The 115,343-nt window shown below is 71.3% G+C and carries 67 protein-coding genes and 4 pseudogenes (2 of these 71 running past the window's edge); 58 read left to right on the top strand and 13 right to left on the bottom strand.

Translation table 11 applies throughout. From position 1 onward, the window contains the following. The 3 genes in view from ACSYGN_RS02980 to ACSYGN_RS02970 are tightly spaced (at most 48 nt apart) and all read left to right on the top strand, a layout consistent with a single transcriptional unit that may run on beyond the window. Window positions 1-388 carry the 3' end of an SWIM zinc finger family protein gene (locus ACSYGN_RS02980; protein ID WP_460391492.1) on the top strand. 1,019 nt of this gene lie to the left of the window's left edge, so 388 of the gene's 1,407 nt are visible here — the last part of the coding sequence; its start codon lies off the left edge, out of view; it ends in the stop codon at window positions 386-388. Then, window positions 385-690 (top strand): hypothetical protein, encoded by a 306-nt coding sequence (locus ACSYGN_RS02975; RefSeq protein ID WP_460391490.1) that lies wholly within the window; start codon window positions 385-387, stop codon window positions 688-690. Before ACSYGN_RS02980 ends, ACSYGN_RS02975 begins: the two co-directional genes overlap by 4 nt. A gap of 48 nt (window positions 691-738) precedes the next feature. Continuing rightward, window positions 739-3,039 carry a DUF7824 domain-containing protein gene (locus ACSYGN_RS02970; RefSeq protein WP_460391488.1) on the top strand — a complete coding sequence of 767 codons (2,301 nt, stop codon included), beginning with the start codon at window positions 739-741 and terminating at the stop codon, window positions 3,037-3,039. A gap of 198 nt (window positions 3,040-3,237) precedes the next feature. Here the strand turns inward: ACSYGN_RS02970 and ACSYGN_RS02965 are convergent, their stop codons facing one another. Beyond that, window positions 3,238-4,032: a DUF2249 domain-containing protein gene (locus ACSYGN_RS02965; protein WP_460391486.1), complete on the bottom strand. Its 795-nt coding sequence runs from the start codon at window positions 4,030-4,032 to the stop codon at window positions 3,238-3,240. A 71-nt stretch (window positions 4,033-4,103) separates the two neighbouring features. On the opposite strand from ACSYGN_RS02965, the gene ACSYGN_RS02960 reads away from it, so the two are divergent. From ACSYGN_RS02960 to ACSYGN_RS02950, 3 genes are read left to right on the top strand one after another with little or no spacing between them, the layout of a single operon-like run. Further along, window positions 4,104-4,922, top strand: a complete 819-nt coding sequence (locus ACSYGN_RS02960) for a helix-turn-helix transcriptional regulator (protein WP_460391484.1) — start codon at window positions 4,104-4,106, stop codon at window positions 4,920-4,922. After that, window positions 4,919-6,109: a hypothetical protein gene (locus ACSYGN_RS02955; RefSeq protein ID WP_460391482.1), complete on the top strand. Its 1,191-nt coding sequence runs from the start codon at window positions 4,919-4,921 to the stop codon at window positions 6,107-6,109. The genes ACSYGN_RS02960 and ACSYGN_RS02955 overlap by 4 nt, the downstream gene beginning before the upstream one ends. Window positions 6,110-6,138: 29 nt before the next feature. After that, on the top strand, window positions 6,139-8,868 hold the full coding sequence (locus ACSYGN_RS02950) for a multicopper oxidase domain-containing protein (protein ID WP_460391480.1): 2,730 nt from the start codon (window positions 6,139-6,141) through the stop codon (window positions 8,866-8,868). A 19-nt stretch (window positions 8,869-8,887) separates the two neighbouring features. Here the strand turns inward: ACSYGN_RS02950 and ACSYGN_RS02945 are convergent, their stop codons facing one another. After that, complete coding sequence (locus ACSYGN_RS02945) at window positions 8,888-10,909, bottom strand: HsdM family class I SAM-dependent methyltransferase (RefSeq protein WP_460391478.1); 2,022 nt, start codon at window positions 10,907-10,909, stop codon at window positions 8,888-8,890. A 145-nt stretch (window positions 10,910-11,054) separates the two neighbouring features. Between ACSYGN_RS02945 and ACSYGN_RS02940 the strand changes: the two genes are divergently transcribed. The 4 genes from ACSYGN_RS02940 to ACSYGN_RS02925 all read left to right on the top strand — a co-directional run bounded on the left by ACSYGN_RS02940 (window position 11,055) and on the right by ACSYGN_RS02925 (window position 21,197). Beyond that, a complete protein-coding gene (locus ACSYGN_RS02940; RefSeq protein WP_460391476.1) occupies window positions 11,055-11,996 on the top strand; it encodes a serine/threonine-protein kinase in 942 nt (313 codons plus the stop codon). Between the two features lie 140 nt (window positions 11,997-12,136). Next, window positions 12,137-13,399, top strand: a complete 1,263-nt coding sequence (locus ACSYGN_RS02935) for a serine/threonine-protein kinase (protein ID WP_460391474.1) — start codon at window positions 12,137-12,139, stop codon at window positions 13,397-13,399. Between the two features lie 221 nt (window positions 13,400-13,620). Then, window positions 13,621-16,878: a DISARM system SNF2-like helicase DrmD gene (drmD, locus tag ACSYGN_RS02930; protein ID WP_460391472.1), complete on the top strand. Its 3,258-nt coding sequence runs from the start codon at window positions 13,621-13,623 to the stop codon at window positions 16,876-16,878. Beyond that, window positions 16,875-21,197 (top strand): Eco57I restriction-modification methylase domain-containing protein, encoded by a 4,323-nt coding sequence (locus tag ACSYGN_RS02925; RefSeq protein WP_460391470.1) that lies wholly within the window; start codon window positions 16,875-16,877, stop codon window positions 21,195-21,197. The genes drmD and ACSYGN_RS02925 overlap by 4 nt, the downstream gene beginning before the upstream one ends. 71 nt (window positions 21,198-21,268) lie before the next feature. Here the strand turns inward: ACSYGN_RS02925 and ACSYGN_RS02920 are convergent, their stop codons facing one another. Then, window positions 21,269-21,475, bottom strand: a complete 207-nt coding sequence (locus ACSYGN_RS02920; RefSeq protein WP_460391468.1) for a DUF397 domain-containing protein — start codon at window positions 21,473-21,475, stop codon at window positions 21,269-21,271. Then, entirely contained in the window at window positions 21,472-22,338 is an 867-nt protein-coding gene (locus ACSYGN_RS02915; protein ID WP_460391466.1) for a helix-turn-helix domain-containing protein, read from the bottom strand. The genes ACSYGN_RS02920 and ACSYGN_RS02915 overlap by 4 nt, the downstream gene beginning before the upstream one ends. Before the next feature lie 166 nt (window positions 22,339-22,504). Between ACSYGN_RS02915 and ACSYGN_RS02910 the strand changes: the two genes are divergently transcribed. From ACSYGN_RS02910 to ACSYGN_RS02875, 8 genes and pseudogenes are all read left to right on the top strand, one after another. Then, window positions 22,505-23,158 (top strand): hypothetical protein, encoded by a 654-nt coding sequence (locus ACSYGN_RS02910; protein WP_460391464.1) that lies wholly within the window; start codon window positions 22,505-22,507, stop codon window positions 23,156-23,158. After that, complete coding sequence (locus ACSYGN_RS02905; protein ID WP_460391462.1) at window positions 23,113-23,439, top strand: hypothetical protein; 327 nt, start codon at window positions 23,113-23,115, stop codon at window positions 23,437-23,439. The genes ACSYGN_RS02910 and ACSYGN_RS02905 overlap by 46 nt, the downstream gene beginning before the upstream one ends. A 136-nt stretch (window positions 23,440-23,575) precedes the next feature. After that, a pseudogene (locus tag ACSYGN_RS02900) lies at window positions 23,576-23,929 on the top strand (ATP-binding protein); the annotation flags it as partial. 169 nt (window positions 23,930-24,098) lie between these two features. Beyond that, window positions 24,099-24,401 carry a hypothetical protein gene (locus ACSYGN_RS02895; RefSeq protein ID WP_460391460.1) on the top strand — a complete coding sequence of 101 codons (303 nt, stop codon included), beginning with the start codon at window positions 24,099-24,101 and terminating at the stop codon, window positions 24,399-24,401. Window positions 24,402-24,464: 63 nt separating this feature from the next. Next, entirely contained in the window at window positions 24,465-24,812 is a 348-nt protein-coding gene (locus tag ACSYGN_RS02890; RefSeq protein WP_460391458.1) for a deoxyxylulose-5-phosphate synthase, read from the top strand. 18 nt (window positions 24,813-24,830) lie between these two features. Then, the gene (locus ACSYGN_RS02885) at window positions 24,831-25,181 is read left to right on the top strand and encodes an ankyrin repeat domain-containing protein (RefSeq protein ID WP_460391456.1); all 351 of its coding nucleotides are present in this window, start codon (window positions 24,831-24,833) and stop codon (window positions 25,179-25,181) included. Between the two features lie 232 nt (window positions 25,182-25,413). Continuing rightward, window positions 25,414-27,243, top strand: coding sequence for a phosphoenolpyruvate carboxykinase (GTP) (locus ACSYGN_RS02880; RefSeq protein WP_460391454.1), 1,830 nt, complete (start codon window positions 25,414-25,416; stop codon window positions 27,241-27,243). A gap of 177 nt (window positions 27,244-27,420) precedes the next feature. Then, window positions 27,421-29,025, top strand: coding sequence for an aspartate:alanine exchanger family transporter (locus tag ACSYGN_RS02875; protein ID WP_460403185.1), 1,605 nt, complete (start codon window positions 27,421-27,423; stop codon window positions 29,023-29,025). Between the two features lie 178 nt (window positions 29,026-29,203). Here ACSYGN_RS02875 and ACSYGN_RS02870 read toward each other — a convergent pair whose 3' ends face one another. Continuing rightward, window positions 29,204-30,289, bottom strand: coding sequence for a DNA polymerase III subunit beta family protein (locus ACSYGN_RS02870; RefSeq protein ID WP_460391452.1), 1,086 nt, complete (start codon window positions 30,287-30,289; stop codon window positions 29,204-29,206). A 207-nt stretch (window positions 30,290-30,496) separates the two neighbouring features. Here ACSYGN_RS02870 and ACSYGN_RS02865 point away from each other — a divergent pair. Beyond that, window positions 30,497-30,631, top strand: a pseudogene (locus ACSYGN_RS02865) (hypothetical protein); the annotation flags it as partial. Between the two features lie 164 nt (window positions 30,632-30,795). Then, window positions 30,796-31,569: a ParA family protein gene (locus ACSYGN_RS02860; RefSeq protein WP_460391450.1), complete on the top strand. Its 774-nt coding sequence runs from the start codon at window positions 30,796-30,798 to the stop codon at window positions 31,567-31,569. Between the two features lie 18 nt (window positions 31,570-31,587). Here ACSYGN_RS02860 and ACSYGN_RS02855 read toward each other — a convergent pair whose 3' ends face one another. Further along, a complete protein-coding gene (locus ACSYGN_RS02855) occupies window positions 31,588-34,260 on the bottom strand; it encodes an ADP-ribosylglycohydrolase family protein (protein WP_460391448.1) in 2,673 nt (890 codons plus the stop codon). Window positions 34,261-34,744: 484 nt separating this feature from the next. Between ACSYGN_RS02855 and ACSYGN_RS02850 the strand changes: the two genes are divergently transcribed. Then, the gene (locus tag ACSYGN_RS02850) at window positions 34,745-35,242 is read left to right on the top strand and encodes a hypothetical protein (RefSeq protein ID WP_460391446.1); all 498 of its coding nucleotides are present in this window, start codon (window positions 34,745-34,747) and stop codon (window positions 35,240-35,242) included. 132 nt (window positions 35,243-35,374) lie between these two features. Here ACSYGN_RS02850 and ACSYGN_RS02845 read toward each other — a convergent pair whose 3' ends face one another. Then, window positions 35,375-36,079, bottom strand: coding sequence for a hypothetical protein (locus ACSYGN_RS02845; protein ID WP_460391444.1), 705 nt, complete (start codon window positions 36,077-36,079; stop codon window positions 35,375-35,377). Window positions 36,080-36,148: 69 nt separating this feature from the next. Beyond that, complete coding sequence (locus ACSYGN_RS02840; protein WP_460403183.1) at window positions 36,149-36,982, bottom strand: hypothetical protein; 834 nt, start codon at window positions 36,980-36,982, stop codon at window positions 36,149-36,151. Window positions 36,983-37,318: 336 nt separating this feature from the next. Between ACSYGN_RS02840 and ACSYGN_RS02835 the strand changes: the two genes are divergently transcribed. Next, window positions 37,319-38,347, top strand: a complete 1,029-nt coding sequence (locus ACSYGN_RS02835; RefSeq protein WP_460391442.1) for an EcsC family protein — start codon at window positions 37,319-37,321, stop codon at window positions 38,345-38,347. A gap of 196 nt (window positions 38,348-38,543) precedes the next feature. Here ACSYGN_RS02835 and ACSYGN_RS02830 read toward each other — a convergent pair whose 3' ends face one another. Beyond that, window positions 38,544-40,718 carry a UvrD-helicase domain-containing protein gene (locus tag ACSYGN_RS02830; protein ID WP_460391440.1) on the bottom strand — a complete coding sequence of 725 codons (2,175 nt, stop codon included), beginning with the start codon at window positions 40,716-40,718 and terminating at the stop codon, window positions 38,544-38,546. A gap of 222 nt (window positions 40,719-40,940) precedes the next feature. Here ACSYGN_RS02830 and drmA point away from each other — a divergent pair, with 222 nt between their 5' ends. The 3 genes from drmA to drmC are packed head-to-tail and all read left to right on the top strand — an operon-like array spanning window position 40,941 to window position 47,445. Next, window positions 40,941-44,774, top strand: a complete 3,834-nt coding sequence (gene drmA, locus ACSYGN_RS02825; protein ID WP_460391438.1) for a DISARM system helicase DrmA — start codon at window positions 40,941-40,943, stop codon at window positions 44,772-44,774. Further along, complete coding sequence (gene drmB / locus ACSYGN_RS02820) at window positions 44,771-46,666, top strand: DrmB family protein (protein WP_460391436.1); 1,896 nt, start codon at window positions 44,771-44,773, stop codon at window positions 46,664-46,666. Before drmA ends, drmB begins: the two co-directional genes overlap by 4 nt. Then, window positions 46,663-47,445, top strand: coding sequence for a DISARM system phospholipase D-like protein DrmC (gene drmC, locus ACSYGN_RS02815; RefSeq protein WP_460391434.1), 783 nt, complete (start codon window positions 46,663-46,665; stop codon window positions 47,443-47,445). Before drmB ends, drmC begins: the two co-directional genes overlap by 4 nt. A 37-nt stretch (window positions 47,446-47,482) precedes the next feature. Here drmC and ACSYGN_RS02810 read toward each other — a convergent pair whose 3' ends face one another. Continuing rightward, window positions 47,483-48,355, bottom strand: coding sequence for a UbiA family prenyltransferase (locus ACSYGN_RS02810; protein WP_460391432.1), 873 nt, complete (start codon window positions 48,353-48,355; stop codon window positions 47,483-47,485). A 37-nt stretch (window positions 48,356-48,392) separates the two neighbouring features. On the opposite strand from ACSYGN_RS02810, the gene ACSYGN_RS02805 reads away from it, so the two are divergent. Genes ACSYGN_RS02805 through ACSYGN_RS02795 form a run of 3 tightly spaced genes read left to right on the top strand, consistent with a single transcriptional unit; the run spans window position 48,393 to window position 51,205 of the window. Next, window positions 48,393-49,649 (top strand): type III polyketide synthase, encoded by a 1,257-nt coding sequence (locus tag ACSYGN_RS02805; RefSeq protein WP_460391430.1) that lies wholly within the window; start codon window positions 48,393-48,395, stop codon window positions 49,647-49,649. 9 nt (window positions 49,650-49,658) lie between these two features. Beyond that, window positions 49,659-50,174 carry an isoprenylcysteine carboxyl methyltransferase family protein gene (locus ACSYGN_RS02800; protein WP_460391428.1) on the top strand — a complete coding sequence of 172 codons (516 nt, stop codon included), beginning with the start codon at window positions 49,659-49,661 and terminating at the stop codon, window positions 50,172-50,174. Beyond that, window positions 50,171-51,205, top strand: coding sequence for an NAD(P)/FAD-dependent oxidoreductase (locus ACSYGN_RS02795; RefSeq protein WP_460391426.1), 1,035 nt, complete (start codon window positions 50,171-50,173; stop codon window positions 51,203-51,205). The genes ACSYGN_RS02800 and ACSYGN_RS02795 overlap by 4 nt, the downstream gene beginning before the upstream one ends. Window positions 51,206-51,850: 645 nt before the next feature. Here ACSYGN_RS02795 and ACSYGN_RS02790 read toward each other — a convergent pair. Further along, window positions 51,851-53,743, bottom strand: coding sequence for an SMI1/KNR4 family protein (locus ACSYGN_RS02790; protein WP_460391424.1), 1,893 nt, complete (start codon window positions 53,741-53,743; stop codon window positions 51,851-51,853). A 1,086-nt stretch (window positions 53,744-54,829) separates the two neighbouring features. Here ACSYGN_RS02790 and ACSYGN_RS02785 point away from each other — a divergent pair. From ACSYGN_RS02785 to ACSYGN_RS02710, 16 genes and pseudogenes are all read left to right on the top strand, one after another. Then, window positions 54,830-59,728 (top strand): annotated as a pseudogene (locus ACSYGN_RS02785) (type I polyketide synthase); the annotation flags it as partial. Continuing rightward, window positions 59,714-60,289, top strand: a pseudogene (locus ACSYGN_RS02780) (acyl carrier protein); the annotation flags it as partial. The pseudogenes ACSYGN_RS02785 and ACSYGN_RS02780, both read left to right, overlap by 15 nt. A gap of 122 nt (window positions 60,290-60,411) precedes the next feature. Then, window positions 60,412-65,094 (top strand): type I polyketide synthase, encoded by a 4,683-nt coding sequence (locus ACSYGN_RS02775; protein ID WP_460391422.1) that lies wholly within the window; start codon window positions 60,412-60,414, stop codon window positions 65,092-65,094. After that, on the top strand, window positions 65,091-71,894 hold the full coding sequence (locus ACSYGN_RS02770) for an SDR family oxidoreductase (RefSeq protein ID WP_460391420.1): 6,804 nt from the start codon (window positions 65,091-65,093) through the stop codon (window positions 71,892-71,894). The genes ACSYGN_RS02775 and ACSYGN_RS02770 overlap by 4 nt, the downstream gene beginning before the upstream one ends. Next, window positions 71,891-77,536 carry a type I polyketide synthase gene (locus tag ACSYGN_RS02765; protein ID WP_460391418.1) on the top strand — a complete coding sequence of 1,882 codons (5,646 nt, stop codon included), beginning with the start codon at window positions 71,891-71,893 and terminating at the stop codon, window positions 77,534-77,536. Before ACSYGN_RS02770 ends, ACSYGN_RS02765 begins: the two co-directional genes overlap by 4 nt. A gap of 14 nt (window positions 77,537-77,550) precedes the next feature. Continuing rightward, window positions 77,551-82,173: a beta-ketoacyl synthase N-terminal-like domain-containing protein gene (locus ACSYGN_RS02760; protein ID WP_460391416.1), complete on the top strand. Its 4,623-nt coding sequence runs from the start codon at window positions 77,551-77,553 to the stop codon at window positions 82,171-82,173. A 13-nt stretch (window positions 82,174-82,186) separates the two neighbouring features. After that, window positions 82,187-87,433 carry a condensation domain-containing protein gene (locus ACSYGN_RS02755; protein WP_460391414.1) on the top strand — a complete coding sequence of 1,749 codons (5,247 nt, stop codon included), beginning with the start codon at window positions 82,187-82,189 and terminating at the stop codon, window positions 87,431-87,433. Then, window positions 87,430-88,242: a thioesterase II family protein gene (locus ACSYGN_RS02750; RefSeq protein ID WP_460391412.1), complete on the top strand. Its 813-nt coding sequence runs from the start codon at window positions 87,430-87,432 to the stop codon at window positions 88,240-88,242. The genes ACSYGN_RS02755 and ACSYGN_RS02750 overlap by 4 nt, the downstream gene beginning before the upstream one ends. A 95-nt stretch (window positions 88,243-88,337) precedes the next feature. Then, the gene (locus ACSYGN_RS02745; protein WP_460403181.1) at window positions 88,338-89,852 is read left to right on the top strand and encodes an acyl-CoA carboxylase subunit beta; all 1,515 of its coding nucleotides are present in this window, start codon (window positions 88,338-88,340) and stop codon (window positions 89,850-89,852) included. A gap of 73 nt (window positions 89,853-89,925) precedes the next feature. Next, window positions 89,926-90,198, top strand: a complete 273-nt coding sequence (locus tag ACSYGN_RS02740; RefSeq protein ID WP_460391410.1) for an acyl-CoA carboxylase epsilon subunit — start codon at window positions 89,926-89,928, stop codon at window positions 90,196-90,198. 34 nt (window positions 90,199-90,232) lie between these two features. After that, window positions 90,233-91,990 (top strand): fatty acyl-AMP ligase, encoded by a 1,758-nt coding sequence (locus ACSYGN_RS02735; protein WP_460391408.1) that lies wholly within the window; start codon window positions 90,233-90,235, stop codon window positions 91,988-91,990. Between the two features lie 91 nt (window positions 91,991-92,081). Continuing rightward, window positions 92,082-93,647: an amino acid adenylation domain-containing protein gene (locus ACSYGN_RS02730; RefSeq protein ID WP_460391406.1), complete on the top strand. Its 1,566-nt coding sequence runs from the start codon at window positions 92,082-92,084 to the stop codon at window positions 93,645-93,647. A 65-nt stretch (window positions 93,648-93,712) separates the two neighbouring features. Continuing rightward, on the top strand, window positions 93,713-95,488 hold the full coding sequence (locus tag ACSYGN_RS02725; RefSeq protein ID WP_460391404.1) for an acetyl/propionyl/methylcrotonyl-CoA carboxylase subunit alpha: 1,776 nt from the start codon (window positions 93,713-93,715) through the stop codon (window positions 95,486-95,488). Window positions 95,489-95,613: 125 nt separating this feature from the next. After that, window positions 95,614-97,185 carry a DHA2 family efflux MFS transporter permease subunit gene (locus ACSYGN_RS02720; RefSeq protein ID WP_460391402.1) on the top strand — a complete coding sequence of 524 codons (1,572 nt, stop codon included), beginning with the start codon at window positions 95,614-95,616 and terminating at the stop codon, window positions 97,183-97,185. Next, window positions 97,127-97,876: an acyl-CoA-like ligand-binding transcription factor gene (locus ACSYGN_RS02715; protein ID WP_460391400.1), complete on the top strand. Its 750-nt coding sequence runs from the start codon at window positions 97,127-97,129 to the stop codon at window positions 97,874-97,876. The genes ACSYGN_RS02720 and ACSYGN_RS02715 overlap by 59 nt, the downstream gene beginning before the upstream one ends. 468 nt (window positions 97,877-98,344) lie before the next feature. Next, window positions 98,345-99,181, top strand: coding sequence for a calcium-binding protein (locus tag ACSYGN_RS02710; protein WP_460391398.1), 837 nt, complete (start codon window positions 98,345-98,347; stop codon window positions 99,179-99,181). A gap of 12 nt (window positions 99,182-99,193) precedes the next feature. Here ACSYGN_RS02710 and ACSYGN_RS02705 read toward each other — a convergent pair whose 3' ends face one another. Next, window positions 99,194-99,946, bottom strand: a complete 753-nt coding sequence (locus ACSYGN_RS02705) for a MerR family DNA-binding transcriptional regulator (RefSeq protein WP_460391396.1) — start codon at window positions 99,944-99,946, stop codon at window positions 99,194-99,196. Between the two features lie 89 nt (window positions 99,947-100,035). On the opposite strand from ACSYGN_RS02705, the gene ACSYGN_RS02700 reads away from it, so the two are divergent. The 5 genes from ACSYGN_RS02700 (at window position 100,036) to ACSYGN_RS02680 (ending at window position 105,183) form a co-directional block, all read left to right on the top strand. After that, entirely contained in the window at window positions 100,036-100,650 is a 615-nt protein-coding gene (locus ACSYGN_RS02700; RefSeq protein WP_460391394.1) for a putative immunity protein, read from the top strand. Beyond that, window positions 100,647-101,162 (top strand): putative immunity protein, encoded by a 516-nt coding sequence (locus tag ACSYGN_RS02695; RefSeq protein ID WP_460391392.1) that lies wholly within the window; start codon window positions 100,647-100,649, stop codon window positions 101,160-101,162. Before ACSYGN_RS02700 ends, ACSYGN_RS02695 begins: the two co-directional genes overlap by 4 nt. A gap of 187 nt (window positions 101,163-101,349) precedes the next feature. Beyond that, complete coding sequence (locus ACSYGN_RS02690; protein WP_460391390.1) at window positions 101,350-103,389, top strand: oxidoreductase; 2,040 nt, start codon at window positions 101,350-101,352, stop codon at window positions 103,387-103,389. Window positions 103,390-103,465: 76 nt separating this feature from the next. Beyond that, complete coding sequence (locus ACSYGN_RS02685) at window positions 103,466-104,485, top strand: substrate-binding domain-containing protein (protein ID WP_460391388.1); 1,020 nt, start codon at window positions 103,466-103,468, stop codon at window positions 104,483-104,485. 137 nt (window positions 104,486-104,622) lie between these two features. After that, entirely contained in the window at window positions 104,623-105,183 is a 561-nt protein-coding gene (locus ACSYGN_RS02680; RefSeq protein ID WP_460391386.1) for an HXXEE domain-containing protein, read from the top strand. Window positions 105,184-105,531: 348 nt separating this feature from the next. Here ACSYGN_RS02680 and ACSYGN_RS02675 read toward each other — a convergent pair whose 3' ends face one another. Beyond that, window positions 105,532-106,521: a sugar-binding transcriptional regulator gene (locus tag ACSYGN_RS02675; RefSeq protein WP_460391384.1), complete on the bottom strand. Its 990-nt coding sequence runs from the start codon at window positions 106,519-106,521 to the stop codon at window positions 105,532-105,534. A gap of 243 nt (window positions 106,522-106,764) precedes the next feature. On the opposite strand from ACSYGN_RS02675, the gene ACSYGN_RS02670 reads away from it, so the two are divergent. The 9 genes from ACSYGN_RS02670 to ACSYGN_RS02630 form a co-directional block, all read left to right on the top strand. Next, a complete protein-coding gene (locus ACSYGN_RS02670) occupies window positions 106,765-107,754 on the top strand; it encodes a phosphotriesterase family protein (RefSeq protein WP_460391382.1) in 990 nt (329 codons plus the stop codon). Further along, on the top strand, window positions 107,754-108,437 hold the full coding sequence (locus ACSYGN_RS02665) for an orotidine 5'-phosphate decarboxylase / HUMPS family protein (protein WP_460391380.1): 684 nt from the start codon (window positions 107,754-107,756) through the stop codon (window positions 108,435-108,437). The genes ACSYGN_RS02670 and ACSYGN_RS02665 overlap by 1 nt, the downstream gene beginning before the upstream one ends. Beyond that, window positions 108,434-109,423 carry an L-ribulose-5-phosphate 3-epimerase gene (locus ACSYGN_RS02660; RefSeq protein WP_460391378.1) on the top strand — a complete coding sequence of 330 codons (990 nt, stop codon included), beginning with the start codon at window positions 108,434-108,436 and terminating at the stop codon, window positions 109,421-109,423. The genes ACSYGN_RS02665 and ACSYGN_RS02660 overlap by 4 nt, the downstream gene beginning before the upstream one ends. Before the next feature lie 7 nt (window positions 109,424-109,430). Then, window positions 109,431-110,102 carry an L-ribulose-5-phosphate 4-epimerase gene (locus tag ACSYGN_RS02655; RefSeq protein WP_460391376.1) on the top strand — a complete coding sequence of 224 codons (672 nt, stop codon included), beginning with the start codon at window positions 109,431-109,433 and terminating at the stop codon, window positions 110,100-110,102. Between the two features lie 196 nt (window positions 110,103-110,298). Continuing rightward, the gene (locus tag ACSYGN_RS02650) at window positions 110,299-111,249 is read left to right on the top strand and encodes a sugar kinase (RefSeq protein ID WP_460391374.1); all 951 of its coding nucleotides are present in this window, start codon (window positions 110,299-110,301) and stop codon (window positions 111,247-111,249) included. A 224-nt stretch (window positions 111,250-111,473) separates the two neighbouring features. Beyond that, complete coding sequence (locus tag ACSYGN_RS02645) at window positions 111,474-112,841, top strand: MFS transporter (RefSeq protein ID WP_460391372.1); 1,368 nt, start codon at window positions 111,474-111,476, stop codon at window positions 112,839-112,841. 431 nt (window positions 112,842-113,272) lie between these two features. Further along, entirely contained in the window at window positions 113,273-113,806 is a 534-nt protein-coding gene (gene folE / locus ACSYGN_RS02640; RefSeq protein ID WP_460391370.1) for a GTP cyclohydrolase I, read from the top strand. 118 nt (window positions 113,807-113,924) lie between these two features. Beyond that, complete coding sequence (locus tag ACSYGN_RS02635; protein WP_460391368.1) at window positions 113,925-115,181, top strand: MFS transporter; 1,257 nt, start codon at window positions 113,925-113,927, stop codon at window positions 115,179-115,181. Between the two features lie 71 nt (window positions 115,182-115,252). Next, a protein-coding gene (locus tag ACSYGN_RS02630) for an NUDIX hydrolase (protein WP_460391366.1) crosses the window boundary here: on the top strand, window positions 115,253-115,343 show its 5' end (the start). Its footprint extends 578 nt past the window's final position; only the first 91 of its 669 coding nucleotides appear in the window; the start codon lies at window positions 115,253-115,255; its stop codon lies off the right edge, out of view.

Here is a 115,343-nt window from a genome sequence, read left to right as displayed (position 1 = left end):
AGCCGAGCGGGTCCGGGCCGCCCTGGTGCGCCTCGGCACCTCCGGCCGCGTCGGCTACGACACGGCGGAGGCGGCCTACTTCCACCGCGAACTGCCGTACGACGCCGGGCGGGTGGAGCGGTACAACCCTCGGCTCCGATCGGCGCGGGAACTGGTGGCCGCGGGCGCGGTCCGGGTGGACGGGACGACCGGGACGGTCACGGCCGAGGACGGCCACGCGCACCATGTGCGGGACGACGCGGGGGTCCTCAGCTGCAGTTGCCTGTGGTGGGCGCGGTACCGGGGCGGACGCGGGCCGTGCAAGCACGCGCTCGCGGTGCGGATCGTACGGCGTGAGACCCACGGCACCGATGGCCGTACGGCACGGACGGACGGGGGCGCGCGATGAGCGTGTTGCTGGAGGCGGTACGGGCGGGGCGGACGGGCGAGACGGTGGACCTCCTGACCGGAATGACGGATGCCGAACGGCGCGCCCACGTCCCGGAATTGAGGGAACTCCGCACGGAACTGAGAAAGGCCCCCTGGAACGCGCAGTCCCGTACGGCCTACCCGGCGCTGCACGCTGCGGGCGCGGCGTGCCAGACGGGCGCGGCGGCCGCCGCGGCCTGGATCGCCGCGAACGACATGCGCTGGACGTCGGCGCCGCCCGCCGTGCTGCTCCACCTGCTGGCCGGCCGCCCCGCCGACTAGCTCGCCGACCTCACGGACCGCCTCGCACGACGCCCACCGGCCACCGAAGTGCCCTACGAGCTGATGGCCGGTCTGGTGCGGCTGTCGGGTTGCCCGGTCCCCACGACCGAAGCCTACGTCTGGGCATGGCTGGATCACACGGACCATACCTGGCAGCACGGCAGCCTGGAGCACCGGCTGCGGACCGACGCGCATCTGGTGCCTCTGGTGGCCGCGCTGTTCGAGACGGACGAGATCGGCACCCGGCTGGAGTGGTCCGCGGGCGGGGTGCAGAACGGCTGGCCCGGCGCGCTCGCACGGCTCACCGCCGAGGGGGTCCTGGAGCGCAAGGTGATGGTCGACGCCTGTGTGGCCCGGCTGCTGCGCGGCGGTACGACCGCCGACACCCGGGTCTTCCTGGACCTGCTGCGGCTGCTCGACCTCACACCCGAGGAGCGCCGGGAGCGCACACCGGACTGGCTGGCGCTGGCCGCCGACGCCGTCTCGCCGGTGGCCGGGCACGCCCAGTCGGTGCTGGGCGCGCTGGTGCTCGACGGCGAGCTGACGGCCGGGCAGCTCGCCGAGATGTCCGCCGCGGTGCTGTTCCGCCCCGAGAAGAAGCTGGTCCGCGCGCAGCTCGTGCTGCTCGGCAAGGCCCTGGTCCGGGACAAGGACGCGGCGGACGACCTGCTGCCCGGCGTCGCCCAGGCCTTCGGCCACGCGGACCCGGACGTCCAGGAACGGGCGCTCAAGCTGGTGGAACGCCATCTGAAGAAGGCGAAGAACGCCGGGACCCGGGACGAACTGGCCTTCGCCGCCGAGCAGTTGATACCTGAGCTGCGGGCCCGCGCGGCCGGTCTGCTGGGCGTCGACGTGGGGTCGGCCGAGCCGGAGCCGTACGAGGAGATGCTCCCGCCCGTGACCGGTCCGGTCCGGCTGGCCGCGGGGCCGGACACCGCGGCCGAGGCCGCCGAGGAAGTGAGCGCGGCCCTGGCCTCCGCCCCCTCCGTGGCGGAGTTCGAGCGGGCACTGGACGGACTGGTGCGCCACGCCCATCGCGACCGGGACGCCCTGGTGCGGGCGCTGGAACCGGTTTTTGCGCGCTGCTGGTGGGACAACGACGACGGTGCGCACAAGCGGGACTCCGCCGAGCGTGCGTTCAACACGACCCAGGGAGGGCTGTTCAGCACGTCGGACGGCCTGGAACTCGTCCTCGCCGCCCTGCGCGACAGGATCCGCACCAGGACCCTGCACGCGGCCGTCCACCATGGCACGGCCCACCGCAACTGCGGGCACACTGCGCTGATCAGGGCCTTCGACGCCCGGCTGTGGGAAGTGGCGTACCTGGTCAGGACCCGGCCGCTGCCGTTCCTGCTCTCGACACCGACCTGGAGCACGGGCCTGCTGGAGCCGGACGAACTGGTGGACCGCCTCGACACCTACCGGCGGCTGGGCGCGCGGATCGGGGCGGCCGACTTCGCACTGGCACTGCTGCGGGTACGGCGCGGCGACCACGCCTCATCGACTGCCGCTGCCGGACGGGCCGCCGCCCTCGGCACCCGGGAAGGCACCAGACTGGCCCACTGGCTCACCGCCGAGGCGTCGGCCCCCGGGACGACCCGGCGCACCCACAAGTCGCGGATCCTGGTCGAGCTCGGCGAACTGGCCGATCTCCAGGAGGATTTCCCAGCCGAGTTCCGCCCGCTGGGCGGGCCGACGGCCGTCATGGGCAACCCCCGCTACTGCTACCACGGCGGTCCGGGCATGCATCGGCACTGGCTGGCGCTGTTGCCGGAGCGGCCCGAGCTGGTGGCCGTGCGGCTGCTGCCCGACCTGGCCGATCTGGCGGTGGAGGACGGCCGGGGCGACGGCGCGATCCTGCCGTTGCTGGCCGAGTCGGACGGCGAGGCGGGGGAGACGGTGCACCTGGGGCTGGCGTACGGACTGTGCGCCCGGCACCCGGAGGACAGGCTCGCCGCGGTCGACGCGCTGCTGACACTGACGGCCCGAGGGCAGCTGGACCCGGTCCGGCTGGGCACCGATCTGCGTCAGCTGGTGCGGACCGGGGCGGTGAAGCCGCTCCGGCTGGCGGAGTCGGCACGGACGGCGGCGGCCACCGGGGCGTACGCCACCGTCTGGGAGGTGCTGCGGCACACACTGCCCGCGCTGATGGCCGGCCTGACGGCCGGGGCGGCGCCCGCGCGGGGGCTGGGCGACCTGCTGGGGGTGGCTGCCGAGTGCGTCGAGCGTTCCGGAGCGGGCGGCGAGCTGCCGTACCTCACGGAGACGGCGGGCCGACGCGGCTCCTCACAGCTGCTGTCGCAGGCCCGCCGGTTGCGCGGTGCGCTGGCCATGACGGCGGCTGCGTGACCCGGCGGGACGCACGACGGCGGGTGGCGCTCACCGGTGTGGCTCACGTCACCTCGCGTTGCCGGTGAACGGCAGGAGCAGGGGCGGGCCCGCCACGGCACTGCGGCGGACCCGCCCCTGAGAGGGGGTGGGAACCCGGGGGGCACCGGGTTCCCCTTCGGGGACCGGATGAGGAGACGTCCCCGAGAACGGGGCCGCTCAGTGGCGGGTGAACAGCAGACGCCAGGCCTCCGGGCCGCGCTCGAGGTACTCGAACGTGAAGGCGCCGGGGTCGCGGGCCTCGATCTGGGCCAGCAGCGGCAGCGGGTCGTGCGGAGCGACCAGCACCATCTGGCGGCCCGCCGACACGGCGTCGAGCGCGCCGAAGATCGTCGCGTGGCGCAGCGCGTGCGGCACGGCGCGCGCGTCCAGCTCGGGCACATCGGCGTCGTCCGAGCCGCCGCAGCCGCACGTGCCGCCGCAGCCGCCGGACTTCTGCGCGCCCTCGGCCTCGGCGTGGTCGTGCGCGTGGCCGCCCAGCACCTCGTGCATACCGTTCAGCATCTTGGCCAGCGACAGCGTGGGGGACGCCGCGATCACCGGCAGCACCAGCTCGTTCTCCTTGTCCAGGTGCTCCTCGAACAGCACCTGGAGCGCCCGGCCCTCGCTCGCCGCGTGGGCCGGGGAGGCAGCGTTGCGCAGCGACTCCACCAGGGCCTTGATCCGGCGGTGCTCGGCCAGCATGCCGTCGATCAGCAGCCGGGCCTCCAGCGTGCTGTGCGCCGCCGGGTAGAGGGCGCTCTCCTCGGCCAGGGCGTGCGGAACGAGCTCGCGCTCGCAGAAGTCGACCAGACCGGCCCGGATCTCCTCGGCCGAGTCCGTGCCGCGGGCCACGGCGTCGATCAGCATCGTGACCCGGCCACCCAGTTCACCCGCCAGCTGGGCGTGATGCGCTTCGACGGCTTCGACGGCCTTGGCGTCCTGAGGGTCCGAGGCGATGGTGACAGTGCTCATGCTGAGTCTCCAGCTGTTGGTGGCGGCCGGCTGGCCGGGTGGGGGACTGCGGTTTCGAATATACTACGGACATGTCCGTGGAAAATAAGGCTCCCTTCCCGGGTGGCGACCGGCCGCCTGTCTCACGGCAACGCCATGCCGTCCTCCAGCACCTGCGCAGCCAGCCCCGGCCGGCCACGGCCACCGCTCTCGCCCAGGAGTGCGGACTGCATGTCAATACTGTCCGAGAGCATCTGGACGCGCTGGTGGAGAGCGGTCTCGCGGTCCGGGAACGCGGTGAGGCCGCCGGACGCGGACGGCCCGCGTGGCGCTATCTGTCCCGGCCGCCGCAGCAGTCCGCCGTACGGGAGTACGCCGGTCTCGCCGCCGTGCTCGCCGCGCAGATCGCCCGCTCCAGCGCCGACCCCAGGGCGGACGCCCTCGCCGCGGGGCAGGAATGGGGGCACGCCCTGCTCGCCGGACAGGAGCCGTCCGATGACGCGGCGGAGGCGCGCGGACGCGTGCTCGCCCTGCTCCGGGAATTCGGGTTCGCCCCCGAGCCCGAGCCCGGAAGCGATGAAGTCCCGGGCGAGCAGGGCGGGTTGAGGGTGCGGCTGCCGCGCTGCCCGTTCATCGAGGTCGCCCGCGAGCATCCCGGGGTGATCTGCACGGTGCACGCCGGACTGGTCGGCGCGGGCTACGCCGCGCTGGGCGGCGGCGACGGCACGGTGTCCCTCCACCCCTTCGCCGAACCCGGCGCGTGCCTGCTGCGCTTCGAGGACGGCGGGCCGGCCGGGCCGGAGGATCCGGGAACCGAGCGGGAGGAACCGGGGGCTGAACCGGAGGATCCGGGGGCCGAGTCCGAGACCGCCGCCGACAACGACGGCGACCAGGCTCGGAGGCCCCAGTGACATCCACATCCACCGGCCCCACCGGCCCGACCGGCAAAACCGCCACCGCCTCCGCCTCCGCCGCCGACGCCGCCCGCCGCGCGGGCGCCCGGCGCGCCCTCCTGCTGCTCCCCGCCGGGCTCTGTCTGCTGGCCGGGCTCGACGCGGCCCTGATGCTCCTGGGCCTCCCCACCGTCGTACGCGCCGACCGGCTGCCGCAGGTTCACGGCGTGCTGATGGTCCTCGGCTTCGTCGGCACCCTGGTCGCACTGGAGCGCGCCGTCGCCCTCGGCCGGGGCTGGGGCTATCTGTCCCCCGGCTTCCTCGGCGCGGGCGGGCTGCTGCTGATCAGCCCCGCCCCACTCCGCGACGGCAAGCTGTCACTGGTCCTCGGCACCGCCGTACTGGTCGCGCTGTACGTCCGTTTCTGGCGCCGCCAGCCCAGCGGCGCGCTGCTGGCGCAGGCCGCCGGTGCGGTCACCGGGCTCGGAGCGGCCCTGCTGTGGCTGGGCGGGCTCGACGTGCCCCGGCTGCTGCCCTGGCTCGCCTCCTTCCTGATCCTGACCATCGCCGGGGAACGCCTCGAACTGGCCCGGGTGGCCCTCCTCGCCCCCCGCACCGAACAGACCTTCCTCGCCTGCGTCGGCGCCGTGACCGCCGCCACTGTCGCCACCCTGCTGTGGCCCGCCGCAGGCACCCTGCTCCTCGCCCTCGCGCTGCTCGCCCTGGTCGCCTGGCTGGTCGCCTATGACGTCGCCCGCCGGATGCTCCGCGCGAAGGGCCTGCCCCGCTTCTCCGCCGCCTGCCTCCTCGCCGGATACGCCTGGCTGGGGCTCGCGGGCGCGCTGTGGCTGGTCGACGGCCCGATCACCGACGGCAGCCGCTACGACGCCGTCGTGCACTGCGTCTTCCTCGGCTTCGTCATCTCCATGATCATGGCTCACGCGCCGGTGATTCTCCCCGCCGTACTGCGCCGCCCGCTGCCCTACCACCCCGCCTTCGCCGTGCCCGCCTGGCTGCTGCATCTCTCGCTCGCGCTGCGCGTCCTCGTCGGCGACCTGCGGGAGTCCACCCTGGCCTGGCGCACCGGTGGAGTGCTCAACATCGTCGCCGTCCTGCTGTTCGTCGTGACGGCCGCCACCCTGTCCGTGACCGCGGGCGCCGCCCGCCGCCGCCCCCGGCCGCAGCCCTCGGAGACCTCCCGGTGACCATGCAACCCCCGTCCAGGAACCCCCTCATGCCTTCGTCCCCGGGCCCCGCCGCGCCGGACCAGAAGGGCGGCCCGCGCCGCCCGCGCGCCGCCTGGCACCTCAAGGTCAACGCCGTGGTCGCCGCGTGGCTCGCGGCCTTCGCCGTCGTCGCGCTGGTGCACCGGTCCATCCCCGAGTCCCACTGGCTGCTCGTCCATCTGCTGCTGCTCGGCGCGGTGAGCAACGCCGTCGTCATCTGGTCGGGCCACTTCGCCGCCTCCGTGCTGCGGCTGCCCGAGTCCGACCGGGGCGCCCCGGCCGCGCTGCGGCTCGCGTGCCTCAACGCCGGAGCCGTCGCCGTGATCGCCGGCCTGCTCGCCGGTTCCTGGCCGATCGTGCTCGCGGGCGGCACCGCCGTCGCCCTCGCCGTCACCGTGCACGCCGTATGGCTGGTACGGCTGCTGCGCCGCGCCCTGCCCGGCCGGTTCGCGATGACCGTGCGCTACTACATCGCCGCCTCCGCCCTGCTGCCCGTCGGCGCGGCACTCGGCGTGATCATGGCGCGCGGCCATCTCTCCGACGATGTCGCCGCCCGCGTCCTGACGGCCCACAAGCTGATCAACCTCCTCGGCTGGCTCGGCCTCACCGTCGCCGGGACCCTGGTCACCCTCTGGCCGACGATGCTGCGCACCCGCGTCGTGGACGGCGCCGAGCGGGCCGCCCGCCGGGCCCTGCCGGTGCTGGTCGCCGGACTCGTCGTGGCCGTCGCCGCCGTACTGCTCCTGCCGCCGCCCGTGACGGCCGCCGGTATCGCGCTCTTCGGGGCCGGACTGGTGATCGCGGGCATCCCGTGGACCGGCGAGGCCCGGGTGAAGCGGCCGTCGTCCTTCGCCACCTGGTCGGTCGCGGCGGGCAGCCTCTGGCTGCTCGGATCGCTGGTGGCGCTCGTGGCGATGCTGGTGACGTCCACGTCCTGGCCCGCGGTGGCAGAGCGGAGCTCGGCGCTGACCGCGCCGCTGGCCGCCGGATGGATGGCGCAGGTGCTGATGGGCGCGCTGAGCTTCCTGGTGCCCGTGGTGCTCGGCGGCGGCCCCACCGCCGTACGGGCCACCACCGCCTCCCTGGAGCGAGGCGGCCCGGCCCGCGTCGCCGCCGCCAACGCGGCCCTGCTGCTGTGCGTGCTGCCGGTGCCGAGCACGGTACGGGTGGCCTGCTCGGTGGTGCTGCTGGGCGTACTGATCGCTTTCCTGGCCCTGCTCGTCCGTACGGTCGCAGGCCACCGCGCCCGCACCCGCGCGGCGGACACGGCCCCCGCCACGGCCCCCACCACCCCTCCCGCCGCCGCCCCGGAGCGCCCGCACCGGGTGCTCGGCGGGGTGGCCGCCGGTACGGCGGTCGTGCTGCTGGCGGTCGTCGCGGGTGCCGCGGTGGATGTACGTTCCCTGCCCGTCATGGCGTCGTCCGGCACCGCCGCGGCCACCACCGACAACGGCAGCACGGTGACCCCCACCGGCCGCACCACCACCGTCTCGGTCATGATCCACGGAATGCGCTTCTCCCCGAACACCGTCTCGGTCCCGAAGGGCAACCGGCTGGTGATCAAGCTGCACAACATGGGCACCGACCGGCACGACATGGTCCTGGAGACCGGCGCCCGCACCGGCCGTATCGCGCCCGGGGAGCAGGCCACGCTCAACGCCGGAGTCATCGGCCGGAACCTCGAGGGCTGGTGCTCGGTGATCGGCCACCGCCAGATGGGCATGGTGTTCACAGTCGAGGCCACCGGCACCGCACCGCAGGCGACCAGCCCCAGCGACTCCATGACCATGGACGACGGCAGCACGATGGGCTCCGGCAGCGGCACCACGAAGGACACCGCCGCCGACGCCTACGACCCCATGGCCGAGCCCTCCGCCGGTTTCACCGGCCGCGACGCACGGCTGCCCGCCGCCGAGGGCACCACAGGCCACACCACCGTGCACCGCACGACCCTGAACGTGAAGGACGTCGTACGGGAGGTCGCCCCCGGTGTGAAGCAGAAGCTGTGGACCTTCGGGGGTACCGCACCGGGCCCGGTCCTGCGCGGCCGGGTCGGCGACGCCTTCGTGATCACGCTGGTCAACCGCGGCACCACCGGCCACTCGATCGACTTCCACGCCGGGGCCCTGGCCCCCGACAAGCCGATGCGCACCATCCAGCCCGGCCAGTCGCTGACATACCGCTTCACCGCCACCCACAGCGGGGTGTGGATGTACCACTGCTCCACGATGCCGATGTCGCTGCACATCGCCAACGGCATGTTCGGCGCCGTCGTCATCGACCCCCCGAACCTGCCGAAGGTCGACCGCGAGTACGTCGTCGTCCAGTCGGAGCTGTACCTGGGCGCCCAGGGCGGCACGGCCGACGCGAACAAGCTGAAGTCCCAGCAGCCCGACGCCGTCGTCTTCAACGGCTACTCGAACCAGTACATCCGCGACCGGCTCACGGCACGGGTCGGCGAACGGGTCCGGGTGTGGGTACTGGACGCCGGCCCCAACCGCTCGAGCGCGTTCCACATCGTGGGCGGCCAGTTCGACACGGTCTACAAGGAGGGCGCCTACCTGCTCCGCCCGAGCGACTCCGGGAACGGCGGGTCACAGATCCTCGATCTGGCCCCGGGCCAGGGCGGCTTTGTCGAACTGTCCTTCCCGCAGGCGGGCAACTACCCGTTCGTCACGCACATCATGAGCGACGCCGAACGCGGGGCGCGGGGGATGTTCCGGGTCACCGACCGGTGAGTCCGCCGTCCCCTGTCAGTCAATCGGTCAGCCCGCCCGCCGCAAGCCGGTCACTCATGTCGCTCACCAGCCCCTGACCCGAAGTGCCGGCTGAGGTGAGCAGCTCTTCGAAGGCCAGGAGCCGACGGAACGTCTCGGCATACACCGTCTGCTTCTCCAGCGGAAGCTGGAGGACCTGGAGACGCCGGATGTCGATCCTCGACGAGCTGGAGGCGTGGGTGCCCGCCTGACGGCCGTTGGCCGGGGCCCGCAGACAGCCGGCGAGGAAGTGGGCCTCCAGCTTCTCCGTGTCCACCCGGAGCAGATGGAGCTGGGGGCCCAGGGCCACCGGCGGTCCCTGGTGGACCCATGCCTTGAAGGCACGGGCCACTCCGGCGACCACGACGTCACCCTCCTCGGCGATCGCCTGGGCCGAGTCGCCGGGCACCGCCCCGCTGGGAGTGCCGTCATGCAGAAGGTCGGCGATGCTGAGGAGCGGAACCGTGGCCCCGCGAGCCGGTTCGGTCGGCTCCGCCGGCTGCTGGCCGGCGCGCAGGGTCAGTGCTCCGGCCTTGACGAGGTCTCCGACCGCCGCCGTGGTCTGCGGGGTCCCGGCCTCCAGGTCGAGCACGGACAGCCGCCGCGCATGATCGGCCAGATCGGTCAGCAACGACCCGAACCCGTCCCACCGGCCGACGAGTTCCTCGCGGGAGGACTCGGTCGTCGCTGTGGTGTAGCGGCCCGGGGTGACGTCCACCTCGTCGTCGAGGAGGTCGAGCAGGGGGACACGGACGGCGCCTTGCGGCGGTTCCTGGTCCGGCCGGTCGAGGGTCGCCATCGTGGTGAGGACGAACGACGTGAGGCTGTCCCAGTCGGGGCTGGGCTCGCGCGTTCCCGTCCGCGCGAAACGTGTGGCGTCCACCAGGAGGGCGTCCTGCCTCGGGGGAGCAGCCCCGGGGCGGTCCGGCGCCGCGCGGAGGATCCACAACTGCAGTGACACACTGTGCGGTTGTGCGCTGCCGGGCGGCAGGGAGACAACCGCGCGGAGTGCTCCGGTGCGCAGCAGCGAGCCGCGGATGCGGCGGCCCGCCTTGCGGGACGCGACGGCCGGGGGAAGGACGACCACGGCGGCGCCGCCCGGTTCGAGATGGGAGAGCAGGTGCTGCACCCAGGCCAGTTCGGGCTCGGTCCGTGGGGGGAGGCCGTGTGTCCAGCGCTGGTCGGTGGCGAGGTCCTCGTAGCCCCAGTCACGTTCGTTGAACGGGGGGTTGCACAGGGCGATGCCGGCTCTCGCTCCGGCGAAGGGGTCGTCCCGCAGTGCGTCGGCGGTGGCGATCCGCGTCCGGATGCCGCGATCGGCCGCGAGAAACTCCAGCCGTCCGGCGGTCAGCGCGGCCAGGGCCGGGTCCCGTTCGCAGGCGAGCAGCTCCAGTCCGGGGCCGTCGTACTCCTGCACCGCCGCAGCCGACAAGTGCCCCGTGCCGCACGCCGGATCGAGCACGGTCAGTCCGCCACCGCCACCGCCACCGCCCCGGCCCCCGCGCCCGCCCCCTGCCGGGCCGAGACGGACGGCGAGGGCGATCCGGGCCATCAGCGCGGCGAGTTGCGGAGGTGTGGTGCTGAGCTGCCGGACATGGGTGTCAAGCCACCGTTGCAGCAGGAACTCGAAGGTCTCGCGCGGTCCCTCCTCCCGTCCCACCTTCGCCGCCTCGGCCACCAGGTCACGGGCCTGCGCCGAGAGTTCGGGCCGGGTGGTCCGTGTCCTGGGGGACTGCATACGGCGAGCGGCCTCGGCGATGGCCAGCCCCGACTCGTTCCTGCTGCCGAGCGCCTCGAAGCGCGGCCAGAGGAGTTCCCGGCCGCCGATGTCCTTGAGCTTGCCGTTGTCCCGCAGCCATCGCTCGACCTCCGCCAGCGAGAACTGCGGACTGACGTCCGTGCCCCCGATCCGGGTGGGGAAGGAGTCGTGGCGGCGGCGCCAGTTGCTCACGGCGGCCCGCCCGACGCCGGCGATCCGGGCGATCTCGGCCAGGCTGACGGGGACGGCGTCATGGACACTCATGGATCAGTCTCCGAGGTACGTGGGCGGCTGGGCTGGTCGGCATGCCCAGCGGCCGTTCGTGCAGTGAAGGCTACTACCCTCATTGACTTTGTTCACAGTATGCGCGTTGCATCGAGATGTGCAGGATATGTGGAGGTCGGCAAATATGCGGAGTCTCGCGCCGGGAAGGGTGCTCCATGACCGCTATCGGCTGGAGTCCGTGCTGGGCCGGGGAGCGATGGGGCAGGTGTGGGAGGGGCGTGACCTGCCTCTCGACCGGCCTGTCGCGGTGAAGACCGTCGCCACGGAACTACTGGCCGTGGCGAGCAGCCGTGGCGCCGCGCTGACCCGGTTCGGCAGGGAGACGCGGGCGGCCGCGCGTCTCGACCACGCGAACGTCGCCACGGTCTTCGACGCGTCGGTCACGGACGACACCTGCTGGCTGGTGATGGAACTGATCGACGGCACCACGCTCGAGTACCTCTTCGACCAGCAGGAGGACGGGCGGTTCGAGGTCTCCTCGGCGGCCGCCGTCGCCGCCCAGCTCTGCGCGGGGCTGTCCGCGGTCCACGCCGCCGACCTGGTGCACCGCGACCTCAAGACGCAGAACATCATGGTCCGCCGTGACGGCGTCGTGAAGATCCTCGACTTCGGTCTGGTCAAGCTGCTCGGCGACACCGACCCGCGGCTGACGTCGACCGGCGAGGGCGTCGGCAACCTCTTCTGCGCCTCCCCCGAACTGCTGGCCGCCCGGGACCCGCTCGACGGCCGCAGCGATCTGTACGCCGTGGGCTGCCTGCTGCACCACATGCTCACCGGTCGGGCGCCCTTTCCCACCGACCAGCCGGCGCTCCTGGCCTCCCACCATCTTGCGTCGCCCCCGCCGCTGATCGCCGACGCGGGGGTGCGGGTGCCCGGGGATCTCCAGGACCTGGTCTCGGCCCTGCTGGCCAAGCGGCCCGGCGACCGTCCCTCGTCGGCGGCCGACGTGTATGCCGCCCTGGCGCCCCACCTGCCCGAACCGGATCCCGGGCTGGCCGTCAGACGGACCGTGCCCGAGGATCCGCGCCGTCCCTTCCTCGTTCCCCAGGGGCCGAAGCCGCTGTGAACAGAGGGCGCAATGCCCCGCATGCGGCACAGGAGTGTCGCGACCGGTGACAGAATGAAGCCACCGGCCGGGGTGCCGTGACGTTCCCGGCCGTGGGAAGCGGCGGGCGCGGCAGGCGCCGGGACTGGGGGCGGGGCGCGATGCGGCGGAGCCTTGGACGGTACGAACTGACGCACGAGCTGGGCCGGGGCGGCATGGGCGTCGTCTGGGCGGCCCACGACCCCGACCACGACCGCGAGGTGGCCGTCAAGCTGCTGGCGACCCGCGGCCGCGGTGCCGAACTCAGCACGCTGGAGCGGCGGTTCCTGCGTGAGATCCGTCTGACCGGCCGACTGCGGCACCCGGGGGTCCCCGCCGTCCACGGCCACGGCAACCACGACGGCGAGCTGTATCTGGTCATGGATCTCGTCCCGGGCAGGGCCCTGGACGCCATTCTCAAGAACGACGGCCCCCTCGGGATCGAGCAGGCGGCGGACGTGGCCCGCCGGGTGTCCGAGGTGCTGTCGTACGCCCACGGCCAGGGCGTCGTGCACCGCGACCTGAAGCCGTCGAACCTGATGCTGACCCCCGACGGGGAGATCAAGGTCCTGGACTTCGGCGTCGCCGCCGCTCTGGAGCCCCAGCCCGGCGAGACCCGTTTCACCGCCGCCGACGCCACCCCCGGCACGGTCGTCTACATGGCGCCCGAGCAGGCCGTCGGCCGGACCGTGCCCGCGAGCGACCTCTACTCCCTGGGCTGCGTCCTGTACGAACTGCTCACCGGTACGCCCCCCTTCACCGACGCCAGTCCCTTCATGCTGTACCACCGGCACGCCAACGACCCCGTCCCGCCGCTCGCCGACCGCCGCCCCGGCATACCGGACGGCCTGCGCGAGCTGGTCGAGCGGCTGCTGGCGAAGCGGCCGGAGGACCGGCCCGCCTCCGCCGAGGAGGTGGCCGCGCTGCTCGCCGCCTGGGCGCCCCGGCCCGCCGCCCCCGCCGACACCACGCCCGCCCACCCGCGGCTGGCCGAGCTGGCGGCCCTGCGCCGGGCCGGACGTCCCGCCCGCGCGCTGGAGGAGTACCGCGAGCTGATGACCGTCCCCGGCCTCGACCGCGCGGACACGCTCGCCGCCCGCGCCGGAGCCGCCCTGTGCGCGGGGGCGCTCGGCCGTACCCGCGAGGCCCTGGACGAACTGAAGTCCGTCCTCGCCGAACAGCGCAGCCTGCTCGGGCCCGGCCACCCCGCCGTGCTGGACACCCGCTACGAGATCGCCGTCCTGCTGATCCGCACCGGCGACCGGCACGCCGCGGAGGAGCTGCTGCGCCGTCTCGCCGACGAGGAGGAGACGGTCCTGCCCGAGTCCGATGCCGGGTACGGCCGTAGCCGGAAGCTGCTGGAGCGGCTGCGCCGCATGGGCTGAGGACCACCCGTGACCCGAGACCCCGTGATCCGAAACCCCGTGACCCGCCCCGTAACCGGAAACCCGCACCGATGGTTTTGTAATCTCTGTTCACAGATTAAGGCTCGTGTTAGCCTGCCGTCACGTCGCTCCGGAGGCGAGACGGGAAACTGTCTCTCCGGAGGCAAGACAGGACACTGTCTACGGACGGCGCCAGAGGAACACCGAGGGGAACAGCGCCCATGACGCCAGCAGCTCAGCGCGAGACCGAGCGGACGGGGGCGCAGCCGCTCCCCGAGGAAGGGAACCTGGTCGAGGTACGCGGCCAGTCCTGGGTGGTCGCCCGCGTGGAGCCGTCCCCGGCCACCCCCGACGGCGACGACGGGGATGAGGGGGACGACCGCCGCCCCGCGACCCTGGTCCACCTCCAGTCCGTCGCCGACGGCCGCTTCGGCGACACCCTCTCCGTGATCTGGGAGGTCGAACCCGGCCGCCGCGTCCTGCCCGCCGGTTCCCTGCCCGACGCCTCCACGGGCTCCTACGACTCCCCGAACCGCCTTGCCGCCTTCCTCGACGCCGTCCGCTGGTCCGCCGTGGCCTCCGCCGACGCCCGAACGCTCCAGGCCCCGTTCCGCTCCGGCGTCGCCGTCGAGCCGTACCAGCTCGAACCGGTGTCCCGGGCGGTCGGCGCGCCCCGCGTCAACCTACTCCTCGCCGACGACGTCGGCCTCGGCAAGACCATCGAGGCCGGACTGGTCGTCCAAGAACTCATGCTGCGCGGCCGGGCCCGCCGCACCATGGTCGTCTGCCCGGCCGGCCTCACCCTCAAGTGGCGCGACGAGATGGCGGAGAAGTTCGGCCTGGAGTTCACGGTCGTCGACTCCGAGCACTGCGCCCGCCTGCGCCGCACCCACGGCACCGCCGCCAACCCGTTCCGGGTCCACCCCCTCACCATCGTCTCCCTGCCCTGGCTGCGTGGACAGAAGGCCCAGCGCCTCCTCGACGAGGTCATCGGCGCCCCCGAGGAGAGCCCCGACGGCGAGCACAAGCGCTTCTTCGACCTGCTCGTCCTCGACGAGGCGCACCACGTCGCACCCGCCGCGCCCAAGCAGGTGTACGCGGTCGACTCCCAGCAGACCAAGCTGATCCGGCGTCTCGTCCCGCACTTCGAGCACCGGCTCTTCCTCTCCGCCACCCCGCACAACGGCTACCCAGAGTCCTACACGGCCCTGCTCGAACTCATCGACGACCAGCGCTTCGCCCGCGGTGTCGACCCCGACAAGGAAGCCCTCAAGGACACCGTCGTACGCCGCCTGAAGTCGACGGTCACCAACGCCGACGGCACGCCCCGCTTCCGTACCCGCAGGACCCTCGAACTGTCCGTCGACTACACGGCGCAGGAACGCGAGATCCACCACCTCCTTGGCCGGTTCGCCGAATTGCGCCGCAGGAAGCTCACCCCGAAGGCCCGCGGTGGACGCCGCGCCGCCGACCTGGTGACCCTGCTGCTGAAGAAGCGGCTGTTCTCCTCCCCGGCCGCCTTCCTGCACACCGTCCAGGTCTACCTCTCCCACCTGGAGGACACCGGCCCCGTGCGCGGCCGTACGGCGGCGGCCGAAGTCCCGGAGTGGCTGGAGGAGTTCGCCGACCTGGTCGCCGACCTCGACGACACCGGCCTGGTCGACGCCGAGGACGACGCCCTGACCCGCTCCACCTCGCTCACCCCGGCGGAGGACGGCCAGGAACTCGACCTGCTCCAGGAGATGGAGCGCTGGGCCCTCACCCACGAGGCCGCGCCCGACTCCAAGGCGGACGCGCTCATCCGCGAACTCAAGGCCGTCTGCCGCCCCGACGGCAAGAAGTGGACCAACGAACGGATCGTGGTCTTCACCGAGTACCGCGACACCCAGGAGTGGCTCCACGACCTCCTCCAGCAGGAGGAACTCACCGACGGGGGCCGCGTCGAGCGCCTGCACGGCGGACTGCCCGCCGAGGAGCGCGAACGCATCCGCCTCGGCTTCCAGACCGAGCCGTCCCGCCCCGAGGGCAAGGTCCGCATCCTCCTGGCCACCGACGCCGCCGGCGAGGGCATCGACCTCCAGAACCACTGCCACCGCCTGATCAACTACGACATCCCCTTCAACCCCAACAAGCTCGAACAGCGCATCGGCCGCGTCGACCGCTGGGGCCAGAAGTACGACCCGGAGATCACCCACTTCATCGGCTCCGGCTGGCAGCAGGCGCAGGCCGGCTCCTACGAGGCCGACCTGGAGTTCCTCTCCCGGGTCGCCAAGAAGGTCGCGCGCATGGAGCACGACCTGGGCTCCGTCAACGCCGTCCTCGCCGACGCCGTACAGCGCCGTATGACCGGCGACACCGCACCGGTCGACATCGAGCACGCCAGGCCCAAGCCCATCAAGGGCCGCCGCACCGGCGGCGAGGTGGCGCCGGAGCAGAACGTCACCGCGCAGACCAAGCGGCTCGCCGACCAGTACGACGACACGGTGAACGCGCTCGGCCTCACCCCGGGCACCATCAAGCGCGTCGTGGACACCGCCCTCGCCCTGGACAACCAGCCGCCACTGCTGCCCTCCCCGCTCCGGGCGGAGGACTTCGAACCCGGCGACCTCCTCGACGTACAGCCCCTGTCCGGCAGTTGGGAGCGGGCCACCCGCGGACTCGCCCACAAGCTCCGCGAGGGCGAGCAGCGCCCGCTCACCTTCTCCCCGGCGGTCGCCGCGCAGGCCAAGGACGACGTCGTCCTCGCCCACCTCAAGCACCCGCTCGTCGCCCTCTCCACGCGCCTGCTGACGGCGGCCGTCTGGAACGCCGACACGATCGGCCTCCACCGCGTCACCGCGGTCGTCTCCGACGACCCGGCCGTCACCACGACCCTGGTCTCCGCGTACGCGCGCTACGTCCTGGTCGGCACCGACGGCACCCGCCTGCACGAGGAAGTCCTGTATGCGGGCGGCTGGTTCGGCGATACCGGCCGCTTCCGCCGCTGGGAGTCGGTGAACGAACAGGGCAGGGTTCTCTCCCGGGCCCTCACCGAGGGCATCGAGGCGGCCCCGCACCTGCGCAGGGAACTCACCGAGGCCTGGCCGCGACTCCGCGACTCGCTCTACCGGTCCCTGGAAGCCCGTGCAGGCGAACTCGGCCGCCAGTTGGAGAGCCGCCTCGCCGACCGCCGCGCGGAAGAGGAACGCCGCATCACGGCCACCCTCGACCGCTTCGAGGCCAGCCTGCGCGCCAAGCTCAAGGAAGAGGGCGACGGCGAGGGCGAACAGCTCGCCCTCCTCTCCGCGCACGAGCTGACCGGCCACGAGCGCCGCCAGTTCGAGGACGACCGCAAGCGCTGGGACGACCGCCTGAAGGGCCTCCCCGCCGAACGCGACCGCGAACTCGCCGCCATCGCCGCCCGCTACCGCGAGCCCCGCTCCCACCTCTTCCCCGCCGCCGTAGTCTTCGTGATCCCCGCAAAGGAAGCCCGCCGATGAGCCCCCGCCCCATGAGCTCCGGAGTCGCCGCCGCCAAGGCCCAGGCCGCCGACGGCCGCCGGCAGCACCAGGAGTGGCTCGACCTCACCGAGGTCTCCGGCCCCTTCCTGACCATGCCCGTCCTGCTGCGCGCCTGGCCCCAGCTCGACACCCTGGAGAAGGACGAACGCGCCCGCCTCCGCGCCCGCCACGCCGACTGGCAGACGGACACCACGGCGGGCCGCGACGAGTGGGTGGCGTACGTCCTGCGCCGCCTGCTGGGCTGGGACGACGCGCTGACGTTCCGCCAGGGCCAGGCGGAGCACCACGGCCTGGACCGCCTCACCCTGCGGGTGGCAGAGCACAACACCGAGGTGCGCCCTGACTTCGCGCTGACCGAACCGGGCACGGACCTCGCGGTCGAGCCGGACGCGGAGTCGGCCGCCAAGCGGGTACGCCTGCTCGGCATGACCATCCCGTCCGGTACGGCGCCCACCGCCCGCACCGGCGGTGGCGGCGACTGGTCCGCGGCCCCCGCCGACCGCCTGGCCCGCCTCCTGCGCCACCACGGCGTACCGCTCGGCCTGGTCACCGACGGCCGCTGGTGGTGCCTGGTCTGGGCCCCGCTCGGCGGCGTCACGACCACGGCCGTCTTCGACTCCATCGGCTGGAACGAGGCGGCGGAGCGCAACGTCGTCCGAGCGTTCGTGTCCCTTCTCCGTCGCCGCCGCTTCTTCGAGTACGACGATGCCGAGACGCTGGTCGGCCTGCTGAAGGCCAGCCTCGCGGCGGGCGAGGACGTCACCGAGGCGCTGGGCGTCCAGGTCCGCCAGGCGGTCGAACTCCTCGTGGACGCCATAGGGCGGGCCGACGTCCGCGCGGTCGAGCACGGGGTGCCCGGCCTGCACGCGCGGGGGGTGACCGCTGGCGAGGTGTACCGGGCCGCGGTGGCCGTCATGATGCGCGTCGTCTTCCTCCTCTTCGCGGAGGAACGGGGCCTGCTCCCGGCGGACAACGAGGTGTACGCCCGCTCGTACTCGGCCCGCTTCCTGCGTGACGAACTGAAGGCGCGGGCGGACGAGGAGGGCGAGACGTCGCTGGAGCACACGACGTCCGCGTGGCACAGGCTCATCGCCCTCTTCCACGCCGTGCACGGGGGAGTGGACCACCCCGGCTCCGGCTTCCACCTCCCGGCCTACGACGGCTCGATCTTCGACCCCGACAAGTACCCGTGGCTGGAGCGCACCACCCCGCTCCTGCCCATCGACGACCGTACGGTCCTGCACATGCTCCAGGCGGTCCAGGAGGTCCGCGTCGGCAAGGGCAAGGACCGCGAGGTCCGCACGCTCAGCTTCCGCGCGCTGGACGTCGAGCAGATCGGCTACGTCTACGAGGGCCTGCTGTCCTACGACGGCCGCCGCGCAACTGAGCACATGGTGGGCCTGATTGGCCCCGAGGGCCTGGAACACGAGGTGCCGCTACGGGAGTTGGAGTCGCTGGCGGCGAAGGCGGGCGGCTCGCTCAACAGGCTGGCGAAGTCCATCCACGAGAAGTGGAAGGACCCGAAGCCTCCGGCGACGGCGGGTCAGTTGGAGAAGAAGCTCGCCGCTACGGGGGCGGAGAACGCGGCGGAGGCACGGCGCCGCCTGAACGCGGTCACGAAGGACCCGGCCCTGACGGACCGGCTGCTGCCGTTCATCGGCATCCTCCGCGACGACCTGCGCGGCCTGCCGACGGTCATCCCCAACGGCGCGCTGTACGTCACGGAGTCCTCCCTCCGCAAGAACACGGGCACGCACTACACGCCCCGCTTCCTCGCGGAAGAGGTTGTGCTGCACGCGCTGGAGCCGCTGGTGTACGAGCCGGGTCCGCTCCAGACGGCGGACACGGGGGAGTGGCGCCTGAAGTCGGCGGACCAGATCCTCGACCTCAAGGTCGCGGACATCGCGATGGGTTCGGCGGCGTTCCTGGTGGCGGCGTGCCGCTACTTGGCTGACCGCCTGATCGAGGCGTGGGAGTCCGAGGGCCGCGCGGACGCAATGGCCTACCGGGCGGGCCGGGCCGTCGACGCGGTGACGGCGGCGGACGCAGAGCAGGACCCGGTCGTGGTCGAGGCACGGCGCCAGATCATCGAGCACTGCCTGTACGGGGTGGACATCAACCCGATGGCTGTGGAGATGGCCAAGCTGTCGCTGTGGCTGGTGTCCATGGACCCGGGGCGGCCGTTCACGTTCCTTGACGACCGGTTGGTGGCGGGCGACTCCCTGCTGGGCGTGCACAGCATGGAGCAGATCCAGTCCGTCCATATGAAGCCGGGGCAGCAGGCCGACATCCTGGCCGAGCAGGCACGGGAGTTGGTGGACCAGCTGACGCGTGAGCGGCTGGCCATCACGGCCATCAAGGGCGTGGACCTGCCGGCGCTGCAGCAGAAGCGGGAGCGGCTGGAGGAGGTCAATCGTCACTCGCGGCGGCTGCGGTTGGTGGGGGACCTCATCGCGGGGGCTGCGCTGGCTACTTGTGCTTCGGGGCGGGTGCCTTGGTACGCGGAGCAGGGTGGCGCGCGGGTCAAGGACCTGTTCCCGCAAGCAGCGTTGATCGTGCAGAGGATCATGGAAGATAGGGTTGAGGACGGCTCCGACATGGTGCGCAAAGCGCGGGCCATGGCGGAGGAATGGTTGGCCGCGGAACTGCCAGAGGTAGCGATGGACAGGCGACCAGTTCATTGGCCGTTGGAGTTTCCGGAGGTGTTTTCCCAGAGGGGCGGGTTCGATGCCATCGTGGGGAATCCGCCTTTCCTTGGGGGGCTCAAACTTAAGACCGCCTTCAGTGAGGCTTACAGGGATTACTTGGTGGATCACCTGGGGCGCGGTGTCCGTGGAATTCGGGGTACGGCAGACTTGGCCTCTTATTTCCTAATGCGAGTTAACTCCCTGCTTAACAGGCAAGGTCAAGGGGCGATTATCGCGACTAATACCTTGGCTCAAGGGGATTCGCGGGAGGTCAGTCTGGCGCAGTTGGTGGGAGATGGAGTGCAGATTAGACGCGCAGTTAAAAGCGAGGCGTGGCCGTCAAAGTCTGCAGTACTTGAATACTGTGCGGTGTGGCTCAATAGGGGGCCAGTCGTGGCTGGCGCCAAGTGCTACCTTGATGGCGTTCCGGTTCGTGGGATCACTGCCTCTTTGAATCCAGATACTCGATTCTCTGGTCCACTTGGCCGACTGGTTGCCAATAAAGCAATGGTATTCCAAGGTTCTAATGTCCTTGGTACGGGTTTCACCATGCGTCCGGAAGAGGCCCGTCAGTGGGTTCTCGCGAGTGAGAAGAACGCTGAGGTCTTGCGGCCTTACCTGAACGGGCAAGACTTGAACGGCCGCAGTGATATGTCTGCCAGTCGGGCGATCATTTCTTTTTGGGACTGGCCTCTTGAGCGTGCGATGGAATACCCTGAGCTTCTAGAGCAAGTCAAGAAAAAGGTGAAGCCTCAGCGAGATAAGGATCCCATTAAGAGTTATCGGGAGTGCTGGTGGAGATTTGCGGCTCATCGCCCGAACTTGTACGCCGCCATTAAGGGCTTGGATAAATGCATCGTATGTGCTCGGGTGAGCAAGGCTGTGATGCCCGTCATGGTTTCGACGGGGCCGATTTTCAGCGAGATGACGGTTGTCTTCGCTTCGGATGACCCGGGATTTCTGGCGTTCCTCTCGAGCTCGTTGCACTATTGGTGGGCTCTTGATAGGTCATCAACGATGAAGGGGGATCTTCGGTATACTCCCACCGATGTTTTCGAGACCCTTGTTCGCCCTCTGCTCAGCGAGCGCCTTCGAGTAGCAGGAACAAACCTCGATGCCTATCGGCGCGATCTGATGCTCGCTCGCAGTATGGGGCTCACCGCTACTTACAACTTGGTGCATAACCCCGTTTGTCAGGACGAGGACATCGTTGAACTCCGTCGTATACATCAGGAGATCGATAAAGCCACCGTCGAGGCCTACGGCTGGTATGACCTCCTGGACGACTCCGGCCGCACTCTTCCCGCCGACTCGACCCACGAGACCTTCCCACTTGACCACGGCTTCCACGAGACCGACCAAGGCATCCGTTACACCGTCGGCCTGCTCGCCCGTACCGAGATCATCGATCGCCTGCGCCAGTTGAACCACCAGGCATACGCCGACGAGGTTCACCTCGGTCTACACAAAGGGGTGACGGACAAAACGGCCAGGGAGAAGCACCCCAACCTGCCCTCGCCGTCGCCCGATGCCATTCGGAAGCGCAACGAGCAACTTGCCGCGCGAGGTGGGTTGGATGTCGGTGAGGGTGCCGAGGGCGCCCTGTTCTGAACCGGCAGCATGACAACGGGCTCGCTCCCATCGCCCAAGTGACGGCAGTGAGCCCGTTGTTCCTCTCAGCTCTAATTCAACGTGAGTGCCACGAACGCAGCCCACTCGCCCCGGTCGACCCGCAGCATCGGCCCGCCACCCACGGCCTTCGAGTCGCGTACGTACACGGCGTCCAGGTCGGCGGCCACCTCCACGCAGTCGCCGCCGTCCGATCCGCTGTAGCTGCTCTTGAACCAGTGCAGCCCGTTCACGTGCTCGGCCACCCGCTCCACGCTCATGTCTCTCCCACCATCCGCTCGATGAGTCGCGCAGACTCCTCGACGTTCAAGGCCTGCGATCGCAGCTTGCCATATCGCAAGGAGAACGCACTGACCTCGGCGGGCTCTGATACAACGCATCCGACACCCTGGGACTCGAAGTACCCCAGGTTCTTGTGCTCGTGCGTCTCCACCACCACGAACGGCCCGTTCTTACCGGGGTGGAAACCCCGCCGGGCGGGCATGACCTGGACCTCCACGTTCCTCGACGCCCCTACCTCCAGTAGCCGTTGCCACTGCTCGCGCATGACCTCCGGGCTGCCCACCGGATCGCGCAACGCCTCCTCACTGATGATGAAAGACAACTCGGCGAGCGGCACCCGCGTGAGCAGCTTCTGCCGACTCAGCCGCGCTTCCACGTGCTGGTCGACGATCTCCTCGCTGAGCGGAGGACAGTGCCCGGCGAACACAGCCCGCGCATACCCCTCCGTCTGCAACAACCCCGGCACCAACAGCGGGTCGTACGAGAACCGGCTCACCACCTCCGCCTCGATCAGGGCGAAGTTCCTGAAGAACCGCGGCAACTTGGCCCGATCCACCTCGTCCTGGAGCGCATTCAGAACCCCGCCCGCCTCCAGCACCCGGTCCGCCGCCCTCGTGAACGCGACCTTGGCCGGGCGCCGCGCCTGCTCCACCGAGGCGACCTGCTCCACCGAGTAACCGATGGCGTCCGCGAGCTGCTGCTGGCTCAACCCGGCCCGCTTCCGCAGGAACTGCAACAGCACCCCGTAAGCCACCCACACGCCCGGCACCTCGGGCCCCTCGCTCTTGGTCTTCGCCGTACGCGTGATCCGCGCGTCCCGTACGTCCCGTACCGCCTTCACCGTCCCACGTCCTTCCAGCCCGTTCCACCCCGCCCACGGCCGCGCTCGCCGCCGCTCCGATGCCCAACGCGACACGTGGGGCGAGGGACACGTACCGGACCCGTACAACGCCCGTACAGAACCCGTACACTCCGCGAGGTGACCGTTCCCGATGAGGCGTCATGCGATGAGTGACCGGGCCGCCACCGCCCTGCGGGAGGCATGGCGACTGCCCGCCGCCGATGCCTCGCGGGGATACGAGGCTCTGTGGTGGAGCGCCGGACCGGCCGGGGAACTCGCGGTCATGCTGGTCCACCGGCGGTACCTGGAACGCAGCCCCTACGTGAAGGGCTGGGTCGGGTGGTGGCCGAAGGGCCCGTTCACCGGCGAACTGGTCACCGTCACGGGGCAGGGAGAGCGGCGGACCCTCGTCGAGGACATCCGGATCCTGCCCAGCCACTTGGCCGTGCTCCCGGACTCACGGTTCCTGCTGGCGGGCAGCCGTACACGGCGGGCCGGGACCGAACGCGACTGGGAGCCCAACGCCGTGGCGTTCTCCGCCTCGGGGACTCCCGAGGGCGAGTTCTGCATAGGCGACGACATCCCCGCCCTCGTGACCGACCGCCGCGGAGGCATCTGGACGGCCTACGGGGACGAGGGCATCTACGGCGATCACCGGAGTCCGCGGCCGGCCTGGCGGGCTGGGACACCGAAGGCCGTGCGACATGGCACCCTCACGGCCGCTTGCCCGACCACCCGTTGGAGGGTTGTACGGCGGCGACCGAGGATGACCAGGTGTGGCTGGTCTGGTACTCCGGCACCGGGTCCGGCACTTTCCTGACCCGGATCACCCCGTCCACCGGCGAAGTGACCAGCCTCCGCAGCCCCGTACAAGACCCGGACGGGTTCGCAGTCCGCGGTGACCGGGCGGTGCTGACCCGCCGCCACCACAATAAACGGACCGTCGACCTCACCCGCGCCGAGCTCGACGGGACCACCTGGACGGTGACCGAGCGCCGCACACTCGACGTACCCGGCCGGGTCGTCATGCGCTGCGGCCAGGGCCGCGACGGCACCCTCTGGCTCCGCACCGGCGACACCTGGCTGCACGCCGAGGCGTGACGGCCGACCCGCGCGTAACGCTCGTACAACTGCCGTACACCCAGCCCCAAGACAAGCCGTCGCCTCCGTACAGCGAGCCCGAAGTACGGCCGTCGTACCTGGTCAGGCGGCCCTTGAACCCGCCACGCTGTCCCCTGTGACACACCCTCAGCTCACCGATGAGCCGAAGCCCCCGCACGCGCCCGCCCTCCACCTGGCCCTGCGCCTCAGCGGCACCAGACGCGGCGCCGGCCTCGCCCGACGGCTCGCCGTCCAGCAGTTCACGGAGTGGACCGGCCTCCCGCACGCCTCCGACCCCGCCCGAGCCGTCGCCCTCGTCACCGCCGAACTCGCAGCCAACGCGGTCCGCCACGGCAGCCTCCCCGGCCGGGACTTCCGCCTGACGCTGCTCCTGCTGCCCCACTGCTTCCGCGTCGAGGTGACGGACACCCGCCCCGAGCGCCTGCCGCCGCCCGTACCGCTGCCGCAGCCCACCGACGAGCCCTCGGGCCGCGGCCTGCTCCTCGTCCAGGCCTACGCCGACCGCTGGGGATACACGGTCCGCGACGCGTACACGAAGACCGTGTGGGCGGAAGTGCCGCTCCCCACCGCCACCGCCACGGGTCACCACCCGCACTCGAATGCGCGAGACGGACGCTCGCCTCTTGTGAACCAAGTAAATGGATCGCATACTGGCGCCGATCAACCGTTGCCCGCCCACCCGGCAGGCACTGCCGGAGCCGCAACGCACGCAGCTGGTCGCCGAGATGGCGACCAGCCGCCGCTGGCTGAACAGCCGAACGGACGCACCGAACCCAAAGCCGAAGCCGAAGCAGAGCCGACGCGCGGGGAAGACGGCGGACGCGAAGAAGCCGACGGCAGCAAACAAGACCGGGCAGCGGAAGAAGGCGAAGAACCCGCTGAACGGCGCACGCCCCCTGCCCGGAGTCGTAGACCCCAGAACAACGAAGAGGCTCAAGTGAGCGGTGCCCCCATGCGCCGAAATCCCGTAGAGCGTCATCAGCGCGAGCCTCTACCCTTCTCGCATGCCGCCCGCGAAGACCTCGTACGTCTGCCTGCCCTGCCGGGCCTCGTACAAGCAGCCCTACGACTCCTACGGCCCCAACGACAGGGCCAGGCAACGGATCTGCCCCCGCTGCGCGCAGCCGCTGATCCACGTGGGCTCCGCCTTCGCCGCACCCCGCCGCCGGGACACCTCGGCCTGGCGAACGCTGTCGGTGCTACTGAACGCGGGCATCCGCTTCCACAAGAGCTGCTGCGGCGGCCCCGGTTACCGCCCCCGCACCCTGAGCGAGGTCCGCGAACGGATGACGTACGCCCGGCGCACCGGCGAGCCCTTCGCGAGGGCACTCGTACGTCACGAGCTGCCCTGAAACGCTTCCGAGGTGCCCATGTTCTGGTCAGCCGGCCATGAAGCGGTCGAACAGGAAGACCTGGCGAAGCTTCGCAGCCTTCTCGACGACGGCTACGACGTCGAGGACGACAACGGCGACGGCTGGACCCTCCTGCGACACGCCATCGATGTCGAGATCGACGGCCACATACAAAGCGGCCGACCTCTGCACGTCGACGTGACCGCGTTCCTCCTGGCCCGCGGCGCGGATCCACTCCGCCGCACCAACGGCATCCTCCCGGCGGACGAGGCAGACGCCGACGGACACTGGCTGGCCGCTGAACTGATCCGCGCCTGGACCACACGACCAGCCGCACGTCACGGCGACCCGGAGGGGAACCCCGGATGAGCCTCAAGGGCAAGATGTAACCGGCACGCACCTGCTGACCGGCACTGCACCGGCAGGCCGACCGGCCTGCCCATGGGGCCGATGGGGTGCGTTCTGCGTGCAGGGGAATGGGGTCGTCGGGCCGGAGCAGGTGGTTCTTTCGGCCCTCATATCCGGAGCACCCGCGTTGGTGGAATCAATCCTGCCGTGTCCGTCCACACCGACTCAACGATGAGGCGAAGGGTGAAGGCCGATGGACGATCGTCAGCACACGAGTGATTCTGGTCTTGCCGACTGGGTAGCCGAAGTGGCTGCCCTGACCCATCCCGATGACATCGTCTGGTGTGATGGATCACCGGACGAATGGGACCGGCTGACCAGCGAACTGGTGGACGCGGGGACGTTCACACGGCTCAATCCCGAGCTGCGTCCGAACAGCTTCCTTGCCCGCTCGCACCCGTCCGACGTCGCCCGCGTGGAAGACCGGACCTACATCTGTTCCGCCCTGCCGGAGGACGCCGGACCGACCAACAACTGGGCCGATCCGGACGAGATGCGCCAGACCCTGCGCGAGCACTTCGCCGGTGCGATGCAGGGCCGGACGATGTACGTCGTCCCGTTCTGCATGGGCCCGCTGGACTCGCCGATCTCGCAGCTGGGCGTGCAGATCACCGACTCGGCATACGTCGTGGTCTCGATGCGGATCATGACCCGGATGGGCAAGCAGGCGCTGGACCTCATCGAGGAGAGCGACGGCTTCGTCAAGGCCCTGCACAGCGTGGGTGCCCCGCTGGCACCGGGTGCCGAGGACGTGGCGTGGCCGTGCAGCGAGACCAAGTACATCACCCACTTCCCCGAGACCCGCGAGATCATCTCCTTCGGCTCCGGGTACGGCGGCAACGCGCTGCTGGGCAAGAAGTGCTACGCGCTGCGCATCGCCTCCACGATGGCACGGGAGGAGGGCTGGTTCGCCGAGCACATGCTCATCTCCAAGGTGACCGACCCGTCCGGTGAGGTGCGCCACGTCACGGCCGCGTTCCCGTCCGCCTGCGGCAAGACGAACCTGGCCATGCTGGTGCCGACGCTGCCCGGGTGGAAGGTCGAGACGCTCGGCGACGACATCGCGTGGATGCGCTTCGACGACAACGGCGACCTGCGCGCCATCAACCCCGAGAACGGGTTCTTCGGGGTGGCCCCGGGCACCGGCCCGGACACCAACCCCAACGCGCTGGCCAGCCTGTCCGGCAACTGCATCTTCACCAATGTCGCGCTCACCGACGACGGTGACGTGTGGTGGGAGGGCCTGAGCAAGGAGCCGCCCGCGCACGCGATCGACTGGCGCGGAAACGACTGGACGCCGGGCAACGGCACCCTCTCGTCCCACCCCAACGCCCGCTTCACCGTGCCGGCCGCCCAGTGCCCGTGCATCGCGGACAACTGGCAGGACCCGCAGGGTGTGAAGGTCGACGCGATCCTGTTCGGCGGCCGGCGGGGCTCTGTGGTGCCGCTGGTCACCGAGGCGAGGGACTGGACGCACGGCGTCTTCATGGGATCGACCGTGTCGTCCGAGACCACCGCCGCCGCCACCGGCGCGGTCGGCCGGCTGCGCCGGGACCCGTTCGCCCTGCTGCCGTTCTGCGGCTACAACATGGCCGACTACTGGGCCCACTGGCTGCGCATGGGCGAGCGGCCCGGGGCGAAGCTGCCGAAGGTGTTCTACGTCAACTGGTTCCGCAAGTCCGCCGACGGGCGCTGGCTGTGGCCAGGGTTCGGTGACAACAGCCGCGTGCTGGCGTGGGTGTTCGGCCGTACCGCCGACGCACCGAAGCCCACCGGCGCGGTCGACTCCCCGATCGGGCTGCTGCCCGCACCGGACGCCCTCGACCTGACCGGCCTGTCGATGTCCGACGAGGACCTGGCCGAGCTGCTGAAGGTCGATGTCGAGCAGTGGCTGGGCGAGGCGGACTCCATCGCCGAGCACTTCGCGGGCTTCGACCGGCTCCCGCCGCAGCTGGACAAGCATCTGCGGCAGTTGCGCGAGAACCTGGCCGCCGCGGCCGACGAGAAGCAGGCCGGCGCTTGACCGGCAGAGTGCCGGCGCTCGACCGGCCGGGCGCCGGCACTCCATCAGCCAAGTAAAGAAGACCGGGTAGAGAAGATCCGGGCGAAGAAGACCGGGTAGGAAAGATCCGGGCACAGAAGACCCGGGCGCAGAAGACCGGGCACAGAGGACCCGGGCAGAGAAGACCGGGTGAGAACAATGGTGCTCGACACCCTGGCGGAGAATCCGCTGCTGGTGCTGTTTGCGGTGATCGCATGCGGCTACCTGTTCGGCCGGATCAAAATCGCGGGATTCAGGCTCGGCGTGTCCGGCGTGCTGTTCGCCGGTATCGCCGCCGGGGCGCTGGACGCCCGGCTGAGCCTGCCGGATATCGTCTATCTACTGGGCCTGGCCCTGTTCGTCTACACCATCGGGCTGTCCACCGGGCCGGTGTTCATGTCCTCGATGCGCCGCGTCGGCCTGCGGTGGAACCTGCTGGCCGTGGGCACCATCGCGGTGGTGGCCGTGGCGACGGTCGGCGTCGCCTGGATGCTGGACCTCGGCGGGCCGAAGGGCGCCGGGTACTTCACCGGCGTACTCACCAACACCCCGGCGCTCGCCGCCGTGGTGCAGAAGCTCAACGGTCAGGAAGCGGACCTCCCGGTCGTCGCGTACTCGCTCGCCTACCCGGTGAGCGTGATCTCCGGCATGATCGCCATCAATGTGCTGCAACGCTGGTGGCACATCGACTACGTGGCCGACGCGGCCCTCGCTGGCCCTGCCGACGAGCAGATCCTCAACGCCACGGCGCGCGTGCAGCGGGCCCTGAGCGTGACCGACGTGATCCAGGCGTCCGGCAGTCAGGCCATCATCGGGCGGGTGCGCCACAACGAGGAGGTCGCGGTGGCCGAGCCCGGCCGGCGGCTGGAACCCGGCGACCTGGTGACGATCGTGGGGACGGCGAAGGGGGTGGCCGACGCCACACGCCTGGTCGGCGAGGTCAGCACGCGGTCTCTCGACGCGGACCGCTCCCACCTGGACCGGCGCCGGATCTTCATGTCCAATCCGAAGCTGGTCGGGCAGCGCATCGACGAACTCGACCTGACCGAGCGGTTCGGCGCGGTGATCACCCGGGTGCGCCGTGACGACACCGACATGCTGGCCGAGGGCCACACGGTCCTGGAGTTGGGCGACCGCATCCGGGTGCTCGCTCCGCCCGAGCACATGAAGGAGGTCAGCCGGTACTTCGGCGACTCCTACCGCGAGATGGGCGAGATCAACATCGCGTCCCTGGCGCTCGGCCTGGGGCTCGGGCTGCTGCTCGGGGCGCTGAAGATCCCGCTGCCGGGCGGCGGTCACTTCAGCATCGGCTTGGCGGGCGGCCCCCTGGTGGTCGGGCTGCTGCTGGGCGCGCGCCGGCGCACCGGACCACTGGTGTGGCAGCTGCCCAGGCCGGTGAACTCCACGCTGCGCGAGATCGGTCTGGTTCTCTTCCTGGCGGGCATCGGCACCCGGGCCGGCCACTCGTTCGCCTCGACGATCACCACCGGCGGCGGCTGGCTGATCCTCGGCACCGCCCTGGTGCTGTGCCTGATCACGGCGTTCGGCGTGATCATCGTGGGCCACAAGGTGATGGGGCTGCCGATGGGCGTCACCACCGGGGTGTTCGCCGGACTGTCCACCCAGCCGGCGATCCTGGTCTTCGCCCGGGAGCAGTCGGGCAACTCCCTGCCCGAGCTGGGCTACACGACGGTCTACCCGGCCGCCATGCTCATGAAGATCCTGGTGGCTCAGCTGCTGCTGACCGTCCTCGCCGCGGTCTGAGCGGCACAGCGACTCAGCGACTGCGACTCCGCGACACGAAGGGTCCACCGGAAATCCCGGTGGACCCTTCGTGATCTCCTCGAAGGCCGGTCGCGCAGGCGGCCCACCGCATCAGCACCCCCGCCGCCTCCACCTGCCATTGCTGGTCAACGAAGCCCTTCGTTTGCTGACGAGAGTCTCAGTCGTCCAGACGGACCGGCATCAGGAGGGAGAAGGCGCCCTCGTCGTCGGGCCGGCGGATCGTGATCGGTGCCGTAGAAGTGCCCAGCTCCAGGACCAGCTCGTCCCGGGCCCCGGCGGCGAGGGCCTGAAGCAGGAACTCGCGGTTGACGGCCACGTTGCTCTGGCCGTCGTCACCGTCGTCGCACACGATCACGGACCCGTTCTCCGTCGCCCTGAGCACACTCAGGTCGTGAAGCTCACCGTCCTGCTCACGCGTCTCGCTCGCGCGCACCGGACCGGTCTCCAACGCCTTCCGGAAGATCGCCGTATCGACGCGGGCCCGCTGACCGCCCGGGAGTTGGACGAGACGACGGTAGTCGGGGAACTCGCTGCCGAGACTCCGGCCAGACGTCTGCCGGTCCCCGCTCTCCAGCGTGACGCGGTCACCGTCCACCACGAGCTGAACGGACTGCTCGCCGGTCAGCAGCGCCCGCATCGCGTCGGCGAGCGGAAGGGGCACCACGACCTGCGTGTGCGGCCCCTCGTGCCCGGCCGTGTGCGCTCGCGCCACCGCCATCCGGTAGCGGTCGGTGGCCACGAGACGGAGTGCGTCCCCCTCGTAGTCGAAGAGAATCCCGCTGAGCATCGGCAGCTCCGCGTCGGTCCCGGCGGCGAAACGGACCGCGTCCAGCGCGGCGGCCAGCTCCGGGGAAGGGACGGACAACCGGACGGTCGTGGTGTGGAACGAGGTCATGGGGCGTGTCTCCCTGCGGTCGAGTAGGGCTCGGAATGCGGAGAACTCGCTGCGGGCCTCGGACAGCCCCAGTTCGAGACGGCGCAGGTGCGCTTCGAGAAGCCCCCGCACCAGGTCCGCGTCCGCCCCGGCCCAGCCGGCCAGGACGAGCCGGATGTCGGCCAGGGGCATGCCCGCCCGGCGCAGCCGGGCCAGCAGCCGGGCTTCCTCCAACTGCTGAGGCCCGTACCAGCGGTACCCGCTGACCGGGTCCACCCACGCGGGCACCAGCACACCGGCACGGTCGTAGAACCGGAGCGCACTCACGCTCAGCCCACAGTCCCGGGCCATCTCCCCGATGCTGCGCATCTCGTTCTCCACACCCGGAACCCTGAGCCCTCGACAAGGTCGAGGGTCAACCCCGGCCGACGCCTGTAGCCTGCCATCCGGACCTGACGGTCGGCCCGCGTGGTGCCCCGACCGATCACCGGCCAGCCGGAGCAGCCGCTTGCTCAGGTATAACGGCACCCTACGCAGTGTGAACGTACGCGACGCGGATACGGCCGACCTCTTGTCATGAACCATCGTCCTGCGGAGGACCTTGTGAACGGGACGTCGATCGCGCTGTTCAACAGTCAGGGCAGGTCGAGAAAGACAACCCTGACCTACCACCTGGCCCACATGTTCCGCTGGCTCGGGCCGACGGTTCTCGCGGTCGACCTCGACCCTCAAGCGAACCTCACGTCGATGTGCCTGGACGAGACCGAGATCGAGGAACTCTGGGAGAACGAGTCCGAGTTGATTGCTCAGGGGCGGCATCCTCGGCTCTGCCCGGCACCGGCCGCGTACGCAAGGGGCAGACCATCGCCGACGCGGTGCGCCCCATCCTGGAAGGCACGGGAGACGTCGCTCCCATCGAACCCGCCGAGCTCCAGCCTGATCTATGGCTGCTGGCCGGGAGCCTCGATCTCAGCCGCTTCGAGGACAAACTCTCCAGCGAGTGGTTCAAGACCTTTGCCGGCGACATCGCGGCGATCCGCACCACCACGGCCTTCCACCGCGTCGTGGAGCAGGCGGCGGACAGGATCGGCGCGGACATCGTCCTGATCGACGTCGGCCCCAACCTCGGCGCGATCAACCGGGCGGCGCTCATCGCGGCCGACAGCGTGCTCATGCTGCTCGCGGCCGACCTCTTCTCCCTCAAGGGGCTCAGCAACCTCGGCCCTACGCTGCGTGACTGGCGCCGGGACTGGCAGCAACTCGTCCTGCCCCGCGTTCCGGTGGGATTCTCCGCGCCACGCGCGGAGATGCGTCCTCTCGGCTATGTGATCATGCAGCCGGAGATGCGTCTCGACAGACCGGTGAAGGCCTACGAACGGTGGCTGCAACGCATCCCCTGGGTCTACTCGGCGGCCGTGCTGGGCGAGGGGGCGCCGGTCACCGCTGTCGACCGGCACCGCATCGCGACCCTCCGCAACTACCGCAGCCTGATGCCGCTCGCGCACGACGCCAGGAAGCCCATGTTCGACTTGAAGACTGCCGACGGTGCGCTGGGCAGCACGCAGAAGTACGTGCAGACCTGCTACCGAGAATTCCGCGGCCTGGCCGAAGTCGTCCTGGCGCGCGTACGGCAACTCGGCGCCGAGTGACAGCGTGAGGACGTTCGGTCACCCCGGGTACCGGTCCCACCAGTGCTCGTCCCAGCCCGCGGTGTACTCGGTCCCACTGGGGCGGTCGGTGATCTGGGCGATGAGGTCGTGGGCCAAGGTGCCGAGGACCCAGGCCAGTTCGTGCCGACTCACCAGATCGACGGGCAGCGCCTCCGCGCCGTGCGCGGCTCCGAGGAACGCCCCGGTCACACAGGCCACCGAGTCGGCGTCCGGCGCCCCGGCGGCGAAGCGCAGCGCGGCGCCTACCTGATCCCGCTCCGGGAAGGACGCGGCGACATACACTCCGCCCAGCAGTGCCGAGGGGGCGGTGGCGTCCGGCGCGAGGCGGGCAAGGTATTTCGCGTCGGCGGGATGAGTGTCGGCCCGCTCGAGCGCCCGGGTCAGCCGGCCCAGTTCATCACTGGTCGTGTCGTCGCGAAGGGAGCGGATGCCCTCCTTCAGGACCTGCCGCACCTGAGGCTGAGTACCGCTGGTCAGGCAACGAGCGGCCAGCACGGCCGCATGGGCGGCGGCGGACTGAGCGGCGGGGTCGCCGTGGGTGAGGGCGGCCATTGCGCGAGCCTCCTGAACCCAGTAGTGCGAGTTGTGCCCGGCGACGGCCACAGCGACGGGAAGGGTACGGGTCAGGGCATGGCAGCCACGGCTGGCCGTGGGCTTCCCCACGCTGCCCGACTTGCTCGCGGTCAGGGCGGTGACGGTCGCGGGCGCCGAACCCCGCCGCTGCGCAAGCACCGGCACCTGGGCGAGCCAGCCGTCCGGCCACGCCCCTCTGTTCCCGGACTCGGGGCGATCCGGCAGCTCTATTCCCTGCAGAGCGGCCCACCGGCGGTAGGCGTGCCACATCATTCCCGAGGGTGAACAGATGCCCCTGTGGTCACCCCTCACAAACGCACGGATGGTCCCCTCGGCCGTGAAGCAGGCCAACTGGGTGCTCACCCCAGCCCGCAACGAGACCTCGGCCGGCAACGTGCCCCGGGCCGCGCCCAAGGTGTCCCCCACGGCCAAGCCCAGCAACAGTCCCCGGACCCGCGAAGCCGCCCACTTCTCCCTCAGGAGCTCGGTCCGCTTCTCCGACTCCGGGCGAGCGCCCAGCAGGACCTCCCGCTTCCCCTCTTCCTCTTCGGACGTGCTGAGCAGCGAAGCCTGGCTGTTGACCGCCGGACCGGCCAACGCGTGCACGGCATCCTGCAGTTCGGCGTGCGCCGACAAGTGACAGCCGTGTGGCAGCACCTTGCGCAGGTCGGACAGAGCGGTCTCGGGGTCGGTGCCGGTGGCCAGGTTGCTGTAGACGGCAGCGACGGCCGGGGTGCGGCTCTGGCCCGCGGCGCAGTGGAGCAGGACCCGCTTGCCCGCCTGACGCAGCCGCAGCACCGCACGGGCGGCCTGGTCGACGACGTAGTGGAGGTTGGCGTTGTTCCCGTCGCTGTCCACCAGCCAGACGCGCACGTGCTCCACATCGGTCCCGGGCAGCACCGGCTCCGTGCCCATGCGGCACAGCGACACCACGGCATCGACGTCGACCGGATCGGTTCCCTGGAGCAAGGCGAGGTTGCCCAGCACGACTCCAGGGTCGTGCGGATGAGGGACGGCGAAGCCGCGGAGTACATCCGCCGGGGCGGGCACGCGGGCCGCCGATGGCCAGCCGTCGCCGTCGTCCTGTCCGCCCCGGGCAGTGCGCACGGCCGACCGGACCAGGTCGACACCGGTGAGACCGGGCCAGCCGTGCACAGCCTGCTGCCAATGGAGCGGGATGCCGGAGCAGCCCCAGCGCGCGCCGAGCAGAGCGCCGGCGATCGCGGCGACCGTGTCGGTGTCGTTCCCTGCGCGGACAGCGGCCTCCAGGGCCAGCTGCAGGTGCTGGGCAGGGAAGCTGTTCTCGGCGGGGACCAACTCGGGAACGGGAGTACATGTGATTGCCGACCAGGCGGCCTGGAGCGCGGCGACGACCCAGCCGTTGGGGGAGAAATGGTGCGGTGGCTGAGCCTCCGCCTCGTCCAGCCGCTCCCGCCAGACGGCTCGGCGCTCCGGAGGAAGGAGGTCCAGGCCGGCGCGTACGCCGTCGAAGGTCCCCTCCAGTACGGCGGTTCGGATGCCGGAGCACCAGAGCACGCAGGCATCGGCGCAGTCGGGGTCGGGGTGGGTGAGTGCGCTGACCGCGACGGCCGCCTCGGCCATGGCGGCCGCATCCCCGAGATGGGCGAGGGCGACGATCCCGGTCCGCATCAGCGAGCCGTTGCCGGCGCTCTGGAGGTGGCAGGCGGCGTAGTCGCGGGCGGCCCCCAGCATCGACGCGCCCGCGGCTCCGGACGCGCGGCTCGCGGCGTACAGGACAGCTCTGGTCTGGCCGCCGATATCGCTGGCACCCTCGCTCCGCCAGCGCTGGAAGTTGGCCGCGACAGTGTCGAGAGCCTCGGGTTCGCGCAGGTCGGCTCCGGTCGCCGCGACCTCGGCGATGCAGACCTGCATCTGGGTGTCGTCGGAGTACTCACCGGGCTTGTACGGGCCCAGGCCCCCGCCGATCATCCGCGGCTGCTGGTCGTTTCGCAGCGTCGCCTCGAACTCGTACGGCACACCCAACGCGTCTCCCACCGCGGCACCGAGCAGCACACCTGCGGCCCGGTCGGTTCCGCGTGCGTCCAGGCGGGGGTTTGGTGTGAACGGGCTGGCCATGGGCACTCCGTATGCTCGGCGGCGCGCGGCGGTCGGGCCGGGCCGACGGTGGTGGTGATGCGAGATCCCGTACGAGGACGACCAAGACGCAGCGATACCGCGTCAGTTCCCGCGGACGGCGATCGAGATCATCGACGTCCCGCCAGCTTGGCACGGCATTCCTATTATCGTCAACCAGACGATAGCGGTCCGGCGGGAATTGACGTGAAAGACGACGGGGGCTCAGGGACCATCGTGGCGTGCCGTCCGAACTGAATCACCTCGCTCTCCGTGTCGTCACACCGGAGCCGGCTCAACGCGGAAGCACAGTCGAGGTCCGGCCGGTCATCGACGATCAAGACATCCTGGCCACCGCCTTCGAAGAGGGCCCGGCGGAAGACCCTCGACATCTCCTTGTGCCCTCCAGCCCGCTGATGCCGTCCCACGAACCCAAAGAGGTTCGGCTCGCTGAAGCCGAATGCACCGCTGTTGCGGCGCCGTCTACGTGACGATCAAGCGTGAGGACGAGACCGTCGTCTGGGACGACTGGCGGAACCCGGACGGCGATCTGCATCTTCCGCCGTATCGGTTCGACGTGCGGCAGTACGGAGCCGAGGTCCAACGCGCAGTTGCTGACCGCAGCTGGGAATGGCCGGCGGCCCGCACCGTCGCCCGACTCCTGGAAGAGAGCCTTCATCAGCAAACCCAGTGGCTCGATCAATGGAAGTGCGAGCTCGCTTGGGTCAGCGCCCCGCCCTGGGAGCGCGACCGCGTCACCGTCGGCTTCTTCCATCCCGGTCGGCCGACCGGAGAAGACGAGGGGCCTTGGCTGCAGTTCCGCCATGTCCTGTCCGTCACCGACGATGCCCCCGATGATCAGGCCAACCGGATGCTGCGAGATCTCCTCCAGGTCGACCTCCGGGAGACGGGTGAGGTCTGTGGTGGTTCGCGCGAGTTCGCCAGGCAGTTGGGATACCCGTGGCCTGGGCGATTCCGGCCCTGAGAGGGCGGGGACATCGGGTCTTGTGGCGCCCGTCCTGCCGTGGCACGCCAGGAACGCTCTGGAACGTCTTGACCAGTTCGTTCAGCGCGACGCGCCGGGAGTCAGCCTGATCCGTTCATCCGGAAACCGACGTTACGGAGTCGAATCCTCCGGGCCAGGGCCGAAGGGCACCTCGTCCCCACGATCATCGCTGGCCCAGCTCGACGGGGGCTGTCCGAAGATGGTGCGTGCGGACTTGATCGTCAGTCGCCCGACGACATGGTTGCCGCCGGCGCCGATCGCGGCACCGACACCGAGTGGTACCTGTTTGCTCAGCACCAGGACCCCTTGCTTGGTCCCGTACTTGGTGATGAACCGCGGACCCAGCACCTTGTTGGCCCGGTTGATCGCGCTCATCGGGATCGCACCGACGATGCGCCGTGCCCAATAGGGGCCGGTGCGCCCGACGACTTTGTCCAGAGCCTTCACCGCTCGGTCGCCGAGAAGGACGGTCAGGACCAGGAGCTTGCGCCGCTCGAAGTCCTCAGGATGCATGTCATGAACCTCGGCCAGCGACAGCGTGTAAAGCACTGACGCTTCGGTGAAGACCATGACATCGGCCAGAGCCGTCGGGATCCCGGCGCCGGGCACGATCCCTGCCGCGCCGGATGCTCCTCCGGATGCGGTGACGCCGGCAAGGTAGAGACGATTCAGCCGACGGATCAGCTCCTGTGGAGTGTCGCCGGGGTGGACTCGCCGCAGGCGCTCGACGTTCTTCCTCGCCAGTGGCTGCTGGGCGACCAACGCCTTGTCGAGACCCTGCTGGATCAGGTTCTTGGCGTCATCGGCCTTGCTCATCGGGGTTGTGGTCCTCTCGATCGCGAGCGCCTCGAGGGCGTTCGAAATACGGCCAAGCACGGGGCTGTTTCAGGCGTCGTTGTCCGTCGAAGTGAGGGCGGAGCGGGTGGAGATGCGCGGCATCGTCTCGTTGGGGGAGCGGCGCAGCAGTTTGATGGTGCGGCTCTCCACCCACGCGTTCCACGCCTTGAGGTAGTAGAGCAGGTGCTCGCGGGAGTCGTCGCGGCGCCGGTGCGCGTTGCCCACGGCGAGGTTGAGCATCGTGTTGCGCAGCGTCAGACGCGGGTCGCCCGGCTCCAGGCGGGCACCGGTGACAACACCCTCCTCCCAGGCGGACTGGTCGACGTCCGGCCGGGCCTCACTGGTGACGTACCAGCCGATCGTCGCCGCCGTGACGGTGATACGGCATCCCCGGTTCAGCGCGATGCCGTGGTGCAGGGCGTCGCGGATACCCGGGTGCTTGCCGAGCAGGTCCAGGAGCTGGTCGTTGCTCGTGACCGAAGAACCGCCGCTCCAAGCGGAGTTGGGGGCGTTGCGGTACAGATGCAGTCCCCGCAGTGCGGCCGCCAGGTGGGTCGCGTTGGCCTCCCCCGCGAGGGCCAGTGCGTCGCGGCCGGTGCGCTTGCGGCCGGTGTCCATCACGGTGAACGCGGTGCGCGGCACTCCGTGTGTGACGGTCAGGGGAACGGTCACGCCCGCCTTGACGATGGCGGCCAGCCGGTGCTGTCCGTCGATGAGGGCGTCGTCCTCGTCGAAGGCGATGCCCTGGTGCGTCAGCTGCCATTCACCGCGCTGGATCCGGCCGGCGAGCTGCTGCACCGTGCTCTTGCTGAGGGGCCGGTTGTTGGTGTTACGGGTGAGCCACTGCGCCGCCAACTGGGGCGACACGTCCATCACTTGCATGTGCACGGCGCCTTTGCCTTCCTCTCGGTGACGTCAACGACAAGCGTGGCCTACTTTGTGAACATAGTCAATTTACTACCTGCTCCGTCGTCCCGCTGTCAGGCGGCGCCAGGATCGGTCGATATCGGTCGGTGATCACTCGCGGCTCGCGATATGCGCCGGGCGGTGTCATGGCACGGGGGCCGGGTGCGTGGGTTTGCTGATAGGGTTGGTGTGTGTGCTCAGTTCACACTGGGTCCGTGTGCCGGGGGGCACCTGTGAACGGGCTCGTGGTGATCGGGGCGGGATGACTGGACGGGTCACCGGATGGCCCTCGGCAGCAGTGGGGTGGGGCGTGTGAGTCATGACGAGCGCGGGCTGAGCGAGGGGCTGCGGCCGGTCGGTTCCGTCTGCATGAGCGCGTACGAGGGGCAGGTATGGGACACGCTCAACGGGCACTGGCAGCGCCGCGACAACCGGCGTGGTCTGCCGAACTGGGCGAGTGCCGCGCTCGGTCGCACCGGTGAGGTCGCTGGAAACGCCGTGAGCCGGGTCAAGGACGCTGTGCCAGAGGCGGTCATGGAACCGATACGTCGCGCGGGCGACGCGGTTGCCAACACGGCCCTGCGACCGGCGCTCGCAGGCGCGGTAGCGCTGCTCGAACTGGTCAACGACTACGCCCTGGAGCTCAACGACCCGAAGAACGTCGAGAAGCTCGCCGGCAAGCGAGGTGTCGAACTCGACAGTTTCACCGAACTGCGGCAGCAGGACCTCAAGGTCTGCGACCGGTTGCTGACCCGCAACACCCTCAAGTGGCGGGCCGCCGGTGCGGTCGAAGGTGGCGCCATGGGCGTGCTGGCCATGGTCCCCGTCGCCGGTATCCCCGTCGCGATGACAGCGGACATCCTCGTCATCCAGGTCCTGAGCACCTCGATCGCAGCGCGCATCGCGTACTCCTACGGCTACGACGCCAAAGACCCCGAAGAGCAGATGTTCATCCAACGCCTGGTACAACGGTCCTTTATGGCACAGGCGGCCAAAGTGGAGCCGTTGCGTGAGACCGCACGGGCAGCGAACGCGGTCAAGGGACGCGTAAGGTGGTCGAACAAGCTCCGCCAGGATCACCGCCTCCTGGCCGCCCTTGAAAAGTTGATGCAGCAGCTCGGCCCGGCCGGCTCCAGGGTGCCGGTCAGGAACGTCGCCAAGGTCGTGCCGTTCGTGGGTGTCCTCATCGGTGCCGGCATGAATTCCGCCGTCCTCGGCAGGGTGGCCGCCGACGCCCAGCGGTACTGCCAGACCCGATTCCTGTGCGACAAGTACGGGCTGCCGCTGCCTGCCGCACTCGCGACCGGCTGGGACGACGACCCCCAGACCGACGCCACGTGAGTGATGGCCGCTGGGTCCATGATGCAGCTGCCTGCCGCACCGTGGACGGGGCAAGGAGCGTCGTCGACGCGTCGGCTGGTACGGCGCACTGCTCCGTCTTGAATCCGACGGTCTGATCGCGGTCATGGCGCCGTGACAGGACGGGCCCCGGCCCGCGGACCCCGCCTCGCGGTCCGCGGCCGACGCCCCGTGCGGCTCAGCCGGTGACAGGGTCCAGCATGCGGCTGCGCTCACCGCTCCAGGAGATCGCCAGCGCGTCGCGCGCCCGCGTACAGGCCACGAAGAGCAGACAGTGCTCGGCCAGCAGATCCGAACGGTGCTGCACGGCGTCCTCGTCGGCCGGTGTCACCTGCGGGGCGAACGGCAGCACGTTCGACGTCACGCCCACGACGGCCACACAGCGGAACTCAAGCCCCTTCATGGCGTGCATCGTCGCCACGCGCACACCCGACACCCCCGGCCCCGGGTCGTCCTTCACCGCGACGGCGGGGACGCCCTCCCGGCGCAGCCGCGTGATGACCGCGTCGACCAGAGTGTTGAACCGGGCGCACACCGCCACCTCGGACGGCTTGACCCCGTCCTGGTCGACCCACGTCCGGATCTGCTCGACCAGCGCGCGTAGTTCGTCGTCCTGGCTGGCGTGGCCGCGTGCCACGGGGACGCGGCCGTGCAGCTCGGAACGGTAGCCCCGCAGCGAGTCCCGGCCGCCGTCCTCGTCGTCGTCCTCGCCCAGCCGGCCCACCGGCTGGCCGTCGAGGAGCGACGCGGACCAGCGCAGGATCTCCTCCGTGCTCCGGTAGTTGACCCGCAGCCGGTACGTCCGTCCGCGCACGTCGATGCCCAGGGAGCGCAGCGAGACCCGGGAGTCGTAGATGCGCTGATGGGGATCGCCGACCAGGAACAGGTCGTCGGGCTGCTCCGCCACGCAGGCTCGCAGCACCCGCCACTGGGCCGGATGCAGGTCCTGCGCCTCGTCGACCACGACGTGACGGTAGCGCGGCCCCTGCTCGGCCAGGGTCCGGGCGGCCTGATCGCACACCATGGTGTACGTCGCGGAGTCGCGCGAGGCCAGGTCCGCCGTGAACCGCTCCATGACCCGCCACAGCCGGGCCCGTTGCACCCTCCCCACCTGTGTGCCGCGCCCCCTGCGCACACATCTCAGGTACTCCTCGGGTGTCCGCAGTCCCTGGGCCAGGACGACGCCCCGGAACTCCTGGGACAGGAAGCGCTCCGGCCAGGGCAGGTCCTCGCGTGCGGCGGCACGGGTCCACGCGCTCTTCTCCGCCGCCGCGGACAGCGGTTTCGGGGCGCCGCCGCCCCGTGCCTCCCGTACGACCCGGGCCGCCAGCGAGTCCACGGTCGTGACCTCGACACGGCCGAGCAGATGCGCGTCGGCGTCGCCGAGCAGCAGGGCCAGGCTGTCCCGCAGCGCCGCCGCCATGGCGTTGGTGAAGGTGGTGAGCAGGATCCGGTCGCCCTCGCGCCCGGTGCGCAGCAGATGCCGTACCCGGTGCAGGGCGACGACCGTCTTGCCGGTGCCGGGGCCGCCCGTCACCTGAGCCGGTCCGTTGAAGCCCGGGTGGTAAGCGTACCGGCGCTGGGCGGGGTGCAGGAAGACGCGCCAGCGGGTGAAGTCCTCGGTGAGGATCCGCTCCAGCTCACCGGGGCCGGTGACTTCCACGATGCGGTCGGACGTGTTGAGGATCGCCTCGCTGAGCGTGACGGCCGGCCGGTTCTGAGCCGTGCGCACCGTCTGCCCGCGTGAGGCGATCAGCTGCTCCCAGACCTCCTGGGGCGAGTAGCCGGCCGCCAGGTACTCCAGCACCTCGTACTGATCGGCGGGCATCATCGGGGGTGCCATGACCGTCAGATCGTCGGCCGTGACGCACACCCGTGCCAGTCGCAGAACCTGCTCGTCGATGCCGAGGTCACGCAGCACGGTGTCGGAGTGGTGCGCGAAGAGCCGGGTGGGGGTTTCGACCGCCTTCGTCCCGAAGTAGGTCTCCATCTGTTCGAGCGCCTCGACATTGCGCACCTCCAGGCCTTTGGTGGCCCCGTTGACCGAGTAGGCGCGCTTGCAGGCCCAGTTGATCGCCTCGTCGTGCGGTGCCACCCTGAGCAGCGTGAACAGTTCGCTTCCGTCGTCCGGAGCAAGGAGGACACCCCGGTAGAACTTGGTCACCCGGATCGTACGGATCCGGGGGTCGCGTGCCCGCTCCAGCTTCTCCAGATGCATTCCCTTGCTGGCGTGCAGCTGAGGCACGGTCAGGCTCCGGAACATCTGGATCGCGTCGTTGACTTCCTTCTGGACAGGTCTCTGCAGGGAGATCAGATCCGTGACGAAGTCGTCGGAGAGGGCGAGACGCGGCATGGGAATCCTCGGGTCGCGGGCGGGTGGCGGGCGGCCATCAGCCTAGAGACTTACGGGGTGCCGGGCGACGTAGCCGCCCTATTCGTTGTGTGAACTGAGTCAACGGGTCTATATTTTCTCGTGCTGTCACGCCCTCGGCGCACACCCGTGCTCCGACGGCCCTGTCCCAGCTCCGACGACCCTGTCGAAGCTCCAACGGCCCCGTCCGGAAGGACCCACCGCATGCCGGCCCAGCCTGCCCAGGCCGCTGTTCCGCACCCGCTCGACGAGGTTCCCCAGACGTTCCGCGCCGGAGACTCCTACGCGGTACGGGACGCACTCGTGCACTACATCCGCCGGGATCTGCTGGGCCCCTGGGACGGCGAGACGGAAACGCTGCCGGCCGCCTCCTCCGGTCCGCGTGACCGATACCTCGTCGGCATGCTCGGCCCGCGCCCCCCGGCCGTCACCGGGGACCGGATCGCCCGCGTGGCCGCCCAGGGCGCGGACGGCGAGTCGGGCGACGAACAGGAGGGCGACGACAGCGGCCTCCAGGACCGGCTGAGCCCGCAGGCCGCCGGACACATCTGGGCGTCCTCCATGGGACTGTCCTTCACCGTCCCGGCCTCCGTCGGGACGCTCAGCGCCATCGTCCGCTGGGGGCGCTACACCCAGTCGGAACAGGCCACCGAGCGGGGGACGACGCGCAGGGTCTGGTCACGTGAGCCCGTCGAGCGCCCCGTGGACATCGACGTGACGGACGGCGCCGACCACACCGTGCCCCTCGACGGCGACACCGTCGTCCTCGTCGTGCAGGTACGCCGGCACACCGGCCGCACGGGCACCGAGGACCTGCGCATCGTCGAGCTGACCCTGGTGAACCGGCAGCCGGACAGCCCGGACGCCCGCGACGCCCACTGGCTCTTCCAGACCGAGATCGACGTCACCGCGTTCCCCGACGATCAGGCGGCCGTCTTCCTGCCCGTCGACGATCCCCTCGACCCGGCGGGCCACGGCAACGCGCCCGAGGACACCGAGGAACGGCGGCTGCGGCTCCTCTACCGGGACAGCCTCAGCCACGCCAGGGGCCGCAACACCGCCGTTCGCGCGCACGTCCGCGACGGGGAGCGCAACGCGCACCGCCTCACCACGGCCTGGCTTCCCGAGTACGACGTCCGGGCGACCACCGCGCCGACCACCGAGGAGCAGAACCTGCTGAACGGGCTGGAACTGGGCATGGACGAGCTGGCGGAACTCGCCGTGCCCGGCCGCCGGGACGAACTCAGCGCCGCTCTCGCCCCGTTGGCCGACGGATACGGCACATGGCTCGAACAGCAGCGCCGCAGCGCCGCCTCGCTCCCCGAGGACCTGCGCGCATCGGCCGAGACCGCGATCGGCCAGGCGCTGGAGATCTGCGACCGCATCACCCTCGGCATCGACCGGCTCGTGGCCGACGAGACGGCCCTGCTGGCCTTCCGGTTCGCCAACCGGGCCATGGCCCTGCAGCGCCGCAACACGGCCGTCGCAGCCGCCCGCGCGGGACGCGAGAACGATCCCCTCTCCTACCGGGAGGCCTGCGACGAGATACACGGCAAGGGCAAGGCGGCGGCCAGTTGGCGTCCGTTCCAGCTCGCCTTCGTGCTGCTGAACATCGCCTCCCTCACCGAGCCGGGACACCCGCACCGGGGTACCGGCCGTGAAGCCCTCGTCGATCTGCTGTTCTTCCCGACCGGCGGCGGCAAGACCGAGGCATATCTCGGCCTGGCCGCCTACACCTTCGCACTGCGGCGCCTCCAGGGCACCCTCGGCTCGGGTGCGGAGGCCCGGAGCGGTGAGGCGGGCGTGGGCGTTCTCATGCGCTACACCCTGCGGCTGCTGACCGCCCAGCAGTTCCAGCGCGCCGCTGCCCTGGTGACCGCCTGCGAAGTCCTGCGCCGCGAGGAGTTCGCGCGGGACCGGCGCTGGGGAGCCACCCCGTTCCGGATCGGGCTCTGGGTGGGCACCTCCGTCTCACCGAACTGGTTCGACGAGGCCAAGGAACAGATCGCCGAGGCCAAGGAGAACGCCAGCGACAAACACGCCAGGGTCCTTCAGGTCCTCACCTGCCCCTGGTGCGGCAGCGGGCTGACCGCCCGCTCGAACATGGAGTACGACGAAGGGCGCCGCCGGGTCCTGCTGTACTGCCCGCGCGGCGAAGGGGAGGACCGCTGTCCCTTCTCCCGGCGCGAGGCGCTCGGTGAGGGCATCCCCGTGCTCACCGTCGACGAGGAGATCTACCGGCTGGCCCCCTCGCTGCTGATCGCCACCGTCGACAAGTTCGCCCAGCTCCCGTGGAACGGCTACGCCGGCCTGCTGTTCGGCCGGGTCACCGAGCTGTGCCCCCGCCACGGCTACCGCCACGACGACCTCGACGCCAAGACCGGCTGCGGCGGCCGCCACCACACCAGGGGCGACCTGCCCGGCGTCACCTCCCAGCCCGTCACCCGGCTGCGGCCCCCGGACCTGATCATCCAGGACGAGCTGCATCTGATCTCCGGAGCCCTGGGCACCACCGTGGGCCTCTTCGAGGCGGCCGTGGACCAGCTCTGCACATGGAGCTTCACCGACGACCACGGACGACGCCACGAGACCGGCCCCAAGATCGTCGCGTCCACGGCGACCACCAAACGGGCCGCCGACCAGGTCCGCGGTGTCTTCGCCCGCAAGGTCGCTGTCTTCCCTCCCCAGGTGCTGGACGTCGGCGACACCTTCTTCTCCCGGCAGGTGGAGCTGAGCAGGGAGAACCCCGGCCGCCGCTACCTCGGCGTCTGCGCGCACGGCACCCGGCTCAAGGCCGCCGAGATCCGCGTCGCGGAGATCCTGCTGCTCGCGGGGCAGCAGCTCTTCGACGACTACGGCAGGCCGGCGGACCCGTACATGACCCTCGTCGGCTACTTCAACGCCACCCGTGAACTCGCCGGCATGCGGCGGTACATGGACGACGACATCACCACCCGGGTGCGGTCCAACGGCAGCCGCAAGGGCCTGGACACGCTGTCGGAGCGGATCGTCAGCAGAGCGGGGATGCTCAGCATCCAGGAACTGACCTCACGTATCTCCTCGTCCGACATCGGCGCGGCCCTGAAGCGGCTGGAGACCGAGTTCGACCCCGAGCGGGACACCTCGGTGCGCAGGCGGGCCTTCCTGCGCGAGTACGCCACCGCCATGAAGGAGAAGCGCGAACCCCGCGCCTCCATGACACCGACCGCGCGACAGGCCGTCGACGTCGTCCTCGCCACCTCCATGCTGCAGGTCGGCGTCGACGTCTCCCGCTTCGGCCTGATGCTCGTCGTGGGCCAGCCCAAGAACACCGCCGAGTACATCCAGGCCTCCTCGCGGGTCGGTCGCGATGCCGCCCGACCGGGCCTGGTGGTGACCCTCTACAACTGGTCACGCCCCCGCGACCTCGCCCACTACGAGGACTTCGAGCACTACCACGCGACGTTCTACCGGCAGGTGGAAGCCCTGTCCGTCACCCCCTACACACGACGCGCCCTCGACCGCGGTGTCGCCGCCACCTATGTCGCCGCGCTGCGTCACGCGGCCTACGACTCCTCTCGCAACCTCGACGCCCACCACGTCGACCTCGACGGACCGCTCGCCCAGGAGGTCGAACGGCGGCTTCTCGAACGCGCCGAACGGGTGGGCGGCGACCGGCCCCGCCAGTACCTGAGCGAACGGCTCGACCGCCTCAAGGACGAATGGCGCCGCAAACGGGACGAGAGCAGCTCGACCCTCGCCTACCGCAAGGAGAAGAACAAGACGACCGTCGTGAACGGCCTGCTGCGGAGGGCGGACGGATCCCGCTGGACCGAACTGACCGTCGGCATGTCGATGCGCGAGACGGAGAACGAGATCAACCTGCTCCTCCCCGGCGGCGGTGCCTTCCTGGAGGAACCCTCCGGCGACGGTCCCGACTGGACGTTCGGCGCCCCCGGCACCGGCGGCGAAACCGACCAGGACACGGCGAGCACCGTGGACAGCGACGAGTACGGGCCCGTCACGGCCGAGGGCACGGTCAGGAAGGCACAGCGATGAGCACCCACGACAGCAGGCGCAGGGTCGGTGCCGTACGGCCCAGCCACCTCATGTTCACCGCCGGGGTCGGCGCCCTCGTGGACCTGCCCAACTTCTCCGTCCTGATCCGGGGAACCGACTCCTGGAGCCACACCGGTGTCACCGACTACGACATCGACGAGCCCAGGCTGCGCGCCGCCGTCAACCGGTCTCTCCAGCGCTACGGACGCGGCCAGATCGAGCAGTTGCGTGCCGCCCCCTGGCTGGAAGGCGCCGACACCGACCCGAAGGGCTGGGCGGCGCAGGGAGTCGGAGTACCCGTCACGCCGTTCCCGCAGTGGCTGCGCTGCACCGCCTGCAATGTGCTGGCCGCCATCGACTCGGGCGAGTTCGCCTTCGTCAACCCCAACCCGCGCACGCCCCACGAGGCGAAGTTCGTCCACGACTGCAAGCGGGGCAAGCCGCTCGCCGTGGCGGCCCGTTTCACCCTCGTCTGCACCGCCGGACACCTCGACGAGTTCCCGTACACCCCGTACGTGCACCGGGGGCAGGCATGCGGCACGACGCCACGCCCGAAGCTCCGCATGAAGGACCACGGCGGCAACCAGGCCGCCAACGTCACCATCGAGTGCGTGGCCTGCGGAGTGAAACGCAACATCCGGGAAGCCATGGGCGAACGCGGCCGACGCCACCTGCCCCGGTGCCGCGGACGGCATCCGCACCTCGGCACCTACGAGACCAACGGCTGCGACCAGGAGCCCGTTCTGATGGTGGCGGGCGCGTCCAACCAGTGGTTCCCGCTCACCCTCAGCGCCCTGGCACTTCCCAAGGCGCAAGGGGGAGACATCGGCAAGCTCCTGGACGACCACTGGCCCGACCTCGAACTCATCGAAGACCGAGGGCAGTTCGACTTCATGGCGCGCATGCCCAAGTTCGCCTTCCTCAAGGAGTTCGACGCCGACGCGGTGGTCGCGGCGATCACGGCCCGCAAGCAAGGGATCGCCGGTCCCGCCCCGTCCGCCCCCGACGTCCAGGCCGACCTCTTCGGACCCGAATGGGACGCGCTCTCCGGCTCCGTTCCCACCCCCAGCGACGACTTCGCCCTCCGCCAGATGCCGGTGCCCGCCCGCCTGAGCGAGTTCTTCGCCGACATCCGGCAGGTCGAGCGGCTGCGTGAGGCACGGGCACTGATCGGCTTCACCCGGCTCGACGCGCCCGACCCCGAATCACCGGAGATCGCCACCCGGGTCGAGCTGTCCCGCGGGGTCCGCACCTGGGTACCGGCCAGCGAGGTGCGCGGCGAGGGCATCTTCCTGCGCGTACAGGACGGCCTCATGGCCGAATGGGCCGCCCGTATGGAGAAGTCGCCGCAGATGGAGGCGCACCGGCAGGCGTACGCGCGGTTCCGCGCCAACCGGAGGTCGGACCGCAAGACCAGCGACTTCGACCCCTACCACGGCTGGCCCGGAGCGCGCTACATCGCCCTGCACACCCTCTCCCATCTGCTGATCCGGACCATCGCCCTGGAATGCGGCTACAACTCCGCCTCGCTCGCCGAACGGATCTACGCGGGGGACGAACAGAACCCGAGGACGGGCATCCTCATCTACACCGCCGTCCCGGACTCCGAGGGAACCCTGGGCGGCCTGGTGTCCCTGGCCGAAGAACGGGAGATCGACCGCATCGTGCGCCGGGCCCTGACCGACGCCCGCCACTGCTCGGCCGACCCGCTCTGCGCCGAGCGCCTGCCCCAGGACCCGGCCGACTTCCTCCACGGAGCCGCCTGCCATGTCTGCCTGTTCGTGTCGGAGACCACGTGCGAGCGCGGCAACCGGTACCTGGACCGCCGGTTCCTCGTCCCGCTGACCGGTGACCCCGATCCGGTGCTGACCCCGGTCGGTCTGCTGCCGTGAGCCGACCCGCGTTCGAGGCCGCCGTCGAAACCGCCGTCGCGGTCCTCGGCCTCCCGCGCAGCAAGGACCTCGCCGGTCTGCTCGCCCAGGGACGCACCAGGGAACGGATACTCACCGAGCTGGCGACACCGGGCGTCAGCGAGGCCGTGGCGGCGCTCTGCGACGCCATGGAGTCGGAGTCGGTGCCTCCTCCCGAGGCCGCCGCCTATGTGCGGGGCTACGCCGCCGCCCGGCGGACGGTCCGGGACACGGTCCGGGTCCGCACCGTGTGGAGCGGTCCTTCGACGCCCGCCGTACCGGTGCGCGCCACCGCTCAGGTGCTGATCGAGGTCATCGACGAGGCCCGGCACGAACTGCTGGCCATGACCTACGCGGCCCGTCCGTATCCCGCCCTGACGAGGGCGCTGACTCAGGCCGCGGGCAGGGGCGTACGGATACACGTCGTGGTCGAGACCCTGGCCGGCGCGGGCGGCCTGCTCTCGGGGAGCGAACCGGCCGACGCGTTCACGTCCGTGCCCGGACTGCTGCTGTGGGTCTGGGCACGGGACACGGCCCGGCAGCACCGCTCACGCCAGCACGCCAAGCTGGCGGTCGCGGACCGCCGCACCCTCCTGCTCGGCAGCGCCAACCTGACGGAGTCCGCCGCCCGGCGCAACATCGAGGCGGGCGTGCTGGTGACCGGCGGCGAAGCACCGCGCCGCACGGCGGAGCACATCGTCGAACTGCAACGCCTCGGCGTACTCGTGCCGTACCGGTCGGCACGGCAGGCGCCTGGCTGAGCGTGGCCGTGAAAGGGCTCAGAGGGAGTTCGGGAACTCACCCCCGGGGCCGGGCCAGGTCCGCGCCGCGCAGCAGCAGCTGACCCACCGCCAGCGCGGCCACCACGATCGCCGCGCGGAACGGCCACCGGCTTCGCGTCCCCCACGCCACCGCCGTGCCGCCTATGGCGACCGTCCCCGCCGTCGCCGCCAGCACGCGGCCCGGGACCCCCGCCCCGCCCGGCGGCCCTGCGACCACGACGCCCACGGCCGTCAGCATCACGCACGGGGCCAGCCACCGGCAGACGGTACGGCCCAGCCGCTGGGGCAGCCCGCGCACCCCGGTCGCGAGGTCGTCCGCGATGTCCGGCAGGACGTTCACCAGATGGGCGCCCACCCCCAGCAGAGCCGCCGCCGCGACCGCCCACCAGGCGGGCCAGGACGGGACCGGCAGGCCGAGGGTGACGAAGAACGGCAGGGAGGCGAAGCCCACGGCGTACGGCAGCGGGGAGAGGGGTGTGTGCTTCAGCCGCAGGTTGTACGCCCAGCCGGCGGCCACCCCGGTGAGATGGGCGGCTCCCGCGGCGGCGCCGCTCAGCAGCGACAACGGTACGCACAGCCCCAGGGCGGTTCCCGCCGCGACGGCCGCCGCCCGGGGCGGGAGATCCCCGCGGGCCACCGGTTTGTCGTCCCGCCCGGACAGCACGTCGCGCCCCGCGTCGGCCGCGTCGTTGCACCAGCCCACCGAGAGCTGACCGGCCAGCACCGCCGCGGCCACGGCCGCCGACCCCGCCGCGCCGCGGCCCGCCGCCACGGCGAGCGCGGTGACGAACACCGTCACGGCGAAGGCGGGCTCCGGATGGCACGACAGGAGCAGCGCCGGCGCACCGCGCGCGCTGCGCCGTAGAACCCCGGACGGGTGGAGATGCACGTACGCACGGTAATCGCGGGGTGCCGGTGAGGAAGACATGAGCGACATGCGTGTTCCCGCGACCGTCGCCGCCGCCGCCGCGCCCTCCGGCGTGCTCCCCCTCACGCCCCCTGACACACCCCTCACCCCGTCTGTGCCAGCCGATGACGGGGGCGCCGAGCCGCGCCTCCGTCCGGGCGGGCCCGGCGCGGCGACCACGATCGCCGCCGTGCACACCGCCCTGCCGCCTCACCGGTACCCCCAGCGGGACCTCACCGAACCGATCGGCGACCTGTGCCTGCCAGCCGGAGCCGACCGCGCCCTGCTCCGCCGTCTGCACGCGTCCGCCGGGGTACGCACCCGCCATCTCGCCCTGCCGATCGAGCGGTACGCCGGTCTCGGTGACTTCGGGCAGCGCAACGACACCTGGATCGGGATCGGCCTCGACCTGGCCGAGGAGGCACTCACCGGCGCCCTGGATCGTGCCGGGCTCGCGCCGGACGACGTCGACCTGCTGGTGTGCGCCTCCATCACCGGGATCGCCACCCCCTCGCTCGACGCCCGGCTCGCCGGGCGCGTGGGACTGCGGCCGGACGTCAAACGGCTCCCGGTGTTCGGCCTCGGCTGTGTGGCGGGCGCCGCCGGTCTCGCCCGGGTGCACGACTATCTGCTCGGGCACCCCCGCGACACTGCCGTCCTGCTCACCGTCGAGCTGTGCTCGCTGACGGTCCAGCGGGGCGACGGCTCCCGCGCCAACCTCGTCGCCGGTGCCCTGTTCGGCGACGGTGCGGGCGCGCTGGTGGCGCGCGGCGCCGACAGCGGCGCGGCGGGGTCCACGGTCTCCGAGGCTGTGCCCGCCGGTCCTTCGGTGGTCGCGGCCGGTCCTTCGGTGGTCGCCACCCACAGCCGTCTGTACCCGGACAGCGGACAACTCCTCGGCTGGGACATCGGCGCGGGCGGCTTCCGCGTCGTCATGGACGCGGGCGTCCCCGGCGTCGTACGCGACCACTTCGGCCACCACCTGCGCGCCTTCCTCGCCGAACACGGCCTCGCCCCGGAGGACATCGGGAGCTGGGTGTGCCATCCCGGAGGCCCCAAGGTCCTCGAAGCGATCGCCGACACCCTCGGCCTGCCCGGCGACGCCCTGGCCCCCTCCCGTCGTTCCCTCGCCGCGGCGGGAAACATGTCCTCCGTCTCCGTCCTGCACATCCTCCAGGACATCACGGAGTCACACCGGCCCGAGCCCGGCACCTGGGGTCTGCTCCTCGCGATGGGCCCGGGATTCTGCTCCGAACTCGTCCTGCTGCGGTGGTGAGCGGCCGTCATGACCTGGTACACGCTGCTCCTCACAGCGGTCGCCGCCGAACGACTCGCAGAACTCGCCGTCGCCCGCCGCAACGCCGCCTGGACCCGCGCCCGCGCCGGTGTGGAGCACGGCCGCGGCCACTACCCGGTGATGGTCGCCCTGCACACCGGACTGCTCGTGTGCTGTCTCCTCGAACCCGTCCTCGCCGGACGTCCGTTCCTGCCCGCCGTCGGATGGCCCGCGCTGGTGTTCGTGCTGCTGGCGCAGGCCCTGCGCTGGTGGTGCGTCACCAGTCTCGGGCCCTACTGGAACACCCGCGTCATCGTCGTCCCCGGCGCCCGGCTGGTGGCTGCCGGGCCCTACCGCTTTCTGCGCCACCCCAACTACGTCGCGGTCGTCGGGGAGATCGCCGCCCTCCCCCTGGTGCACTCCGCCTGGCTCACCGCCGCGGTGTTCACCGCCGCCAACGCCGCGCTCCTCACGGTCCGCGTCCGCTGCGAGAACACCGCCCTCACCTCGGCGTTGCCCGCGTGAGCCGTCCCCACGACCTCCTGATCGCCGGAGGCGGCCCCGCCGGCCTCGCCACCGCGTTGCACGCCGCGCGCGCCGGGCTGGACGCCGTCGTCGCCGAGCCGCGCCCGGCGCCGGTCGACAAAGCCTGCGGCGAGGGCCTGATGCCCGGCGCCGTCCGCGCCCTCGCCGCCCTCGGCCTGGAGATCCCCGGCCACCCCCTCACCGGCATCCGCTACGTCCAGGACAGATGTCGCGCCGAGGCCGCGTTCCGGCACGGCCCCGGCCGCGGTGCACGCCGCACCGACCTGCACGCCGCCCTGCACCGGGCCGTGCTGGACGCCGGGGTGCCCGTCCTGCCGCTCGCGATCGGCGATGTACGGCAGGACGCGACCGGCGTGACCGTCCCCGGTACGGGGCTGCGGGCCCGGTGGCTGGCCGCCGCGGACGGCCTGCACTCCCCGCTCCGCCGCCGCCTCGGCCTCGGCCTCGACTCCCCGGCGAGCGCGCCCCGGTACGGGCTGCGCCGCCACTACGCGGTGCCGCCGTGGTCGTCCTGCGTCGAGGTGCACTGGGGGCCGCACGCGGAGGCCTACGTCACCCCGCTCGGCCCGGAACTCGTGGGCGTCGCCCTGCTGACGGCACGCCGCGCTCCCTTCGACGTACAGCTGCAGGACTTCCCCGACCTGACGGCCCGGCTGCCTCCCCGGGCTGCCGTCACTCCCGTACGCGGCGCCGGACCCCTGCGCCAGCGGGCCCGCACCCGCGTCCACGGGCGAGTCCTGCTCGTCGGCGACGCCGCCGGATACGTCGACGCGCTCACCGGCGAAGGAGTCTCCCTCGCCCTCACCGGAGCCGAGGCCCTGGTCGCGAACCTGTGCCGCGGCACACCGGAGCACTACGAGACCGACTGGCGCCGCGCGACCCGCCGCCACCGCCTGCTGACGGACCTTCTGCTCAGAGCCCGCCGCCAACCCGCGCTGGCCCGCCGCATCACATCCACCGCCGAACGCCTGCCGGCCCTCTTCACGGCGACGGTGAACGCCCTGGCATGACGCTGAAGTGACGGCGAAGAAGACGGTGAAGAAGAGGGTGAAAGAGACGGCGAAGTGGCGCTGAAGCAGCGTCAGGGACGGTGGCACGGCGGGCAGTAGGGCCCGGAGGTCCCGCCTCCCACGGCCGACCGACTCACGTCCCGGGACCACCGGCGGTGAAGTATTAGGTCCCATCGAACTGGCTGGCCCCCCTCACGTCACGTGCAAGGCAGACATTCTTGAGCTCCTGCGGAAGATCTTCAGGGGTGGCAGTGGAGCGCCGCGTCACAGGCTTTCTCTTCCCGGCACGACACCCGCCTCGCGCATCAGGTCGGATGGGAGGCAGCGGCCCAGGAAGCTGTCACGGCAGGACAGTACGTCTTCGAGGGACTGACCGCCTCTGTGGACCCTGATGTCCCGGAAACCGCCGCCAAGCTCCAGCAGTCCGTCGAAGAAGAAGCACAGCGCTGTACCGAGGCAGAGGGAACCGGAACCAACAAGTGAGGCAGACAAGCAGACGGGGAATCCTGGGTGGCACGATCGCCGTGGCCGCCCTCGCTCCCCGTTGTGCAGAAGAAGTGGCCCTACGGTGTGCTGACGCGGGCGCCTGACCGGCGTCTGCCACTCTCTGCACGCTCCCGGGACCGCCGTCTGCCGGGCGTGGGTTCATTGGTGTATGCGGATCACCGCGTACGTCTCTCCGTCCCCGGGCGGGCGCGTCCAGGAGCAGCTGGTGAACGTGTGCAGCCGCCCGTTCACGATGGCGTGCCGCGGGAGTTGGGCACCGAACTCCCGTGCCACCGCTTCAAGCAGCGGCCGTTCCGCCTCGGCGCCGTCCTCCGGGCCGCCGAAGAACCGGCTCGGGTCCAGCACCCGCGGTTTCTCCCCGCTCTGCCGTACCTCTCCGCCCGCGTAGGTGAACGCGTACTGCTCGGCACCGTCTCGCGCCACCGAGAGGTGGAAGAACGGCTCCCCGTGCCACGTCCTCAGGCCGCTCCACACCACCACCGCGCGGGTGCCCGCGCTGCCGGCCGTGGCGGGGGAGACGAACCGCCGCCGGTCGAACGGGCCGGGATCGCCGTCGAAGGCGAAGCTCCAGCCGGTGCCGGCCCGCCCGACCGCCATGAGAGCCCTGTCGTCGTAGGACGAGAAGACCCTCTGGTCGTGCAGCGCCCAGCGCGCCTCCTCCAAGGTCATGGGTTCGTTCAGTACGGAGCCGTCCTTGTCCGCGAGACGTCCGGGCAGTTCCTCCGGCTCCACCCCCTCCACCAGGACGAACCGGTAGGACGTGCGGTTGTCGCCCGGATCCGGCTCGGCGAGCCATGCCAGGCCGCCCGGGTCGAGCCCGGCTGTCGGCCCCGGCGCCTCACCCGCCTGCCCGCCCCGTGGCACGGACAGCAGCTCGCGGCCCCGCTCCGGAATCAGCAGCGGCCCGAGCAGGGGGTCGGCCACCCACCCCAGCGGCGCCAGGTGGTCCGGTCCCAGCGGCTCCCACAGGGGTACGGCATTCCTCAGCGTCCGCCAGGCCACGTCGGTGTCTCCCCACCGCGCCAGCTCCCGCGCCCGCTCGACCGCCTCCCCGAACGGTCCGGCCGCCGAATAGCGGTATGTGCCGCTCCTCACCTGATCCAGCGTGGCGAAGGCCAGTGACATCAGGTCGTCGTCGGCGCCCGGCAGAAGGAACGTCAGCGTGGAGTCGTCCCCGCACGAGTGCGCCGCGTACTCCGCGAGCAGCGGCGGCAGCAGATCGGGCGCGTACCGCGGGTCCGTCACCAAGTCCTCGAAGGACACCCTGGAGGTCTGTCCGAGCAGGCGGCGTATCTGGTCACCCAGCCCGGCGGCCCGCGGCCTGCCGTACTCCTTGGCCTCGTCCAGGACCGTTCCGGCCCGCTCCCAGCCGCCGCGCAGCGCCTCCAGCCGGGCCTCCTCCACCTGGGCGTCCAGCGTTCGCGTCGTGTCGTTGACGAACACCGGCTCCCCGTCCCCCCGGTGCGCCCGCAGCTGGTGGAACTCCCGGTACATCTCCCGCATGAACTCGAGGAAATTTGCGTGCCGCTCGGGTGGCGCAGCATGCCAGCTCGCCCACGTGTACACGGCCCACTCACCGTCCTCGTCCACGTCCTCGGGATCCAGGAGGACATGGGTGACGTCTGACTCCACGTCGAGTTGCAGCCCGCGCCGCCAGATGTCCGCCTCCCGCAGCTCCTCGGGCCCGGCGTCCTCGTCCAGGTACTCCTCGAACATCTCGGCGAGTCCTGACTCGTCGTTGTGCCAGCGCGCTCCCTCGGTCCCCGCCAGCAGCCACACGAACCCGCCCGCATGCCGCCACCCGTCGCTGACCTTGAGGAACTCCCGGTACGACGGGGGCATCCGTCGGCCGAGGCGCTCCTCCATGGCTGCCATCCGCTCCTCGGACGCGGCCGGGAACCCCAGCCACCGCGCATGCCGAGCGGCCTCGTCGTCCTCGCCCCGCGCCTCACCGTCCGGCAGGGAATCCGCCCACTCCTCGCTCCACCTGAGCAGGAAGGACCGCCAGTCGAATGCCGTGATCTCCGTCATACGCCCGATGCTGCCACCCGCCACTGACAACGCCCCGGTGCCTGTCGCGGCAAACGGCACCCTCTCGTCCGTTTTGAGTTTGCAGTGATGTGGAATTCCATTTCGTTCTGCCGGTGCCACTGGGTCTGCCGGATGCTCCTGAGTTCTGCCGCTTGATCTTGTGTGGTGGAACAAAAAGGTGACGAGAGATACCGGCATTCGGCAGCCGTGCCGATGGAGTTTTTCTTTCGCATGCCTATTCGGACGACCGGTCGGCATCGGTTGCCGAAATGGACTTTTGTCTTCCGATCTGTGTGCCGGCGGCGGCGACGGGTTTCGGCCGGGGCTCACGGTGTTCGGTGGGCTCCGCCGGGTGCTGCCGTTCGTGCCCCTGGTCGCGTTCCCGTGGTGTGGAGGGCGTACGGAGGCGCACACGCAAGCGTGGATTCGGTCGTTGTACACGTGTGGAGTTACTGTCGGGGCGAACCGGGCGAAAGGTGCGTAATCGTGTTCTACGGGCCCGGGGTTGTGTTGCTTTGAGTAGTTATTACCTTACAGTATTGACAGTTGAAGCCCTCCGGCGACAGGCGTAAGGTGGCGCAAGCGGCAGAGGCTCTCAGTAGGCTCTGACCCGCAAGTGACAGGCAGCACTTTTTGGTCGACACAACGCCGGCGAGGGGTGCGTCCCCGGGCCGTTTCTCGCGCAGGGCGATACAGATTCAATGGGGGGAATCATGTGTCTCCGTCACCTTCACTTCTCATGCGCTCGAAGCTCTCTGCTTTCGTCGGAGACCATCTGACCCGGGGTTGACCGGCCGCCGGTGCGGCGCCCCCGGTTGCCTTGTGAAATCTCACGGGCAAACTACTCTTTCCGTTCTCGAATCGCGCGTTCTCTGCCGGCTGCGGCTTCCTGTGCAGCTTCGGCCTTTGGCTCATGCGCGCGCTGCGGACTAGTTCGTCTTCAATTTCCTTGAAGCTGTCCGCTGTCTCCTGTGGCAATCGTGTGGCGCCTCGGCGGCGTCGGGGGAGTCGTGGAAAGGCGTTTATCGCGTGCCTGAATCTGAGACTGAGATTGTTCGGAAAGCCCAGCCGATCGCGGTGATCGGCATGGCCTGCCGGTTACCCGGCGGAGTGTCCTCTCCGGAGGATCTCTGGGATCTTCTGCGCAAGGGCGGTGATGCCGTCACCAAGATTCCCGATGAACGCTGGGCGGACTACCGGGGGCGCGACCCGCGGACCGATGCCGTTCTCCGGCACACCACCCGGTGGGGAGGCTTCCTCACCGACGTCGCGGGGTTCGACGCCGACTTCTTCGGGATCAGTCCCAGAGAGGCCCGGGCCATGGACCCCCAGCAGCGGCTGCTGCTGGAAGTGGCGTGGGAGGCGCTCGAGCGCGCGGGGGCGGCTCCGGGCAGTCTGGCCGGCAGCGGCACCGGTGTCTTCGTCGGGGCCTGGTCCGGCGACTACGGCCGCCGACTCCTCGAAGACGTACCCGGCATCGAGGCCTGGACCGGTGTGGGGGCCGACCTCGGCAGCGCCGCGGCCCGACTGTCGTACCACTTGGGCCTGCACGGCCCGTCCGTCACCGTGGACACCGCGTGTTCCTCCTCGCTCGTGGCCGTGCATCAGGCATGCCAGAGCCTGCGCCTCGGCGAGACGGACTTTGCCCTCGCGGCAGGCGTCAACCTCCTGCTCGCACCCGGTCTGACGGTCAATTTCGAACGTGCGGGGGCGCTGTCCCGCAGCGGCCGGTGCCGGGCGTTCGACGCCGATGCCGACGGTTACGTCCGCGCCGAAGGGTGCGGGGTCGTCGTTCTGAAGAAGCTCTCCGACGCGCTCGCCGACGAGGACCGTGTGCTGGGGATCCTCCGCGGCAGCGCCGTCACGCAGAACGGACACGGCGCGGGGATCATGGCCCCGGACAACGAGGCACAGACACGCACCATCCGCCTGGCCTGCGCCGCGGCCGGAACCGAACCGGCAGCCCTCGACTACATCGAGGCACACGGCACGGGCACACCGGCCGGGGACGCCGCCGAGGCCATGGGGATCGCCGCCGCCGTGGGCCCTTCGCGAGCGGAAGGTGACCCCTGCCTGGTGGGGTCGGTGAAGACGAACATCGGGCACGCGGAGTCGGCCGCGGGCGTCGCCGGCCTCATCAAGGTGCTGCTGGCACTACGTCACGGCCTCATCCCGCCCAGCCTGCACCACACCAGGCCCAACCAGGCCGTCGTCGCGGCAGGGCCCGCACTTCGGATCGTCACCGGAGCTGCCGCTCCCTGGCCCCGGCGCGAGGGGCCCCGCCGGGCCGGGGTGTCGTCGTACGGGTTCGGCGGCACGAACGCCCATCTCGTGGTGGAGGAAGCGCCCGAGTCGGCGGAAGGTCGGGACATTACTGCTGTGGCGACAGGCCGGCACGTCGCCGCCGAGGCGGAAAACCGGCACGTCAGCGCCGGGTCGGCAGACCGGCACGTCACCGCCGGCAGTTCCGGCGAACGCCGAGACGGCCCGCTGGTGTTCGCCTGGTCCGGGTCCTCCCGAGCGGGACGCGACCTGGCCGCCAAGCGGCTCGCCGACTGGCTGCGTCGCCAGGACGGCCGGGCGGACCTGGGCGCCGTAGCGCACACGCTGACAGCGCGCCGATCCCACTCCACACACCGCGCCGCCGCCGTGGCGGAGAGCGAGGACGACATCCTCCTGTCCCTGGACGCGGCGACAGCCGGGGAAGCCGCCGTGGACCTGGTCGAGGGACATGTGCTCCCGGGCGCCGCGACCGGCCCCGTGTGGCTCTTCTCGGGGCACGGCTCGCAGTGGACCGGCATGGGACGTGAACTCCTGGCGGCCGAGCGGACCTTCGCCGGCGTCATCGAGGAACTGGAACCGGTCTTCCTTGAGGAGACAGGCTCTTCACTGCTCGAATTCCTCACCGTCGGCAGCGTGGACAGGGCGGGAGCCGATGAGATCCAGCCCGTGATCTACGCCGTGCAGACGGCCCTCGCCGAGATGTGGGCGGCCCATGGTGTGCGGCCCGCGGCCGTCATCGGTCACTCCGTCGGAGAGATAGCGGCGGCCGTGGCCGGCGGCGGGCTCAGCCGCCTCGACGGCGCGCGTCTGGTGTGCCGCCGCTCCACGCTGCTACGACGGGTCGCCGGCAAGGGAGCCATGGCGCTCATCACCCTGCCCGCCGACGAGGTGCGCCGACGTCTGGAACGGGAGCGGGACCTGGAGCTCGCCGTCGCCATCTGCGCCTCTCCCGAGTCGACCGTCGTCGCCGGCATGCCAGCCGACATCGAGAAGGCCGTGGACCTGTGGACCCGCGAAGGCCTCCTGGTCCGGCGAGTGGCTTCCGACGTCGCCTTCCACAGCTCGCACATGGATCCTCTGCTGGCCGATCTCGCCAGCGCCGTCCAGGACATCGAGCACCGGCCGCCACAGCTCCCGATGTACTCCACCTCGCGCGACGAGCCGCGCGGCGCTCATGTCCTCGACGCCTCCTACTGGGTCGGGAACCTGCGCCATGAGGTGCGCCTGGACGCGGCCGTGCGCGCGGCGGCAGAGGACGGCCACCGGGTCTTCGTCGAACTGTCCCCGCACCCCGTCATCGTGCACTCGGTCAGGGAGACCCTGTCCGGCGAGGGCATCGAGGACGCGTGCGTGGTGGGGACGCTGCGACGCGCGGCACCCGAGCGCAGGGCCTTCCTCAAGGCGGCCGCGGCACTCCACTGCCATGGCGTGCCGGTCGACTTCGGCGCGGGACGCGGCTCCGGACCGTGGACGGACGTACCCACCACGGCATGGGATCACCGGCACCACTGGAGGGACGCCCCGCCTGTCACGCGGAGCGCTGCAGGCCATGCTCCCGGCACCGGGACGCTGCTCGGCTCGCCGGTGCCGCTCGGCGGCCATCTCGCGGGCCGGGTCTGGCGCACACTGCTCGACCCCGAGTCGGTGCCCGGACGTCCGGTCCGGAGCGGCGAGGGTCCCGTCGCCGGCTCCGCCGTCCTGCTTGCGACCCTGGCCGCGGCGGCTGCCGCGGGGGTGACCGCAGGAGACGCGGTCACCGTGCGCGAGGTCGAACTCCGGGACGCCCTGCCCGTGGCGGCGGACCGCGAGATCCAGGTCCTGTCGGCGGACGGCAGGCTGAGCATCACCTCCATGCCTCCGGACGCGGACGAACCCGATCTGACGCACGCCACCGGACGGCTGGGCGGCCCGACTGCTCATCGGGCCCTCGCAGACGCCGTCGAGGATGTCCTCGACGACGTCCTCCACGAGGAGAATCCCGTTCGTGCCGTGGACGGGCGGCCGGCCCCTGGCCCCGGAGACTCCGGACACCCTGAACACCCTGAACACCCTGAACAGAGCTTCTCCTGGCACGTTTCCGCCCAGCGGCTGACCGATGCGCAACTGACCGCCGACGCCGAGATCACCCAGGACGATCCGGAGACCGGCCCCGGCAGCACATGGGCCGCATGGATCGACGCGGTGGTGTGCCTGGCGGCCCGTCTCCTGCCCAACGGCATGCCCAACGGCCTGTCCGAAGGCATGCCCGACGGCCCGTCAGGCACGCTCGTGGACAGCGTGGACGAGCTCAGCATCCTCGGAACTCCGCCACGCCGTGCCAGGATCCGCCTCCGCCGTACCCCGCTGGACGGCGATCCGACCGGGGGTGGCCTCGCGCAGCGCGATGCCCTGTCCCGGGTCGATGCCACCGTGGACGGCCCGGCGGGAGAGCGGCTGTGCATGGGCGGAACGGTCCTAGTACCGGCGCCCGACGACGGCGAACTCCGTACTCACCCCGCCGAGAGCGTGCTCTCGGTGCAGTGGGAACCGCTGCCGGAACTCGGCGGCGTGCCGCCGGAACCCCGCGGCGCGGTCGCGGTCGTCGGCCCGGCGGGCGGACCGGCGGATCAGGTGGAAGAGGGGCTGCGCGCCGCGGGTGCCCGGGTCCTGCGGGTCGGCAGTCCTGACCGGCTCGCCGACCCCGACGTCCGCAAAGCCCTCACGGCGACGGACGACGCCGTGCTGGTGCCCTCGGGCGGCACTTCCGGACGCGGGGCACGGAGCGTGGACCGTACCGAGCACGCCGTCTGGGAGACGGTCTCGGCACTGCGGCGGCTCTCGCAATGGCCGGAGGGAACCTCGCCCAGGCTGTGGTGCGCCGTCGGCGACTGGGACGGCAGCGGCGCCGAGCCGATCGAGCACCTCGCGCTGCGCGGGCTGAGCAGGGTCGCCGCCGGTGAACATCCCGACCTGTGGGGCGGTCTCCTCCACCGCGACCCGCGTACGCCGCACGACCGGGCCTGCCGGGACCTCCTGCGGCTCCTCGCCCGCTCCGGCCCCCGAGAGGATGTGCTCAGGGTGTCGGCCGACGGCGTGCTGCGACCCCGGCTCGCTCCCGTCGCACCGACACCTTCACCGGGCCTGCGCTGCGGATCCGACGGCACCTACCTGATCACCGGCGGACTGGGGGCCCTGGGCCTGCGCTTCGCCGAGGAACTGGTCGTGCTGGGAGCGCGGCGGCTCGTGCTGGTCGGGCGGCGGCCTGTGCCGCCGCGGTCGGCCTGGCCGGACGTCACGGACCCGGAGACACGTCACCGGATCAGCCGTATACGCCGCCTCGAACAGGCCGGTGCCACCGTGCGCACGGTGGCCTTGGACATCGCCGACGAGGAGCAGGCCCGGAGCCTGCTCGACACCGACGCGATGGGGCTGCCACCGGTCAGCGGAGTGGTGCACGCGGCCGGTGTCATCCACGGCGGCATGCTGCGGGACCTGACCCGCTCCTCCCTCCGTGCCGAACTGCGGTCCAAGGCCGCGGGAGCCATGACGCTGCACCGGCTCCACCCGCCGGGAACCGTCGACTTCTTCGTGCTGTTCTCCGCGGTCGCCGCCCAGTTGGGGCTCGCCGGGCAGGGCGGATACGCCACGGCCAACGCGTTCCTCGACGCGCTGGCCGAGCACCGGCGCGATGCGGGCTGCGCCCGGTCGATGAGCCTGGCCTGGCCCGCCTGGCGCGGCACCGGCCTCGCCGCCACGGCCGGTTCCCTGGAGGTGGAGTTCGAGGCGGTCGGGGTCCGGGACCTGACGGAACGCGAGGGCATGGCCGCCTGGCGGTACGCCCGCCGGTGCGAACCCGCCCACCTCGTGGTGCTCCCCCTGGACCGGACCCGGCGTCCTCAGCGCCGACTGCCCCTGCTGGAACGACTCTTCGCCGAGGGGACACCGGACACCGACGGGACGACGGACGCGCCCGGCTCGTCGTACCGGGGGCTGCTAGACGACGAGCTCCGGCAGCGTGTCCTGGAGACGGTGACCGCGGTGGCGGCAGCCGAACTCGGCCTGGCCGCCTCGGCGCTGGACCGGCAGCGACCGCTGGCCGACCTCGGCATGGAGTCCATCATGGCCCTCTCCATCCGGCGGCGACTGGAGCGGGAGTTCGGCCTCACCCTGCCCGCGACCCTGCTGTGGAACCACCCCACGGTCCAGTCGCTCGGCGCGCGCATCACCGGACTGCTGAGTCCGTCCGCGGCGCCCCTGGACAGCCAGGCCGACCCGCTGCGGCCCGCACCCGCGTCCGGCACCGCTGACCCGCCGCCGGTCGACGACTTCACCGCACTGCTCGACGAGTTCGAAGCCGCCACCGCCCCGACGGACCGGGACGCGGCGCACGCACTGGGAGGAGAGGGATGACGAGCACCAGTCGGCGGCTGGCTGCCCTGCCACCGGACAAACGCGGGGAACTGACCGGCAGGCTGGCACAGGCCGCCCGCACCGTGGCGGCGGAGCCGATCGCGGTCGTCGGCCTCGGCTGCCGCTTCCCCGGCGGCGTCACGTCGCCCGACGCGTTCTGGTCCACGCTGACTCAGGGGCGCGACGCCGTCGGCGAGGTCCCGGCCGACCGCTGGGACCCGGCCGGTCTCACCGGCGCGACGGCGGAGCCGGTGCTGCGCCACGGCGGCTTCCTGGACGATCCATGGGGCCTGGACAACGAGTTCTTCGCCATCTCGCCTCGCGAGGCGGCGGCCATGGACCCGCAGCAACGGCTCCTGCTGGAGGTCGCCTGGGAGACGGCGGAACACGCCGGCATCCCGGCGCGCGGCCTCGGCGGCAGCCGTACCGGCGTCTTCCTCGGCCTCTACTACAACGAGCACCTCCAGGCGGGACTCGCCGACCAGGAATCAGTCGACGCCTATACCATCACCGGCGGGCTGCACAGCGTGGCCGCCGGGAGGCTGTCGTACGTGCTGGGCCTGCGCGGCCCGAGCCTGGCACTGGACACCGCCTGCTCCTCCTCGCTCGCCGCCGTGCACCTCGCCTGCCAGAGCCTGCGCCTCAGGGAGAGCGACCTGGCGTTCGCCGGCGGGGCCAACCTCATCCTGGGCCCCGGACTCAGCCTCTCCCTGCACCGCTACGGCCTGCTCGCGCCCGACGGACGCTGCAAGACCTTCGACGCCTCGGCGAACGGCATCGTGCGCACCGAAGGCTGTGCCATGGTGCTGCTGAAACGGCTCGGCGACGCCCTCGACGACGGCGACCGCGTCCTGGCGGTACTGCGCGGCAGCGGGGTCAACCAGGACGGCAGGTCCAACGGCCTGACCGCCCCCTCCGGCACCGCTCAGCAGCACCTGCTCGCCGACACCGTGACCCGCGCCGGCGTCGACCCGTCCGCGGTCGGCTTCGTGGAGGCACACGGCACCGGCACCGAACTGGGCGATCCCATCGAGGTCGAGGCCATCGCCTCGGTCTACGGCAAGGGCGACAAGGGCGGAATGGCGCTCGGGGCGGTGAAGACCAACCTCGGGCATCCGGAGGCGGCTGCCGGGGTGGCCGCCCTGATGAAGGCCGTGCTGGCCGTGCACCACGGCGTGGTGCCGCCCAACCTCCATTTCGAGCGCCTCAATCCCAAGATCGACCTGACCGGCACCCGGCTCTTCGTGCCCACCGAGGTCACCGACTGGCCCGTCACCGAGGGCCCCAGGCTCGCCGCGGCATCCGCGTTCGGCATGGGCGGCACCAACGCCCACGCCATCGTCGAGGAGCCGCCACCCGTGCCCGCCCCGCCCCGGCCCGCGGGCCCCGCCGGACCACAGACGCTTCTGGTGACCGGCGCGACCGCACAGGCGGCCCGCGAGAACGCGGGCAGGCTCGCGGACCGCCTGGAGGCAGCGCCCGCCGATCTCCGCGACACGGCCCACACCCTCGCCCACCGCCGTTCGCACGAAGGCCACCGCATCGCCGTCGTCGGCGAGGACCTCACGGATGTCGTCGCCCGGCTCAGGAGCGCCGCCCGGGGCGAGGCCGCCGCGTTCACCGCGCGCGGCACCGCGACCCCGGGGGCCGCTGGCGGGGCCGTGTGGGTGTTCTCCGGGCACGGGTCCCAATGGACGGGCATGGGCGGCGAACTGCTGCGGGAACCCGCCTTCGCCGCGGTCGTCGACGAACTCGAGCCGGTCTACGCCGAGGAAGCGGGCATCTCCCTGCGCGCCGAACTCGCCGGTGCCGACATGGAGTCGGCGGGAGCGGACCGCATCCAGCCGCTCATCCACGCCGTGCAGGTCGGCCTGGCCGAGGTGCTGCGCTCGTACGGTACCGAACCGGCGGCCGTGATCGGGCACTCCATGGGTGAGATCGCCGCCGCCGTCGCGGCCGGGGCCCTGAACCGGACCGACGCCGCCCGTCTGGTGCTGCGCCGGTCGAAGCTGCTGGCCCTGGTCGCGGGCAAGGGGGCGATGGCGGCCGTGGAACTGCCCGCCGACGAGGCGGGGAAGCGGTTCACGGGCATGGGGGTGGACATCGCGATCCACCCGACCGGCGGCTCCGTCGTCCTGTCCGGAGCACCCGAGGCGGTGGATACGGTGGTGGCGGCGTGCGAGAGCGACGGCACCCCGGTGCGGCGCGTCGCCGCCGACGTCGCCTTCCACAGCGGGCAGATGGCTGACCTCGCGGTGCGGCTGGCCGCCGACGTCGCCGGTCTCGTACCGGACAAGCCGCGGATCCCCGTGTACGGCACGGTGCACGACGACCCCCGCCGGGTGCCCGCGTACGACGCCGGCTACTGGGCGGACAACCTGCGCGCCACGGTCCGCTTCTCCGGCGCGGTCGACGCCGCGCTGGACGACGGTCACCGCGTTTTCCTCGAGATCGCCCCGCACGGCGTGGTGACCCGGTCCGTCTCGCGCGTCGCCGAAGAGCACGGCCTCACTCCCGTCACCGCGGTCGCGGTGCAGCGCCGCGGCGAATCCGCCGCCACGGCACTGCGGCACGCGCTGGCCGCGGCCTACTGCGCCGGGGCACCCGTGGACCTGCGCGCCCTCGTGCCCGACGGCGCACTCGTGGACCTGCCTACGTACTCCTGGCAGCACCGCCATCACGGCCGACCACACCACAACGCACCCTCACCCATACCCGCATCGCGGACGGACACGGACCAGCCGTCGGTGCCCGAGGAGTGGATACACCGCCTGGTCTGGCGGCAGCGGTCCCTGACCGGCCGTGCCGAGGAACGCATTGCGTCCGGCGAGCGGTGGCTGTTGCTCGGCGACGACGCCACCGGTACGGCCGGTGCCCTGGCCCGGAGTCTGGAGACGGCGGGCGCACACTGCACCCTCGCGGAGGTGGGTGACACCCTCGCGGACGTGGCCGACGGCGGCCGGGCGGCGGAGCTGCTCATGGATGCCGACCGCGTGGTCCATCTCGGCGGTCTCGCTCTGCCACAGGGCTTGGACGCCGGACCGGAAGCGATCCACCGCGAGGTCCGCGGCCTGCTGCACCTCGCCCGTGTACTGGCCGAGCGACACCCGCGGACGCGTCTGCACATCGCCACCCGACGTGCCCAGGCCGTCGACGGACACCCCGAGGTGCACCCCGGCGGAGCCGCTCTGTGGGGCCTCGGCTCAAGTCTCGCCCTGGAATTCCCGGGTACCTGGGGCGGCGCCGTCGACGTGGACGGCACGGAACCCGAGGCGGCGGCCGGGCAGTTGGCCGCAGAACTGGTCGGTGCCAGGCCCGGACAGCCGGGCCACGAACCACAGGTGGCCTACCGCGGGGCGGACCGGCATGTGCTGCGCCTCGCTCCTGACGTGCTGCCGCAAGACACGGTCCGGCTGGCCCCGGAAGGCAGCCACCTGCTGATAGGCGCCAGCGGCCTGCTCGGGCCGCGCCTCGCGGACCGGCTGGTGGCCCTGGGAGCCCGGCACCTGGTGCTGGTATCGAGGCACGGACCGTCCACCGACCTCGTTGCACGGCTCGGCGCCGCCGGAGCCGAGGTGACGGCGGTGGCGGCGGATGTCGCGGACACGTACGCCATGGAACGGCTGTTCGCCCGCTTCGGCGCCGAACTGCCCGAGCTCCACGGTGTCTTCAACGCCGCGCTGTCCGGCGGCTACACCGACATCGCCGAACTGAATGATCAGGACGTGACGGACATGCTCCGGCCCAAGGTGGACGGGACAGCACTGCTGCACAGACTGAGCCTGGCTCATCCCGTGCGCCACTTCGTGCTCTTCTCCTCGACCACCGCACTCCTCGGCTCCCGCGGCCTCGTCCACTACGCCGCCGCCAACCGATTCCAGGACGCCTTCGCGCACGCCCGCCGAGCCCAGGGCCTGCCCGCCCATGTGATCAACTGGGGTGCCTGGGGCTCATGGACGGCCGCGGCGTCGTACGGCGGTCTGATGAAGGACTCCGGCATGCGGGGCCTCGACGACGAGGCGGCCGTACAGGTGCTGGACCACGTCCTGGCCGACGACACCACGCAGCGGGTGGTCGTCGCGGCCGACTGGCCGCAACTGGCCGCTGCCTACCGGTCCAGGACCGCCCTGCCGCTGGTCGACGAACTGGTCCAGAGCCACGGACTGGTGCAGAGCGACGGACTGGTGCAGAGCGACGGACTGGTGAATGGTCACGAGCCGGTGCAGAGCCACGAACCGGCGAAGAGAAACGACCCCGGCCGTCGGCCGGCAGGCGAGACGCGAGCCCGTGTGGCGGCGGCACCCCCCGCCCGGCGCCGTCTGCTGCTGCGCGACCATGTGCGCGCCACTGTAGCCGCCGTAATGGGGTTCGCCGATCCGCGCGAACTGCCCCTCGGGGAGCGGTTCTTCCAGATCGGCATGGACTCCTTGATGAGCGTCCAGGCCCAGCAGCGGCTCGCCGCCGAACTCGCCTGCGAACTCCCACCGGCCGCCGTGTTCAACCACCCCACCGTCGAGAGCCTGACGGATCACCTGCTGCCCCTGCTGGTGACCGCGGACGACGGCCCGCCGGGACGGGAACCAGGATCCCCACCTGCCGCACCGCCGGGCAGCGCCGCCGACCTGTCCGAGGACGAACTCGTACAACGCCTGACGCAGAAGCTGAGGTCTCTTTCATGACCATCCCTCACGATGACCGCCGTGGCGTGCTGATCGAGGCCATGGAGACCATCGAGCGCCTGGAGGAGCGGCTGAAGGCGGCCGAGGGCGCTCACCAGGAGCCCATCGCCGTCGTCGGAATCGGCTGCCGTCTGCCCGGCGGCGTCGACGGAGCGGACGCCTACTGGCGGCTGCTCGCGGAGGGACGCGACGCCGTGGTCGACGTACCGGGCGACCGGTGGGACCACGAGCAGTTCCTCGGCGACGACCCGGACGTCCCGGGAACCATCCGCGCCCGGGCCGCCGGGTTCCTCACCCACTGGAAACCGGACCAGTTCGACGCCGCCTTCTTCGGCATCGCCCCGCGCGAGGCGGCCGCCATGGACCCGCAGCAGCGGCTGCTGCTCGAAGTGGCCTGGGAGGCACTGGAACATGCCGGGCTGCGCGCGGACGATCTGCGCGGCAGCAGGACCGGCATGTTCACCGGAGTCACGCTGCACGAGTACGCCGTACGGCAACTGCGGCACCTCGGCCCCGAGGACGTGGACGGCTACACCGTCACGAGTTGTCTGCCCAACTACGCGTCGGGCCGTGTCTCCTACTTCTTCGGCTTCACCGGACCGAGCGTCGCCGTCGACGCGGCATGCGCGTCGTCCCTGGTCACCGTGCATCTGGCCTGCCAGAGCCTGCGCACCGGCGAGAGCGCCCTCGCGCTGGCCGCCGGCACCAACCTCATGCTCATGCCGGAGACCAGCATCTCCATGAGCCGCTGGGGAGCGCTCGCGCCCGACGGCCGCTGCAAGGCCTTCGACGCGTCCGCGGACGGGCTCGGCCGCGGCGAGGGCTGCGGCGTGGTGGTGCTCAAGCGGCTCGCTGACGCCCGCCGGGACGGCGACCGCGTCCTGGCCGTGATCCGCGGCACCGCGGTCAACCAGGACGGTGCGAGCACCAACTTCACCGCACCCAACGGGCTCGCTCAGGAAGCCGTCATCCGCAGCGCGCTCGACCACTGCGGGCTCACCCCCGAGGACATCGACTACGTCGAGGCACACGGCACCGGAACGGCGCTCGGCGACCCCATCGAACTGGAGGCCCTGGCAGCCGTGTTCGGCGACCGGGACGCTTGTGCTCCGCTGCTGGTCGGCTCGGCCAAGACCAACATCGGGCACGTCGAGGCCGCTGCCGGAGTCGCCGGACTGATCAAGACGGTGCTCGCTCTGCACCATGACCGGATCCCTCCCCACCTGCACTTCCGGGAGATGACGCCCCGCATCAGCCGACGGGCCGCGCAGCTCGTGATCCCGGCCGACGGAGCCGACTGGCCGCACACCGACCGGCTCGCCCGCGCCGGTGTCAGCGCCTTCGGCGTGAGCGGCACCAACGCCCATGTGGTGCTGGAGGCGTACGGACAACCGGAGCCCCAGGCTCAGGCGGGCGTCGTGGACGGCGGCCGGGCGGCGCAGGTGCCGGGCACGGACCCCGGGGACAGCGGCCCGCACACCGGCGCCAGTGGCCCGTACACCGGCGCCAGTGGCCCGTACACCGGACCCCGCCCGTACCCGGTGTACGCGGCCGGCCCCCAGGCATTGTCCCGGGCGGCGGAGCGACTCGCCGACTGGCTGGAGACCCGAGACGGCCGGGACGCCACGCTCGACGACATCGGCCACACCCTCGCCCAGCACCGCACCCCGCTGCCGGAACGCCTGGTGGTGCTCGCCCGCAACCGCTCCGAACTCACCGCCGGACTGCGGGCCCACGCCGGGAACGCGCCCTCCCCCCACACCTTCTCCGGTCGCACCCGCGGCGACACCGACGCCCTGTGGGTCTTCTCCGGCTTCGGCTCGCAGTGGGCGGGCATGGGACGTGAACTGCTCGCCGAGGAGCCCGCCTTCGCGGAGACGATCGACCTGCTGGAACCCGTGATGGCGGCCGAGGGCGGCTTCAGCCTCCACGAGGCACTGCGGTCGGGCGACTTCGGCGATGTGACCCGGAGCCAGCCGGTCATCTACGCACTCCAGGCCGGCCTGGCCGCCGTCTGGCGCTCCTACGGGCTGCGCCCCGCAGCGGTCCTGGGCCACTCGATGGGCGAGGTGGCGGCGGCCGTGACCGCCGGGGCGCTCAGCCCGGCGGACGGCGCCCGCGTCATGTGCCGACGCTCCCGGCTGCTGGCGGAACACCTGGTCGGCAAGGGCGGCATGGCCCTGGTCGAACTGCCCGCCGACGAAGTGGCCGGGCACCTGGCCCGGCACCCCGGGATCACCGTGGCGGTGCACGCCTCACCGCGGTCCACGGTGGTCGCCGGACCCGAGGCGGCCCTGGACACGCTGGTCGCGGACCTGGAAGGGCAGGGCCTGATGGCACGCCGCGTCAAGGGCGCGAGCGGCGCGGGCCACAGCCCCCAGGTCGACCCGGTCATGCCGCTGATCACGGACGCGCTGGCCGACATTGTGCCCCGCGAGCCGGACATCCCGGTCTACGGCACGGCGCTCGACGATCCGCGCAAGTCCCCGGCCTTCGACGCCGAGTACTGGGCGTCCAACGCCCGCAACCCGGTGCGCTTCACGGACGCCGTGGCCGCCGCGGCGGAGGACGACCACCGGCTCTTCCTGGAGGTCTCGCCGCATCCGATCGTGACCCAGTCCGTCAGCGAGATCGTGACCGCCGCCGGTCTGGCGGACGTTCATGTGAGCGGCTCCCTGCGACGTGACAAGCCGGAGCGCGAGACCCTGCTCGGCGCCCTTGGCGACCTGCACGCCCACGGCGTACCCGTCGGCTGGGGCAGGCTCCACCCGCGCGGCAGCCTGATCACGCTCCCGGCCAACCCCTGGCAGCACGGAAGCCATTGGTACACCTCCGTCGGCGGCGGGCGGCCCCTGCAAGCGGGAGAGCACCCTCTGCTCGGCACCGGGGTCCACCTCCCCGGACCTCCCCTCCAGCACGCCTGGCGCGCCCGGCTGGACATCGGCCGGCTGCCCTGGCTGGCCGACCACCGGTCCGAGGACACCCCGGTCATGCCCGGCACCGCCTACTGCGAGATGGCACTCGCCGCTGCCGCGGAAGCCTTCGGGGCCGACCCGGCGGACGTGATCCTGCGCGACATCGAGTACCTCCGCCTGCTCACGCTCGCCGAACCCGCGGAAGCCGCCGAACCCGCCGAATCTGCAGAACCCGTTGAAGTCGTCACCGTGCTCACCGAGGAGACGTCCGGCAGTGGCCTGGTCGAGATCATGACCCGGGACGCGGCCGGGGAGTGGACACGCCATGCCCGTGCCCGTGTGCAGCGAGGCGTCGAGGGCGAGCGGCCCCGTCACGACCCCGCCGCCCTCACCGCGCGCTACTCGCTCCGCCGCGACGCCGCCGAGCTGTACTCCCGCCTCAGGGAGGCCGGGCAGCACCACGGCCTGGCGTTCGCCGGAGTGACCGAGGTGGCCGTCTCCGCGGCCGACCAGGACAGCGCGCTGGCGACTCTCGCCCTCGCCGAGCGCACCCGCGTCGGGGCACGCGGGCTGCACGTCCACCCCGCACTGCTGGACTCCGCCATGCAGGTGCTGGGCGCCGTACCGGCCGCGGCTGCCGCGGTGGCGCGCGACGACGCCGACACCGGCGGCGTGCTGCTGCCGGTCGGGGTCGGCTCGCTGCGCGTGTGGGGCGACCCCGGCACCGGAGTGCTGTGCCGCGCGGAGGTGGCGCCGCTGGCTGCGGACGGCGCGCAACACACCGCCCGGGTCGGCCGTCCGGATGCGGACGGCGCGCACGACACCGCCCTGGTCGGCCGCCCCGGTCCGGACGCCGCACACAACACCGCCCTGGTCGGCCGCGTGGAACTGCTCGACGCATCCGGCGCCGCGGTCGTGGAGGCACGGGACATCAGGCTCGTATGGCTGCGCACCGCTGAGAACGGCGGGGCCGACCACACACGTCTCCTCCACGAACCCGCCTGGCAGCCCAGCCCGTTGCCCGTCCCCACCCTCTCCGCCACCGGCAACGGCACCTGGCTCCTGCTCACCGAGTCCGCCGACGACCCACTAGCCGATGAAGTGCGCACCCGCCTCGGTGAGCACTCCTGCCGGACGGTGAGGACGGCGACGACGGCGACCGCCACGGCCCCGGAGGAGATCCGGGCCGCCGCGGCGGACCCGGACCTGCGCGGCGCCGTACTCCTGCTGCCCCTCGCGGAAGAGGACGCGGCACTGCGGGACCGCGACCCCGAAGCCGCCCTGGAGCTGGCCGAGGCCCGCGCGGCACGGCTGACCGTCCTGGCCGGGGTGCTGGCGACCGCGGACCGCCCCGGCGGTGCCCCGCGGCTGTGGGTCGCCGTACGCGGCGCTCTGCCGCTCGGCGACGGCGGCACCGTCACCCCGGAGCAGACGGCGCTGCTCGGCCTGCTCCGGACCCTCCGATGGGAGCACCCCGAGCTGCGGGCCGGACTGGTCGACATCGGCACCGCACCGGCGTCCCGGGCCGCCGAGGACCTGATCGCTGAACTGACCGCCGACACCCCCGAGGAGGAGGTCGCCCACCGTGACGGCACCCGCCTCGTGGCGCGCCTGACACCGGCGCCGCAGGCACTCGCACGGCCCCTGCGCAGGCCGGGCGGCGAACGGGCGGCCTTCCGCCTGGAGAGCACGGAGCCGGGGGACCTGGACGCCGTGCGCCCCGTACTGCGTGAACGCGTCGCGCCCGGCGAAGGGGAGGTCGAGATCCGGGTCGAGGCCGCGGGCCTCAACTTCAGCGACGTGCTCAAGGCCATGGGCTGGTACCGGCTGCCCGAGGACGACCGGCGGGAACTGCACCTGGGCGGTGAGTGCGCCGGAGTGGTCTCCGCCGTCGGGCCCGGCGTCGAGGGGCTCGCCGTCGGCGACCGGGTGGTGGCCATCGCCTTCCACAGCTTCGCCTCCCACGCCGTCACGCGCCGGGAACTGGTCGTGCCGCTCCCCGGGAACCTGCCCGCCGCCGTCGCGGCGGCCCTGCCCACCGCGTACGGCACCGCCTGGTACGGCCTGATGGAGGCCGGTCGGCTGGAACCCGGCGAGCGGGTCCTCATCCACGCCGCCTCCGGAGGCGTCGGCCTCGCCGCCGTGGCCATCGCCCGGGCGCGTGGCGCGACGGTGTACGCCACGGCGGGCAGCGAGGCCAAACGGCAGGTCCTGCGCGACCTCGGCGTGGAGCACGTGATGGACTCCCGCAGCCTGGACTGGGCGGCGCAACTGCGCACCGCCACCGGGGGTTCCGGCGTCGACGTGGTGCTCAACTCCCTGCCCGGAGCTGCGATCCAGCGAGGCCTTGAAGCGCTCGCCCCCGGCGGGCGTTTCGTCGAACTGGGCAAGCGCGACATCCACGACGACCTGCGTCTCGGGCTGCTGCCCTTCGCCCGCGGACTGACGCTGACCGCCGTCGACTTCGACCTGCTCACCCGCACCCGTCCGGCGCTGGTCGGCCGCATCCTGCGCAGCACCGTGACGGATGTCGCCGAGGGGCGGCTCGACCGGCTGCCGCACACCGAGTTCCCGCTGGAGCGCGCCACGGACGCGTTCCGGACGATGGCCGCGGCCCGGCACATCGGCAAGCTCGTCATCACCCTCGACGGTGAGCCCCCCGCCCGGGCCGTCGTACGTCCGGGCGCGGTACCGGTCGCCCGCCGGGACGGCGCCTACGTCATCAGCGGCGGCCTGACCGGCATCGGCCTGGAGACCGCCCGGTGGCTGGCCGGGCGGGGAGCGGGCACCCTCGTGCTCAACGGACGCGGCCAGGCCTCCCCGTACGCCCGGAACGTCATCCAGGAGATACGGGAACTCGGCACCCGGGTCGACGTGGTGCTCGGCGACGTGGCGGCACCGGGCACGGCCGAACGCCTCGTCGAGGCCGCGACCTCGGACGGCCGGCCGCTGCGGGGCGTGATCCACTCCGCGGCCGCCCTGGACGACGCCGCCGTGCTCCAGCAGGACCGCGATCGGCTGCACCGTGCATGGTGGCCCAAGGCCGTGGGTGCCTGGCGGCTGCACACCGCCACCGAGCACGCGGACCTCGACTGGTGGATCGGCTACTCCTCCACCGCCGCCCTCCTGGGCGCTGCAGGCCAGGCCAACTACGCCACCGCCTGCGCCTACCTCGACGGGCTCGCCCAGTGGCGCCGGAGCCGTGGACTGCCCGCCCTCAGTGTGAACTGGGGCCCGTGGGAGTCGGTCGGCGGCGGGCAGCAACTGGTCGACCGCGGGTACCGGATGATCTCGTCCGGTACCGGCTTCGCCGCACTGGAAACGCTGATCACCCAAGACCGCACCCTCACCGGCGTGCTCGACTTCGACCCCGGTGAATGGTTCGCCGCCTTCCCCGGTGCGGCCTCCTCACCGCTGTACGAGAGGTACGCGGCAGGTGGCACCGCCGCCCCCGGCGGCCTGCCCGAGCTGCCTTCCCTGCTGGCCGCCGCCCGGCCCGGCCCCGCCCGCCGGGAGCTGCTGGAGAACGCGGTGAGCGACCAACTGCGCGCCGTCCTGCGGCTCGGCCAGGCCCCGATCGACCCGGGGGCACCGCTCAGCACGTTCGGCATCGACTCCCTCGGCGCGCTCGAACTGCGCCACCGGCTGGAGACCGTGCTCGGCATCACCCTGCCCGCCACGCTGGTGTGGGCCCACCGCACCCTCGCGGCACTTGCCGACAACCTCGCCGAACGCCTGGGACTCACACTCGACCCGCCCGCCCAGCGGCCGGCGGAAGCCGCCCTCCCGGCACTCGCCGACGGGGACGCGGAACTGCTCACGCGGATCCTGCTGGCGGCCGGCGACGGCGCAGCAGACGGCACACCGGAGGAGCCCCGCCGATGAACGACCTGTCCGCACTCGTCGAACAACTGTCACCGCAGGCCCGCGCCGCCCTCGCCCGGCAGCTCGCCGCAGTGGACGGCACCACGGCCGACGACAAGACGTCCGACGAGACGACGTCCGACGACATCACGTCCGACGGCGCCACGTCCGACGGCCCGCAGGCGGACGAGCCGATCGCCCTGATCGGCATCGGATGCCGCTACCCCGGAGGCGTCGCGTCCCCCGCGGACTTCTGGGAGCTGCTCACCGAGGGCCGCGACGCGATCGGCCCATTCCCCGCCGAACGCTGGGGCGGCCACGTCAACGGACTGGCCGAAGGATGCCCGCCGGACGCTCCCGAGAGCCGCAACCCCATCCGCAGCGGCGGGTTCATCGACGACGCCGACGGGTTCGACGCGGCGTTCTTCGGCATCTCCCCGAGCGAGGCGGTCGGCATGGACCCGCAGCAGCGGGTCCTGCTCGAAGTCGCCTGGGAGGCGCTGGAGCACGCCGGGCAGCCGCCGCGGAGCCTGGCGGGCAGCCGCAGCGGCGTCTACGTCGGCATCGGCGCCCCCGACTACATCGTCGAGCGGCTGCACGACCCGGTGACCCGCGACGACCTGCACACCATCACCGGCGCCATCCACAGCACCGCCGTCGGCCGCCTCTCGTATCTGCTGGACCTGCACGGACCCTCCGTGGCCGTGGACACCGCCTGCTCCTCCTCGCTGGTCGCCGTCCACCTCGCCTGCCAGAGCCTTCGAGGCGGTGACAGCGACCTGGCACTGGCCGGAGGCGTCCACGTCATCAGCTCGGTGCTCACCAGCTTCGGCCTGCGCACGGGCGGCCTCGCCGACGACGACGGCAGGTGCAAGACGTTCGACGCGGCGGCGAGCGGGATCGTCCGCGCGGAGGGCTGCGGCGTGGTGGTGCTCAAGCGCCTGTCCGACGCCCGGCGCGACGGCGACCGTGTCCTGGCGGTGATCCGGGGCAGCGCGGTCAACCAGGACGGGCGCTCCACCAGCCTCACCGCACCGTCCGTCGCGGCCCAGCGCGACGTGCTCGCCGAGGCGTTGCGCCGTGCGGGAGTCACCGCCGACAGGATCGGCCTGGTCGAGACGCACGGCACCGGGACGGTCCTGGGAGACCCCATCGAGGTGGAGGCGCTGTCCGCCGTCTACGGACGCGGAGAGCTGGGGCAGTGCGCGCTCGGCGCGGTGAAGACCAACGTCGGCCACTGCGAGGAGGCCGCGGGCGTGGCCGGCCTCATCAAGGCCGCCCTCGCGGTGCGCGCGGGAGTGGTGCCGCCGAATCTGCACTTCACCCGCCTCAACCCGAACATCGAGCTCGACGGCACCCGGCTCGTCGTCCCCCGGCGGGCGATGGACTGGCCCGTCGGCGGTGCGCAGCGGTACGCGGCCGTGTCGGCGTTCGGCATGGGCGGCACCAACGCCCACCTGGTCCTCTCCAGCCCCCCGGACAGCCCTCCGGACACCGTGAGCGCTCCGCCGCCGGACCAGCAGGCGACGTACGCGCACCAGCAGCCAACGTACGCGCTCCCGCTCTCCGCGGGCTCGCCGACCGCCTTGCGCGCCACCGCCGAACGCCTTCTGAAGTGGCTCGAGGGCCCCGGTGCCGAAGCGAACGCGACCGACCTCGCCCACACCCTCGGCCGACGGTCCGCGCTGGAGGAGCGCGTTGTCTGCGTGCTCGGCGCATCGGATAAGGCGGCCGATCTCGCCGAGCGGCTCCGCACCCACCTCACCGGAGAACAGACGCCCGGTCTGGCGGCCGGGTCGCCCCATCCGGCGGCACGCCGGGGCACCGTGTGGGTCTTCCCGGGACAGGGCGGCCAGTGGGCGGGCATGGGCCGGCAACTGCTCGCGCAGGACCCGGCGTTCGCCGCGGCGGTCGAGGAGATCGACCCGCTCGTGCGGCACGAGGCCGGGTTCTCCGTCCGTCAACTGCTGGCCGAGGGGGCCGATCCCGACGCCGACCTCGCCCGCGCCCAGCCGATGATCTTCACCGTCCAGGTCGCCCTGGCCCGCACCTGGCGGGCGCACGGGCTGGAACCCGCGGCCGTCATCGGTCACTCCATGGGGGAGATCGCCGCCGCCGTGGTCGCGGGCGCGCTCCCGCTGCCCGATGCCGTACGGGTGATATGCAGGCGCTCCCATCTGGCGGCGACCAGCCCCGCTGGCAAGGGCGCCATGGCACTGGTCGAACTGCCCGCCGAGCAGGCCGCAGAACGGCTGGCCCGATACGACGACGTGTCCGTGGCAGTTCTGGCCGGGCCGCAGAGCACGGTCGTGTCCGGAGCCGCGGCGACCGTCGACCGGCTGGTGGCCGCATGGGAGGAGGAGGGACTCCTCGCCCGCAGGATCAAGGGAGTCACCTTCGCCTCCCACTCTCCGCGCATGGACGCGCTGCTGCCGGAACTGCGCTCGTCGCTGGGCGAGCTGCACCCGAAGTCCCCGGCCATCACCTTCTACTCCACCGTCACCGAGAACCCCCGCGCCGAGGTGCGGCTCGACACCGAGTACTGGGCCGCCAACCTGCGCCGTCCCGTGCGCTTCGCGGACGCCGTCGCGGCAGCCGTGGCCGACGGCCACCGGCTGTTCGTCGAGGTGTCGCCGCACCCGACGTCCGAGCCGCAGATCGTCGCCAGCGCGGCTGCCGCCGGTGTGAACGACGTCCGGGTCGTGCCCTCGCTGCGCCGTGACGAGCCGGAACCCCTCACCTTCCTGACCCACCTGGGCCTGCTGCACTGCCTGGGGGCACCGGTGCGGCTTCCGGCGCCCGGGCACGGGAAGCTGCTGGATATCCCCACCACCGCGTGGGAGCGCCGGCGTTACTGGCTCCGGGCCGATGGAACCCGACCTGCCGCGGGCACGGTTGACCGGCACCCCCTGCTGGGCGTCCACATAGAGCCGCCCGGCCCGTCGCAGAGCCATCTGTGGCAGACCCGGCTGGACACCGACACCCTGGGATGGCTCGCCGAGCACCGGGTCAACGATGTTCCGGTACTGCCGGGCACCGCCTACTGCGAGATGGCGCTGGCGGCAGCGGCCACGGCGTTCGACGCGCCCCCGCAACACATCGTGCTGGAGGACATCGACTACCAGACGCTGCTGCAGCTCACCGACCCCGCCACCGTCACGGTGACCCTGCGACTGACAGACCCTCAGCAGACGGTCGTAGAGGTGACATCGCCGGACGACGGCCCGGACGGCCGGAAGATCCATGCCACGGCACGGGCCCGGCTGCTCGCCGTCAAGACCGTCCCCGCCGAATCCGGCCCGGGCGAATCCGGCCCGGGCGAAACCCCCGCCGTCCGCGATGTGTCCGCACTGCTGGCGCGGCACGCCGAGCGTCGTCCCGCCGCGGAGCTCTACCGCCGGATGCGGGCCTCCGGGCAGTACCACGGCCCCGCCTTCCGGGGCACGGCCGAACTCCTGCTGGACTCCGGGGCACAGACCACGGCCGGGTCCGAGTTCTCGGTGGTCTCCCGGCTCACTCGGCCCGAGGAGGCGTCGGCGCATCCGCTGCTGCACACGCATCCGGCCCTGCTCGACGGCTGGTTCCACCTGATAGCGGCGGCGCTGCTGGACCGCTCCCAGACCTACCTCCCGGCCGGTCTGGGCAGCCTGCGGCTGTACGGCGACCCCGACGACGCGGTCCTCGCCCACGCCCGGCTGCGGCCCGCCTCCGCGGACCAGGGCAGCGACCTGCTCGCCGACGTCGAACTGCTCGCCGAGGACGGCCGCGTGGTGGTCGCGGCGCGCGGCATCTTCCTGCGCGAGGTGCGGCAGACAGAGCTGCCGGTCACGACGCGGGGACGGCTGTTCGACCTCATCTGGGAGGAGGTACCGTTGTCCGCCCCCGAAGGCGGAGACCTCCCCGGCGTTCTGCTGCTCGGCGCACCCGGACGGGCCGACGCGGCAGCCAAAACCCTCCAAGAGGCGGGACGGCACTGCACGATCGCCGACCCAGCCGATGAGCAGGCACTCCTGCGCGCCGTCACAGAGGACACCGAAGACACCGAAGACGTGGTGCTGCTCCTGGATTCCGGTCGCCCGACCCCGGCGGACACCTCCGGAGACCCCGCGGCGACCGCTCCGGCCGACGACGACACGGAGGCGCTGGCCGCCGAAGCACGGGTGCTGGCCGCCACCCGCGTCGCCGCCCTCCTGACATCGGCGCCGCCCGCCGCCCGCGCCGGGCACCCGAAGCTGTGGCTCGTCACCCGCGGAGCACGCTCACTGGCCACCGACGAGGCACCGGACCTCACCCAGGCGGGCGTCCGCGGCCTGGCCCGGACCCTCGTCCTGGAGCACCCCGCCCTGCGCACCACCCTCGTCGACCTCGACCCCGCGGACGACGGCCTCGCCCCCCTGGCGGCCGAACTCGCCGCGGGCTCCGACGACGAGGTCGCCTGGCGCGGTGGCACTCGCCACGTCGCCCGGCTGCGCCGGAGCGATGCAAGCACCGCAGACGAGGACCGCACGCGTCCCGTCGTGCGCGCGGACGGCGGCTACATCGTCACCGGCGGTCTCACCGGCGTGGGTCTGCACACCGCCCGCTGGCTGGTCGCCCAGGGAGCCGGCCGTGTGGTGCTCAACGCCCGGTCGCGGCCTGGCGCGGAAGCGGAGGAGGCCATCGCCGAGATGCGGGGCAGGGGCGCCGACGTGCGGGTCGTCCGCGGTGACATCGCCGCGCCCGGGACAGCAGAACGGCTGGTGACGGAGGCCGCCGACGACGGCTGCGCGCTGCGGGGCGTCGTGCACTCGGCCATGGTCCTGGACGACTGCGTGGTGACCGGCCTCGACGCCGAACGCCTGAACCGGGTGTGGCGGCCGAAGGCCCTCGGCGCCTGGCGGCTGCACACGGCCACCGCGGAGTGCGACCTGGACTGGTGGGTCTGCCACTCGTCCATCGCGTCGCTCATCGGCGGTGCGGGCCAAGTCAGTTACGCGGCTGCCAACGCCTTTGTGGACGCCCTCGCCGAGTGGCGCACCGCCCGCGGCATGCCCGCCCTCAGCATCAACTGGGGCGGCTGGGCCGACATCGGCCGGGCCCGCGACCTCACCCACGACGCCTTCCCGATGATGCCGCCGGCGGAGGGTATGGCCGTCTTCGCGGAACTGGCCGGCCGCCGGTCGGGCACGGCCGGTGCGCTCCGCCTCGACGCCGCGGCCCTCGCCCGGACCGTACCGGAGACCACCCGCTCCTCCTTCTTCGCGAGGATCGTCGAATCGGTCGAGGGCGCGGGAGAACACGACGACTGGATGGGGCCGGACGCGATACGCACCCTGCCGCCCGAGCCGATGGGTGAGGCGGTCTCCGGCCGGCTGCGCACCCGCGTCGCGCGGATCCTCGGCTACCGTGCCGCCGACCTGAGCGCCACCCGGCCCCTGACCCTGATGGGCCTCGACTCCCTGATGGCCGTCCGGACCAAGAACGCCGTGCTGGAGGACTTCGGCGTCTCCCTGCCGGTCGCCCGGCTGCTGCAGGGCGTCGGCCTCGCCGAGATCGCGGACCTGATCGTCGGCGACCTGCGGGGCGGCCCCGCACGGTCCGGCCCCTCCGATGCCGTACGCACCGCGCAGGAACGCGCGCGGGCACGGCGCATGTCCCAGACCAAACGCCGGAGGAACAGGTGACGCAGCCTCATCCCTTGCCCACCGGCGCACGGGAAGCCGCCATGGACGAGCCCGACGGCATCGCCGTCATCGGCATGGCGGGCCGTTTTCCCGGCGCCCGCGACATAGACGAGTTCTGGGCGAATCTGCGCTCCGGCACGGAGAGCATCGTCGACGTGGCCGAGGAGGTCCTGGCCGAGGAGGACGTTCCGCGGGACCTGCTCGCCGATCCGCACTACGTCCGCCGCGCCGCCCCCGTGGAGGGGGTGGACGAGTTCGACGCGGAGTTCTTCGGCTTCACCCCCCAGGCGGCCAGGACCATGGACCCGCAGCAGCGTCTGCTGCTCCAGCTCGGCTGGCACGCCCTGGAGGACGCCGGATACGACCCGTTCCGCTACGACGGCTCGGTGGGCGTCTTCAACACCGCCTCCATGAGCTCCTACCTGCTGTACAACCTGATGTCCCGCCAGGACACGCGGGCCCTGCTCGGCGCGGGCCTGAGCCTGGAACTGGTGCAGCTCGTCGGGGGCAACGACCCCAACTTCATCGCCACCCGGGTCGCGCATGCCCTGGACCTGCGCGGTCCGGCCGTCGGCGTGCAGACCGCGTGCTCCAGCGGTCTCGTCGCTGTGCATCTGGCCTGCCAGAGTCTGCTCGCCGGGGAGTGCGACATGGCCATGGCCGGCGGTGTGTCGCTGCGGATCCCGCACCGGGCCGGTTATGTGTACGACCCGGGTGCGATCATGTCGCCCGATGGCAGGTGCCGCCCCTTCGACGAGCGGGCGGCAGGCACGGTCTTCGGCAGCGGCGGGGGAGCGGTGCTGCTCAAGCCGCTGCAGGACGCTCTCGCCGACGGCGACCCCGTCCGGGCCGTCGTCCGGGGCTCGGCGATCAACAACGACGGCTCCCGGAAGATGGGATTCACCGCGCCCAGCATCGACGGGCAGGCGCAGGTCGTCGCCGAGGCCCTGGCCGTCGCCGGACTGGAACCGGCCGGCATCGGCTACATCGAGGCACACGGCACGGGTACGGCGCTCGGGGACCCCATCGAAGTGGCGGCGCTCGCCGCGGTGTTCGCCGACACGGACACCGAACGAAGCATCGCCCTCGGCTCCGTAAAGTCGAACATCGGCCACTTGGAGGTGGCCGCGGGCATCGCCGGCCTGATCAAGACGGTGCTGGCCCTGGAACACCGGGAGCTGCCCCCGACGCTGCACTACACCCGGCCCAACCCCGAACTCGGCCTGGAGAAGACCCCGTTCCACGTGGTGGACACCCTCGTGCCCTGGACGGCACCGGGGCCGCTGCGGGCCGGCGTGAGCGCGCTGGGCGTTGGCGGCACGAACGCCCACGTCGTCCTGGAGGAGGCCCCGCCACGACCCGCCGCCCAGCCCCGTGCAGGCGGCCCGGCCGTCCTCCTGGTCAGTGCCCGGGACCCCGGGCAACTCGAGGAGTCCGCCCGGCGGCTGGCCGACCGCCTCGAAGCCGCCGCCGACGACGAGTCGGACGACGTCGAGTCGGACGACGTCGAGCTGGACGACGTCGAGCTGGACGACGTCGAGCTGGACGACGTCGAGCTGGACGACGTCGAGCTGGACGACGTCGAGCTGGACGACGTCGAGCTGGACGGGGTCGAGCTGGACGGCGTCGAGCTGGACGACCGGCACGTGCGCGCGGACGAGCTGGACGACGTCGCCGTGACGCTCGCCGAGGGCCGTCACGCGCACCCGCACCGCCGCGCCGTCGTCGCCCGCACGGCACAGCAGGCCGCCGAGGCCCTGCGCACCCCGGGACACCTCGCGTCCTGCGCCGGGCAACCCGCCGGGGAGACCCCGGGCGTGGTACTGCTGATGCCCGGCCAGGGCGCCCAGTACCCCGGCATGGCCAAGGGGCTCCACCAGGACGACAGCCGCTACCGCCGGCATTTCGACTGGGCCGCGGCAGGCCTGTCCGACCTCCTCGGACTCGACGTACGGGCAGCGGTCCTCGGCGACGACGCGACGGCCCTGCGACGCACCGACGTCGCCCAGGCCGCGCTGTTCTCGGTGGAGTACGCCCTCGCCCGGCTCCTGGAGGAACACGGCGTCCGGCCCGCCGCCGTGGCCGGTCACAGCATCGGCGAGTACACGGCCGCGTGCCTCGCCGGCGTGTTCGCTCCGGAGGACGCCCTGCGCGTCGTAGCAGAGCGGGGACGGCTCATGCATACGGCGCCGCCCGGCACGATGCTCACCATCGGCCTGCCTCAGGACGCCGTCGCCGAAGCCGTCGCCGGGGCGGGCCTGGAGATCGCCGCCGTCAACGAACCCGGCTCCACGGTGGTGGCCGGTCCCGACGACGCCGCCGCACGGCTCGCGGACCGCCTCGCCGCGCAGGGCGTCACCGTACGACGGCTGCACACCGCGCACGCCTTCCACACCGCCGCCATGGACGAGGCGGCCCAGCGGTTCGCCGAGCGCGTGGCCGCCGTCGGGCTGAGCGCGCCACGCCTGCCCCTGTTCTCCGGCACCACGGGAGAGCGGATGACCGACGCGGAAGCCCTCGACCCCGTCCGCTGGGCACGTCAGATCCGGCACCCGGTGCGCTTCGCCGGTGTGCTGCACGCCGTCCTGGGCGAGCCGGGGCGCGTCCTCGTCGAGTGCGGTCCCGGCCGTGCCCTCACGACGTTCGCCCGTCGCAATCCGGGATGGGGCGGCGAACACCGGCTGCTGCGGCTGATGCGGCACCCTAGGGAGGAACGGGACGATCGCGAGGCCTTCCTGCTCGGACTGGGCGCCCTGTGGGCGGCAGGACTCGAACCCGACTGGCAGGCCGCACGCGACGGACGCACCGCACGCCGTACCCGCCTGCCCGGTTACCCCTTCCGCCGCGACCGGCACTGGATCGCACCGCGCTTCACCGGCGTACCGGACGCGGACCTTCCGCCCGCCCCGGCCGGCGGACTGCCGGAGCAGACGGCCCCACTCCATGACGCGTCCCCCGCCGACACACCGGCCGAGCGGGCCGAACGCCTGATCGCCGCCGTCTGGACCGACATCCTCGGCATCCCCGAAGTCAGCGCCCACGACAACTTCTTCGACCTGGGCGGCGACTCCGTCGTCGCCGTACAGGCCGCCTCACGGGCGTCCCGCGCCGGGCTGCCCATGACCCCGCAGGACGTGTTCCAGCACCAGACGGTCTCGGCGCTGGCCGCCGCCGTGTCCACCGGCCCGGCCACCGAGGCGCCGGTCACCGCCGACGCCACGGAGGTGCCGCCGTTCACCGCCACCCAGTGGTGGGTCGTGGAGCGCGCCGGGGACCGGCTCGGCGAGTTCACCGTCCCGCTGCTCCTCGACATCGCCGACGACGTGACGACGGCGGCAGTGTGCGAGGCGGTCGGAGCGGTCGCGGCCCACCACGAGGCGCTGCGGCTGCGGCTGGAGACGCGCGACGGTCTCTGGGAGCAGCGCGTCCTCCCACCCGGGGACATCGACGTACCCGCCATCCCGCTGCCCGCCGGGCCGCCGGACTCGATGTTCCAGGAGGCGGACGCGGTACTGGCGGACCTCGGCCGGAACCTGCTCACGGATTCCGGCCCGCTGTTCAGGGCCGCCGTCCTGGACGCGGGACCCGGCGCCCCCCGGCGTCTCGCCCTGGTCATGCACCACTTCTGCGTGGACAACGCCTCCGAGCGCATCCTGCTGGAGGACCTGTCCACCGCATGCGGCCAACTCCGTGAGGGACAGCCGGTCCTGCTGCCGCCCGTCGTCACCCCGTGGTCCTCCTGGGCACAGTGGGCGGCGGGCCTGACCACCGACCGGGACGTCCTCGACGAGCGTGGCGACTGGCTCCGGACCCTCGGCGCGGACGGTGCCTTCGGGCTGCCCGCGCTGTCACCTCCCCACACGGACCCGGCCCGGCGTGTCGCCCTCGCGCCGGTGGAACTCGACCAGGACACCACCGAGGCCCTGACCCGGCTGCAGCGCGAACGGCGGGCTCGCCTGGACGAGTTCGTGCTCGCGGCCGTGGCCGTGGCGGTCGCCGAGGCGACGGGCGAGGACCGCGTGCTGATGGACGTGGAGGGTCACGGCCGGGCCGTCCTGCCGCCGGGCATGGACCTCAGCCGCACGGTCGGCACCTGCACCACACTCCATCCGGTCTGCGTGGAAGCCGGACGCAAGGGCGTGCGCGGCGCGGCGGAGTCAGCCAGGCGCGCGCTGCGCTCCGTACCGCGCGAAGGCCTCGGCTACGGCGTGCTGCGCACCCTGCACGCGCCGTCCGCCGCGCTCTTCGCACGCCTTCCCGCCCCGGATCTCCTGGTGACCTACCTCGGCGCGGTGACCTACGAGGCCGTCGCCGAACTAGGCGAGGGCGAGGGGCCCCTGCGTCCCTCGGCCGTGGCAGGGCTGTCGGCGCGTTCCGTACCCGCTTGCCTGACCCATGGCACGGAACTGCGGGCCTACCTCCACGACGGCCGCCTCCACCTGGACTGGTGGTACGACGCCGACCGCTACGACAGCGGACCGGTGATCGCGGCCGGCGCACGCGCCGTGAGCGCGCTGCGCGACCTCACCAGGCAGGCACCGTCCGGCGAGAGAACCGCTCAGGGCGGCACTCCCTGGGCGGACGTGAGCGAAGACGAACTCCGCATGCTGTTCGGCGATCAGAACCGCGACATGTGAGGACCACACATCGATGACTGTCCGTGACGTCGAGGACGTCTACGTCCTTTCCCCCATGCAAGAGGGGCTCCTCTTCCACACCCTGCAGAACCCCGGCAGCGCGATGTACGTCCAGCAGCTCGCCCACACCTACGTCGGCGACCTGAACGTGGCCGCGCTGCGGTCCGCCTGGCAGACCGTGGTGGGCCGGCATCCCGTGCTGCGCAGCTCGTTCGCCTGGGAACGGCTCGACAAGCCGCTGCAGATGGTCCACCGTGACGCACCGGTGGAGTTCACCCCGCTCGACTGGACCGGTCTGTCCGCCGACGAGGTGACCGAGCGCGAGGAACGGCTGCTGCGCGAGGACCGCGAACGCGGCTTCGACCTCGCCCGGCCGCCGCTGATGCGCTTCTACCTCGCCCGTCTCGCTGACCGGCGGCACCGTTTCGTCGTCAGCGTGCACCACCTGATCCTGGACGGCTGGTCCACCGGCGTGGTCCTGAAGGAAGTGGCCTCCGCCTACACCGCGCTGTGCGCGCACAAGCCCGTCGACCTGCCCTCCGTGCGCCCCTTCCGCGACTACGTCGAGTGGCTGCGGCAGAAGAACCCGGAGGACGCGGAGACGTACTGGCGGCGGGAGCTGAAGGGCATCACCGGCCCCACGCCCCTGCTCCCCGACGCCAAACCCGGCTCCGCCTCCGCCGCCCAGCACGTCACCGCCCTCGAACTCGACGCCGCCGAGGGCGCGTCGGTGACGGCCACGGCCAAGGAGCGCCGACTCACCCTCGGCACCCTGGTCCAGGCGGCCTGGGCGCTGCTGCTCTCCCGGTACGCGGGCACCCCCGAGGCGGTCTTCGGCACCGTGTCCGCCGGGCGCCCGCCGGAACTCGAGGGATGCGAGGAGATGGTCGGTCTCTTCGTCAACACCCTTCCCACCCGCGTCACCACCGATCCGGCGGCACGCGTGGGCGACTGGCTGACCGACGTGCAGAAGCAGGCGGTCGCCGCCCGCGCCCATGAGCACGTCCCCCTCACCCGCATCCAGGAGTGGAGCGAAGTGCCGCAGGGCACCGAGCTGTTCGAGACCGTGCAGGTGGTGCAGAACGCCCTGGACATGTCCCTGCTCCGGGAGCGGTTCGCGGACCTGGAGGTGGCCGACCCCGTCTACTTCACCCGGACCAGCTTCCCGCTCACACTGGCCGTCGTACCGGGTGACCGCATACTGCTGCGCGCCATGTACGACCCGGCATGGCTGCCCGACACGATGGCGCAGCGCCTGCTCGGCCATCTGCGCACCCTGCTGGTCGAACTCGCCGGGAACCCCGACCGGCGCCTCGCCGAGCTGACCATGCTCACCCGCGGTGAACTGGCCGAGCTCGGCGCCACCGGGGCCGCTCCGGACGCCCGGACACCGCGGCCCCTCGCCGACCTGTGCCACGCGCACGCGGCCAGCCGCCCCGACGCACCCGCCGTCGTCCACGGCTCCCGGCAACTGACCTGGCACGACCTGGACACCAGGGCCAATCGACTGGCACGGCTGCTGCGGGACCACGGTGTCGGCGACAGCACCGTCGTCGCCGTCTGCCTCACCGACCCCGTCGACGCCCTGACCGCCCTGCCGGCCGTATGGCGGGCATCGGCCGTGTCCGCCCCGGTGGATCCCGCACGGACCGCCGACGCCGCCGACGACATCGCCGCGCAGATCGGCCGACTGCGCCCCGGCCTGGTGCTGACCGACTCCTCGGTCGCCGCGACCGTCGCCCTCGACGACCACGACGTACTGCTGCTCGACCAGGTCGCGGACACCCTGGCCGCACAACCCGGCTCCCCCCTGGAGACCGACTTCGGCGGCCCCGCCCACGTGGCCCTCACCTCCGGCGCGGAGGACGGGCCCAAGGCCGTGCTGCTCGACCACCAGGCCCTGGCGGACACCGCCGCCGCACAACAGGACGCCATCGGACTCGACCCCGACGACGGAGTGCTGCTGCAGGCACCCGCCGACTCCTACCTCTATCTGACGGCGGTCCTGGCGGCGTTCTCCGCAGGCGCCCGGCTCGTGCTGCCCACCTCACCGGCCTCCGGCGACGCCTCCACCGCCGCCGCGCTGATCAGCGCCACCATCGGCGCCGGGAACATCAGCTGCGCCGTGCTGACGCCGGCGCTGCTCGGTGCCCTCGACCCCGACGGGCCCGCCGGTGCCTTGCGCACCGTCCTGGTCAGCGGTGAGCGCTGCCCGGCGACCCTCGCCGCCACCTGGGCGCGCGGCACCCACCGGCGGCTGTACTCGGTGTACGGCTCCGCGGAGACCGGGGGCGCGGCGGTGATCGGCCGGGTCACCGACGAGGGCGGCACGGCCGGACAGCCCGCCGCCGGGCGCCGGGCCTACGTCCTCGGGCCCTCCGGCACACCGCTGCCCCGCGGCGTCGCGGGCGAACTGCATCTCGTGGGTGCCGGTCTGTGCGCGGGCTATCTCGACCGCCCGGCGCTGACAGTGGAGCGATTCCGGCCCGACCCGTTCGCCGACGGCGCAAGAGGACGCATGTACCGCACAGGCGACCTGGCACGGTGGACCGAGGACGGCAGGCTGGAGGTACTCGGCCGGGCCTGCGACCGGCTCACCGCCGCCGGCCGCACCACGCACCCCGCCCCCGTCGCCGACATCCTCGGTACACATCCGGCGGTGGCCGCGACGGCCTTCGTGGTCCGCGGCCCCAGGGACGGGGACGGGAGCGGGGACGGGGGACTGACGGCCTGTGTCGTACCGGTCCACGGCGACACGGCCGGTGCCGACCGGCACGACCAGGTGGAGCAGTGGCGCAGGATCTACGAGCACACCTACGCCGACCGGGCCGACACAGGTGACGCGGAGTTCAACATCGTCGGCTGGAACAGCAGCTTCACCGGGGGCGCCATCCCCGAGGAGGAGATGCGCGAGTGGCGCGAGGACACCCTGGAACAGCTCCGGGCTCAACAGGCCGCCCGCATCCTGGAGATCGGCTGTGGCACCGGCATGTTCCTGCTCCCGCTCGCCCGCGAGTGCGAGGAGTACTGGGGCACGGACCTGTCGCCCGCCGCACTCGGCTACGTACGCGAGCAGTTGTCGGCGCCCGCCTACGCCGACACCGGGGTCACCCTGCACGAACGGCAGGCCGACGACTTCACCGGCATCCCCGAGGGACGCTTCGACCTCGTCGTCCTCAACTCCGTCGTCCAGTACTTCCCGGACGCCGACTACCTCCGGCGCGTTCTCGACGGGGCGGTCAGGGCGCTGCGGCCGGGCGGCAGGATCTTCGTCGGCGACGTCCGCAACCTCGACACACTTGAGGCCATGCATCTGTCGATGCTCCTCACCGACAGCCCCGCCGGGCGCCCGTCGGCCGAGCTGTGGCTCGCCGCCCGGGCCAGGGCCCGGCTGGAGGAGGAACTGGTCCTCAGCCCCGGCTTCTTCCACACGTACGCCGCCCGGGCGACGCCCGGCGCGGTGGCCCGGGTGGCCGCCAAGCGGGGCCGCGCACGCAACGAACTGACCTGCTACCGCTACGACGTGCTGATCGAGGTGTCCGCACCGGACCCGCGGGCAGCGGACACCACGCGCGACTGGAGCGCCGACCGGCTCGACACGGCCGCACTGGACCGCCTGCTGTCCTCCGTCACCGACAGCCTCCTGGTCACCGGCATCCCCGACGACCGGGTGCGCGACATGACCGACGCCCAGGAACTGCTGCGCCACGGCTCTGCCCCGGCGACCGCGGGCGGCCTGCGCGACCGGGTGGCGCGGCACGACGGCGTCGACCCCGAGGAACTGCACGAGGCCGCCGAACGCGCGGGCTGCCGTACCGACCTGCTCATCGGCGCCACGCCGGGAACGCTCGACGCGCTCTTCGTCCGTGACGGGTCGTCCGCCGCGCTCTCGCGGGGACGCGCCGCTCTCTGGCGCGGTCATGTGCCCACTGCGGCAGGCGCGCAGCCCACGGCGGCAGGTGCGCAGGACCGGCAGGCGAGCGACCCGCTCGCCCAGCGCCGCGACGCCAAGCTCCTCACCGAGCTCCAGACGCTCGCGGAACGGCAGTTGCCGACGCACGCCGTCCCCCGCGACTACGTGGTGCTCGCCGGTCTGCCGCTGACCCGGGACGGACGGGTCGACCGGGCCGTCCTCGGCAGTCTCCAGGCCTCGGACCGCAGCCGCGGACGCGAGATCGTACCGCCGCGCGACACCACCGAACTCCTCGTCACCCGCGTGTGGGAAGACGTCCTCGGGGTGCGCCCCATCGGCGTGACCGACAACTTCTTCGCGCTCGGCGGTCACTCGCTGGTGGCGATGCGGGTGATCTCCCGCCTCCAACGCCACTTCGACCGGGACATCGACCTCGCCGTCCTGCTGGGCCGGCCGACCGTGGAGGAACTCGCGGCGGTCCTGCGCGAGGACACCGACGGCCCGGGACGCTCCCCGGTGGTGACCCTGCAGCCGGAGGGCGGCGAACCGCCCCTGTTCCTCGTCCACCCGTCCGGCAGCAACCTGCTCGTCTACCAGTTCCTCGCCGAGCGGCTCGCCCCCGACATCCCCGTCCACATGCTGGAGACACCCGCCCTCGACCGGTTCGGCAGTGTGGAGGAACTCGCGGCCCATTACGCGCAGGCCGTCCGCGCCACGCTTCCGCACGGTGCCCCCTGCCGGCTGGGCGGGCTCTCCTTCGGCGGAATCGTCTCGTTCGAGGTGGCGAGGCAGCTCACCGAGACGGGCACACCGGTCGCCTCGGTCACGATGTTCGAGTCCTCACTGGCCGGTCCCGTGCCCGCGGACATCACCGAGGAGGATCTGCTCGCCTACCGCACGGTGCACTTCACCCACGTCTTCGAGCTGATCTTCGGCAAACGCATCCCGCTGACCGAGGAGGAACTGCGCGGACTCGACCACGACCGGCAGCTGCAGGTGCTGTACCAGCGGATCGACGACGCCTTCCAGGGCGACGTGGCCGTGAGCCTGCTGCGGCGCACCGTCGAACAGGTCGAGTTGGTCCGCGAGATGATCCGCGCCTACCGGCCGGGCCCCTACGGCGGTCACGTAGCGCTCTTCATCGGGCTCGAACCGATGCCGCCGCACCTGAACGACCCGGAGTTCTACCGCGGTGACCGGACGCTGGGCTGGGACACGTACCTGCCCGGCCTGCGGATCGTGGACACGCCCGGCAACCACCTCACACTTCTCAACCCGCCGCACGTCGACACCCTCGCTCAGCGGCTGCGGGACCTCGTCCGATCGGCCGCTCCGGAGACCCGATGACCTTCCCGTCCCTTTCCCCGTCCTCCCCCGTCCAGCGCACCGAACTGTGGTTCCGCTGCTTCGAACGCCGGCCGTACGCGGTCGGCCGGATCTACGCGTTCCCCTTCGCCGGAGGCGGAGCCGCCGTCTACCGCGGCTGGGTGGACCGGCTGCCCGCCTCGGTGGAACTGCGGGCCGCGCAGCTGCCCGGACGCCAGGACCGTATGGCCGAGCCGCCGGTGACCGACCTGGCCGAGCTGGTGCGCACCCTCGCCGACATCCTCCTGGACGACCTGGCCGACCTGGACCACGGGCCCTTCGCCTTCTTCGGGCACAGCATGGGAGCACTGCTGTCGTTCGAGCTGGCCCGCGAACTGCGTCGGCGCGGCGGGCCGCTGCCCGTGCTGCTCGGCCTGTCCGGCTGGTCGTCACCGCGCGGCGGTCTGCCGCACGAACGGTACAGCGGCCTGTCCGACCAGCAGTTCCTGTTCGCGCTCAGGCGCCTCGGCGGTATGCCGCAGGATGTGCTGAACGCCCCGGAGCTGCTGCGCCTGGTGCTGCCCACCCTACGCGCGGACTTCGCGGTCGTGGAGAGCCACACCTACCGGCAGGAGCCCCCTCTCCGGCAGCCGATGTCGGTGTTCGGCGGCATCTCCGATCCCTTCACCGAACGCCGGGGCATCGAGGAGTGGCGGCACGAGACCACCGCCCCGGTGACGGCGCGTCACTACCCGGGAAAGCACTTCTTCCTGCTGGAGGAAGCCGACGCCGTGGCCGTCGCCTTCGCGGGCGATCTCAGCAGGGCGCTGACCGGCGGAGGCGTGCGGTGACCGGCGGCACCGGAAGCAGCCGTACCGGCGCAGCGCGCGACGGTCACGTCGCTCCTCTCACCACGGCGGACCGCATCAACGAATTCCACCGGCGCATGGCGCAGGCCGAACACCCCGCCGCCCCGGCCGCGGTCGACAAGCAGCATGCCCGCGGCAAACTGACCGCCCGCGAAAGGATCACCGAGCTCCTCGACGAGGGATCGTTCGTCGAACTCGACGCGCTGGCCCGCCACCGCTGCCACAACTTCGGCATGGAGAAGCGGCGCCCCTACGGCGACGGTGTCGTCACCGGCCACGGCACCGTGGGCGGGCGCAAGGTCTTCGTCTTCGCCCAGGACTTCACCGTGTTCGGCGGCAGCCTCGGCGAGGTGTACGGCGAGAAGGTCGTCAAGGTGATGGACCTCGCCATCCGAGCGGGCTGCCCCGTCATCGGCATCAACGACTCCGGGGGCGCCCGGATCCAGGAAGGCGTCGTCTCCCTCGCCTACTACGCGGAACTGGTACGGCGCCATGTGGAGGCGTCCGGCGTGATACCCCAGATCTCGCTGATGATGGGGCCCTGCGCGGGCGGCGCGGTGTACGCGCCCGCCATCACCGACTTCGTCGTGATGGTGGACCGGACCTCGCACATGTTCGTCACCGGCCCGGACGTCCTCAAGGCGGTCACCGGCCAGACGGTGGACCAGGAGGAGCTGGGGGGCGCGCACACGCACAACGCGGAGTCCGGGAACGCCCACTACCTCGCCGCCGACGAGAAGGACGCCTTCGAGTACGTGCGGGAGCTGCTGTCGTACCTGCCGCCCAACAACCTCGACGAACCACCGGTGTACGCCCCGGCCGACGAGCCGTCCGAGGCGGAGGCCGCGGCCCTGGACGGCATCATCCCGGACGACCCCAACCGCCCGTACGACATGCACGATGTCATCGCGCAGGTCGTCGACGGGGGCGAACTGCTGGAAGTGCAGCCGCTGTACGCCCGCAACATCATCTGCGGTTTCGCGCGGATCGACGGCCACGGCGTCGGAGTGGTCGCCAACCAGCCCCTGCACATGGCCGGTGCCCTGGACATCAACGCGAGCGAGAAGGCGGCACGTTTCGTGCGCTTCTGCGACGCGTTCGGCCTGCCCGTCCTGACCTTCGTCGACGTGCCCGGCTTCATGCCGGGTACGGAGCAGGAACGCCTGGGCATCATCCGGCGCGGCGCCAAGCTCGTCTACGCCTACGCCGAGAGCACCGTCCCGACCGTCACCGTGGTCACGCGCAAGGCGTTCGGCGGCGGGTACGGCGTCATGGGGTCGAAGCACCTCGGCATCGACATGAACTTCGCCTGGCCCACGGCGCAGATCGCCGTGATGGGCTCGGACGGAGCCGTCAGCGTCCTGTACCGCAAGGCGGTCGAGGAGTCCGACGACCCGGCCGCGGAGCGCAGCCGGCTGCGCCTCGAGTACGAGCAGACGCTGTGCAACCCCTACGTCGCCGCGGACCGCGGCTACATCGACGCCGTCATCCTGCCGTCGCAGACCCGCGCCCACGTGCGGGCCGCCCTGGACACGCTGCGCACCAAACGGACGACGTCGCTGCCGAAGAGGCACGGCAACATCCCGCTGTGAAGCGGCGGAGAACTCGGAGAGACCGCTGTATCCGTCGCATTTGTCGAAGTACAGACAGAAGAGGGGGAACGACATGTACGTCTCCGGTGGTGCCACGCGGCCCGCTCCGGAGCCCGCGTCCGCCGAGGTCCCGATGACCGTGCTGCGCGGGAATCCCACCCCCGAGGAACTCGCCGCGGTCGTGGCGTGTCTCGCGGCCGCCGTCTCCCGCGTCCGTCGAGCCTCTCTGCCCCGCTCCGCGGCCCCGTCCTCCCGGTGGGCCCGTGCGGCGCGCACGGGGCTGGTACGTGCCGCCCTCCCGGCCGGGAGCGGCTGGCGGACGGGCTTCGGCCCCGACCGCGGATGAGCACCCGACACCTGTTCAGGAAGCGAGACCACGCATGACCACGACGACCTCCGGGCCGCCGATCACTTCGGTCGGCACACTCGCCGACAGTCTTCGACTGCGTGCCGGACAGCAGCCCGATCAGACCGCCTACGTGTTCCTGCGCAACGGGGAGCACGAAGAGGCGACTCTCACCTACCGGGAACTCGACACCGCCGCCCGGGCACGGGCCCACGCCTTCACCGCCGCCGGGCTCGACGGCGGCAGCGCCGTCCTGCTGCACCCCTCCGGCCTCGAGTTCATCCGCGCCCTGCTCGGCTGCATGTACGCGGGAATCGCGGGTGCCCCTGTCCAGGTACCCAGCCGCGCTCGGGGGCTGGAGCGGCTGCGGCGCATCGCGGACGACGCGGGCACCTCCGTCGTCCTCACCACCGCCGCGGTCAAGAGCGAGCTCGAGGAGCGCTTCGGCGACCGGCCGGAACTGGCCGGCATCACCCTGATCGACACCGAGTCGATCGACGGAGGCGCGGCGGACCGCGCGGCCCGGTTCGAACCGCGTCCACAGGACGTCGCCCTGCTGCAGTACACCTCCGGATCGACCGGCGACCCCAAGGGGGTGATGGTCACCCATGCGAACTTCCTGAGCAACGTGGCCGAGACGGACGGCCTGTGGCCGAGCCGGCCGGACGGACGCATCGTCTCCTGGCTGCCCCTCTTCCACGACATGGGGCTGCTGTTCGGTGTCATCCTGCCGTTGTGGGCCGGCATTCCGTCCTACCTGATGGCCCCCGATGCCTTCATACGCCGCCCGGCGCGCTGGCTGGAGGCGATATCACGGTTCCGCGGCACCCACTCCGCCGCCCCGAGTTTCGCCTACGAACTGTGCGCACGCGCCTTTGCCGAGGGAAGGATTCCGCCCGGTCTCGACCTGTCCTCCTGGCGCGTCGCCGTCAACGGCGCCGAACCCGTACGGTGGCACACCCTGCGCGCTTTCACCGAGGCCTTCACCCGGTTCGGTTTCGCCGAGCATGCCGTGTGCCCGGGCTACGGCCTCGCCGAGAACACCCTGAAGACCACCGGCAGCCCGCAGGACCGCCCGCCGTCCGTGCTGTGGCTGTCGTCGGCGGACCTGGGGGAGGGCCGGGTCGTACCGGGAGACCCGGCAGCGGAGAGCGTCAGCCCTGTCGTGGGGTGCGGGCCGCCCGCGCCCGGTACCGCGGTGCGGATCGTCGACCCGGTCACCCGCACGGTGTGCCCGCCGGGCCGGATCGGAGAGATCTGGATCAGCGGACCGTGCGTGGCGGGCGGCTACCGTGGCAGGCCCGAGGAGACCGAGGAGACCTTCCGGTCCCGGATCGCGGGCGCACCCGCCGTGGCCGGTCCTCATCTCAGGACCGGGGACCTGGGCTTCATCCACGACGGGGAGCTCTACGTCACCGGCCGGCTGAAGGACATCATCATCCGCAAGGGCCGCAATTTCTATCCGCAGGACATCGAACTCTCCGTCGAGACAGCCCATTCCGGTCTCCGGCCGAACTGCGCCGCGGCCTTCTCGGTGGACGACGGTCGGACCGAGCGGCTCGTCGTGGTCGTGGAGGCCGACGGCCGGGTGCTCAGGACGACCGACGCGGACACCCTGCGGCAGCGCATCCGCGACGGAGTCTGGGACGGCCAGCGCCTCGAGGTCGACGACGTGCTCCTCATCCGCCGCGGCGTGCTGCCCAAGACATCGAGCGGCAAGGTCCAGCGCCGGCTGTGCCGCAAGCGGTACCTCGCCGGAGACCTGCCCCCGGCCACACGGGGAGGGAGTTGATGCCCGCACCGTACGCCGCCGGAGTGGTCCGAGCGGCTCAGGCGGTCGCTCTCCCCTGACCCAGAACTCGATCGAGGAAGGAATGTGCACGATGCCGACAGCGACCCCTCACAGCGACCCCTCACACGAAGGACGCCCCCCTCATAAGGACGCCCCCTTCCACCGCATCGAGGAGGCGTTCGCGCAGCAGGCGGCGGAACACCCCGACGCCGTGGCGGTGGTGGACGGTGAACGCTCCGTCACCTACGGCGAGTTGTGGGACACGGCGGGGCGACTCGCGGCCGGGCTGGCCGACGCCGGCGTGGCACCCGGCGGCCTGGTGGGACTGAAGGTGCACCGCGGATGGCGTGTCGTCGCCGGCATCCTGGGCATCTGGCGGCACGGATCCGGCTACGTCCCCCTCGATCCCCGCTACCCGCAGACGCGCCAGGACTACATCGCCGGTGACGCCGGACTGCGGCACCTGCTCGTCGAGGACCTGGAGGACGGGCTGCGCGTCAAAGCGGACCAGGCAGCCGGGGCCCGCGCGGTGCCGGTACCGGAAGACACCGCCTACATCATCCACACCTCCGGCTCGACCGGTGATCCCAAAGGAGTGGTCGTCCGGCACAGCCACGTCCTGGCGCTCCTCGAGTCGTGCGGCAAGACGTACGACGTCGGCGCCGACGACGTCTGGTCGTTCTTCCACTCCCACAGCTTCGACTTCAGCGTGTGGGAGATCTGGGGAGCCCTGCTCTCCGGCGGCCGGGTCGTCGTCGTGCCGCACGAGGCGGCCACCGACTCGAAGATCTTCGCCGGCTTCCTGGCCGAGCACGGGGTCACCGTGCTCAGCCAGGTTCCCTCGGTGTTCGGATACCTGGTGCGGGCCCTGGCGGACCACCCGGTCCCCCTCCCGCAGCTGCGGTACGTGGTCTTCGGCGGCGAGGCCGTCCACCCGCAGAGCCTGCTGCGGTGGTACCGGCTGGGCGTCGCGCCCCGGGCGGAGCTGTACAACATGTACGGCATCACGGAGATCACGGTGCACGCCACGGTCGCGAAGCTGTCCCCGGCGTTGCTGCGCGCGCCCGGCGTCGGTACTCCGATCGGAGAGCCGCTGCCGCACCTCACCATGGTTCTGCTGGAAGGCGGACGCCCGGTGCCGCCGGGCGTCCCCGGTGAGATCCACCTCGCGGGGGAGGGGGTGGCCGACGGATATCTGGGACGCCCCGAGCTCACCGCACAACGATTCGTCCGCATCGAGGAGCTGGGCGCGGACCGGGTCTGGTACCGCAGTGGCGACTACGCGATCGAGCGCCTGGACGGCGGGTACGAGTTCCTCGGACGCCGCGACGACCAGGTGAAGATCCGTGGATTCCGCATCGAACTCGGTGAGATCGAGTCGGTGATCGCCGGCCAGGCGGGGATACGCGAGTGCGCTGTCGTGGTCGCGGAGTCACTCAAGGGCGAACCCACACTCGCCGCCGGTTTCGTACCGGAGAACGACGATCCCGCCCAGTGCGCCGCGACGGCTGCCCAGCTCAGGAGCCGCCTACCCGAACTCCTACCACGGCACATGGTGCCCGGCCAGTTCGTTCCGGTGAACAAATTGCCCCTCACTCTGTCGGGAAAGCTCGACCGAGCGGCCCTGGCCCGCCGGATCCAAGAGGACGATCATTGAGCGCGATTCACGCAGGCGAGTCGATTCCGTGACCGCCGTCCCCTGAAGGAGAGGGAGCCTCGATCGTGCGTAAGGTGCTCATCGCCAACCGTGGCGAAATCGCTGTCCGTGTTGCCCGGGCCTGCCGGGACGCCGGCATAGCGAGTGTGGCTGTCTATGCCGACCCGGACCGGGACGCTCCGCACGTCCGCGCCGCCGACGAGGCGTTCGCCCTGGGCGGTGACACCCCGGCCGACAGCTACCTCGACGTGGGAAAGGTACTGAGGGCAGCGTGCGAGTCGGGCGCGGACGCGGTCCACCCCGGCTACGGCTTCCTCTCCGAGAACGCCAATTTCGCTCAGGCGGTCCTGGACGCGGGTCTGGTCTGGATCGGCCCGCCGCCGCAGGTCATCCGCGACCTCGGCGACAAGGTCGCCGCCCGGCACATCGCTCGGCGCGCGGGTGCTCCCCTGGTGGTGGGCACGGCGGACCCGGTGTCCGGGGTCGACGAGGTGGTCGCCTTCGCCGAGGAGCACGGTCTGCCGATCGCCATCAAGGCGGCGTTCAGCGGCGGCGGTCGCGGTCTGAAGGTGGCGCGGACGCCGGACGAGGTACCGGCGCTGTTCGAGTCGGCGGTCCGTGAGGCCGTGGCCGCCTTCGGGCGCGGCGAGTGCTTCGTGGAGCGCTACCTCGACCGGCCGCGGCATGTGGAGACCCAGTGCCTGGCCGACCGGCACGGCAACGTCGTGGTGATTTCCACGCGCGACTGCTCCCTCCAGCGCCGGCAGCAGAAGCTGGTGGTGGAGGCGCCGGCGCCTTTCCTGTCGGACGAGCAGGCGGCCGAGCTGTACCGGGCGTCGAAGGCCATCCTCAAGGAGGCCGGCTATGTCGGCGCGGGCACTGTCGAGTTCCTCGTGGGCAACGACGGCACGCTCTCCTTCCTGGAGGTCCACACCCGGCTCCAGGTCGAGCACCCGGTCACCGAGGAGATCTCCGGCATCGACCTGGTGCGCGAGATGTTCCGCATCGCCGACGGCGAGGCACTCGGCTACGACGACCCGCCGCTGCACGGTCACTCGATCGGGTTCCGTATCAACGCCGAGGACCCGGGCCGCGGCTTCCTCCCGGCATCCGGCACCGTGACGCGGTTCGTCCCGCCGTGCGGCCCCGGCGTCCGGCTCGACGCGGGCGTGGAGTGCGGCTCGGTCATCGGCCCCGCCTGGGACTCGCTGCTGGCCGAGCTGATCGTCACCGGCCACACCCGCGCCGAGGCGCTCCAGCGGGCCGCGCGTGGTCTGACGGAGCTCCAGATCGAGGGCATGGCCACGGCGATCCCGTTCCACCGCGCGGTGGTGAAGGACCCGGCGTTCGCTCCGGAGCTGACCGGCTCCGCCGAGCCGTTCACGGTCCACACCCGCTGGATCGAAACCGGGTTCGTCAACGGGACCAGGCCGTTCGCCGAGCCTGCCGATGTCGCGGAGGCGGAGAAGGAGCAGGGACGGGAGACGGTCGTGGTCGAGATCGGCGGCAAGCGCCTGGAGGTGTCTGTGCCGGCCTCTCTGGGCACGTCCCCGGCCCGCAAGGGCCCGGCCGCCGGTGCCAGGCCCAGGCGTCGCGCGGCCCGCAGGTCCGGCCCCGTGGCCTCCGGCGGCACCGTGGCCGCCCCGATGCAGGGCACCATCGTCAAGGTCGCTGTCGCGGAGGGCCAGGAGGTCGAGGAGGGTGACCTGGTCGTCGTCCTGGAGGCCATGAAGATGGAGCAGCCGCTGAACGCCCACAAGGCGGGCACCGTCAAGGGTCTGTCCGCGGAGGCCGGCGGCTTCGTCACCGCAGGCACCGTCATCTGCGAGATCCAGGACTAGGGCCTGTCCGGCGGATCGTGCCGGAGCGCCAGTGATTGCCGCCCCCAACTGGTATGAGCTATAAACAGAGAGTGGCTTTCAAAAACAGGAACTCCGGCTCTGTCGGCCGAGGAGGGGGCGCGGACATGGACGAGAAGGCGGTGGTGACGCCGTACGCGCGGCGCTGGTGGGCGCTGAGCGCGCTGGTGCTGAGTCTGCTGGTGATCGGCCTGGACATCACGATCCTGAACGTCGCACTGCCCACGCTCGCCACGGACCTGGAGGCGAGCAACCGGGACCTGCAGTGGATCGCCGACTCCTACACGCTGGTGTTCGCGGGCCTTCTGCTGCCCGCGGGTGTGCTCGGCGACCGCTACGGCCGCAAGAAGCTGATCATGGTCGGCCTCGTTGTCTTCGGTGTCGCGTCGGCGCTCAGCGCCTGGTCGTCCAGCGCGAACGAACTGATCTGGGCCCGAGGGCTGCTGGGCGTCGGAGCGGCGATCGTCACGCCCCTGAGCCTGTCGATCCTCCCCGCGATGTTCCCGGAGGAGGAGCGGGGCAAGGCCATCGCCATCTGGTCGACGGGCACGGTCCTCGGGTTGCCTCTGGGGCCGATCCTGGGCGGCTATCTCCTCGAGCACTTCTGGTGGGGATCGGTCTTCCTCATCAATGTGCCCGTCATCGTGCTGGGCCTGCTGTGTGCCGCGATCCTGCTCCCCGAGTCGCGTGATCCTTCGAAGCCGAAAGTGGACGTGTTCGGAGGGATCCTGTCCACGGCCGGTCTGTGCAGCCTGCTGTTCGGCATCATCGAGGGGCCCGAAAGGGGATGGGGCGACGGACTGGTCCTCGGTTCCATCTGGCTCGGCATCGTCGTGCTGGTGGCTTTTGTCTTCTGGGAGGCCCGGGTTCGCGAGCCCCTGATCGACCTGGCCCTTTTCAGGAACCGCAGTTTCTCCACCGCCACCCTCGCGCTGACCATTCTTTCCTTTGTGCTGTACGGCATCCTGTTCATCACTCCCCAGTACCTTCAGGTGGTCCTGGACAATTCGGCACTGGGGACCGGGGTGAAGCTTCTGCCTCTGGTGCTCGCCTACATGGCGGGCGCCGGCGTGAGCGATCCTCTGGTGTCCCGGATCGGTGCCCGCTGGGTGATGGGCGCCGGACTCGCCGTTCTCGGTGTGGGCATGGCGGTGATGGCCGGTATCACGGCGGACAGTTCCTACACCTATGCGGCCGGCTCCTGCGTCATCCTGGGCGTGGGACTGGGAATCGCTCTGCCGCCGTCCGTCGAGATGGTGATGAATGTTCTGCCCCCCGGGCAGACCGGTCGCGGCACCGCGCTGACCACGGCCTTGCGGCAGGTGGGCGGTGCTCTCGGTATCGCCGTGCTGGGCAGCATGCTGGCCTCCACCTACCGCGACGGAGTCGAGGAGGCCGCCCGCACGGTGCCCCCGGGGCTGCGCGGACCGGTGAAGGACTCGGTGGCGGCGGCCGCGGCCGCCGCCGACGAATTGGGCGCTTCCGGCGAAGCGCTTCGAAACGCCGCCTACAAGGCGTTCGCAGATGGCATGAACTCTCTTTCGGTAGTCTGTAGTATCGTCGCGTTCCTGGGTGCGGTGGCGGTCCCACTCCTGTTGCCGAGGGGGAGTGCCCGGCAGGGTGACGAAGACACGGGGCGGCGGGTTCACGGCAGCACCTCTGCCGGTTCCGGCGCCTGAGGAAAAAAGTTACGGCCTTGGCCGGCCACGCCCGCTCGGCGTGGCCGGCCCCTTCGTACCAGAAGAAGAGGTGTCTGCGATGCCGCCAGTACCCGGCTTGCGGGAGCGCAAGAAAATGCGAGTACGAAAGGACATCAGGCGCGAAGCCATTCGGCTCTTCATCGAATCGGGCTACGACGGGACAACGATCGAGCAGATCGCTGAAGCCGCAGAAGTCTCGCCCAGCACCTTTTTCCGGTACTTTCCGACCAAAGAGCATGTGGTTTTCGCCGACGAATACGACCCCGCGCTGCAGGAGGCGATTTCCTCCCGTCCCGAGACGGAGCCGGTTCTGGTGGCTGTCCGCAACGGGATCGTCGAGTTGTGCCGAACGGCTCTGTCCGCCGAACAGGACGAACTGCTGGTGCGTATGCAGCTCATCGACCGCGTGCCCGCGTTGCGTTCGCGGCTGCCGCAACACCAGCGCGACGAATCAGGTTTCATAGCGACTTTTCTTGCCCAGCGGCTGGGGCGCCGGCCCGATGACGTAGAGATCCGTGTGCTCGTCGGCATGCTCGGATCGATGGTGGCGGAGGTGCTGCTCGACTGGGCGAGAACGGGGGGAGAGCGCTCCTTGGAGGAGATGTTCGTGACCCTCTTCGATCATCTCGCCGAGATCTTCACGCCTGTGAACGCGGACTCCTCGTCCTGAGCGCCGGGCCGTCCGGCGGGGTCAGTGGGCCGGACACCCTGATGCCGATGCGTCCGGGGGATTAAACGACGGCTCAGGGCATCCGGCTCGCGGGCAGTCGGCCCGCGCTTACGGTAGTGAGTATATTTTGACACGCACCCTCATGTCAAAGCTCCTTCCTGCTTCCCTGTGGGCCGACCACGCCACGGGCCTGCGAGGTCGGCCCGCAGAGCGTGCCCCTTCCTCTGAGAGGGAGGCAAAGAAAATGCCACACACAAGTGTCTTGCGGGTTAATGACAGGGAAATCAAGGTTGCCTGCGAGAACTGAGGAGAATTCCGGTACAACCCCCGCCCGAGACGCGGTGTCTAAACGTGTGATCGGAAACAACATCCCCGCACACAGGTGCGGCCTCAGGTGACGACGAAATTCACAGGCGTCTTTCCTCGTCGCCCCTGATCATCACTGATTCCGCGAAGGGTTATTTCTGCATGCGCACGTTAAGGACCATCGCCGCCACCGCCTCTCTCGCTCTCGCCCTCGGAGGAGGCGTGTTCGCGGCGTCCACCGCCCAGGCGGCCACGGCGACTTCGGGCTCTCTCGTCCACGCCGACGGCGAGCTCTGGTACAAGGCCACTGCCGGACAGACCAACAACCTGACGGTCACCGCGAAGGTCGTCGACGTCGACCCCTCGCAGTTCGGTGACGACTACCTCCTCACCTTCCGCGACAAGTCCGACATCACCATCTCCACGAGCGAGTGCAGCTACCCGTCGGCGACCGACCACAAGGTCGCCCAGTGCACGGTGCCCATCCCTGTGGGCTCCGACGACTCGGACGACTACGACGTCGACCTCGGCGACGGCAACGACACCGCGACGGTCACCGGCTCCGCGTACACCTCGATCCACGGTGGCAAGGGCAACGACGTCATCAAGGGCAGCGCCGCCGCCGTGCTCTACGGGGACGACGGCAACGACCGCCTCGACGGTGGCGGAGGCGTCTGGGCCATGGGCCCGTTCGGCGGCGCGGGCAACGACACCATCACCGACTGCGACGCCCAGTGCCACGGCGGTCCCGGCAACGACAGCCTCACGGGCACCGCCTCGGGGCAGGAATTCGGTATGTACGGGGACGACGGCAACGACGTCATCCACGGCGGCTCCGGTGCCGACATCCTCTTCGGAGGCAAGGGCAACGACAAGCTGTACGGCGACAACGGCAACGACAAGATCTACGGCAACAGCGGTAACGACCTGCTGCACGGCGGCAAGGGCACGGACAGGCTCTCCGGCGGCCCGGGCACCGACAAGGTCTACCAGAACTAGAACGACCGGAGCTCAGGCCCATGAGGGGTGTGAGGGAACACGGTCTCCCTCACGCCCCCGCCCTGCCTGCCGGCCCAAGGCGTCGAGGTAGACGGAGAGCTGACCGGCGGCGTGCAGCTGGGCCGTGCCACGGGACCTGAGGTCGCGGCGCCACTCGTCGAGTGCCCCGGCGAGCGCTGTGAGGCTGCCGGCGTCGCGGAGTTGTCCGAGGACGGTGGCGATGGTGCCCAGGGTCTGGCCTCCTCGGCGCAGCAGGTGCGCCAGTTCGGCGTCGCGTACGTCCAGTGCGAGGTACCGGCGGTGCCCGGTGTGCGGGTCATGCTGCGGGGCGAGGACTCCGGCGCGTTCCCAGGCGCGCAGGGTGGCCGGGCTGAGCTGGAGATGGCGGGCGAGTTCACCGATGCTGTACGGCGCCCCGGTGCCGGCCGCTGTGTCCGAGGTGGGGCCTCCGAGACGGGAAAGCGCCGCTTCGACGGTTCGTAGCGTGCTGCGGTCGCGAGCCAGGAGCGCGTGCCCGGCGTCGATGTGCTCCAGTGCTTCGTCCAGCCGGCCGCTGGTGACGGCCTGCATGATGCGCCGGCCCGTCGCGTAGCCGAAGGCAGGGACGAGCGCCAGGTACGCCGTGAGGCCGGCGGCATGAGCGGCGGTGTAGTCCCGGTACCCCGTCCGGCTGCGGCGAGCAGGCGGGAGGATGCCCGCGTCCTCGTAGTTGCGAACCGCCTGCGTGGAGAGGCCATGGTGACGAGCCAGGTCCACGGGTCGCATGTGACCTCCGGTTGAGGGTTTTGGACGCGTGTAAGGGGAAAACCAGCGGCAAAGTTTCCACCGAGCGTTCAAGAATACGATTCAGGAACATGGCACAGAGCACGCACACCGTGTCCGGAGACTTCGACCTGACGATGGACGAACTGCGCCTCGTGGCGCGGTACGTGGTCCGGCACGCAGAGGACGTCCTGCCGGTCTTCGAGCAGGCTGTTCCCGATGATCCGCGCCCTCGTGCCGCGATCGACGCGGCCTGGGCGTTCATCAACGGCGCGAACAGGACGAAGTTGCAGCGCGTCACGTCCCTCGAAGCGCATCGAGCCGCTCGGTCGGCGCCCTCCGAGGCTGCGCGACTGGCCGCGCGGTCCGCGGGTGACGCCGCGTCGGCTGCATACCTGCATCCCATCGCCCGGGCCAGTCAGGTCGGCCATATCCTGCGAGCCTCCGCGAGCGCCGCGCGTATCGGGGAGATGGCGGCGGGTGGTGACCCCGCCCTCGGGGATGCCCTGCTGGAACGGTCGCGGCGGCGCGCGACACCGGAGCTCGTCGATGTGCTCCGCCGCTACCCGCCCGTGCCGAGCGGCAGCAGTCGTGTCGCGCTGCTGATGAGCGCTCTGGATCATTCCCTGCGCCGGGCGGCCGACCGGTCGACAGGGCACACCGCAGGCAGTCGCGCCAACATGCTCGGGAAGGAGCGCACATCATGATCCTCCCAAAGGTCCGTGACCCCCGCGTTGTGACGATCCGCCGTGGTGGGACGCTCACCGATGCAGATCACCGGCTCCTTGCCCTATGGGCTGCCTTGTGCGCGGAGCACGTCCTGCACCTCTTCGAGACGGCGCGGCCTGCGGACCCGCGACCGCGCCAGGCGATCGAGCACGCGCGGGCCTGGGTACGTGGTGAGGTCAAGATGATGCAGGCCCGCGCGGCGGGCGGCCATGCGATGGGGGCGGCCAGAGATCTGCGCGGGGCGGCACGGCATGCCGCGTACGCCGCCGGCCAGGCCGGGGTGGTCGCCCACGTCGCCGCGCACGAACTCGGGGCGGCCGCCTACGCGATCAAGGCGGCACGCGCAGCGGCACCGGAAGGCCGCAGCGAGGCCGCAGGGCGACTCGAGTGCCAGTGGCAGCGCGATCAGCTTCCGGAGGCGATCCGCGAACTCGTACTCGACGACCAGAGGATGCGCAACGACATCTGCTGGTCGGTGTTCGACTGCTGAAGCCGAACCTTGCCGCCCTCACGACTCGCCCTGCCACCCGGCAGGGCGCGGGGTGTTCATCCGGGATGTGCGATCACGGTGGCGAGGGCCACATCGCGTCACTATCACGTGCTAGTGAAAGTGGGCTACGTTAGGAGCTGAGGGCCTCCGCACGCAGAGGCCACGCCGAGAGAGCCCCATCGTCGCCATGACCGATCTCGCCTTTCCGCACCTGCGCGCCCGCGCGCACGACGTTCTCTTCGAGCCGACCTCGATCGGCCGTCTGACTCTGAAGAACCGTTTCGCCATGGCCCCGATGGGCCCGCTGGGCTTCGCCGACTCCGAGGGCGGGTGGAACGCACGCGGCATCGAGTACTACGTGGCGCGCGCCCGCGGCGGCGTGGGCCTGATCCACACCGGCGTGACGTTCGTGGAGAACCCCGCCGAGTGGGTTCCGCAGCCCAACTGCGCGTCCTCCGTGCTGAACCCTGGTCACTTCGTCCGCACCTCCCGGGAGATGACCGAGCGGGTGCACGCCTACGACGCGGCGATCATGCTGCAGATGTCCGCAGGCTTCGGCCGCGTGATCATGCCTAACTTCCTGCCCGCCGGACAACTTCCCGTGGCACCCTCGGCGATCCCGCACCGCTGGACCGACCTGACCTGCCGCGAGATGACGGTCGAGGAGATCCGCAAGACCGTCGAGAACTTCGGCAAGGGGGCGGCCAACGCGCAGAAGGCCGGCTTCGACGGGGTGCAGATCCACGCCGTGCACGAGGGCTACCTGCTCGACCAGTTCGCCATCGCGATGTTCAACCAGCGCACCGACGCCTACGGCGGCTCGCTGGAGAACCGGCTGCGGTTCGCGAAGGAGATCCTCGAAGAGATCAAGACCCGCTGCGGCGACGACTTCCCGGTCACGCTCCGGTTCTCCCCGAAGTCGATGATCAAGGACTGGCGCGTCGGCGCGATGCCCGGCGAGGAGTTCACCGAGATGGGCCGCGACATGCCCGAGGGCATGGAGGCGGCGCGGCTGCTGACCGACTGGGGCTACGACGCCCTCGACCTCGACGTCGGCTCCTACGACTCCTGGTACTGGTCGCACCCGCCGATGTACCAGGAGAAGGGCCTGTACATGCCCTACGCCAAGCCGGTGAAGGACGCGCTGCCCGACGTCCCGCTGATCCTGGCCGGCCGCATGGACGACCCCGACCGCGCCACCCGCGCGGTCACCGAGGGCTTCGCCGACATCATCAGCCTCGGCCGCCCGCTGCTCGCCGACCCCGACTACGTGAACAAGCTCCGCGCCGGCCGGCCGGAGCAGATCCGCCCGTGCATCTCCTGCCAGGAAGGCTGCATGGGCCGGATCCAGAAGTACACCGCGATCAACTGCGCGGTGAACCCCGAGGCCGGCCGGGAGTCGGACGACAGGATCCGCCCGGCCCTGCGCCCCAAGAAGGTCCTGATCGTCGGCGGCGGCATGGCCGGCATGGAGGCCGCCCGGGTTCTCGCCCTGCGCGGCCACCAGCCGGAGATCCACGAGTCGTCCGACCGGCTCGGGGGCGTCGTGGTCGCCGGTGGGCAGCCGTCCTTCAAGGAGGACGACCTCGACCTGATCCGCTGGTACGAGGGCCAGCTCGCCGAGCTCGGGGTCCCGGTGCACCTCGGCTCGTTCGTCACCGAGCAGACGATCACCGACACCGCCGCCGACCACGTCCTGGTCGCCACCGGGTCCCGGCCGCGCTCCCTCGACCTCGGCGACGCCGTCCCGGTCATCGAGGCGATCGACGCCCTCATGGACCCGAAGGACCTGCTCGGCAAGACAGTGGCGGTCGTCGGCGGAGGGCTGACCGGCTGCGAACTCGCCCTGCACCTCAAGGAGCTCGACCCGAGCACCCGGGTGACGATCGTCGAGGCGGGGGAGGACCTGCTGGCGGTCTCCGGCCCGATCTGCCACGCCAACCACGACATGCTGCACGACCTGGTGCCGTACCGCGGGATCGACGTCGTGACCGACGCCCTGGCCCGGCACACCACGGCCGACGGCCTGGTGGTCACGGCCGGCGGCGCCGAGCAGACCGTGGCCGCGGACATCGTGGTGACCGCCATCGGCTACCGCTCGAACGCCGACCTGCGCGAGGTGCTGCGCCGGTCACCCGTCCCGTCGCACGTGCTGGGCGACGCCCGCAGCGTTTCGAACATCATGTACGCGATCTGGGACGCCTTCGAGGTCGCCACTGCCGTCTGATCCCGACATCTGATCCGGACATCTGATCCCGACAGGGGCCGCGCGCGTGCCCTACGCTCCACGGCGGAGGTAACACATGGCCACGCACAACGCCCCTCAACGACGGCCGACGGCCCAGGACGTCGCCGACGCCGCAGGCGTGTCCCGGGCCACGGTCGGTTTCGTCCTCAACGACACCCCCTCGCAGACGATCTCCGAGCCGACCCGGCGCGCGGTCCTCGCCGCGGCCGAGCGCCTGGGCTACGTGCCGTCCGCGGCCGCGCGCACCCTGCGCTCCGGGCGCTCGCGCCTGGTGCTGTGCCTGGTGCCGCCCTGGGCCACCACCGAGGCACTGTCGGACTTCGTGCAGCGCACCGCCGCCGAGCTCCACGCCCTCGGGTACGTCACCGTCACCCATGTGACGACGACCTCCTCGCTGCGCGACCTGCTGGCCGCCGCCTCTCCCGCGGCGGTGATCTCCCTGGCGCCCGTCGAACCGGCGGAGGAGGCCCGGCTGCGCACCCTGCGGATCCCGTACGTGCACGGCTACCTGCTCGACTACCCCGGCCACCCGCACTCGCTGCCGCTGACCCAGCAGGCGATGGGCGCACTGCAGGCGAGCCACCTCCGCGAGCGCGGTTTCGAGCGGCTGGTGTACGTGCAGCCGACCGACGTCGGGCACCCCGGGCGGGCCGACGGCCGGCACACCGGGGTGCTGACCGGCGCCGGTGGACTGCCGGTGGAACGGGTGGTCTACGCCGACGCCGAGGCGCTCGCCGCGCTGGTGCGCGCCTGGGCGGACGACCCGCGCCGCACCGGCGTGTGCGCCTTCGACGACCTGACCGCTCTGGAACTGCTCGCCGCCCTGGACGGCGCCGGCGTCGACGTGCCCGGCCGCGTGGGCGTCGTCGGCGTAGACGACTCCAGCGCGGCGCCTTTCGCCCACCCGCCCCTCACCTCGGTGCGGCTCAACCTCGCCAGTCAGTCACGCGACCTCGCGGCCAGGGCGCACGCCGCGGTGCGCCGCGGCACCGCAGCCCCGGCCGACACCCCCGACACCACCGCGCCCACCGCCGACGAGCCGACCGCCCGGATCGTCCCCCGCGCGTCCGCCTGACCCGCGGGAACGGCCGCCCCCGTGGCGGCCGTTTAGGCTCTCGGCATGCAGCGCAGCGATGTCACGCTCCAGGGCGTGGCCGGGGTGCGGCATGTGGCGCTGGAGGATCCGCTGGAGTGAGCGAACAGGGGAGGACGATGGAGCAAGAGCACGGACAGGTGGACGCCGCCGTCACCTTGGGTCTACTTGCCGCCTGGGCCCTGCACGACGCCGAGGAACTGGCGACCGTGCCCTGGTGGCTGCGGCGGAACCTCCCCGAACTGCGAGAGCGTTTCCCCGTCGTCCCCGAACGCGTCTGGCGGCGGGCCGAGGATCTCGACGCCCGTGAATTCACCGTGGCCGTAGGGGTGATGGCGGTGATCGTCGCGGGCGCGGCCGGTGCCGGGCATCTCAGCGGTGGCCGCAACGCCGTCTACCAGACCGCACTCGACGCCTTCGGCCTCCACGGCCTTGTCCACCTGGCCCAGGCGGCCGCCATCCGCGGCTACACCCCCGGTTCCGCCACCTCGACCGTTCTCGTGGTGCCGTTCACCCTCTGGGCGCGTGGCCGGTTGCGCCGCGCCGGCGTGCTGCGTCCCAGGCGGCCTCGGGACGCGGCCCTCGGCCTCGCCGTCGCCGGCGCGGCGACGGTCGCCGCACACATGGCGGCGCGCAGGCTGTTGCGGGGCCGACCCGGCGAGGTGCCGGACGGCCACTAGGGCGTTTCTGACAATTCGCGTCGGATCAGCGCGCGGCGTCTGGTGCGGTGCATCGCAAGGCGGAGGATCGCCCGCGTACTGGACGTACTCGGGTGATCCGACAACGCGGCGAGGTGCCGTGCCAGGCGTCGCGCGCCGGGCGGGAATTGTCAGATACGCCCTAGCCCCGCCGGACACCGCGACCCTGACCGAGCGCGGGCAGGGCCGCCCGGGCCGGGCGACAACGGCTTCCGCCAGTCGGTCGGCGGCAAGGTACGCACGGCGGCGGGGCGGCATGGCGGCTCAGGTGTGCACGGCGCCTCGTCCGCGTACCGCGGCGTGGCGGCACCGGCGCATACGGCCGCGCCCTCATGCGAGGTCGAGGACCGCGCCCGCCGTGTGTTCGTCGGTCACCAGGACGTCCAGGTAGCCGCCGCGCAGTGCGCCCAGGATCGCCCGGGCCCGCTCGCGGCCCGGCGCCACGGCGATGACCAGGGGGATGTTCCGTAGCGCGGCCGCGCCGATGCCGATGGTGCGGTCGCTGAACTCGGTCGGGACGATCTGGCCGGCAGCGTCGTAGAACTGGGCGCACAGGTGGCCGACGGCGCCGCTCTTGCGGATCCGGCGGGCGTCCTCGTCGCTGATCCAGCCCTCGAAGATGTGCCCCGAGTCGGGGGAGGCCGTGGTGCCGATGCCGACGACGGCGATGTCGGCCGCGGTCCCCATCGTCAGCGTCGCCGAGATGACCCTCTCGCGCTGCAGGGCGGCGCAGGTGCTGGCGTCGCCGACGATGAGGGGCGCGGGCAGCGCCCGGTACGTGCCGCCGATCGCGTTCGCCAGGCGGCGGCAGATCGTGGGGCCGTCGATCATCGGGTTGTCCGGGCCGAGCGAGCCGATGATCTGGGCGACGCAGGTGCCGAAGTGGCGGCTGTGCGGCATCTGCGACACCAGCGCAGCCAGCGACCGGCCGTTGGACACCCCGATCACCATGTCGTCGCGCAGCACAGAGGAGAGATACGAGGCCGCCACCCGGCCGGTCTGCTCCATGAGGGCGGCGCTCGACCGCGCGCCCACCACCCGGACCGCCGACAGCGAGAACTTCTCCATCAGGCGCTCTTCGAGGTACCCGGCGCGCTCCAGGACATGGCCCACCTCGATCCTGACGATCCCCAGCTCGCGGCATTCGCGCAGCATTCGGGAGACCGTGGGGCGCGACCAGCCCAGCTCCTTGGCGATCTCGGCCTGGGTGGCGTTGGCCTCGTAGTACATTCTGGCCACTTTGAGCAACAGGGCCACACGCTGCCGGTCGGCTTCCGCGCCGCTCTCCCGCCAGCCTTGCTCACCTATCTCACTCTGCACAATTGTGCATCCTAGACGGTCCCCGGGGCCGCTATCAACAGTAGGTGCCTGAGAAAAGCAACGTCAGAGCCACGTCAGTGTCCTGGCCTGACAGCGGTGGTCGTGAACATATGTGCACAGCCCGGTTGTTGCCCGGTGCCGGGACTCCTAGCTTGCGTACTGCCGCTCGGGCACAGATTGCGCCAACAGAGCGGGCCTTCACTGCCGCCGCACGGTGCGGTGGCTCGTTGAGAGGAGCGCCCTATGCCTTTCGCCCGCACGATCACCGGGGACGTCGACCCCAGCACCCTCGGTGTCGTGAACGCGCACGACCATCTGATCCGCACCGGAGCCGGCGAGGTCTATCTGGACCCCGACCACCTGCTCGACGACGTCGACAAGGCGGTACAGGAGGCGGAGTACTTCGTCGACGCCGCCCGCAACTGGGCCGGCAGCGGGACCGTGGTCGACATGTGCCCGGCGAACTGCGGCCGCGATGTGGAGAAGCTGGCCGAGGTGCAGTCCCGCGTCGACGGGCTCCAGATCATCGTGGCGACCGGTTTCCACCAGGAGAAGGTGTACCTGGAGACACGCAACCACTGGGTCACCCGGTACACGGTCAACCGTATCGCCGACCTGATCATCGCCGACATCGTCGAGGGCGTCGACCGGCACGACTACTGCGGGCCCGTCGTCGAGCGCACCGGCCACCGTGCCGGCGTGATCAAGTTCGCGTCCGCCTACGGCAAGATCACCGACTGGGAACGCAAGACGCTCGAAGCGGCCGCGATCGCGTCGAAGGAGACGGGCTGCCCGATCAACACGCACACCAGCGCGGGAACCGCCGCTCTCGAGCAGGCGAAGGCGTTCGTCGAGCTGGGCGTCGACCCGGCGAAGGTCGCCATCGGCCATGTGCAGCGCAACGCCGACGTCTGGTACCTGGCGCAGATCGCGAAGATGGGCTGCTACCTCGAACTGGACGGGACCTCGCGCATCAAGTACCTGCCCGACGCCAGCCGCGTGATGCTGGTCAGGGAACTGGAGCGGCTCGGCCACGGCCGGCAGATCCTGCTCGGCACGGACTCGGGCAAGCGCAGCTACCAGAAGTCCTACGGCGCCACCACGGGCGTCGACTTCGACCCTGCCGTCTTCGCGCCCCGGCTGCTGGACGAAGGGTTCGACAAGGACTACGTGCAGGACCTGCTGGTGAACAACGCCCGGCAGTTCTTCGCGTTCGGTGAAGGCCGCGCGTGATGAGTACGAACGCGGAGGGCAACGCGAAGGGCACCCGCCCCCGGCTGCAGATCGCTCTGGACACCTTCGACCTGCCCAGCGCCCTGCGCCCGCTCCAGCAGGCCGCACAGCACATCGACGTCATCGAGGTCGGAACGATCCTGTGCCTGAGCGAGGGCATGCGCGCCGTACGGGAGATCAAGGCGCTCTTCCCGGACCGTCCGGTCCTCGCGGATGTGCGCATCGCAGAAGCCGGCGCGGTCATCTCCCGGATGGCCTTCGAGGCCGGGGCCGACTGGGTCAGCGTGGTCGCCGGGGCGAGCATGACGACCGTCGAGGCGGTCGTCGCCGAGGCCGCCCGGCACGGCGGCGAGGTCCAGATCGAGCTGAACGACACATGGACGCCGGAGCAGGCGCGGGCATGGCGGGCGGCCGGGGTCACCCACGCCATCACCCACCGCAGCCGCGACGCCGAGCGCGACGGCCTGCCCGCCTGGGGACCGGCCGACCTCGACAACGTGTCGCTCCTGGCCGACCTCGGCTTCGTGGTCACCGTGACCGGCGGGGTCACCGCCGCTGAGCTGGAGGTCTTCGCCGGCCGGCCGGTCGGGATCGTCATCGCCGGACGGGCCATCGTCCAGGCGGCCGACCCGGAGAAGGCGGCGGCCGAGCTGGCGGACGCGCTGCGGAGGAACTGGCCATGAGCACGCTGCTGGCGGACCCCCGGGTCGCGGTCAACCCGGTGGGGATCTACGAGAAGGCCCTGCCGGCGGGGCGCCCCTGGCCGGAAACCCTGGCCGACGCGGCAGCCGCGGGCTACGAGTTCGTAGAGATCTCCATCGACGAGAGCGACGAGCGGCTGGCACGGCTGCGCTGGACACCGCAGCAGCGCCGCGCCTTCCGGGCCGCCACCCAGGACACCGGAATCCGTGTCCCCACGATCTGCCTGAGCGCCCACCGGCGGTTCGCACTCGGCAGCGCCGACCCGCAGGTGCGCGGCAAGGCGCGGGACATCCTGCGGGACGCCCTGCAACTCGCCGTCGACCTGGGCGTCCGCGTGGTGCAGCTCGCCGGGTACTACGTGTACTACGAACCGCACCGGCCGGATTCCCGGGCCCGCTACGTCGACGCGGTGGCCCAGGGGACCGACTGGGCGGCCGGCCTCGGCGTCAGCCTGGGCATCGAGAACGTCGACGGGCCGGACATCAACTCCGTTTCCCGGGCTCTCGAAGTGGTCCGCGAGATCGACTGCCCGTGGCTCCAGCTCTACCCGGACATCGGCAATCTCGCCGAGAACCAGCTCGACGTGGTGGCCGAGCTGAGGCTGGCCGAGGGCCGGGCCCTGGGCTTCCACGTCAAGGACGTACGGGTGGGCGAACCACGGCGCGTCCCGTTCGGCGGCGGAATCGCCCCGCTCGGCGCGGCCATGCGCGAGCTCGCGCGGCAGGGCTACGCCGGAAGCCTGCTGGTGGAGATGTGGAACGACGACGCCCCCGACTGGCGGGAGCGCTGCCAGGAGGCACGCCGGTACCTGGACGGGCTGGTCGCCCGGGCGGCCGACGAAGCCGGCCCGGCCGGGGAGCACACCACGGGGGCACTGACACCGGAGACACCGGAGACACCGGTGAAACCCGAGGCGCCCGAGGCATCCGAGGCACCCGAGAAACAAGGCAAGAAAGGAAAGAGGTAAAAGCGCCATGCTGCTCGAAGAGCTGCGCGAGGAGGTCTGTACGGCCAACCGCGACCTCCCTCACCTGGGCCTTGTGGCCTGGACCAGCGGAAATGTGTCGGGCCGCGACCCGGCGAGCGGCCTGGTCGCCATCAAGCCGTCCGGTCGCGGCTTCGAGGAACTGACCCCGCGCGATGTCGTCGTCCTCGATCTGGACGGCCGTGTCGTCGACGGCGACCTCGGACCGTCCTCGGACACCGCCACCCATCTGCACGTGTACCGGCACCGCGACGATGTGCGGGGCATGGTCCACACGCACTCCACCTACGCGACGGCGTTCGCCGCCGTCGGACGTCCCGTCCCGGCCTGTCTCACCGCGATCGCCGACGAGTTCGGCGGCGACATCCCCTGCGGGGCGTATGCGTCGATCGGCGGTGTGGAGATCGGGGTCGAGATCCTGAGGTCGATCGGCACGTCGACGGCGATCCTGATGCGCCAGCACGGTGTCTTCACCATCGGTTCTTCGGTGCGCGACGCGCTCAAGTCGGCGGTGATGGCCGAGGACGCCGCCCGCACGGTCGCCATCGCCGAGCGGCTCGGCACCCCGGAGGTGCTGCCGCCCGATGAAGTAGCCGCCAATTACCTGCGCTACCACAGCCGGTACGGCACAGCCGCGGCCAGCACCGGCATCCAGTCCTGACCAGTCCTGACACCCAGTCCTGACACCCAGTCCTGACATTCAGGACCCAAATCACCCTCCGGCAGCGTCGCCGGGCCTTCTGCGCCGGCCCGCGGCCTGATCCACTCGTCCCAAGCTGCGTGCAACCCCCGGCAGAGAGGAGGCAGGGGCCGGCCCCCCGGTAGGGGACGAACCGGGGTCACCGCCCCTGAGACCCATGACCAGATTTGATTTGACCACGATCGGCGAGGGACAGATCCGGTTCACGGTGGCCGCCGGGGACCGGCTGGCCACCTCCAAGAGGGTCCGGATGAACGCCGCCGGGTCCGAGGCGAACGTCGCCGGCATGCTGGCCCAGCTCGGCCGGTCCACGGCGTGGGCCACCGTACTTCCCCGGACGGACCTGGCCGAACGCGTGCTCAGCTCGTACCGCGGTGTCGGCGTCGATCTGTCCGCCGTCGTCCAGACCCCCGAGGGCCGCGTGGCCACGTACTACTTCGAACCGGCTGAGGCGCCGATGTCCAGCGTGGTCACCTACGACCGCCTGCACACGCCGTTCCGCGAGGTCGACGTCGACCAGCTCGACTGGGACCTGCTGCTGGACACCCGGGTGATCTTCGTCACCGGCATCACGGCCGCCCTGTCACCGGCCACCCGCCGAGCCGTGGAACGCTCCATCCGCGCAGGCTCCGAGGCGGGTGTCCGCGTCGCGGTGGACATCAACCACCGCAAGCTGCTGTGGTCGCCGCAGGAGGCGAGGGAGGTCTTCGAGCCCCTGATGGGCGACGTCGACCTGCTCTTCTGCAGCCGACGGGATGCCGCCGCGGTCTTCGGCATCGAGGATTCGGCGGAAGCCGCCTGCGAGCGCCTCGCCGAGACGTACGGAGTACGCACCGTGGTGACCACCGACGGCGAACGCGGCGCGCACTGCGTCCACGACGGCAAGGCCGTCCACGAGCCCGCGCTCCCCGTGCAGATCAAGGACCGCCCCGGTGCCGGTGACGCCTTCATCGGCGCGTTCATCCACGGCTATCTGGACGGCGATGTGGCAGCCGGGGTGCGGTACGGCATCCGCGCCGCAGGCTACGCCCTCACCCACTTCGGCGACCTGACCCATGTGAGCCCCTCGGACGTCAACGACCTCCTGACCGGCGACATCGTGCGCTGAGCCGCCGCATCCGCCGTCCCCGCCCCGTCCCCCGTCCCCTGTTCCCTCTCCCCGTCCCTCGTCCCTCGTCCCCTCGTCCCCTCGTCCCCATCCCCAGTTCACCGTTCACCGATCCCCCCACGTCCTCGGTTGCCCCTGCCGCACAACCGATCCCGCCCACCCCGCTTGAGCACGCAGACACAGAACGGCAATCCGCCATGGACAATGAGTCAAGCGCCTCCCCAGTGAGCGCAATTCAGCAGATCGACACCAGACCGCTCACCGGACACCAGCGGAGCCTGATCGGTCTCGCCGTCACCGGCAACATCGCCGAGTTCTTCGACATGTTCCTCATCGGTTTCGTCGTGTCACTCCTGGTGAAGCCGTGGAACCTCAGCGGCTTCGAGGCCGGCGTGATCCTGGCCTGCTCCGGTCTCGGCACCGTGGCCGGCGCAGTCGTGTGGGGCCGCCTCGCCGACAAGATCGGCCGACGCGACGCCTTCTTCTGGTGCGTGCTGCTCTTCGTCTCCTTCACCGCCGTCTCGATCTTCACCCCTGACCGCGGCTGGTGGATGCTGGCGATCCTGCGCATCGGCGTCGGCCTCGGTGTCGGCGGCCTGAACATATCGTCGATCCCCTATGTGCAGGAGTTCGTTCCGGCCAAGCAGCGGGGCCTGCTCGCGGGTCTGGCGTCGGTCTTCATCCCGATCGGCCTGCTGCTGGGCGCCCAGGCCCAGGAACATCTGGGCACGCCGCTCGGCTGGCGGGGTCTGATCGCTCTCGGAGTCCTTCCGGTCTTCCTCCTGATCTGGCTGCGGAAGGTCCCCGAGTCGCCCCGCTTCCTGCAGGCGCACGGCCGCGGGGACGAAGCCCGCCAGTCGCTCGCATGGGCCATGGAGATCGACCCGTCCGAGGTGGGCACGCTGCCGGCCATCACCCACGTCGAGAAGGCCACCTACCGAGTGATCTTCACGCAGTACCGCAGGCAGTTGGCCATCATCGCCATCGGCTCCTTCTGTTTCATCCTGGGCTCGTTCACCATCCAGTCCTGGGGCCAGACGCTGCTGAAGGACGGCTACGGATACAGCGCGTCCCGCGTCGGCCTGCTGTTCACCTACGTCGCCATCGGCGACACGATCGGCCGCCTCCTGGCCGCCTGGCTGGCCGACGTCATCGGCCGCCGCAAGGTCATGATCACCTTCGGTGTGCTCGGTGCGGTCGGCGCCGTGATCGCAGCTCGCGCCGACACCGGCACGGTGTTCTTCCTGGGCATCATGATCACCATGACGTTCGGTGACGGCGTCTTCGGCATACTCAACGCCTTCGGTGCCGAGCAGTTCCCGAACGAGGCCCGCTCGACCGGCCTCGGCCTGGGATACGGCATCGGTGCGAGCGCGAAGGTCTTCGGCCCCGCTCTGATGGGCATGCTGGTCGGCGGCTCGATGATCAAACAGAACGTCACGCGCGACGCGGTGCCCCCCGCCTTCTACCTGTTCGCCGTGCTGCTCGTCCTCGGCGGCGTGACCTATCTGTTCGCCAAGGAAACCAAGGCGGTCGCCCTGGAGGACGTCTGCGTGCCGCAGCAACCGGCACGGAGCCGAACAGCGCTGTGATCACGCAGTCGACCGGTCGACGCACACCCGTCGGGCCGACGACTTCGTGACAACAAGGATCACCGGTGTACGGGCGTCCGGGGACGCCCGTACACCGGTTCTGGCGTATTCCGCGAACCCCGTCCCTGGGGCGCAGGGCTGAGGCATGACACGACGGGCAGAATGAGCGTGCCGCGCTCCGGCGCTCAACAGGCGGTTTTCTCCTTGCCGTTCGGGCGCCGGATTCCCGTCGGCCGTCCGGTTTAAGCACCACGGAAGCACCAATTCTCCCCACCGTTCTGAATACTTAGGTATGGGAGTATCAGCCGCACATTGGTCTGATCAGGTGTCAGCCGAGCAGGCGATGTTCTCAACGAGTGCAACCGGGTGGATAGTGAATTGACTCCACCGGGTTTCGGAGCCCTTGGTGGAAAAGGGAAAGGGGGCCGCAGTTGACCATTCAGGACTGGCTCAAAACCAATGTGACCACCGACGAGAGAGCGCTCGGCTGGTACAGCGGTCCGGAGTGCGAGGACCGCATCGTCCGGGCCTATCGCGAGCTGCTCAGCGGCTATGAGATCGACACCTCCACGATCCTCAAGACCACCTGCATGGTGAACGGTGAACACACCGGCGTGGTGCGGGTCCACGAGAACAACTTCTTCTCGATCTGCGCCCACCACTTCCTGCCGTTCTTCGGAAAGGTGGACATCTCCTACGTCCCCGGTGACCGCATTCTCGGACTCGGGAAATTCCCTCGCCTGGTCCAGGCGTTCAGCCGGCGTTTCCAGATCCAGGAGTACCTCGTCAAGGACATCGCGGAAGAGATCATGTCCTCCGGCGGCGCAAAAGCCGTGCGAGTCACCAGTCGGGGCCGCCACATGTGCATGTGCAGCCGCGGTCCCTCCGACCAGACCGTGACCACCGACACGTCGTATGTGGCGGGCCATCAGGAACTGCTGGCCAAGTTCGGCTTGAACGACTGATCCGGACTCGCGTGGCGGGAGGTGCCCGAGGGAACGACCCTCCCGCCACGCGACACGGATCCCCCGACCCTGGACGACCGCCGTACGGGACAACCGTCAGGCACCACAAGGAGAACCCGTGCGCGAGAGGACGAGAAACGATCACCGCCGCGTGCCGACGTCACCCTGGACGTACGTCGTGGTGACCTGGCTCGCGGGCGCGGTGGCGGCAGTCGGCCTGGGTGCCGTTTCACCGGCGGGATCCGCCCTGCGTTCGTCGCTGGGGCTGTCGGCCGGTGCGCTCGCCTGGGCCACGTCGAGCATCACGGCGGTGAGTGCCGTCCTCGGCATCCCGGCGGGATGGTGGATCCGCCGCTTCGGCGCCGACCGGGCACTGTCCTGGGGCCTGTTCGTCATGGCGGTGGCGACCGCCGCCGGCGCCGCCGCCGGATCGTGGGGCCTGCTGCTGGGGTCGCGTATCGCTGAAGGAGTCGGCTACCTGCTGGTGTACGTGGCGGGGCCGGTCGTTCTCACCCGCATGACGCAGGGTGGCATCCGATCGGCAGCGCTCGCGTTGTGGGGTACGTGCGTTCCGACGGGCCTGGCGATCGCCGCAGCCACGGGCGGAGTCCTGGCATCCCGGTGGACGTGGAACCGATGGCTGGCTCTCACCGCGCTCGGTCCGTTGATCATGGCCGGAGTGACCACCGCCGTCCTGCCCCGGCTGCCGAGGATGCCCGTGCGGTCCTCTCCACGCCCACCCGGCACCTGGAACGGGGCGCTGAGGCTCGGCGCGGCATACGGAAGCCTGTCGCTGGTCGGCGTCGCTGTGGTCATGGTCCTCCCGCTCTTCCTCACCGAGCGCCGAGAGGTGACGCCGACGGTGGCCGGCACCGTGGCGGCACTCGTCTGCCTGGGGAGCGCGGTCGGCGGGCTCGCGGCAAGCCGGCTGCTGCGGCGCGGTCTGGTCCTCTCCTCACTCGTCCCGCTGGGCGTACTGATGCCGGTGGCCTGCCTACCCGCCTTCTCGGCCGAATTCCCCCTCGCGGTCAGCGGTGGCGCCGCCGCCCTTGCCCTCCTCGTGGACGGCCTGCTGATCTCCGCAGTCTTCGCTGCCGTCCCCGCGACGGTGAGCCGTGCCGACGATGCCGATGTCGCCAATGGCATCCTCAACCAACTCGGCAGTGTGGGAATGCTGATGGGACCACCGGTCTACGGCCTGGCCGTCGCCGTGGCGGGATGGGGCGCCGTCGCTGCCATGACCTTCGTCTTCGGCGGACTCGGCACAGTCCTGCTGCTGAAGGGCGCCCGCACGCGTGGTGTGGACGTGAGGGAGGGATCGGAGCCCTTGCGTGAAGCGCCGGATGTCAGCAAGCCCGACCGCAACAGAATCTGACGGAGCACTGCTGTAAGGATTCCCCGCATGCCGTACGGCTGACGGCGGCCTTCTCTCTGAATGGGGGCAGGATGAAAATTGACTTCCTCCCGCTGCGGGACAGTACATATGGCGAGTACTGCCTGCACTGTCATGCCGAGACCGTCGAATGGACCTTCGTGG

The organism is Streptomyces sp. YIM S03343 (assembly GCF_054729195.1).
The sequence above is the reverse complement of the archived record's forward strand: the minus strand, read 5'-3'. Positions and strand labels throughout refer to the sequence as shown.

Bases quoted from the DNA above. Each gene is read 5' to 3' on its own strand.
- ACSYGN_RS02855 (WP_460391448.1), bottom strand. From the start codon at position 34,260: ATGGCCAGCCCGTTCACACCAAACCCCCGCCTGGACGCACGCGGAACC.
- drmA (WP_460391438.1), top strand. From the start codon at position 40,941: ATGCCGGCCCAGCCTGCCCAGGCCGCTGTTCCGCACCCGCTCGACGAG.
- drmD (WP_460391472.1), top strand. From the start codon at position 13,621: ATGACGCCAGCAGCTCAGCGCGAGACCGAGCGGACGGGGGCGCAGCCG.
- ACSYGN_RS02925 (WP_460391470.1), top strand. From the start codon at position 16,875: ATGAGCCCCCGCCCCATGAGCTCCGGAGTCGCCGCCGCCAAGGCCCAG.
- ACSYGN_RS02975 (WP_460391490.1), top strand. From the start codon at position 385: ATGAGCGTGTTGCTGGAGGCGGTACGGGCGGGGCGGACGGGCGAGACG.
- ACSYGN_RS02800 (WP_460391428.1), top strand. From the start codon at position 49,659: ATGACCTGGTACACGCTGCTCCTCACAGCGGTCGCCGCCGAACGACTC.
- ACSYGN_RS02650 (WP_460391374.1), top strand. From the start codon at position 110,299: ATGACCAGATTTGATTTGACCACGATCGGCGAGGGACAGATCCGGTTC.
- ACSYGN_RS02720 (WP_460391402.1), top strand. From the start codon at position 95,614: ATGGACGAGAAGGCGGTGGTGACGCCGTACGCGCGGCGCTGGTGGGCG.
- ACSYGN_RS02735 (WP_460391408.1), top strand. From the start codon at position 90,233: ATGACCACGACGACCTCCGGGCCGCCGATCACTTCGGTCGGCACACTC.
- ACSYGN_RS02665 (WP_460391380.1), top strand. From the start codon at position 107,754: ATGAGTACGAACGCGGAGGGCAACGCGAAGGGCACCCGCCCCCGGCTG.
- ACSYGN_RS02775 (WP_460391422.1), top strand. From the start codon at position 60,412: ATGACGAGCACCAGTCGGCGGCTGGCTGCCCTGCCACCGGACAAACGC.
- ACSYGN_RS02935 (WP_460391474.1), top strand. From the start codon at position 12,137: ATGCGGCGGAGCCTTGGACGGTACGAACTGACGCACGAGCTGGGCCGG.
- ACSYGN_RS02655 (WP_460391376.1), top strand. From the start codon at position 109,431: ATGCTGCTCGAAGAGCTGCGCGAGGAGGTCTGTACGGCCAACCGCGAC.
- ACSYGN_RS02840 (WP_460403183.1), bottom strand. From the start codon at position 36,982: ATGCAAGTGATGGACGTGTCGCCCCAGTTGGCGGCGCAGTGGCTCACC.
- ACSYGN_RS02770 (WP_460391420.1), top strand. From the start codon at position 65,091: ATGACCATCCCTCACGATGACCGCCGTGGCGTGCTGATCGAGGCCATG.
- ACSYGN_RS02830 (WP_460391440.1), bottom strand. From the start codon at position 40,718: ATGCCGCGTCTCGCCCTCTCCGACGACTTCGTCACGGATCTGATCTCC.
- ACSYGN_RS02920 (WP_460391468.1), bottom strand. From the start codon at position 21,475: ATGAGCGTGGAGCGGGTGGCCGAGCACGTGAACGGGCTGCACTGGTTC.
- ACSYGN_RS02790 (WP_460391424.1), bottom strand. From the start codon at position 53,743: ATGACGGAGATCACGGCATTCGACTGGCGGTCCTTCCTGCTCAGGTGG.
- ACSYGN_RS02745 (WP_460403181.1), top strand. From the start codon at position 88,338: ATGGCGCAGGCCGAACACCCCGCCGCCCCGGCCGCGGTCGACAAGCAG.
- ACSYGN_RS02765 (WP_460391418.1), top strand. From the start codon at position 71,891: ATGAACGACCTGTCCGCACTCGTCGAACAACTGTCACCGCAGGCCCGC.
- ACSYGN_RS02960 (WP_460391484.1), top strand. From the start codon at position 4,104: ATGTCCGTGGAAAATAAGGCTCCCTTCCCGGGTGGCGACCGGCCGCCT.
- ACSYGN_RS02880 (WP_460391454.1), top strand. From the start codon at position 25,414: ATGGACGATCGTCAGCACACGAGTGATTCTGGTCTTGCCGACTGGGTA.
- ACSYGN_RS02950 (WP_460391480.1), top strand. From the start codon at position 6,139: ATGCCTTCGTCCCCGGGCCCCGCCGCGCCGGACCAGAAGGGCGGCCCG.
- ACSYGN_RS02700 (WP_460391394.1), top strand. From the start codon at position 100,036: ATGGCACAGAGCACGCACACCGTGTCCGGAGACTTCGACCTGACGATG.
- ACSYGN_RS02740 (WP_460391410.1), top strand. From the start codon at position 89,926: ATGTACGTCTCCGGTGGTGCCACGCGGCCCGCTCCGGAGCCCGCGTCC.
- ACSYGN_RS02870 (WP_460391452.1), bottom strand. From the start codon at position 30,289: ATGCGCAGCATCGGGGAGATGGCCCGGGACTGTGGGCTGAGCGTGAGT.
- ACSYGN_RS02890 (WP_460391458.1), top strand. From the start codon at position 24,465: ATGCCGCCCGCGAAGACCTCGTACGTCTGCCTGCCCTGCCGGGCCTCG.
- ACSYGN_RS02750 (WP_460391412.1), top strand. From the start codon at position 87,430: ATGACCTTCCCGTCCCTTTCCCCGTCCTCCCCCGTCCAGCGCACCGAA.
- ACSYGN_RS02710 (WP_460391398.1), top strand. From the start codon at position 98,345: ATGCGCACGTTAAGGACCATCGCCGCCACCGCCTCTCTCGCTCTCGCC.
- ACSYGN_RS02680 (WP_460391386.1), top strand. From the start codon at position 104,623: ATGGAGCAAGAGCACGGACAGGTGGACGCCGCCGTCACCTTGGGTCTA.
- ACSYGN_RS02685 (WP_460391388.1), top strand. From the start codon at position 103,466: ATGGCCACGCACAACGCCCCTCAACGACGGCCGACGGCCCAGGACGTC.
- ACSYGN_RS02845 (WP_460391444.1), bottom strand. From the start codon at position 36,079: ATGAGCAAGGCCGATGACGCCAAGAACCTGATCCAGCAGGGTCTCGAC.
- ACSYGN_RS02910 (WP_460391464.1), top strand. From the start codon at position 22,505: ATGAGTGACCGGGCCGCCACCGCCCTGCGGGAGGCATGGCGACTGCCC.
- ACSYGN_RS02730 (WP_460391406.1), top strand. From the start codon at position 92,082: ATGCCGACAGCGACCCCTCACAGCGACCCCTCACACGAAGGACGCCCC.
- ACSYGN_RS02895 (WP_460391460.1), top strand. From the start codon at position 24,099: ATGGATCGCATACTGGCGCCGATCAACCGTTGCCCGCCCACCCGGCAG.
- ACSYGN_RS02660 (WP_460391378.1), top strand. From the start codon at position 108,434: ATGAGCACGCTGCTGGCGGACCCCCGGGTCGCGGTCAACCCGGTGGGG.
- ACSYGN_RS02705 (WP_460391396.1), bottom strand. From the start codon at position 99,946: ATGCGACCCGTGGACCTGGCTCGTCACCATGGCCTCTCCACGCAGGCG.
- ACSYGN_RS02940 (WP_460391476.1), top strand. From the start codon at position 11,055: ATGCGGAGTCTCGCGCCGGGAAGGGTGCTCCATGACCGCTATCGGCTG.
- ACSYGN_RS02965 (WP_460391486.1), bottom strand. From the start codon at position 4,032: ATGAGCACTGTCACCATCGCCTCGGACCCTCAGGACGCCAAGGCCGTC.
- ACSYGN_RS02690 (WP_460391390.1), top strand. From the start codon at position 101,350: ATGACCGATCTCGCCTTTCCGCACCTGCGCGCCCGCGCGCACGACGTT.
- ACSYGN_RS02945 (WP_460391478.1), bottom strand. From the start codon at position 10,909: ATGAGTGTCCATGACGCCGTCCCCGTCAGCCTGGCCGAGATCGCCCGG.
- ACSYGN_RS02805 (WP_460391430.1), top strand. From the start codon at position 48,393: ATGAGCGACATGCGTGTTCCCGCGACCGTCGCCGCCGCCGCCGCGCCC.
- ACSYGN_RS02755 (WP_460391414.1), top strand. From the start codon at position 82,187: ATGACTGTCCGTGACGTCGAGGACGTCTACGTCCTTTCCCCCATGCAA.
- ACSYGN_RS02885 (WP_460391456.1), top strand. From the start codon at position 24,831: ATGTTCTGGTCAGCCGGCCATGAAGCGGTCGAACAGGAAGACCTGGCG.
- ACSYGN_RS02695 (WP_460391392.1), top strand. From the start codon at position 100,647: ATGATCCTCCCAAAGGTCCGTGACCCCCGCGTTGTGACGATCCGCCGT.
- ACSYGN_RS02670 (WP_460391382.1), top strand. From the start codon at position 106,765: ATGCCTTTCGCCCGCACGATCACCGGGGACGTCGACCCCAGCACCCTC.
- drmB (WP_460391436.1), top strand. From the start codon at position 44,771: ATGAGCACCCACGACAGCAGGCGCAGGGTCGGTGCCGTACGGCCCAGC.
- ACSYGN_RS02875 (WP_460403185.1), top strand. From the start codon at position 27,421: ATGGTGCTCGACACCCTGGCGGAGAATCCGCTGCTGGTGCTGTTTGCG.